Here is a 115,343-nt window from a genome sequence, read left to right as displayed (position 1 = left end):
GACTTCATCACGGCCCTGCAGCTGGACACCAAGCTCGACGGCATCGACTCCCAGGTGCTGCGCGGCGCGCTGGCCCAGGCCCGCGACGCCCGCCTGGCGATCCTCGACCTCATCAACCAGGCGATTGACGGCCCCGATGAGATGAGCCCCAACGCTCCTCGTATCATCACCGTCAAGGTCCCCGTCGATAAGATCGGCGAGGTCATTGGCCCCAAGGGCAAGATGATCAACCAGATCCAGGACGAGACCGGCGCCGATGTCACCATCGAGGACGACGGCACCGTCTACATCGCCTCCTCCGATGGCGCCTCCGCCGAGGCTGCCCGCACGATGGTCAACCAGATTGCGAACCCGCAGATGCCCGAGGTCGGCGAGCGTTTCGTCGGCACGGTCGTCAAGACCACGTCGTTCGGCGCCTTCGTGTCGCTGACCCCCGGCAAGGACGGCCTCCTGCACATCTCGCAGGTGCGTCGCCTCGTGGGCGGCAAGCGCATCGACTCGGTGGACGACGTCCTGCAGGTCGGCCAGCAGGTCGAGGTTGAGATCGCTGAGATCGGCGACCGCGGCAAGCTGAGCCTGCACGCCGTCATCGACGGCGAGGCCGGTGAGCTTGAGGCCCCCGAGGGCGAGCAGGCCGAGCAGCGTCGTGAGCGTCGTGAGCGTCGTGATCGCTCCGAGCGTCGCGAGCGTCGCCCCCGCACCCGCACCCGTCGTCGCCGTGATGACGAGCGTGAAGAGGGCGCTTCCGAGGAGTGAGTAGCTCCCGCTAGCTGAATCGGACCGGTGGTCGGGATGGGGCGTGTGCTCCGCCCGGCCACCGGCCTTTTTGCGGCTACACTGTGAACGTTTCGTGCCTAGTCCCGATCAAGGGATGCAAGAGGAGAAGTATGACCCCCAAGCCACTGCCGCTCGACGAGGCGCACCTGTCCATCGAGGACGGCGACACCCGCATTGAACGCACGATCCTGGGAGCTGGGACGCGCGTTCTGACCCAGATGATCCCGGCGACGAAGAGCGCGGGAGTCTCTCTGTGGGTGCCCGTGGGCTCGCGCGATGAGGGGCCTCGTACGGCCGGGTCGACGCACTTCCTGGAGCATCTTCTGTTCAAGGGCACGAACAAGCGTTCTGCGCTCGATATCGCTGTCGCTTTCGATAGCGTGGGCGGCGAGTCGAACGCAGAAACTGCGCGCGAGCATACGGCATACTGGGCGCGCGTGCGTGACGCGGACCTCGACATGGCGATCGAGATGCTGGCCGACATGGTCACTGACTCCCGCCTGGATGAGGATGACTTTTCGATGGAACGCGGCGTCATCCTGGACGAACTGGCGATGGGGGAAGATTCGCCGACCGATACGGTTCACGATGCCTTCCAGCTGGCCGTCCATGGCGACCGTCCGATCGGGCGCCCTGTGGGTGGTACGGCTCAGGCGATCCGCGAGGTCGAGCGCGCCGACGTGTGGGAGCACTACCAGGCTCACTACGGCCCCTCGTCTCTCATTGTTGCCGCCGCCGGTAACGTCGACCACGAATCAGTGTGCGAGCGCGTGCAGGCCGCCCTGGATGGATCTCCTTGGGATGGGCGCAGTGCGGCCTCGCCCCGGCCTCGTCGATCGACTGCCCCGAGCCCGATTGCCGAACACGACAAGGACATTACCCGCCGACGCGACGTCACCCAGGCGCACGTCATCATCGGGTGCGAGGGCCTGTCGGCGACGGACCCGGCGGGCCCGACCATGAGTGTCCTGCTGTCGGTCCTGGGTGGATCCATGTCGTCGCGCCTCTTCCAGGAGGTGCGCGAAAAGCGCGGCTTGGCCTACACAACCTACGCTTTCGATGTTGCCTACTCGGACACGGGTACCTTCGGCATGTATGCGGGCTGCAGCCCCGACAAGGTCGACGAGGTCGAGGCCATCATGCGCGCACAGCTGGAGGAGTTGGCAGCAGAGGGCCCGACCGAGGAGGAGATGACACGCGTGCGCGGACAGGTACGTGGCGGTGTCGTCCTGGGGTTGGAAGACAACTGGTCGCGCATGATGCGCCTGGGCCGCTCGGAGATCATCGGACGCTACCGTCCTATCGACGAGTCCCTCGCAGAGTTCGACGCGGTCGAAGCCCGCGACGTGCGTGCACTGGCTGCGTCCCTTGTGACCAAGCTGGATTGCCGGGCCCTCGTCCTGCCTGCCAAGTAAGAAACGGGGGAGTGAGAAACCCCCTGTCCATCCGCGTGAGCCCTCGCTGGCGCGGGAATACTCTGAAGACAACACATAACCCATGAAGGAGAGCGCAATGATTCGCGTGGCAGTGACCGGAGCCAAGGGCCGTATGGGCTCGACTGTTGTCCAGGCGGTGACGGGCGCCCCGGATATGGAGGTTGTTGCGCTTTTCGACGCGGGAGATAAGATCACGGCCGAGAGTGTGAACGGCGCGCAGGTGGCCGTTGACTTCTCGATCCCCAGCGTCACCGAGTCCAACGTGCACGCGCTCCTCGACGCGGGCGTGGATGTCGTCGTGGGCACGACCGGCTGGACGGATGAGTCCTACGCGCGCGTGCGCGAGCATGCCGAGGCCGCGGGGCGCGCCGTCCTGATCGCCCCGAACTTTGCGATGGGTGCGGTCCTGGCCATGAAGTTCGCAGCCATGGCTGCCCCATACTTCGAGTCCGCTGAAGTCATCGAGATGCATCACCCCGCCAAGGTGGATGCCCCCTCGGGCACCGCCGTGGCGACCGCACGCGGCATCGCGAAGGCCCGCGCCGAGGCCGGACTGGGGGAGATGCCCGACGCGACGCAGACCGATGAGCTGGGCAGCCGCGGCGGCCGCGTCGACGGGGTTCCGGTCCACGCCGTGCGCCTGCGTGGCCTGACCGCCTCGGAGGAGATCCTGCTGGGCAACGCGGGCGAACAGCTGGTGATTCGCACGGATTCCTTTGATCGCGTGTCCTTTATGCCCGGCGTCCTCCTGGGCGTGCGCCGCGTGAGTGGCCGCACGGGCCTGACGATCGGGCTCGATCAGGTGATGGGCCTGTGAGCTCGCCCGTCGGCCCCGACCGCTCCGTGCGCCCCGCTCAGGGCGGCGACGCGCGCGCGATTGCTCGCCTGCAGGCCGAGGCTTGGCGCTCCCTCATGGGGCAGGCCGCCCTTGACGCCCAGGGCATTACGGAAGAGGCCCTCGCCGCCCAATGGGAGGCGACGCTGGCCTCTCCGCGGCCCGCGGGTACTGCCCTCCTCGTCGCCCTCCACGGCAATACCGTTGTCGGTTTCGCACTCGCGGGCCCCGACGAGGCCGGGGCCACCTCGGCTGACTGCGCTGAGCCGGGCGACGGTGCGGTGGCCGCCACGCAGGTGTACGAGCTGACGGTGGAGAAGAACTTCCGCCGCTCGGGACACGCGTCGCGCCTGCTGGCGGCTGTTGCTGACTTGACGAGTGGCCAGTTGCGCGTGTGGGTTGGCGTGGATGATGAGGAGCGTCAGCGTTTTTACACGTCGGCTGGTTTTGAGCCTTCCGGCGCGGTGCGCGTGCTGGGCGATGGGCCTACGCAGCACATGTGGTGGGCCGAGCGCGACTAAGGGCCCACGGCGCGAGCGATCCCACGCGGGCGGGCGGCGGTGCTGTCTGTCCACGTTCGAGCCGGTCGTGCCCGGAGTACAGGGGCGTGCGTATCATGGAGCGCATGAGTAACATTCCTCCCCGCCGCTTCGGTTCCCTCGCAGCCGCCATGGTCACGCCGATGACCGCCACCGGTGAGATTGATCTGCCATCCGCGCAGCGCCTGGCGATCAAGCTGGTCGACGAGGGATGCGACACGATCCTGCTGTCCGGCACGACGGGTGAGTCGCCGACGACTCATCAGCCGGAGAAGAATGACTTGACGGACGCCGTCCGTGAGGCGGTAGGAGATCGCGCGTTCATCCTGTGTGGCGCGTGTTCGAACGATACTGCGCACGCGGTGCGTATCGGCGAGGGCGCCCAGGAGCACGGAGCGGACGGTCTGCTCATCGTGTCCCCGTACTACAATCGTCCGTCCCAGGAGGGCCTGCGTGCGCACGTGCGCGCCGTGACGGATGCGACCGATCTGCCCGTCATGCTCTATGACATTCCGGGTCGTACGGGCATCGCGTTTTCTGATTCGACACTGGATATCCTCGCCCAGCATCCGCGCATCCTGGGCGTCAAGGACGCCACGGGTGACGTGGAGACCGGTGTGGAGCGTATGCACCGCACGGGCCTGGAGTACTACTCGGGTGATGACGGCCTGAACTTCGCGTGGATGACGGGTGGCGCCTCGGGCTTCATTTCGGTGGTGACGCACGTGGCCTCGGCCCACTACCGCCGCATGATCGAGCTGCTCGACTCCGATCAGGTGTGGGAGGCCCGTGAGCTGTCGTATTCGCTGCGTCCCCTTGTGCACGCCATTATGGGCGGTGGCCAGGGGGCGGTCATGGCGAAGTACGCGCTGTGGCTCCAGGGCGTTATCGATAGCCCGGCCGTGCGCCTGCCGATGGTTGGAATCAGCGATGATGAGGTGTCGGCGTTGCGCCGCGCCCTGTGCGCCGCTGGCCTGCTCTGATACGTATCGCCCCCGTCGATTATTCGGCGGGGGCGACGTGTCTCTTCTTGGCATATTAAGGAAGAGATAGCGATCGTTGACGATGCCTGAAATAAAGGTTTAATATACCTAAGTAAAGTTCACCAACACTGACTGTGTCTGCAAGGAATGGATACCGTGGCAAAGAAGGACGTTATCATCCCCCTGGTTCCTGCCGCCCTCAGTGCGCTGCTGCTCGCCGGAGGGGTGACCGTCTTTTCGGCGTGCGAGCAACGGGCCGACGGTACGTGGATGCACTGCCATCAGTGCCAGAACATGGTGGCCGGCAGCGCAGTTGGACTCATCGCGCTCTACGGCGCTTCCGCCCTTGTGAAGAACAAGCCCGTACGCCTGGCCCTGCTCGCGCTCGCGGTGATCGCCAGCGTCGTCGTTTTCTTTATTCCCGGCGGCATCTGCCCGCTGTGCATGATGAAGACGATGCGCTGCCACACGGTTTTCCAGCCTTTTGTGCGCATCATGAGCGTCCTGGTCGCCGGTAGTGGCATTGGGGCGCTGGTCGCGTCCTTCAAGAAGGACCAGAAGACCTCCGCCTGACGGATACGCCCAGATGGGAGACAATGACGGCGTGAGGGCCCTACTTCGACGGAAAACCGTGCGCATTGGCGCGGTCCTCCTTGTGCTCTCGCTCGCTATCGCTCTGACGGTCGTCGCGCGCAATGCGATGCGCTACCGTCAGGCCGTCGCCCTTGACGAGGCCGGGGATGCCCAGGGCGCCTACGAGATCTTCCATTCGTTGGGACGCTACAGCGATGCTGCGCAGCGCGCGCAGGCCCTCGTTGATGTCGATCCGGCGCTGCCGTACCGCCGCGCGTCCAAAGGTGACACGATCGAGTTTGGATCCTACGAGCAAGATGGCGACACGTCCAATGGGGCCGAGCCGATTCGGTGGATCGTTCTCGATGAGATCGATGGCCAGCTGCTGCTGCTGAGCGCGGATGTCCTCGAGGCCCGCCAGTATCACCACGTGCCCTTCGAGGACATCACATGGGAACATTCCGATCTGCGCGCGTGGATGAACGGGGAGTTTTACGAGGCAGCGTTTACCCCCGTTCAGCGTGGCCTCATCGAGACGGTGCATAACGAGAACGCGGACCAATCCATCACCGGTGCCAGCGGCGGTGCGCCGACCGATGATCGGGTCTTCGCGCTGAGCGAGACCGAGAGCGTCATTTACTTCAACACCCCGGCCGCGCGTAGCGACATCGGTGCTGCCCCCGTCACCGAGCACGCCGCGGAAAGCCCTTTGAGCGTGTCCGAGGACGGGACCGCCGACTGGTGGCTGCGCTCTCCCGGAACCTACGGGTTCGCCACGCAATTCGTCGATGCCTCGGGCACGCCGTCGCTCAGCGGGGCAAACGTCGATCTGCAGTACGGGGTTCGCCCCGCCCTCTGGATCGATGTTGTGGGGACCGGCGAGGGGACCCGATGAAGGGTGCCCTGTCCCTGCGCCGCGTTCCTCTCGCGAACGCTCAGGCGCATCCGCTCCGGTCCGTCGTCATCATCTTCCTCGCGCTCGCGCAGGCGGCGTGTGTTTTCGGAGGGTTCATTCTTGTCGCTGCCGCGAGGAACGAACTGTCCCTTGCCGAGCGGCGGCTCGGTGCCGACCTCGTCGTCTACCCGACGAGCTGCCTGAATCAGGTGGATAAGAAGCGCCTCCTCATGCTCGGTACTCCCGTGGGCTGCCACCAGCCGCGCTCGGCTCTGGCGCGCATGTCCTCGAACGAGGACATCGCCTCGGTGTCTCACCAGTTGTACGTCTCAGAGACGCTCTCCGATGGCTCCACTCGGTGGATTGTCGGATTCGAACCGGAGACGGATTTCGTGCTGGGTCCCTGGATGCGCGAGGGGGAGCGGGCGTCCCTGCCCCGCGGGAGCGTCGCGGTGGGTAGTGCTGTCCCCGGGGCGGAGGGGCAGACCCTCTCCGTCTTTGGCGAGGAGCGCCCGATCAACGCGCATCTGCTCGCCACTGGCTCGGAGCTGGATAACGCTGTCTTCGTCAGTATGGATACTCTCTCCGACATTGTCGCGGGTGCCCGCGCGGCGGGCAAAGACATCGACGCCACCGTTGACCCGAGCTCCGATTACTCGGCGGCGCTTGTGCGCACGTCGGGCAGTGACACTATCGAGAGCGTCACGAACTGGATCAACCTCTACGTGCGTAAGGTGAGGGCCGTGCGTAGCAGCGAAGCCCTCGTCGACACTGCCTCGGGCATTCGATCCCACCGCGGGCTCGCGATCGGGGTCCTCGGCGCCATCTGGGTGGTGCTGCTCGGCGCTCTCGTCGTCGTACAGGTGAGTCTCATGAACGAACGCCGTGCCGAACTCACCGTCTGGCGTTCGATCGGGGCATCGCATGGCATCATCAGTCGCGTCATGCTGGGTGAATCCGCGTTACTCCACGCGGTGGGTGCACTCGCGGGCGTGGCGCTGATAGCCCTTGCCCTGCCTGTTGTGGGTGATGGAAGCCTCCTCGAGGTCCTCACCGCCCCCGGGACGTCACTGCCCCTCGCCGGTGTATCGATAGCCGCAGTCACCTGTGTGGGGATCGTGGGAACGCGCCTCGCCCTCGTTCGGGTAAGCCGCGTGGTGCGCGGACAGAAAACGGTCCTGATCTAGGGACGATGGTCAAGGAGGAATGACGCAATGCTGTCGCGCTCGCGACTTCCGTGGATGAACCTGCGCGGGTACCCCGTGCGAACGGGGACCCTCGTCCTCTTTTCCATGCTCATGACGATGACGATTTTCGGAGGGACCCTTATCGTCCAGGGGATCGAACACGGCCTGCGCACGGTCCAGTCGCGCCTGGGAGCCGACATCATGGTCACCCCCGCCGAGGCCGATACCGATTTTGACGCACAGACGTTCCTGGTGAGCGCCGAGCCGTCATACTTCTACATGGATGCGGCGACTCGTGATGAGGTGGCCGCCGTCGACGGGGTCGAAGCTGCGTCCTCCCAGCTCTTCCTGGCCTCGGCGAGGGCGAGCTGTTGCTCGGGCCGCTACCAGGTGATCGCCTACGATCCCGCCACCGACTTCACGATCCAGCCGTGGATGAGGGACGCGGTGGGGCGAACACAACTGGGAGACGATGAGGTGATCGTCGGAGCCAACGTGCTGGCCAACGACCCCAACAACTTCCAGCTCTTCGACAACACGCTGCGGGTCGTCGGCCAGTTCGACGCGACCGGGTCGACCCTCGACAACGCGGTCTACATGAACTTCGAGACTGCGAAGAAGGTCATCGACTCCTCGCTGCGCAAGGGCCTCAACAAGTATTCGATGCTTGAGACCGACCGGATTATCTCCTCGGTGATGGTCAAGGTGGCGCCCGGATACGACGCCGAGGCCGTGGCCGCCCAGATCCACCAGCAGGTGCCCGGCGTTGCGGTCGCCACCTCAACGAGGATGGTCAGCGGCATCGCGCAATCGCTGGACTCGACGTCGCGCACGGTGGCCGTCCTCATCGGCGTCGCGTGGGGCGTCGGCCTGCTCATGATCACCCTGTTGTTCGTCCTGATGGTCGCCGAACGCAAGCGTGAATTTGCCACTCTCGTCGCCATGGGCGCGCACCGGCGCATGATCTCCGGCATCATCATCCGCGAGGCGCTCGGCGTCAACATCCTCGGAGGCGTCGGCGGCATCATCATCTCGGGTGTCCTCCTCGTGTCCTTCTCCGGCCTCGTCGACCAGAGCCTGGGGGGCGGATTCCTCGTGCCATCCGCGCTGACGCTGGCGCTGTTGGCTCTGGGGGCGCTCGCGTCGGTGGGCATTGTCGCCCTCGTCTCCTCGTGGATAGCGCTGCGGTACGTGACAACAATGGATGCCAGCCTGGCCCTGAAGGAAGGGGAGTGACATGATCATCGAGGCAACGAGTGTGTCGAAAGAGTTCGCCAGGGCACGCGGAGGAAAGCGGGTCTTCACCGCGGTCCACCCGCTGGATTTTGGCCTGGACGAGAGGCAACTGACCGTCATCTCTGGCCACTCGGGCAGCGGTAAGAGCACCCTGCTGACCATGCTCGCCGGGATCCTCACGCCCACGGCTGGACACGTGCGTGTCGAGGGAACGGATCTGTACTCGCTGCGCGACGAGGAGCGCTCCCGGCTGCGCAACGCGCGCATCGGCCTCGTCCCCCAAGGCAATACGGCCCTGCGGGCCCTGAGTGTCCTCGACAACGTGCTGCTGCCCTCGATCCTCTACAGCGCAGACGAGGCGTCGGCAGGCCGTGCGCGCGAGCTGCTGGACGCCGTGGGACTGACCGACCTTGCCGATGCCAAGCCCACCGAGCTGTCGGGCGGAGAACTACGACGCATGGCGATTGCGCGCGCCCTCCTCATGGAACCCTCGATCGTGTTGGCGGACGAGCCTACAGCAGGCCTCGATAACGCGAACGCGACCGCCGTCCTGACCCTCCTGCGTGACGCCGCCGATCGTGGAACGGCCGTCCTTGTCGTTTCCCACGAGTCCGAGGCGCAGCGTTTCGCCGACCGTTGCTACGCCATGGAAGGCGGACGCCTGCACGACCAGTGACCCGCGATCGCGCCCGATGACGCCAAATGTGAGGGGACCGACCTGTCCAACGTGGCTCCCGATGCGGGTAAAAGGGCGCCAACGTGGCAGACTGGCATCATGAAGTCTTTGTACGAGAACCTCAGCGAACCCGCGCCCCTGGAAGAGGGCGCACTGCGAGTGATCCCGCTGGGAGGTCTCGGCGAGGTCGGCCGCAACATGAACGTCCTCGAGTACCGGGGCAAACTCCTGGTCGTGGACTGTGGTGTTCTCTTCCCCGAAGAGACACAGCCCGGCGTCGACCTGATCCTGCCGGATTTCTCGTGGATTGAGGACCGCATGGACGACGTCGTCGGCCTCGTCCTCACCCACGGTCACGAGGACCACATCGGTGCCGTGCCCTACCTGCTCAAGCTGCGAGGCGACATCCCGATCTACGGATCCGATCTGACCCTGGCTTTCGTCGCCCCCAAGCTGCGTGAACACCGCCTGTCCGACCCGGGTCTCAATGTCGTCGCCGAGGGCGATCGCCTCACCGTCGGCCCCTTCGACCTCGAATTCGTGTCTGTCACCCACTCGATCCCCGATGCGCTCGCGGTCTTCGTGCGCACGGATGCAGGCAACGTCCTCATCACGGGTGACTTTAAGATGGATCAGCTGCCGCTGGACCGTCGCCTCACCGACCTGCGTGCGTTCGCCCGCATGGGCGAGGAGGGTGTCGACCTGTTCATGGTGGACTCCACGAACGCGCTGGTGCCCGGATTCATTACGCCCGAGCGCGAGATTGGCCCGGTGCTCGATCAGGTCTTCGGCGAGGCGAGTGGCCAGATCATCGTCGCGTCCTTCGCTTCGCACGTGCATCGCGTCCAGCAGGTCATCAACGCGGCCGCCCATCACGGGCGTCGTGTGGCCTTCGTGGGCCGCTCCATGGAGCGCAACATGCGCATCGCGGAGGAGAAGGGCTACCTGTCGATCCCCGAGGGCCTCATCGTGGACCTCAAGGGAATTAGCGAGCTGCCGCCCTCCGAGCGTGTCTACATGGCGACCGGTTCTCAGGGCGAGCCGATGGCGGCCCTGTCGCGCATGTCGGTGGGGTCGCACCGCACCGTGACGATCGAGCCCGGCGACATGGTTGTGCTGGCCTCCTCGCTGATTCCCGGTAACGAGAACTCCGTGTACCGCGTCATCAACGACCTGACCCGCCTGGGTGCGCGCGTCGTGTCGAAGGAGAACGCGAAGGTACACGTGTCCGGCCACGCGAGCGCCGGCGAGCTCATCTACTGCTACAACATCGTTCAGCCCAAGAACGTGATGCCCATTCACGGCGAGGTTCGCCACCTGGTCGGTAACGGCCAGCTGGCCGTCAAGACCGGCATGGATCCGCAGAATGTGGTCCTGGCGGAGGACGGGGTGACGGTCGACCTGAAGGATGGCGTCGCGCGCGTGTCGGGCGTCGTGCCGTGTGAGTACGTGTACGTGGACGGCCGTTCGATCGGAGAGATCTCCGAAGATGAACTGGAGACCCGCCGCACCCTGGGCTCGGAGGGCTTCATCTCGATTTTTGCGGTCGTCGAGCACGACTCGGGCATGGTGCTGGCCGGCCCGGAGATCCGCGCGATCGGCATGGCCGAGGACGACTCGGTCTTCGAGGAGATTCTCCCCGACGTCACCCAGGCGCTCAAGGATGCTGCGGCACCCGGCGGTCAGGACCCCTACATCCTGCAGCAGGCGATGCGTCGCGTGATCGGTCGCTGGGTTGCGCGGCGCCTGCATCGTCGTCCTATGATCGTTCCGGTCGTGACCGAGCAGTAGGCTGACTGTCTTCATCGACGAGGCCGTGGCGTGCTGGGCGGTAGCGCGCGCTTGAAGGAAGGAAAATTCGTGTCGGGTCGTTTCATTTCGACGCATTCTGTCGCTCTTGTATTGCCGATGCACATCGCATACATGCCGGAGCGAGGGGGGTCCGTCCACGCGGATGCAGCCAGCTCGCGTCCGGGCGGCGGGTTTACGACCCTGTGCGCTGCTGCGGCAATGGGAGTGCCGACGGCCGCTGCCTCGCCTCTGGGGACGGGACCGAATTCCTTTGCGGTGCGTCAGCAGCTCGTCGAAGCCGGTGTCGAGGTTCTGACCCCCGAGCTCGTGGGTGACATTGGCGTTGTCATCCAGCTGATTGTCGAAGACGGGTCGATGCGTTCCGTCGTGACGGCGGGCGTCGAGTCAGAACCGTCGCGCGCAGCTTTGACGAGCATCGAATTGCGCGAAGGGGACGTGGTCCACGTGGCCGCCTCCGATATGACGAGCGCGCATGCAGCCTCCGAGCTGAGTGAATGGGCTGCGGGTCTTCCGCCCTTCGTGACTCTCGTCGTGTCCGTCTCGCCCGCAGTTGCGCAGGTTCCGCTCGAGGCATGGGAGACGATTTTCGCGCGCGCGGACGTGGTGACGATGAGCAGCTGGGAGGCTGCGACACTGGCAGAAATCCTGGAGGCGAACCGCCGCGGCTCGACGATTCGTTCCTACATGCGCGCCGACGCGGCGACCGTTCGTCGCGTGGGGGAGCGGGGCTGCGAGCTGCAAAAATTCGCTGATGCGCCCGTTATTTCCATCCCCGCCTTCCAGACGCCCATCGCGGACACCGCGGGCGTGGGGGACACGCACATCGCCGAGATGTGTGCGGGCCTGGTGATGGGCTACGACTTGGAGACCGCATGCCTGATGGCGAACGCGGGCGCAGCGCTGGCAATTTCCCACGAGTCTGCGCTGCCCGTTCCCACGCGCGATCAGGTTGAGAACGTCCTCGAAACCGGGGTCGTGACGAACATCCTGCGCTGATCTTACGCGGCGCGCCTGGCGGAGTCGGGCCGCGGCGGGCGATATGGTGGAATGATCATGGCACAATCGTCTCCACGCTCTTCGTCCGGTAAGGCTCCCGCGCGCCCGCGCGCGAAGGGAGGCTCCTCTCGGTCTGCCCAGACGCCCCAGCCCGAACCAACGCAGCCGGGTTTCCTGGCACGCTTCTTTTCTGCGGTTGGCCGCGCGGGCGTCGGTGCCCTGCGCGCGTGGAAGGCTACCGACGCGCAGGTGAAGCGCGACGCCGCTGCCTTCGTCGTGGTCGCGGCAGCGATTGTGATCGCGCTGCGTGAGTGGTTCCAGATTTCCGGCGAGGCCGGGGATGCGATCCACCACGCCTCCGCGGGCCTGTTCGGCATCTTCTCGGTCGTGCTTCCTCTGGTTCTCATCGCACTGGCCGTTGAGTTGGTGACCGCCCGATCCGGACGCTCGGCTCTGCCACACCACGTGGCTGGAGGTATCGGCATCACCGCAGCGCTGACGGGCCTCGTGCATATTTCACGCGGAAACCCCGGTATGGCTGACGACCCGGGCATCGAGGCCGCTGGTGGCCTCATCGGCTGGTTCGTCGCACGTCCCCTCGCTCTACTCCTGTCCGGCTGGGGTGCTGGCGCCCTCCTGCTCCTGCTCCTCGCGTACTCGATCCTGCTGGCCACCCGCACGGCTGTCGCGGATGTGCCGGCGCGCCTACACGACCTCGCTGCACATCTCAGTGGCCAGCGCGCCGAGGGAGAGGCTGAGTCCGTAGAAAAGGACGCGGAGGACCCTGCCAAGAAAGCTCGCCGCAAGTCCCGCAAGGACCTCGCCGCAGGAGACGACGCCTTCCTCGACGAATACGACGGCGACGAGTCCTTCCGCAAGGCCACCGATTCCGACTCCGCCGAAGAAACGCGTCTTCTCGAGTCGGGAGCGATCGCTGCGCAGGCACCCACGCCCACGCCCCGGCCTCGTTCCTCGGCGCCCGACGCGCCCACCGAGATGCTCACGCAGATGCGTCCTGCCGTGGCTCCCGCACCCGTACAGGTTCCCGCCCACGTGCCCGAACCCGAGGACGAGCCGGCACCCCCTCCGATTACCGACGAGCCCGAGGGGGCCTTCCAGCCCAATCTGGATGACTCCATCACCTACACCCTGCCGTCGGAAGACCTCCTCGTCTCCGGCCCGCCCCACATGACGCGTTCGGCCGTCAACGATCAGGTCGTCGCGGCACTGGGCCAGGTCTTCGCCGACTTCAACGTCGACGCGCGAGTCACGGGATTCTCGCGCGGCCCGACAGTCACCCGCTACGAGGTCGTCCTCGGCGCCGGCGTCAAGGTCGACAAACTCACGAACCTGTCGAAAAACATCGCCTACGCCGTGGCCTCTGCCGACGTGCGTATCCTCGCGCCGATTCCCGGCAAGAGTGCCATCGGTATCGAGATCCCCAATGCCGACCGCGAAAACGTGGCCCTCGGCGACGTCCTGCGCTCCGCAGCCGCCCGCCGTAACCAGCACCCGCTCGTCGTCGGCGTCGGCAAGGACGTGGAGGGCGGCTACGTCGTCACCAACCTGGCGAAGACCCCGCACATGCTCGTGGCAGGCCAGACCGGCTCCGGTAAGTCCTCCTTCGTCAACTCCATGATCACCTCGATCATGATGCGTGCGACGCCCCAGCAGGTGCGCATGATCCTCGTCGACCCCAAGCGCGTGGAACTCACGATCTACGAGGGCATCCCGCACCTCATCTCGCCCATCATCACCGACGCCAAGAAGGCCGCCGAGGCGCTCGAATGGGTCGTCAAGGAGATGGATGCGCGCTACGACGATCTGTCGGACTACGGCTTCAAGCACATCGACGACTTCAACAAGGCTGTGGCCGCCGGACAGGTACAGGCCAAGCCCGGCCTCAACCGGACCCTGCACCCCTACCCGTACCTGCTCGTGGTCGTCGACGAGCTCGCCGACCTCATGATGGTCGCGCCGCGCGACGTGGAAGCCTCCATCCAGCGCATCACGCAGCTCGCCCGCGCCGCCGGTATCCACCTGGTCCTGGCCACACAGCGTCCCTCGGTCGACGTCGTCACGGGCCTCATCAAGGCCAACATCCCCTCGCGCCTCGCGTTCGCGACATCCTCGCTGACCGACTCGCGCACGATCCTCGACCAGCCCGGCGCCGAAAAGCTCATCGGCCAGGGCGACGCCCTCTACCTGCCCGCTGGCGCCTCCAAGCCCATGCGCGTCCAGGGCGCGTGGGTCTCCGAATCCGAGATCCACCAGGTTGTCGCGCACGTCAAGAGCCAGATGGAGACGCACTACCGCGACGACGTCGTGCCGGATAAGAAGGAAACCAAGGTCGCCGAAGACATCGGAGACGATCTCGAAGACCTGCTGCAGGCCGCCGAGCTCGTCGTCTCCACGCAGCTCGGTTCCACCTCGATGCTCCAGCGCAAGCTGCGCGTCGGTTTCGCCCGAGCCGGGCGCCTCATGGACCTGCTCGAATCGCGCGAGATCGTTGGCCCCTCCGAAGGATCCAAGGCCCGCCAGGTGCTCGTTACTCCCGAGCAGCTTCCCGAGGTCCTCGCCATGCTTCGCGGAGAGTCCGCCGGCCTCGCCGAGCCCGAACCCGAGCCCGCCCCCGCGCCCGCTCCGGCCGCTCCCGAGGCGGCACCCAACCCGGCCGTTGGCTCTGCCGCGGGGGGCGCGGCGGGTGCCCCGGCCTCGTCCGCTCCCACGCAATCGCCCGCATCCGGTTACGAAATGGGCACGGCTGACGCCAGCGATTCGCGCGGCAGCGGGGTAGACCCGTACTCTGGTCATAACTTTGGTGGTTCATCGCCCGACTGGGTCGACGAGGAGCCCGAGGACAACGAGGATGCTTGGCAGCTCACGGGCCGCTGAGAGGAAAGGAAACGGTCATGAGCGATAACGTGTCGCGCGTGCAGCGAGACAGCAAGGTTCCCGTCGTGAACCTGCCCAACGCGCTGACCGTTTTGCGCCTGATTCTCGTCCCCGTGTTCGTGGTTCTAGGCCTGCAAAGCAAGTCATGGACCGCGCTGTGGGCGGCCTTCGTCGTCTTCGCCGTCGCGGCCATCACGGACCGCTTTGACGGCGAGCTTGCGCGCTCGTGGGGTCAGATCACCGACTTCGGTCGAATCGCGGACCCCATTGCTGACAAGGCCTTGACCCTGTGCGGCTTCGGCCTGCTGTCCTACCAGGGATTCCTGCCCTGGTGGGTGACGATCCTCATCGCCGTGCGCGAGCTGGGCATTACCGCAATGCGTGCCTTCTTCCTGCGCCGTGGCGTCGTCGTCTCTGCGAATCAGGCGGGCAAGCTCAAGACCTTCATGCAGATCGTGGCCCTCGGTGTGCTACTGATCCCGTGGGCGCACTTCACCGCGCTGAGTGAGACGAACGAGGGATGGGTCGTCGTGGTCATTCACCTCGGCCAGGCCCTCGCAGGCGTCGCTCTCGCGCTCACGCTCTACTCGGGCTTCATGTACGTCCTCGAGGGGGTGCGCCTCATGCGTGGACCCGGCGGGAGCGAGGATGAAAGCTCGACCCCGGACGCACCCGTGAACGAGGAAGCGTCGAAGGAACCGTTAAAGCGGGGTCTCGCGGGACAGCACGTCCAGAGTTGAGCCTGGGTGACGCAACCCATAGGCTCATCGACTCGTCGGTGGAATAAGCCTGAAACCTCCCGCGTTGCGTAGATATGAATGCAAGCCAAGGAGCAAACATGCGGCGTCACAGCGTTTCGATGCGCGAACTGACAATGCGCTCCTCAAAACAGAACGGCTACAGTAACACTATGGAAAAGACACTGAGCGAAACCCCGCTGCTGCGCAGCGAACTGGGCGATGTCCTGCGCGGCATCCGCCAGCGCCAGGGTCGTACCCTGCGCGAAGTCTCCTCGGAGGCGCAGGTCTCCCTCGGGTACCTGTCCGAGGTTGAGCGCGGCCAGAAGGAAGCGTCCTCCGAACTGCTTGAAGCCATCACGTCGGCCCTGCGCGTCCCGCTGTGGTTTGTCCTGCGCGAGGTCTCCGAGCGCATGGCGATCATCGATGGCGCGGTTGTTCCGGACGCAGTGCCCGATGAGATCGTGCCCGTCACGCTGATTTCCTGACGCGTGAAGCACTCTGAGTTTTACGAGGCGGTCGAGGCGACCTTCGGGTCGGCCCTCGGCCGCTCGTACGTTTCCGACCTGTATCTCGCCTCGCTGGGAGCGACCGCGCATGACGCGCTGGCCGCGGGAGTAAACCCTGACGAGGTCTGGTCGACGCTGTGTGAGGAAACCGGGCGCGAGGATGCGCGCTGGATTCATCGCGTCGATCCGCGCGAGCGAGGACGCTGAACGGGCGACGATGCTCCTGTGAGTGACGCCCGTCTGGCTCGTCTGCGGCGTGTCGATCAACAATCGAACATGTGTTCCATTTAAGCTTGTGGGCGACGACGTTCCGACGCGTGTCATCCACAGGGTGCATGCGCGCGGGACGCAGATGACGATGGCCGGTCGCATACTCGTCATGTCGCCTCGGAGAGGGGTGGCATTCCAGGCCAGGACACCCGCAGGCCGGAGAGGCCGCAGACGAAAGGATCACCATGGCTGCCCGTAAAGCACCCGCCGCAAAGCCCGCGACCAATGATCGCAATAAGGCACTCGAAGTCGCCCTGTCGCAGATCGATAAGCAGTTCGGTAAGGGCTCCGTTATGCGCCTCGGCGACGATAATCGTCCGCCAGTCCAGGTGATCCCCACGGGTTCCCTCGCCCTCGATGTTGCCCTGGGTATCGGCGGCCTGCCGCGCGGTCGTGTCATCGAGGTGTACGGCCCCGAGTCCTCCGGTAAGACCACGGTCGCCCTCCATGCCGTCGCTAACGCCCAGAAGGCTGGCGGTAACGCTGCCTTTATCGACGCGGAGCACGCCCTTGACCCTGTTTATGCGCGTGCCCTGGGTGTCGACACCGACTCCCTCCTGGTCTCCCAGCCTGACACGGGCGAGCAGGCCCTCGAAATCGCGGACATGCTGATCCGTTCGGGCGGCATCGACATCATCGTCATCGACTCCGTCGCGGCGCTCGTGCCCAAGGCTGAAATTGAAGGCGAGATGGGTGACTCCCACGTCGGTTTGCAGGCTCGACTCATGAGCCAGGCCCTGCGTAAGATCACGGGTGCCCTGTCCGCGACCGGCACCACCGCGATCTTCATCAACCAGCTGCGTGAAAAGATCGGCGTCTTCTTTGGTTCCCCGGAGACCACGACGGGCGGTAAGGCGCTGAAGTTCTATGCGTCGGTGCGCATCGACGTGCGCCGCATTGAGACCCTCAAGGAAGCCGGTGCGCCCGTCGGTAACCGCACGCGCGCCAAGGTCGTGAAGAACAAGATGGCTCCGCCCTTCAAGCAGGCCGAGTTCGACATCGTCTACGGCAAGGGCATCTCGCGCGAGGGCTCGATCATCGACATGGGAGTCGAGGCCGGCATCGTGCGTAAGTCCGGCTCCTGGTTCACCTACGGGGATGACCAGCTCGGTCAGGGTAAAGAGAACGTGCGTCAATTCCTCGTGGATAACCCCGAGCTGGCCAACGAGATTGAACAGAAGATCCTCGTCTCGCTGGGTATCGGCGAGGCTCCGGACCCGGATCAGGCCTCCCAGGACGTGCCCGACATCGATCCGGATGAGGACGCGGGCTTCTGAGTCGTGGTCCGCTACCTGGATCCGGAGGATAATCCCGAGCTGGGGGAGGAGCGTCGTCGACGCTCCTCCCCGGGCGAGAGGCTTGCGCGCGCCCGCGAACGCAATGCGGCCCTGACGGGCACGGCGGCGGTGGAAGCCGCACGCGAAGTTGCGCTGCGCAAGCTCGATGCGCGCGCGTGCTCGCGCATCGAGCTGACCAGCGCGATCGAAGGACGCGGTTTTAGCGCCGAGCTCGCCGCCGAGGTCGTTGACCGCCTTGAGGCTGTCGGTCTCGTCGACGACCAGGCCTACGCCGATGCGCTCGTCCGATCTCGTTTTTCGGGCACGGGTGCCTCCGGCCGCGCGCTACGCGAGATCCTCGTGCGCAAAGGGCTGGACTCGGCGACCATCGAGCGCGCCCTGTCCCAGATTGACCGCGTGAACGAGGCGGAGCGCGCGGCCCAGCTGGTGGCCCGCAAAAGGCGCTCGCTCGCGGGCGTCCCACGTCAGACGGCCTACCGTAGACTGAGTTCGATGCTCGCGCGCAAAGGCTATTCGCCGTCCGTGGCATCCGCAGCCGTGCGCGAGGCGCTCGACGCGTGGGGTGACGACGACGATAACGCAGAGGAGAGCTGGCAATGGGGACTGTGAGCATCATGGGCGACGAGCAGGTTGCGCAGCTGATCGCTGATCTCACAGGGCGCGGGTTGACGATTGCGACGGCGGAGTCACTGACAGGTGGTGGCCTCGTCGCGCGTCTCGTTGACGTGCCCGGCGCATCCCGTGTCGTTCGTGGGGGAGCCTGCACGTACGCGGTGGATACGAAGGCTTCAGTGCTGGGGGTCTCGGAAAGCCGGCTGGCGCTGACGGGCCCTGTCGACGAGGAGGTTGCGCGCCAGATGGCTCGGGGCGCACGTTCCCTGTTCGGCGCGGACATCGGCGTCTCGACGACCGGAGTCGCCGGTCCCGGCCCGGCCGACGGCTGTGAAGCGGGAACCGTGCATATCGCGTGCACGTACCCGACAGGGGAGGAGCACCTGCTCCTGCACCTTCAGGGTGATCGCGCGGCTGTGCGTGCGGGTGCCATTGACGCCGCGCTCCTGCTCGTGCGTGACGTGCTCGACTTCGCCGGCGCGCAGGTCGGCGACTAGACTTCACTGCGATGAATACGATGATGCAGGATGGTGCCGCGACGCCCCGCACCTATGCGGTGCGCACGCTCGGGTGCCAAATGAACGAACACGACTCCGAACGCATGGCGGGTCTGCTGGAGCAGGCCGGCCTCGTCCCCGTTGAGCAGGTCCCTGAGGCTGCCGCCCGCGCGACCGATGCGGGCGACATGGGCGCCGATGTCATTGTGATCAACACCTGCTCCGTCCGCGAAAACGCTGCGACCCGTCTCTTCGGTAACCTCGGGCAGCTCGCGGCCGTCAAGCGCAAGCGTCCCGGTATGCAGATCGCGGTCGGTGGATGCCTCGCCCAGCAGATGCGAGACGGCATCGTTGAGAAGGCCCCGTGGGTGGACGCCGTCTTTGGGACGCACAACATCGACGTGTTGCCTGCTCTGCTGCGTCGCGCCGAGCACAACCGTGAGGCGGCCGTTGAGATCGAGGAATCCCTGAAGGTCTTTCCCTCGACGCTGCCCACGCACCGTGAGAGTGCCTACGCCGCCTGGGTGTCGATTTCGGTGGGTTGCAACAATACCTGCACGTTCTGTATCGTCCCGCATCTGCGGGGTAAGGAACGAGACCGCCGTCCCGGCGATATCCTCGCCGAGGTTGAGGCCGTCGCCTCGCAGGGAGCCATTGAGGTGACCCTGCTCGGTCAGAACGTGAACTCCTACGGCGTGGGCTTCGGTGAGCGTGGCGCTTTCGCCGACCTGCTGCGCGCCGTTGGCCGCGTGGAGGGGATCGAGCGCGTGCGCTTCACCTCGCCGCATCCGGCTGCTTTCACCGATGACGTGATCGCTGCGATGGCGGAGACGCCCACGGTCATGCCGAGCCTGCACATGCCCCTGCAGTCCGGGTCCGATGCGGTCCTGCGTCAGATGCGCCGCTCCTACCGCCGTGATCGTTTCATGGGCATTCTGGAGCGTGTGCGTGCCGCTATCCCGCACGCGGCGATCACGACGGACATCATCGTTGGCTTCCCGGGGGAGACCGAAGAGGACTTCCAGGCAACCCTTGATGTCGTCGAGCAGGCTCGCTTCTCCTCGGCTTTCACGTTCCTGTACTCCCCGCGGCCGGGCACGCCCGCTGCGGATCGCGAGGATCAGGTTCCCGACGACGTGGCGCTCGAGCGCTACCAGCGCCTCATTAAGCTTCAGGAGCGTATCTGCGCGGAGGACAACGCCGCGTTGGCCGGGACGGAGGTTGAGGTTCTCGTTTCCGAGGGTGATGGCCGTAAGGATGGAGCCACGCACCGTATCTCGGGCCGCGCGCGCGATAATCGCCTCGTGCACGTCGCTCTGCCGCAGGGACTGTCCGAGGCCGATCGCCCGCGCCCGGGTGACATGATCCGCGCGACCGTCACATACGGGGCGCCTCACCACCTGATCGCCGACTCGGGCACGCAGGGTGGTCTGTTCGAGGTGCGTCGTACGCGCGCTGGGGACGCGTGGGAGGCTCGTCAGGCTAAGGATGAGCCGGACACCACGGTGTCCCTGGGCATTCCCACGCTGCGCGTGGGTGCCCCGCGCTGACGCTGAGCTGTATTGACGTGGGCCTCCGCAGACAACGTGTCTGCGGAGGCCCACGTGTCATGGGGGACCGTGTACGGACCGCACTGCACATTTGATCGGTCGTACAAGTGAAAAATGGGAAAATGTCGCCGCCAAACGAGCGTGTGACGCGCTACTCCTGAGTTACTTTTGTTTCGTGGCGATCGTCACGATGGTGAGGCGATCGGCATGCGGGAGCACTCTCGGTAGTGCGGGTCGATTCGAGCCCCCCTATGCGACCCGTGGCTTGTCCCGCGCACGCGGTACGTGCCGCGCCTTCGCATGTAGTCGGCGCACACTCCACCGAGAGTGCCCCGCTCCTCCAGCTGGAGGAGCGGGGCACCATGTATGTGGCCAGATCGAGGGGTTTACTCGTCGGAGCCGTGCGCGAAGAGCGCGGGGATTTCCTGAGCAGCCGACAGTCCGATAATCAGGCCGCGGCGCAGCATCGCGTGGATCTGGCGGTCCGATAGGCCCTCGCCGACGAAGAAACGCGACGCAGCCATGAGGACCCAGCCGTCACCGTCTTCGATGGGGAAGACCGTCGGCTGCAGGTGGGCGTTGTTCCATTCGTTCGCCTTCTCCTGCAGCGAGACCTCAGTATGGCCCTCGCCGGGCACCGCGATGCGTGTCTCGATTTGCGCCCAGGGGGCGTCGACGGGTTCGCGATGAATCTGGAACTGCACGTCCTCCAGCTGGGTGACGGCGATGAATTCGTTCGAGCCGTGCGGAAGACCGTCGCCCTCAAGCACCTTCTCGATGCGTTCGATCGTCAGCTCGGACACCTCGGTGCCCCACTTGGCGGCGTATTCGTCGGCTTCCATCGCGGGGGAGGGGGTGGCGGGGGCGGGCATAGCCTCGGGCTTGGCCTCGCCGTCATCACCAAAGGTGAAGCTCTTCCATTCAGGCATTGGCGCCCTCCTTCGTCCACTGGTCGGGGAACATGATGTCGAGCTGGTTCATCATGGCGACAGCGGCCATGATGAACTGGGAGACCTCAGCGTGCACCTGTGCGTCGGTGGCGCCCACGACCCAGTTGAAGGTGTGCTGCAGGTGCAGGGCGATGGCGCCGGTATCGGTCGTGCCGGAGGTGATCTTCGGCAGGTATGTGGACGCGTTGAGGCGGCGCACTGCGGAAGCAATGGCGTCGGCGTGCGAGGGGTCGAAGAAGCGCGGGTAGTCCGCGACTCCCTGGACCGGGTGGCCCTCGGGCACCGCGATGCGGACGGTGCGGTTCGGCAGGATCGCGGCGACCTGCCCGGTGAAGGAGACGAACGGGATGAGTCCGACGGCCTCGACCGCTTCGATGACCCGGTCGAGGGTGACCGGAGGAGTGTCAGTTGTGCTCATGGTGTTAAGCCTAGCCGGTGTTGGTTGGTATCTGTGGGAGGCACCCGTACACTGGTGGCCATGGAGACATCGGTGAGACGCGCGTCGGACGTCGTGTGCGCGGTTGTGGGGCCCACGGCCTCGGGAAAGTCGGACCTGGCCCTGGCGCTGGCCGGCGTGCTCCCGGAGGCGCTCGGTGCGAGTGGCGCGGGTGAGATTGTGTCTGCGGATGCTCTGCAGCTTTACCGCGGCATGGATGTGGGGACGGCGAAGACGCCGGTGGAGGAACGCCGCGGGATCGCCCACCACCAGATCGATGTGCTTGACGTGCGCGACGAGGCCTCGGTTGCCGCCTATCAGAGGTATGCGCGCGCCGACGTGGCGAGTATCCATGAGCGTGGGGGTGTCGCCGTGGTTGCGGGAGGGTCGGGTCTCTACCAGCGTGCCCTCCTGGACGTCATCGAGTTTCCGGGCACGGACCCCTCTGTGCGCGCTCGCCTGGAGGAGGAGGCCGAGGGGCCGTTGGGTTCGCGAGGCCTGCATGATCGACTGAGTCAGCTGGATCCCGTGTCGGCGCAGCGCATCGATCCCCACAATGCCCGTCGGATCATTCGGGCGCTCGAGGTGATCGAGCTGACCGGGCGCCCCTATTCGGCGTCCATGCCCCGCCACGAGTTCGTGGCACCGGCGCTCATGGTGGCGCTGCGTCGCCCGATGGAGGAACTCGACGAGCGCATCGCGCTGCGCACGCGCGCCATGATGGACGGCGGCCTCATCGAGGAGGTGCGCGGACTTATCGATGTTGGCCTACGCGAGGCGAAGACCGCATCCCGAGCGACGGGCTACTCCCAGGCGCTCGCTGTCATCGATGGGCAGATGAGCGAGGACGAGGCCGTGGAATCTATCGCGCTGGCCACCCGCCAGCTGGCGCGCCGCCAGGTCAAGTGGCTGCGTCCAGACCCGCGCGTGCACTGGCTGGACGTGGAGGATTTTGCTTCGGACGAGGCCGTGGTGCGCCGCGTCGTCGAGCTGACCGAGCGCGAGGCCGAGGCCGCCCTGGGATGCTCCTAACATGATCGGGGGCTGCGCGCCCGGGAGCCGGGGGCTACGGTGGATCCATGACACACACGCAGCTGCCCGCTCACGCCCGTCTCGTCAAGGCGCACGGTGCCGGTAATTCCTTCGTCGTCGCCACGGATCGCTTCGACGATTACGATCCCAGCGAGGTCGAGGTCGCGACGCTGTGCTCCCCGGCCTTCGGGATTGGAGCCGACGGCTTCATTCGGGCCGTCGAGCGCGACGGAATGTGGTTCATGGACTACCGCAACGCGGATGGGTCGAAGGCTGAGATGTGCGGCAACGGCGTGCGCGTCTTCGTCGATCACCTGCGCCGCGAGGGCCTCGTCGATCTGCCGGTGGGCCAGACCCTGGACGTGGCTACGCGCGGCGGCATCAAGCGCGTCACCCCGGAGTCCGAGGATGAGGGGCGCGGCGCGAGTTACCGCGTCGACATGGGGCCCGCTGCCTCTCCTGCACGTGAAACAATCGAGGTGGCAGTCCCCGGGATCGACGCCGTCCTGGGCGGCATCTGGGTGGACATGCCCAACCCGCACACGGTTGTCGAGCTTACCGACGAGGAGACCCTGCGCGGCGTGTTCCTGCCCACCGTGGACGTCTCGCAGATTCCGCAGGCCCAGCGCCCCTCCTACGATCCGGCACCCCAGGCGGGGACCAACCTCGAGCTGGTCGTCGATCTGACGGAGCCAGGCGCGACACGCGGACACATCGCGATGCGTGTGCTCGAGCGCGGCGTGGGGGAGACCCAGGCGTGCGGCACCGGATGCTGCGCGGCGGCCCTTGCCACCGCCCTGCGTCGTGGACCTGAAGCGCCCACCCAGTGGGTCGTCGACATTCCGGGTGGAACGGTCATCGTCGGTCTTGACGGTGTCATCGACTGGTCAGGGGAGAGCCCCCGCATCACGGATGCGTCGGTGTTCCTCACGGGACCCGCGACGCGAGTCGCCGAGATCCGCCTGCCCTGAGCCTGGTTCCGACACAGCGGCGCCGAGGAGCGCGAGGCGGCCCCGGCCTCGTCGATGGAGAAGAGCCCGTCAGGCGGGACGGACCTCGATGATGCGGAAGCCCTTCTTCGACGCGTACTTCGAGGCCTGATACCCCTGGCCGTTCAGCCATGCGATGAGCGAATCCGCGCCCAGGTTGCGCTGGACGACCAGGTAGGCGACGCCGCTTGGCGCGAGGCGATCCAGCCACGCCAGGAGCATCTCGTGCATCGCCTCCTTGCCGATGCGCACGGGCGGGTTCGACCAGATGACGTCGAATCGGGTATCCGACTCCTGCGAGACGGCGAGCGCCTCCTCGGCCTTGCGCGCGCGCACTGCGGACGCACCGTTAGCCTGCGCGTTGCGCTGCGTCAGATCCACCGCACGAGAGTTCACGTCCACCGCCCATACGGTGGCATTCGGGGACTCCAGCGACATGATCGTCGCGATCGGACCCCACCCGCACCCCAGGTCCAGGAAGGTTCCGCCTGCGGGCAGGTCCGGGGCGATCTCCAGGAGCTGACGCGTCCCGAGATCGAGCTTGGAACCTGAAAACACGCGCGACGACACGCGCATCGACAGGTCGAAGCCGCGGGCGCTCACCTTGATCGTGCGGACCTCGTCCGCGGTCGCTGGGGAAGAGTCGGTGAAATACTGTTCGTCCACGGAAGAAAGCCTATCGCGCCCGCGCGCGGCGGCGCAGATGAGGACGGGGCGTGCGACACTAGAAGTCCCCACAAAAAGGATGGTTATGGACACGACCCACACCGGTGCGGACTCTTCGACCAAAGAGCGCGATCAGCGCGTCAACGACGTTGTCGCGCGCATCCTCGCGCGCTCGGGAACGGCGCTCGCATCGACGACGGGTCAGGACACGTCCCAGGATGCGGGTGCCCTTGAGCGCGAGGCCCGCGCGGGCACGCGCCGCGTCGACACGGGCGCCTCCGACCGCGAGGACATCTCCGAGGTCGAATACCGCCAGGTGCGACTCGAAAAAGTCGTGCTCGTGGGCCTACGCACCACGCAGAGCGAAGAAGAAGCCGAGAACTCGCTGCGCGAGCTCGCCGCGCTCGCGGAGACCGCCGGTTCGCGCGTGCTCGACGGCATCATCCAGCGCCGCATGAAGCCCGATCCGGCCACCTACCTGGGGTCCGGCAAGGCTCGCGAGCTGGCTGAGATCGTGCGTAGCGTTGAGGCCGACACCGTCATCGTTGACGAGGAACTGGCTCCCTCGCAGCGCCGCGGGCTGGAGGACGTTGTTGACGCCAAGGTCGTCGACCGGACGGCCCTCATCCTCGATATTTTCGCCCAGCACGCCAAGTCCCGTGAGGGTAAGGCGCAGGTGGAACTCGCTCAGCTCGAGTACCTGCTACCGCGTCTGCGTGGCTGGGGCGAGTCGATGTCGCGCCAGGCTGGCGGCCGTGTCGCTGGTGGCGCGGGTATCGGTTCCAGGGGTCCCGGCGAGACCAAGATCGAGCTGGATCGTCGCCGCATCCGTACGCGCATGGCGAAGCTGCGCGCGGACATCGCGCGCATGGAACCCGCCCGCCGTACGCAGCGTAACTCCCGCCGTCGTGGGGGTGTGCCGTCGGTGGCGATCGCCGGGTATACGAACGCAGGAAAGTCGACGCTGCTTAACCGACTCACGGACGCGGGCGTCCTCGTCCAGGACGCGCTGTTCGCCACGCTGGACCCGACGGTGCGCCGTGCGCGCGCTGCGGACGGCCGCGAGTACACGCTCACCGACACGGTCGGTTTCGTGCGCAACCTGCCCACACAGCTGGTCGAGGCCTTCCGTTCGACCCTGGAGGAAGTCGGGCAGGCCGATGTCATCTTGCACGTCGTCGATGCGGCGCACCCGGACCCGGTCTCCCAGGTGCAGGCCGTGCGCTCGGTCATCGACACGATTGAGGGCGCCTCGGATATTCCTGAGCTCATCGCCCTGAATAAGGCCGACCTGGCGTCGCCCGAGCAGATTGCGCTGCTGCGTACCGTCTTCCCGAACGCTGTTCCTCTCAGTGCCCACACGGGCTGGGGCGTGGAGGCGCTGCGCGCTGCCCTCGAGGACATGCTGCCTCGGCCTCGCGTGGCCGTCGACGCGATCCTGCCGTATTCGGCCGGCTCCCTCGTGCACCGCATCCACGAGGAGGGTGACGTCGAGCGCGAGGAGTACGCGGAGGCGGGCACGCGCATCGTCGCGCGCGTCGATGAGGCCCTGGCCGCCGTCATCGCCCGCGAGGCGGTGAGCGGTACCGTGGGCGACGCGGCGGTGAACGCTTCGTGAGCGAGGACCTGGTCGAGGTCTCGGGCCGCGTCCTCGATGCGGTCGTCTCCCAGATGGGCGGGTCCGCGCGCGAGGGACAGGCCTCGATGGTCGCCGAAGGAGCCGCTGCGCTTGAGGATCGCCACCACCTCCTCGTGCAGGCAGGCACGGGCACAGGCAAGTCTCTCGGCTACCTGGTTCCCCTGCTGACGCACTGCGCAACGAATGGGGTTCGAGGGGTGGTTTCGACGGCGACGCTCGCGCTGCAGCGTCAGATTCTTGTCAAGGACGCGCCGGTTGCTCTTGACGCGGTCGCCTCGGTGACAGGTACGCGCCTGAAGGTCGCGGTGCTCAAAGGCTGGTCGAACTACGCGTGCCTGCACAAGCTGGACGGCGGGTACCCCACCGAGGGCACCCTGTTTGAGGATCAGGACGTGAGCGTTGGCCCGACGGGCGAGCTCGGTAAGGAGATCCTGCGCATCCGTGAGTGGATCAGCGAAACCACGACGGGAGACCGCGACGATCTGGTGCCCGGCGTGTCGGATCGGGCCTGGCACCACGCCTCGGTCGCCAAACCCGAGTGCCTGGGCAAGCATTGCCCGCTCGTCGACGAATGCTTCGCGCAGGCCGCCCGCCTGGAGGCTGCCGAGGCGGACGTCGTTGTCACGAATCATTCGCTGTTCGGCATCAATGCGTGCGGCGAGGGTGAGCTCTTCGGCGAGTACGACGCCGTCGTCATCGACGAGGCCCACGAGCTAGCCGACCGTGTGCGCTCCCAGGCGGCCGCCGACCTGACGGTGGCCCGCGTGAGCCGCGTGGCGCGCTCCCTGCGCTCGAATCTGTCCATCGATTCCACGGACCTTGACGAGGCCGGGGCTGGGCTCGGTGCAGCGATGGCCCCGCTGGAGGCGGGCCTCCTCGAGTACCGGCCGAGCGCCCTCGTCGACGCGATGATCGTGCTGGACGGCGCTGCCCGGCGCGCCAGCCACGAGGTGTCGGACGCACAGGGGGAGCCCGCTGCGAAGCTTCTGGCCCGTGCCGCCATCGACGAACTGATCGGTGCGCTCGACGCGTGGGGGAGGGACCCCGACCAGTCGATCGCCTACATCACGAAGGACGAGTCCGACAACGCGCGCCTCACTGTGGGGCCTTTGGATGTGTCGGCGGCGATCGGTGGGAACGGCATCGGCGAGCGGCCCGCGATCCTCACGTCGGCAACGCTCGCGCTCGGCGGGAATTTCGACTTCATGGCCGCACAGTCCGGCATGGCCGTCTCCGGCGTGCCCTGGCACGGCATCGACGTGGGATCCCCCTTCGACCACGCACGCCAGGGCATCCGCTACGTGGCGACCCACTTGCCGCTGCCCGGGCGCGACGGGCCCTCCGACGCACTGCTCGACGAGCTCGTCGAACTTGCGCAGGCCTCGGGTGGTGGGATGCTCGCCCTCTTCGCGTCGCGCCGCGGGGCGATGGCTGGAGCACAAGCCCTTCGTGAACAAACGGACTTAACCGTCTACCTGCAGGGCGAGGAAACCCTGGCGCAGCTGATCCAGCGTTTCCGCGAGGAACGCGACTCCTGCCTCGTGGGCACGATGTCCCTGTGGCAGGGGGTCGACGTCGCAGGGGAAGCCTGCCGTCTCGTCGTCATCGACAAGATTCCGTTTCCGCGCCCTGACGATCCGGTGTCGCGCGCCCGATCCATGGACGTCGAACGCCGGGGCGGCAACGGCTTCGTCTCCGTCTCTCTCACGCATGCGGCGCTCATGATGGCCCAAGGCGTGGGGCGCCTCCTGCGTTCAACCGATGACCGAGGCGTCGTTGCAATCCTCGATCCGCGCGTGGTGACCAAGCGCTACGGCAGTTTCATCATGCGGTCCCTGCCCGCCATGTGGCCGACGACGGATCCGCAGGTCGTACGCGGAGCGTTGCAACGCCTCGCCAAGGTGAGTGACCAGTAGGAGCGAGTGGCCTCTGAGCGTGTAAAACGTCGCACAGTTAACGGGCGCGGTGAGGCTCTCATCTGAGAGAATGGACATGCCCGCAGACTCTAGGAGACACTCGTGGAAAATAAAGCCCAGACCCTGTACCCGTCAAAGTCCTCCGGACGTCCCTCTAAGATCGCCATTATCGGCGCCGGCGCGGTTGGTACCGCTGTCGCGTACGCCTGCGCGATGCGCGGCGACGCCCGCTCGATCGTCCTTCAGGACATCAACAAGGCAAAGGTGGAGGCCGAGGCCCTTGACATGGCCCACGGCATTCAGTTCACCCCCGCCGGTTCGATCGAGGGCTCCGACGACGTTGAGATCGTTCGTGGTTCCGACCTGATTATCGTGACGGCTGGTGCCAAGCAGCAGCCCGGCCAGTCGCGCTTGGAGCTCGCCGGTTCGACCGTCAACCTCATGAAGAAGATCGTTCCGAACCTGCAGAACGTGGCCCCTGATGCCCGCTTCATGTTCGTGACGAACCCCGTTGACGTCGTCACCTACGTGGCACTCAAGCTCACGGGTCTTCCCCGCAATCAGGTCTTCGGCTCGGGCACGGTGCTCGACACGTCTCGTCTGCGCTACCTCGTGTCGCGTGAGACGGGTGTGGCCACCCAGAACATCCACGCGTACGTGGCGGGTGAGCACGGTGACTCTGAGGTCGCCCTGTGGTCTAGCGCTGAGATCGGCAACGTCCCGCTGTCGCAGTGGGGCCCGACCCTGTCCGGCGGTGTCTTCGACTCGGCTCTGCGCAATTCCATTGCGCAGGAGGTCGTCCAGAGCGCCTACAAGATCATCGAAGGCAAGGGCGCGACGAACTACGCGATTGGCCTGTCCGCCGCGAATATCGCGGGTGCTGTCCTGCGTGACGAGCAGCGAGTCCTGACCATCTCGACCCTGCTTGAGGACTGGGAGGGTATCTCGGACGTCGTCATGGCTGCCCCGACCATCGTGGGTCGCGACGGCGCCGGACGAGTCCTCAACCCGCCGCTCACGCTGAACGAGCGTGACGGTCTGACCGCCTCGGCCCAGCGTCTGCGTCAGGTCGCCCGCGACCTCGGCTTCTGATCCGCATCGACAGATAAAGAGTGGCGCCACCCAAGAGGGTGGCGCCACTCTTTATTGCAGTGCGTCAGAGCGAACGAATGACGGTCACGACCTTGCCGAGGATGGTGGCCTCGTCGCCGGGGATGGGGGAGTAGTCCTGGTTGTGTGGGAGCAGCCAGACGTGGCCGCCCGTGATGGACAGTTCCTTGACCGTGGCCTCGCCGTCGATCATGGCAGCGACAAATTCACCGTTGCGAGCGTCGTTCTGAGAGCGGATGACAACGTAGTCACCGTCGAAGATGCCAGCGTCGACCATTGACTCGCCGCTGACCTCGAGCATGAAGAGGTCACCGTGCCCGGTCATGGACGTTGGCAGGTGGAACACGTCCTCTACGTGCTGCTCAGCCGTGATGGGCGCACCAGCGGCGATGCGTCCGACCAATGGAATAGCCGTTCCCTCTTCCTCCACGTGGGAGACGGGGACTTCGATGCGAACGACCTTCTCCGAGGGTTGCGATGAGGGGGCGATTCCCAGCTCGGTGCGCGCGCGATCGGTGAGATCGAGCGCGCGAGGCAGCCCTGGCTCGCGAACAAGGAATCCGTCGGCCTCAAGCGCGTCGAGATGATGCTTCACCGTCGAAGGCGACGCCAATCCAACTGCGGATGCGATCTCGCGCACAGACGGGGGGAAGCCGCTCGATGCCAACTTTTCGTTGATAACACGCAGGATTGCGCGGTGGCGATCGCTGATCGGTCGCTCGGTCATGGCCTCTCCCTCTCCTGTGGGTGGACGCAAATGTGCACGGGTGGTCGTCCACTGGATGTGTCAAGGATAGGACGATCGCAGACAAAATGAAACATATGTTCGAGCGGGTCTCGACATTGTGTGGATTGCATGCTATCGTACAGGTGTTCGACGAACAGATGTTCGATTAAGGTTTCTGGAGGTTCTCATGAGTGTTCCCGTTGTGAGGAAGGGTGCCGTCTCGTTCCCTGCGCGCCGCTCCCCGCTTCGTGTCGTGGAGGAAGCGCCGCTCGCGACTGTTCGTGACATCTCTACGGCCCCCTCTGCGCGTCGTCGTGTTGAGGCTCAGCGCATTGATGATCCCTCGTATCTGCGTGCGCCTGCTGCTCCTCGTCGTCGGACTGGGTCCTCGCGTCGCGGTCTGTTCGCCGGCGTGCTCGCCACGCTTGTCCTTTCGGTTGGTGCCGGTGCCCTTGGTCTAGCGATTCAGCCGGACGCGTACGACGGTCCGACCGTCACAAAGGCGGTCGTCAGTGGTGACTCTGTCTGGTCCCTCGCTCAGAGTGTGAAGACGGATCGCCCGCTCGAGCAGGTCGTCGCCGACATTGAGCGTATGAATGATGTGCGCGGCGCCTTGCAGCCCGGCCAGAGGGTTGTTGTCCCCGTCCGCTGACGGTGGCACGTGGGACTCCTGTGACAGATGGGGGTCCGAGCGTGTACCGTTGAAGGGTGCACTGCCCTTTCTGTCATAACCCGGATTCGCGCGTCGTCGATACGCGCATCGCGGACGACGGCGCCTCGATTCGGCGTCGTCGCGAGTGCACCCACTGTAAGAAGCGTTTCACGACGCTTGAAACCTCGTCATTCCAGGTCGTCAAGCGCTCCGGGGTGGTCGAGTCCTTCTCCCGTAACAAGGTTGTATCGGGTGTGAAGAAGGCCTGCCAGGGTCGGCCTGTGTCGGATGACCAGCTCGCGATTCTTGCCCAGCAGGTGGAGGAGCAGCTGCGCTCGACGGGTGTCTCCAACGTGTCCACAGACGAGGTCGGAAAGGCGATCCTTCCGTTCCTACGCGATCTGGATGTCGTCGCATACCTGCGCTTCGCATCCGTCTATCGCCAGTTCGATAACCTCGACGATTTCGAACAGGCCATTCACGCGCTGCGGGAGCGCTCGCGCAGCACCGCTTCCGGTGCCGACGCTCCAGAGACAGCGGACGATGCCGCCCAGAGCGCGCCGACCCCTGCGAAGAAGCCTCGTAAGGCACGTTCTGCCCGCAAACGCTCCGTCGCGGCGGCGCCCACGCTGCTCGGAGATGACTGATTCTGATGTGCGAGTAGTGCCCGGCCCTCAACGAGGACCGGGCACTACTCGTCAGCATGGCGATGCCTGGTGATTAGCTCTCGTTTGTCTCCTGGTGGTCAGCTGTCGGTGCATCGTCTCCGGTAGTGGGGGTAGATCCCTGAGTACCCGCGGACAATCCACGGACCCCAGCCACGGCCTCGGACACTGACTCGCGCGCACCTGCCACCGCCTCGGCGACGGAATCGCGCGCCCCGGCCATGGCCTCGGAGGCGGTTTCACGCGCCTCTGCGACCCTTTCGGACATGGTTTCACGTGCCTCAGCCATGGCCTCGGACATTGCGCCGCGCGCTCCGGCGACGGCCACGCGAGCCTCGGAGACGGCCTCGGAAGCAGCGCCGCGTGCCTCTGCGACCTTTTCGCTCATCGCTTCGCGTGCGCCTGCGACGGCGTCGCGCGCGCCCGCAACAGCATCCGTGGCAGCCGCCTGAGCGCCCAGGATTTGCTCGCGCACCTTCTTGCGCATGACCTTGCCCAGCTGCGAGCGAGGAAGCTCGGTCATGACGACAATCTGACGAGGGAGCGCGTAGTGGGCGAGTGATTTTTCCGCCCACTTGCGCAGGTCACCCAGCGTCACGGAGGCGCCGGCTTCGAGCACGACCGCTGCGACGACGTCCTCGCCGGACTCTCCGGCAGGTACGCCAATGGCTGCGACGTCGAGGATGCCAGGCATTGATCGCACGGCTTCTTCGACCTGGGAGGGATAGACGTTAAAGCCGGAGGAGTTGATCATCTCCTTGCGTCGGTCGGCCATGTAGATAAAGCCGTCGCGCACCTGCACGAGGTCGCCCGTGCGTAGCCAGCCATCCTCGGTGAAGACTTCCCCGGTTTCCTCGTCCTGGTTCCAGTAGCCGGAAAAGACCTGTGGGCCGCGCGCGATGAGTTCTCCGACCTCGCCATCGGCTACCTCGCGGGAGGGGTTTTCCGGATCGACGATGCGGACCTGGGTGGAAGGGTAGGGGATACCAAGGGCTCCGCGTGCGCGCGAGGAAGCGAGAGGAGAACCAAGGATGATCGGGGAAGCCTCGGTCATGCCGTAGCCTTCGATCATGAGGCCGCCGGTGGCTTGTTCCCACTGATCGGCAAGTGCAGCCGAGAGAGGCATGGCGCCGGACAGTGAGAAGCGGATCGACGAGAGGTCGGCATTCGTCCCCTCGGCTGCCTTGAGGAGGCGCTCGTACATGGGTGGAACGCCGAGGAAGAACGTGCACGGCAGGCGGCGTTGGGCCGCCAGGACCAGGGCCGTGTCGAACTTGGGGAACATCGCGATTGTCGCGCCCAAACGCAGGCCCGCCAGGAAGCCAATGGTGAAGCCGAAGGCATGGAAGAGGGGAAGGATGCAGTAGAAGACTTCGGCCCCTTCGTGAAGGACTGGCACCCACGCGATCGATTCCTCGACGTTGGCCATGAGGTTGGCGTGCGTGAGTGCGGCGGCCTTCGGGACGCCCGTTGTTCCGCCCGTGTGGATCAGGAGAGCCACGTCATCCATGGCGGATGGGCAGCTGCCCTGCCAGGGGGTGGCCGAGCGCATCGCGCGCGTCCAGGAGCGGGCCCAGTTTGGGCGCGGGCTCGCGAGCTGATCGCGCTTCTCGCGCGCTGCCTTCACAGGCAGCTTGAGCGCTAGGCGCGAGGCCGTGGGCAGGGCCGTCGTCAGGTCCATCGAGAAGGTGGTGTGGCCGCGTCCGAGGAAGGTAAGCTTCTCGAGGGTCTTGGACCATGCGATCGTCACGCGTGCGCCGTGTCGCGCGTACTCGCCTTCCAACTCGCCTGCGGGTGCCAGGGGGTTGTGCTCAACGACGACCGCGCCGAGCAGCATCGTGCCGAGAACGGCAACGGCGTGCTGCGGGCAATTCGGCATGACGAGAGCGACCCGGTCGCCAGGGCGCACACCCGCCTGGTGGAGGGCACCGGCGCATCGGCGCATCTCATGGGCAAGCTCTGCATACGTGAGCTGGCGCGCGAAAAAGTCGATGGCTGTGCGCTTCGGGTAGCGCGAGGCAACCTCCAGGACCATCTCAGGGATGGGCTGCGCGGGGGCCGCGATCTCGTAGGCAACGCCGGGCGCGTACAGAGCGCGCAGCTGCGACGTGAGGTCCATCTGTCCTCCTTTGGGAACGGTATACCTACGATACCGTAACCACGCTGCCCATTAACCAGGTGGAAACGCGATGAACGCGACAGTTTTAGAGCGGCGTCGCGATCAAGCGGATGGTCTCGGGTAGGTGGCTCAGCTCCTCAAGTGCCTCCCGTCCCAGGCCTGCCGAGATGTCGGTGAGCACGTAGCCGACCTCGTCGAGGGTGGCCAGGATCTGTGCGTCGACGTTAGCCTCGGAGGACGCGAAAATCTGGTTCACGCGCGCCATGACGCCGGGAACGTTGCGGTGGATGAGGCGCACGCGGTAGCGCGAGCGCTTGCCGACATTCATCGTCAGGTTCGGCAGGTTCACGCTCATGTCGGTGGATCCACTGACCTGGTATTCGCCGATCTTGGCGGCCACGAAACGGCCGATGTCGTACTGGGCTTCCTCCGTCGAGCCGCCGATGTGGGGCGTGAGGATGACGTTGTCGAGCGTCGCCAGGGGAGAGGTGAACGGATCGCCGTTGGCGCGCGGCTCCTCGGGGAACACGTCGATAGCGGCGCCACCCAGGTGACCTGAGACGAGCGCGGCATGCAGTGCGTCGACGTCGACGACGTGCCCGCGCGACAGGTTGATGAACAGGGCGCCGGGCTTCATGAGTTCGAACTCGACGCGACCGATGAGGTTCGTGTTGGACTCCTGGCCATCCACGTGCACCGAAATAATGTCGGCTTCGCGTAGGACGGCTTCCATGGTGGGCATCTGCGTCGCGTTGCCCAGGGCGAGGCGCTCGGCGGCGTCGTAGAAGATGACGTTGAGGCCCATGGCCTCAGCGAGAACGGAGAGCTGGGTGCCGATGTTCCCGTAGCCGATGATGCCGAGCGTGTGGCCGCGCACCTCGTGGGCCCCGTCCGCGCTCTTGTCCCACACGCCGCGGTGCAGACGCGAGTTTTTCACGGTCACGCGGCGCGACAGGTCAATGATCTCGCCGATGGCGAGTTCGACGACGGAGCGGGTGTTGGAATAGGGGGCGTTGAAGACGGCGATGCCCATCTCGGTCGCCGTGGCCAGATCGATTTGGTTCGTGCCGATGCAAAAGGCGCCGATGGCCTTGAGCTCGGGGCGTGCACGCAGCACACGCTCGGTGACCTCGGTCTTGGAACGCAAACCCAGGTAGTCCATGCCCTCGAGAGCCTCGATCAGGTCATCTTCGGACAGGGCGCCCTTGACGCGGGTGACCTCGATGCCGAACTTGGCGAAAATATCGTCGGCGACGTCGTGCGGGTTTTCCAGGAGCAGTGCGCGTGTCATGCCCCCATCATGGCAGACGGGGACGCGAAACGGTACGCGGTGTCAGGGTGTGGTTGCTCCTACCATTCCTCCATGCCGACGGGCAGAGCTGCGCTGTGGACGACGTGGACGTCGTGGGTGGCGCGCGTGAGCGCCACGAAGAGGTCTCCGACGCCGTCGCTGATGATCTCGGCGGGTTCGACGAGGACGACAGAATCGAATTCGAGGCCCTTGGAGGCAACGGCAGACAGGAGGGAGACTCGCTCGGAGAGCGCAGTCTCGCCGGCCATGTCGGCTCCCCACGCTCGGGCGCGCTCGTTGCCGACAATGATGGCGATGCGGCCACGGGAGGTACCCGCCTCGCGGTCGAGGCGTTCCTCGGCCTCGCGCTGGGCCCGGGCGACGGCCTGCCACAGGGAGCTGTCTTCCTTCGGCGAGGCCGGGGCGTCCTCGGGCGCGTCCACGTGGGTGACGCGGTAGCAGCCCTCGATGTCGCGTACGGCGGTCATCGGGTACAGGACGGGAACGCCGGCGCGGGCGACGACACCTTCAGCGAGCGTCGTCAGGGTCGCGGGCGTGCGGTACGAGACCGTGAGGGCATACTCGGCCGTGAAGGCGCGGGCTGCTGGGCCGAGAGCTTTCTCCCACGTGGGCGGACGCTTGTTGCCACGGCGCTGGTCGAGGTCTCCGACGACCGTGAACGAACGGGAGGGACAGCGGCGCAGCAAGGCACGCCATGCCATCGGAGAGAGTTCCTGGGCTTCGTCGACCACGATATGGCCGTATGCCCACGTGCGGTCTTTCGCGGCACGCTCGGACAGGGGCGTCCACGAATCCTGTCCGGTGACCTGGTCCGCGAGCATTTGAGCTGTCACGATGCCGCCACCCAGGTTTTGGGCTTCGATCGCTTCGCGGGCGCGCTCAACCGCACCCTCATCCGTCTCCCGCGATGACGCGGAGGAGGTGGGCATGGGACCCAGAAGTTCTTCGCACTCATCCAAGATCGGCACGTCTGACACCGTCCACGGCGCCGAGCGCGGCCGCACGAGAGCGGCGAGCTCATCGGGACGCAGGGGAGAACCAGCTTTGCGGTTCGCCGCCGCCAATACCTCGGGGCGCGCGTAGAGCCGACGCAGCAGCGTTCCCGCGCTCGTCGGCATCCACGCCGTGTTGATTGCGCGCCTGCAATCCACCGAATCGCGGATTTCGATGAGCCACGAGCGTTTCACCTCCGGATCGACGCCGCCCTCGGAATCGGCATCCCCGGCCTCGCGCGCAAGACGCAGGGCGAGGACGTCCATGAGCTCGCGTGCGAACGACTCGCGCGCCACGTTGTGCGCACGACCAGAGCGCTTCGCTCGGCGCCTGGCCGTCTCCACGTCGGAGCGTGAGAGCGTCACCTCGCGGTTCCAGACGCGTAGCACCTGGTCGCCCTCGGGCAGCTTCGCGAGCGAGCGCACCGCCTCCTTGACGACTTTCGCCCACGCGGGCAGCCCCTTGATCCGAGCCACGGCCTCGTCGTCTTCGACGCGAGCATGCACGCCCGGCACCAGGTCGCCGACAGTCACAGACACGACGCCCGTCTCACCCAGGGAGGGGAGCACCTGCTCGATATAACGCAGGAACAGCCTCGACGGGCCCACGAGGAGGACCCCCGAGCGCTCGAGGCGCTCGCGGTGGGCATACAGAAGGTAGGCAATACGGTGCAGCGCGACCGCTGTCTTGCCTGTACCCGGGCCACCCTGGACGACCATGAGGCCCTTGTCGGATGCGCGGATGATGCGGTCCTGCTCGGACTGAATGGTGGCGACGATGTCGCCCATACGACCGTCGCGAGCTTCGCTCAGCGCGTGCATGAGCGCGCCCTCGCCCTGGAGCTCCAGCCCCGACGCGTGGGACGCGTCCAACAGTTCATCCTCCAGGCCGGTCACTCGACGATCACGCGTCGAAATATGACGGCGCCGAACGACGCCGTCCGGCTCAGCCGACGTGGCCTGATAGAAGGGGCGCGCAGCGGGAGCACGCCAGTCCACGAGGAGGGGAGTGCCGTCCTCGTGAGACAGAGACAGACGACCCACGTGGCGCACAGAACGATCCACCATGTCGAGGCGACCAAAGACGAGGCGCTCTTCCACGCCTTCGAGGCGGGCGGCCATCTCTCCCAGGTGCGCGGACAGGGCCTCGCGCTCGGTCCATCCCTGTGCGTTACCGACGCCGTGCGTGGAGTGGACGCGCCCCTGGCGCTCGCGGTAGGAGGCCCGCAGTGCATCCAGGCGCTCGTAGGCGCGGTCGACGAAATCCTGTTCGGGCAACGGAAGGTCGGTCGACGACTCATCATGAGTGTTCGTGGCCATGGCTCCTCCTCGATTCTGTGGCCCTCTATTGTCCCCTACTTTTGCTTTCGGCGCTTCCAGTGCGTCGGGCGTGTGCGGACTTCGCCCCAAGCTCAAAAATGGTTCCCGCGTGACGAGGCGGGGGCGACGCGGGTACGTTAGACACGAGGCAGAAGCATGAGCATGAGGAGGAGACGTGAGTATGAAGGCCACCGACCTGTATGCCGACGGTCCCGCCGCGGGTGCGAAGGCGAAGATTCTCCTCATCCACTTCGATGGGGCGATTGACGCCGGTGCGGCTGGACGCATGGCGATTGGCCAGCTGCTGCGTTCCTTGCACAACGAGCGGGTCGCCACGTTCGATGCCGATACCCTCATGGACTATCGCTCCCACCGGCCCATCGTGACCGTCGACAACTGGGTGTCCTCCCCGGACATGGTGATGCCCGAAACCGTCCTCGACCTCGTCGAAGACGACATGGGGAATCCGATTCTGGTCCTGCACGGGGCTGAGCCCGACGCCCACTGGGAGTCGTTTACTGCTGCGATCCGCGAGATCTGCGAACGCGCAGGCGTGGAAATTACCTTTTCATTGCACGGCGTCCCCTCGGGGGTTCCGCACACGCGTCCCACGCCCGTCCACGTGCAGGCGACCGACGAGTCGCTGCTGCCCCCGGGGTCCGGCGCGATCTCGAATCACATGCAGTTCCCCTCGCCGCTGTCCACGTTCATGCAGATTCGCATGGGACAGCAGGGGATTGGTGGGCTCGCGCTGCTCGGAGCTGTTCCGTACTACATGGCGGACACCGGCTACCCAGCCGCGTCCTCTGCCCTGTTGACCTCATTCGCTAAGTTCGCGGACCTCTCGTTGCCGGTCGGTGACCTCGAACAGGGAGCTGCGCAGGATCAGGAGAGCATCGAGAAGCTCGTCGAAGGCAATCCGGAGATCTCGCACACTGTGTCCGCTCTTGAGGAGCACTTTGATGCGTGGACCGGTGGAACGGGCGCGATTCCGCTGCCTGGCATGGGACAGCCTCCGATGACCAGCGGCGACGAGAAAGCACCGAAGGACATTGGCGACGTGATCGAGGCCTACCTCGCGCAGGTCTCCCGTGCCCAGGACGAGGAAATCGAATCCGTTCAGAGGGCTCCGCGTACTGAAGAAGCCGACGAAGTAGCCAAGCCCGACACCGTTGAGGATGTCCTCGCCCGCGTTGAGGCACGCCGCAAGGGGCAGGGACCCGGCCCCTCGTCGCCGCGCCACCGCGCCTGACGGATCCGTGCGTGAGGCAGCGCCGAGCCCAACTCCTGGGCGCGGTGCTCCTGCCCGCGCGCCACGGCCTCGTTAACGCGCCACGGCCTCGTTAATCGGTCTGAGGATAACCGACCTGCGCATCCCTGAGAGCGGGCGTTCCCGCCACCCATCGCTCCAGGTCCCGCGGCCGCGTAATGCGAGCGGGCAGTGCCAGCGTGCGCAGGGCGCGATCGATCTCATCGACGTCAACGACGCCATCCGCGCAGGCCAGGGCGACGACGTTACCGCGCCTCCCGCCTCGTCCCACCTTCGGATCCTGAATAGAGGCCACGAAAGGGAAAACTTCGCGCAGGGCCGCCACGTCCTGACGAGCGTTTGCTGCCCCGCCATGGGCGCAGTTCACGAGGTAGACGCCTCGGGCCGTCAGCGTCGCGCGTGCCCGTTGCGCGCACTCCACCGTACGCAGGTGATCCGGAGTGACCCCGGAGGCGAAGGCGTCGCGCACGATCACATCGAAACTCCCCTCGCGCGTCCCCTCGAGGACCGCACGTCCATCGCCCACACGTATCTTGACCTGCGGGGCCTTCGGGATCGGGAAGTGCTCACGCACCTGCTCGGCCAACAGACGGTCAACCTCAACGGCGACGTGGCGGGACTGTGGGTGCGACGCCGACCAGGCGCACGCGAGCGCGCACGCCGCACCGCCCACATGAAGCGCGCGAAAACGATCCTGAGCGCCCCACAGCGAGGACACGACAGCGTCCATGTGCTGCATGTACTCGAACTCCAAGTAGGTGGGGTCCGACGTGTCAACTGCGGACGATTCGACCTCACCGAGGAAGAGCGTCGCACGCGGCCCATCCCACCGGATATGCGCTGGGCCGAAATCCGTGTCGAAAGAGATGTCGCGTGACGAAGATGAGCGTGCCATGGTGGACACTGTAACCACGAAGACCGTCGATGGGTGCAGGAGGTGACATGTCAAACGCTCCCAGGGACGCGCGAGCGAAACGCGACTGGGGATCGGACGACTCGGCTACCCCGATCCTCCACGTCGACATGGACTCCTTCTTCGCCCAGGTCGAAATGCGCGAGGACCCGAGCCTCGTTGGGCGTCCCATCATCGTTGGGGGGACCTCGGGGCGTGGCGTCGTCACGTCCGCCACCTACGAAGCTCGAGCCCTTGGCGTGCGCGCCGGCATGCCGACATCGCGTGCCCGAGCCCTGTGTCCGCACGCGGCCTTCGTTCCTGGCAGTCACGGCCTGTATCGCCGCTACTCTCAGGAGGTCATGAGGATCCTCGCGACGATCACGCCCGCGCTCGAACAGGTCTCCATCGATGAAGCGTTCCTGGACGTGTCCGGGGCTCGCCGCCGCCTCGGATCACCCCTGACGATTGCGACTCTCATCCGCTCGAGAATCCGCGAGAGCGTCGGCCTGCCCGCATCTGTTGGCATCGCATCCACGAAATCGGTCGCGAAAATCGCTTCCTCGCACGCCAAACCCGATGGGCTTCTCCTCATCCCTCACCAGGCCACGGTCGACTTCCTCCACGGGCTGCCGGTGGGGGCCCTGTGGGGTGTGGGCGGTCGAACCGCAGCGGTCCTCGATCGCGAAGGCATCGACACAATCGGCGACCTCGCCCACGCGCCCATCGCCCGCCTGACGAAACTCCTCGGAGTCGCCGCGGCCCATCACCTGCACGACCTTGCGTGGGGCATCGATCCGCGGACCGTGAGCCCGGCGCGCGCCGAAAAATCGGTCGGCATGGAACGCACCTTCGAGGAGGATGTGCGCTCGCGGGTCCAGATTGAGGAATTCATCCTGGCGGCCTCTCACGATTGCGCGCGTCGACTGCGGGCGGGCGGGGTTGTCGGGTGGACTGTCGGGATTAAGATGCGCGGCGCCGATTTTCATACGATCACGCGCAGCGTGAGCCTCGTGGCGCCCACGGACACGGGGCGAGACATTGCCAGGGCCGCGCGTGAGCTTTTTTCGCGCGAGGACATGCCGATCGGCGGGGTGCGTCTCTTCGGCGTGCGCGTGGAGGGCCTGCAGTCGCGTTCCGGTGGAGTCGCCGTGACGTTGGATCGGGACGAGCGACCGGCCGCCTCGGAGCGCGCGATGGATCAGATCCGCACGAAGTTTGGTGCCGGTGCGCTCGCTCCGGCCACGCTGCTCGGTAAGAAGACGCCCGACCGGCGTTCCTTCGGGGCGGATACGGGTGAGGCTGCTCCCGCTCAGGCTCCGTCCGATCAACGAGGCCGGGGTGAGCAAGGGCTGGATGGTGGCGGCAGCGAGGCGCGCCAGGGGACCCTCCTGTAAGGCCAGTTCGTCTCTGACATACCGGACGCGCTAAGCTGTTCGTACTACCCATGTGAAAGGGGCACCCAATGGCTCTCACCGAGTATGAGAAGAAGATCCTCGAGCAGATGGAAGCATCTTTGCGCGAGGAAGACCCGGCGTTGGCCTCACAGATGTCCGCTCCCGTCTCCGAAGAGCCTGAGTCGAAGGCGGCGGAAGGTCCTCGCGCTCCTCGCCGTATTGCCCTTGGCCTGACGGGTGCTGTCCTGGGCATGATTGTGCTGGTTGCTGCTGTGTCTCTGGGGTACTCCGTCGTGTCGATCCTCCTGGGGGTCGTCGGTTTCGCCGTGACGGTCGCCGGAGTGCTCTACGCACTTTCGCGGCCCGGGGGCAAGGGGCGCAGTGCGGATGAGCCCCGCTCGGAGAAGAAGAGCAAGGGTGGCGGCTGGGATTCCTTCATTCAGGATCAGGAGCGACGCTGGGATAACCGCAAGGATGACGACTGACGTCGTCGATCCAAGACTGTTGGGAGCGGGGCGCACCGGGAAACCGGAGCGCCCCGCTTTGCTGTCCATCATGTATCGCATGCTTGGCGTGCCGTGAACACGCGGGAGGGTGAGGCCTTCGCCCCTCGGTGGTTTAGTGGCCTTGTTTTTCTTCCCAGGTGTCGGTGTTTGAGACGATGAGGTGGGAGAGTCGGAATGGGCCTGTTGTTTCCGTGGTGGTGACCAGGCCGTTGATGGTTTGGGTTTCTCCGGTGAATGGGTTGGTGGCGGTGCCGCTCCACGTGGTGGTCAGGGTGATGGTGCGTGTGGCGTCGGGGTATGGGCCGTCGAAGCGTGAGCGCCAGCCGTTGGGTGGGGTGTAGTAGTGGCGGATCAGCCGGGGGTCCTTGTTGGGGTCCATGCCCTTCTCGAAGACCGTCCCTTGGTAGGCGGTGATGGTGTGTGGGGTGCCGTCGCCCCAGTCCCATTCGTAATTGGTGGCCGTCAAGGTGATGGTGATGTCGTGTCCCAGCAGGTTAATCGTGTGGGTTTGGGTCGGATGGGTGGCCGCCACGAGTGTGGGGACGTACTTGTTCGTGTACGACGTCCTGGCGGGGCGCTTATGAAGGCCCGCGCCGTCGGCGTGGATTGTTGTGGCTGCATAGTACAGAATCTCGCGCGTGGTTGGTGTCCATCCTGAATCGCCAGTTTTAGGGAACATAGAGCGACATGCATATAGTGCGGTACTTCCGTCTGACTGAATGCCCTCGTGTCCTTTTCCGTCACAATTTCTATCTGCCATGGCGGTCACTGCATCAGGACTCGCAATGGCAGAATTTGATTGCCGAATTGTGTCATCAGTTGGTGACTCGTTACTAGGCTGAGTACTTCCGCTATATTGTTTGATGCCTTGCTTCAGGAGAAAATCAATGGCGTCATCGTGCGCATCTGTGTCATAGAAGGGAGGGGGAGTAACTTCCTCCGCGTATGCTGTGTGCGCAACGGCCACAGACAATAGCAGTGCGATAGTTGTCGATATGACAAATCGAAGGAATTTCTCACTCATTTGTCTTTTCCATTCCCGCTTGGGTTACAACCCATTGGTCATTATTCCATGTCATTACTAGCGCAAATATGGATTGGTATTGCTGATCGTGAACATAAATATTCTTGTTCTGGCAAATCGTTCCATCTGACGAGTTGATAGCTAGTACTACTGTCACGGCGTCAGATGTATTCTCCGCACCCGCTAATTCCGCAGGTTCAAGCTTGAGAACGTGCTCCACGGCGGAACTATTGTTAAATACCCATCCATTACCGTAGAGATCGCTGATCCTCTGCGTCACCTCATGCGCGAACTTTGAGTCACTATCGGACATATCTGCTAGTGGTTGGGTGTCTCCGGTGTTCCAGGCGTAGACGAGTAGTGCGAGGTAGTGTTCTGCGGCTGCTTCTGCTCCTCGTTCGGTGTTTTCCTTGGCTTCTTCGGGGAGTTCAGGTTTGGTGTAGGTGTCTGCGGCGTATTGGGCGGGGCGCACGAGGACGCCGTCGGGGCCGATCTGATAGCCGCCCGACACCGCGGCCTCGCTCGACACTGATGGTGCGGGCGTGGGCTGGGTGGCGGGGGCCGTGGCTGCGACGCTGGGTTTTTCGCCCCAGGCGTGCCACCAGCCTTCAGCGACCCCGTTGATGTAGACGGCGAAGACGGCTCCTGCGGCGAGGCACACGTAGACCACGCGCATCGTCCAATAGAACGGCTCGACGTGCAGCCACGCCTGGGCGTGGGCCCGCATACCCGAGGGACGCGAGCGGGTGTCCCAGTGCTCAGCATCGGCCTCGCGCCCTGCCTCCCGTGACGTGGTGTCGCGCCGCAGCTGATCCTCATCCTCGGTATCGAGGGGGTCGAACAATGGTGGAACCGTCATGGCGTCGTACTCCTCCACGGTGAGGTGCCCTGCGGCGTGCCCCCGTCGTTGGAGGCGCGCCCTACTGTTTCAGCGTACGCGCAGAACCAGCACGAAATACTAAGAATGCTGCGCAACCATCATGCACATCCTCCCACCCGTACCCCGGTAGCCGCACAAATGTGCGCGCGATGTTGGGCGTGTGTGTCCCTGTGCGTGGTTGATCTGTGTGAGGAGAGCGCTGCGGTGCGATCTGCGCTGAACTGGGTGGCGCTTGGGCAGAGCATTCTCCGGGATCCTTGGACAGCTCCCCACTGTCCTCCCCGGTGTCCTCCACGCTCCTCCCCACTGTCCTCCCCGGTGTCCTCCACGCTCCTCCCCACTGTCCTCCCCGGCGTCCTCCACGCTCCTCCCCACTGTCCTCCCCGGCGTCCTCCACCCTCCTCCCCACCGTGCTCCCCGGCATTCCCCACTGTCCTCCCCACGCTGCTCCACCGGGCTCGGATTGCTGACTGTTTCCCGGTCTTTGGCGTTCGGTTAGCGTTGGTATTTCAATGATTGCTGACGAGGAGGAAGGGGTGAGTGCGTGGCGTGGGCGGTGAGTGGGAGGTGTGTTTCCTCGAATGTGTGCAAGATTTCCCCCACTTTTCTCCACTCGATTTTTTCATTGAAACGAAGCCGTTTGACACCTCTGTTTTTTACGCCACGCCGGAAGTTCCTCTGTAAATATGGGGTGTGGTGGGTTAAAGTGGGGGAAAGTTTCGAACAGGGGAGGGCGGTGACATGTTCCTCGGTACGTATGAGCCCAAGCTCGACGACAAGGGCCGCATGTTTCTGCCTGCGCGCTTTCGCGAGGACATGGAGGGCGGGATCGTCCTCACTCGCGGCCAAGAGCACTGCATCTATGCATTCCCTGCCGCGGAATTCGAGAACATGACCGCGGAACTGCGTCGCGCGCCCCTGTCGTCCAAGCAGGCGCGTGACTGGATCCGCGTGATGCTCTCGGGAGCCTACAAGGAGATCCCGGATAAGCAGGGTCGCATTAGCGTTCCTGCGGACCTGCGTGCGTACGCAGGTCTGGGTCGCGAACTCGCCGTCATTGGCGCGGGGTCGCGAGCCGAGATCTGGGATGCCTCGGCTTGGCGCGAGTACCTCGCCGTCCAGGAAGAGGTCTTCTCGAATACTGCAGAAGAGATCATCCCGGGGATGTTCTGACCCGTGCTCTCAGGTCTCCGCCCGCTGTTCCGACATCACTTCCCCGGTGGCGGAGCACGGTGGGGGACCTGGAAGCACGGATCGGACACCCAGTACACGACAGTCGGCACACGAAAGGAGGCGCGACATGGTGGAAACATCGCAGGCGGTGCACGATTCGTCGCGCCCCGCGAGCGAGCGGCACGTGCCTGTGCTCCTCGCCGAGTGCCTCGACATGCTTGCCCCCGCGATTCAGCGCCCCGGCGCGGTTCTCGTGGACGGCACGCTGGGCATGGGTGGTCACACGGAGGGGGCGCTCGAGCGCTTCGAGGACCTGACGGTTATTGGTATTGACCGCGACCCTCAGGCGATCGCTCTCGCCTCCGAGCGTCTTGAGCGTTTCGGGACACGCTTCCGAGCTGTTCACACCACCTACGACCACATCGATGAGGCGGTCGCAGACCAACTTGGACAGGGGGCGCGCGTGGATGGCGTCCTCATGGACCTGGGCGTGTCCTCCCTGCAGCTGGACGAGGCTGAACGCGGATTCGCGTACTCCAAAGATGCGCCCCTCGACATGAGGATGGATTCGACCACCGGGCAGAGCGCGGCTGATTTGCTTGCCACTGCCTCGGAAGGTGAACTGATCCGAATCCTGCGCACGTACGGCGAAGAGAAATTCGCACCGCGTATCGCCAGGCTCATCATCCGACGTCGCGACACTGCGCCGATCACGCGCACCGGGGAACTCGTCGACATCATTCGCGAGGCCATCCCGGCCCCCGCGAGACGCACCGGCGGTAACCCGGCAAAGCGGACGTTCCAGGCGTTGCGCGTGGCTGTCAATGACGAGCTCACCATCTTGGAACGCGCTCTGCCGAGGGCCCTCGCAAGTCTGAGGGTAGGCGGGCGCCTGGTCGTGGAGTCCTACCAGAGTCTCGAGGATCGGATAGTCAAAGACGTGCTGCGTCGCGGCTCGACCAGCAGCGCTCCTCCCGGACTGCCGATCATCCCTGAGGAGATGGCTCCCAGCCTGCGCCTGCTGACAAAGGGCGCGAACAGGGCCGATCAGGCCGAACAAGACCACAACCCCCGATCTGCTTCCGTGCGACTGCGCGGAGCGGAGCTCATCCGCGAATGGAAGGACCTCTCATGAGTGCAGCAACCGCGAAGGCACGTCCCGCAGCGCGCCCCGAGCTGCGCCGCGAGGAGGCCCATGAGCTGCGTATCGTTGAGGGCACTCGTCCTCGGCGCTCGGTCGCGGCGATCCTTATGCTTTTCGTCGCCGTCGCTCTGGCCTCCGTCGTCACATCGATGGTTCTCAATACGCGCATGGCTCAGACGTCGTTCGAGATCCGTGAGCAGCAGCTGGTTCTTAATGAGCTGGAGGCGCAGTCGTGGACGATGCGTGCGGAGCTGGATCGGAAGGCCTCGCCGACGGAGCTTGAGAAGGCTGCGAAGGCGAACGGCATGGTGCCCGCCGGAAAGTCGGGCTTCATCACCCTTGAAACCGGCAGCGTCGAGGCTGGGACTCCCGCGAAGTAACTCGGAAGGCGAGTACCGATGGATACCGTCATCACGCGTTCGCGATGGATCGTGGGCATCCTTGTTGGTGCCCTGTGTATCTGTGGTGTGCGTCTGGTTCAGCTGCAGATCATCGAAGGGCCGTCGCTGGCGGCGCAGGGGCAGCGTGTGCGTACCTCCTCGACGGAGGTTGCCGCTGCGCGTGGCACGATCACCGATGCCACGGGTGTCGTTCTGGCGAACTCGATCCAGACGTACGACATTGCGGTGAACCAGGTGAATATCCGATCCTTCGTGCACCTTGACGATGACGGGAACGAGGTCGGCCGTGGCCCTGCGGAGGCCGCGCGCCTCCTGGCCCCCATCCTCGGCATGAATGAGGCGGAGCTCGGCGGCATGATGCTGGGCGACTCGACCTACGTGTACATCAAGCGCAACGTGGATGCCGTGTCATACCGTGAGATCCGTAAGCTCGACATCTACGGGATCGAGTGGGAGTCCGTCTTTGAGCGTGAGTACCCCAATGGCAATGTTGCTGCGCCCGTCATCGGGACGGTCAACGCCGAAGGGCAGGGGTCTTCGGGCATGGAGGCGCAGTTCGACACGCTGCTGACGGGTACGCCCGGCGCACAGGCCTTCGAGATCGCGCCCAATGGTGCGGTGATGCCGGGCGGTAAGAAGACCACTGTTGAGCCGAAGAACGGCGGCAATGTGGAGCTGACGCTGCATGCCGACCTGCAACACCAGGTTCAGGAACTGCTCGACGCGCGAGTGACGAAACACCAGGCCGACTGGGGGGCGGTCGTCATTGAGGACGTGGCAACAGGTCATGTGCTGGTGATGGCGGACTCGAACTCCAAGGAGCCCGACAATGCGAGCCCTCAGAAGGTACATGCGGTTCAGGACGCATTCGAGCCCGGCTCCGTGGGCAAGCTCGTGACCGTGGGGGCGGCTCTCAATCAGGGGACGATCACGCCGACGAGTGTCTTCCAGGTGCCTTACGCGCTGGATCTTCCCGACGCGGGTGGTCCTATCACCGACTTCCACGAGCATGGCGGCGAAACCCTGACGGCGACAGGCATTCTGGCGGAGTCGTCGAACACTGGTACTGTCCTGATCGGCCAGACGATGAGCGACGACCAGCGATACGCGATGATGCGCGCTCTCGGGTTTGGCGAGGAGACGGGCGTCGAGCTGCCCGGCGAGTCCGCCGGTCTGCTGCGCAGTGCGGATCAGTGGCAGGGCCGTGACCGCTACGTGACGATGTTCGGTCAGGCCTACGCGATTACCGCGATGCAGGAGGCCTCAGCGCTCGCCACGATCGCGAACGGGGGAGTGCGCATCGCGCCTCACATTGTGAAGTCGTGGACGAACGCGGATGGAACAGTTGAGGTGCCACAGGGTAGTCAGCCTGTCCAGGCCATGGATGCGACGGCTGCCTCGCAGCTGGTCACGATGATGGAATCCGTCGTCGAGGACGATCTGGGTACCGCTGGTGCCGCGAAGGTGCCCGGCTACCGCGTGGGTGTGAAGACCGGTACCGCTGAGACGATCATCGATGGCGCGTCCGGCCTCGTCTCCACGACTGCCGGCATTATTCCCGCGGATGCGCCGCGCCTCGCGATCGCCGTCGTGCTGTACAACCCGAGGGTGGCGTCGGTCTCATCTGATTCCTCGGCTCCGCTGTTTGGCGACATTGCGCGTACCGCTGTCGGCAACCTGGGTATCCCCGCCTCCACGTCGTCCGCTAACCTGTATCCGACGACGCCGTGAGTCTGAAGGAGTAGAACATGCAGACGTCAGCACAATGGATTGCTGAGGCAGTGTCGGGTCGCCTGGTTGGCCCCGATGTGCTCGTGACAGGCCCGGTGGTCACCGACTCGCGCGAAGCAGCCGAGGGATCGCTCTACATTGCGCGCCGTGGCGAGGCCGCCGACGGGCATACGTTCGTTGCAGGGGCGGTGGCGCGCGGTGCCGTCGCTGTGATCGTCGAACACGAGGTCGACGAGGCCGTGGCTCAGATTGTCGTCAAGGATTCGACCGAGGCGCTCGGTGCCCTGGCTCACGCGCACGTCGAGAAGCTTCGCAGCGGGGGAGACCTCGATGTCATCGCGATGACGGGATCTGTGGGTAAGACGACGACGAAGGATCTGCTGCTGCAGATCATGAGCGAGGACGGGCCGACGGTGGCCCCCAAGCTCTCGTTCAACAATGAGGTCGGCCTGCCGTTGACGGTGCTCCTGGCAGATGAGTCGACGCGCCACCTCGTCCTCGAGATGGGTGCATCGGGTCCCGGCCACATCACCTACCTGACGAATATCGTGTCCCCGGACGTTGCCATCGAGCTGTGCGTGGGGCACGCCCACGTGGGTGGCTTCGGTGGTTTCGAAGGCGTTGCCGCCGCGAAGGCTGAACTTATCAAGGGGATGCGTCCGGGTGGCCCCGTCATTCTCAACACTGATGACCCGAATGTTGAGGCGATGGCGCCTCTGGCGACGGGGCAGATTATCCGCTTCTCCGCCTCGGGTAATCCCCGCGCCGATGTACGGGCAATCGACGTGCGCCTTGACCGCGCCGACCGCGCTTCCTTCACGCTCGTGGCGCCTCAGGGCGAGGCACGCATTGACCTGAAGATTGTGGGTCGCCACCACGTGGCGAACGCCTTGGCTGCCGCAGCCGGTGCCCTGACACTCGGGGTTAACCTGGAAACAGTGGCTAGTGTCTTGTCGAATGCGCGTGCATTGAGCCCTCATCGCATGGACGTTCATGAGCTCACGGTTCAGGGCTGTGCACTCACCCTCATCGACGATTCGTACAACGCCAACCTGGATTCGATGCGTGCCGGAATCGCAGCCCTGGCCTCGATCGGCTCGGACGCGCATACCATTGCGGTGCTCGGCGAAATGCTGGAGCTGGGCGATGACTCGCAGTCGTTGCACGAGCAGGTGGGAGCCATGATCGAGGATGCGGGCGTGGACACGCTCATTGGCCTGGGGACGGATGCCCACTACTATTTAGAGGGGGCCCCGGGTGTGGCCCATCGTGAGGTCGCGTCGGATCCCGAGCAGGCCGCGCGCCTGGCGATCGAACACGCCGAGGATGGCGCCGTCATCCTGGTCAAAGGCTCCTACGGGTCACATTCGTGGCAGGTCGCAGACATCCTGCGAGAGAAGGGAACGAACCGGTGATTGGACTTATCGCGGCGTTCATTATCGCCATGGCGCTGTCAGTGACGTGCACGCCGCTGCTCATCCGCTTCCTGGTGTTGCACCAGTACGGTCAGTTCATCCGCCAGGATGGGCCCACCCAGCACTTGACCAAGCGTGGCACGCCGACAATGGGCGGCGTTGTCATCATTCTGGCGACCGTGGTTGCCTGGCTGATTGGTTCGCTGGTCGCCGGTGCCGGACCGTCGTGGTCCGGCCTGCTCCTCGTGTTCCTGTTTGTGGGCTTGGGCGTCATCGGACTGCTTGATGACGGCATCAAGATTATGCGCCAGCGTTCTCTCGGTTTGCACCCGTCGGGCAAAATTATCGGCCAGGTTGCCGTCGCATCACTCTTTGCGCTGGGAACCCTCATCATGCCGAACGAGTTCGGCGAATATGCCGGAACACTCGAGATTTCCTTCGCGCGGCCCACGGCCTTGACGTTGGGCTTTGCGGGGCTCGGTGTGGGTGTCGTCCTGTATCTGATCTGGACGAATCTCATTGTGACGGCGTGGTCGAATGCGACGAACCTGACCGATGGCCTGGACGGTCTGGCGGCGGGTGTCTCCATCTTCGTGTTCGGCGCGTATACCTTCATCACGTACTTCCAGCGCATTCAGGCGTGCACGCAGCTCGGGGCGAATCAATCGAACTGCTACTCGACGCGTGACCCCCTTGACCTTGCGATTTTCTGTGCCGCTCTCATTGGCGCGCTGGCGGGCTTCCTGTGGTGGAACGCGTCGCCCGCTCAGATCTTCATGGGCGACACGGGTGCTCTCGCGCTTGGTGGCGCTGTCGCCGGCCTGTCGATGCTCACGCAGACCGAGCTGCTCGCCGTCATCGTGGGAGGCCTGTTCGTCGCGGTTGTTCTCTCGGATGTCATCCAGATCGGCGTCTTTAAAGCCACCGGTAAACGTGTCTTCCGGATGGCACCGCTCCACCATCACTTCGAGCTACTCGGCTGGAAGGAAGTCACGATCGTGATCCGTTTCTGGCTGATTGCCGCGATTGTTGCGGTTGCCGGTGCGGGTATCTTCTATGCGGAGTGGGTGTCGCGTCGATGAGTCGTCTCGCTGCTGTCGTCGGCTGGGGTAAGTCCGGTCAGGGTGCGGCGGGCGCGCTGCTCGCCCGCGACTGGCAGGTGCGCGCGTTTGACGCGCGCGGCGGACAGTCGCTGTTCTTCGATGATGTCGCTGACGTTGAGGTCTGTGTTCAGGAGGATCCGAACGCCCTCGTCGACGCGATCGTCGAGGCGGGCCCCGACCTCGTCGTCGTGTCTCCGGGCGTGCCCGCGCACCACCCGGTGTTCCGCGCCTGTGAGGATGCCGGTATCGACCTGTGGGGAGAGGTGGAACTCGCCTGGCGTCTCCAGGAGGAGGGGCCGCACGCGGGTCGCCCGTGGTTGACGGTGACCGGCACGAACGGCAAGACCACCACCGTGGGGATGCTCGGAGAGATTCTGCGCTGTGCGGGTGTGAAGGTGGAAGAGGTCGGTAATATCGGTACTCCGATCACGCGCGCGATCGACTCCGATGCCGAGGTGTTTGCTGTCGAGCTGTCCAGCTTCCAGCTGCACACGGCGCGGACAGTCTCGCCTCTGGCGTCGATGTGTCTGAATGTGGACGCGGATCACCTGGACTGGCATGGCAGCGTTGAGGCCTACGCGGCGGATAAGGCTCGCGTGTACGAGAACACGGTGAAGGCGTGCGTGTACCCGGCATCCGATCGTACCGTCGAGGCCATGGTGGAGAACGCCGACGTCGTCGAGGGTGCGCGTGCCATCGGCGTGACGCTCGGTGCCCCGTCGGTGTCGCAGTTCGGCATTGTTGAGGGACTCCTCGTCGACCGCGCTTTCGTCGAGAACCGCGCTCGGCAGGCGGTCGCCCTCGCACACGTGTCGGATCTGTCGGGCGCCTACGGGCCTCACCCGTCGGCTGCTGCTTTGAGTGATGCGCTTGCCGCTGCCGCTCTCGCACGTGCGTACGGCGTCGAGCCCGAGGCCGTGGAAGCGGGGCTTCGCTCTTTCCGTCCCGCCGGGCATCGCCGAGCGGTCATCGCCCATGTGGCGGATCTGACCTGGGTGGACGACTCGAAGGCGACGAACGCGCATGCGGCGCGGGCCTCGCTCGCCGGACTACCTCCGCGCAGCGCGATCTGGATCGTCGGTGGCGACGCAAAGGGGCAGGATTTCACGGAGCTCATCAAGCAGGTCGAGCCGACCCTGCGGGGCGTCGTTGTGATCGGCGAGGACCGTCATGCCCTGGTCGCCGCGCTGTCGGACGGGGCTCCGAAGGTGCCTTTCGTCGAGGTCGATGGACACGAGGATTGGATGTTTTCGGTCGTGAATGAGGCCGTGGCGCTCTCCATGCCGGGCGACACTGTTGTGCTCGCACCCGCGTGTGCGTCCTGGGATCAGTTCGACAATTACGGTCAGCGTGGCGACGCGTTCGCGGACGCAGTCTCGCGTCTGGCCGCCCAGTGGGGGAGCGCCGGTGGCGACGAATAAGCGCGGGTGGCATATCCCGACGGTGACGCTGCCTCGGATCCGTTTCGGGTCTGGCCAGGAGCGTCACGAGGACCCGGTGATGACGTACTATCTCGTCGTCCTTCCGGCCATCGTGCTGTCGGTTTTCGGCCTCGTCATGGGCTTTTCCGCGCAGACGGTCACGTCGATCGCGCAGGGGGAGAACCCGTACACGGCGTATGCCCGTCCACTTCTCATTATCGTTGTCTCGCTGCTGATCGCGATGGTCGTTCAGCTGGTGCCGCAGCGCTGGTTCGTCTTCATTGCGCCGGTGATGTTCGTGGGCGCCCTCGGCTTCCAGACACTGGTGCTCAGCCCGCTCGGCCGGTCCGAGGGCGGCAACGCGAACTGGGTGAAGCTCGGGCCGATCATGGCCCAGCCGTCGGAGTTTCTGAAACTCGCGCTTATTGTGTTCCTGGCGCTGATGGTCTCGAAGTCAGCGTCGAAGCGCTCTGACCTGCGCACGATGGCAGTTGCCGTTGGCCTGCCGATTCTTATTGCGCTGGGTGCGGTGATGCTCGGTCGAGACATGGGTACTGCGATGGTCGTCGCGGTGGGTGCTCTGGGAGCCATGTGGGTCGCGGGCTTGCCCAAGCGCTGGTTCGGTGGTCTCGTCATGGTCGCGGTCCCCACGTTGGTGCTCTTGGTTCTGTCGAACCCGACCCGTATTCGTCGTATTCTTGCGATCCTGCCGGGCACGTCGAAGGGCCCGGACGAGTCTGCTCCCGAGCAGATTGACCATTCGCTGTGGGCACTGGGGTCGGGAGGCCTGACTGGCCTCGGCCCCGGGGCGTCGCGTGAGAAGTGGAATTACCTGCAGGCGGCGCACACGGACTTTATTTTCGCGATCGTCGGTGAGGAATTCGGCCTGTTCGGTACACTCGCCGTCCTCGTGTGCCTGGGTCTGCTGGTGTGGGGCATGATCCGAGTGGCGCGGGGGACCTCGGACCTGTTCGTCGTCGCCGTGTCCTCGGGCGTTGCCTCCTGGATTGGGGTGCAGACGATCATTAACGTTCTATCGGTGACGGGCCTTGGCCCGGTCATTGGTGTTCCACTGCCGCTCGTGTCCTACGGCGGATCGTCCTTCCTGTTTACTATCACCGCGGTTGCGGTCGTGGCGTCGTTCGCGCGCGCCCGCGCCGGTATGCGGATGATCGGTCGACCGGACGAGGCATCGGCGGGGCGCGACCCCCGCGTGGCGCCCCGCAGGCGCGCGGCTCGCTAAACTGGGGCTACGCACGCGTAAAGGAGACGCTTATGGTCAAGGTTGTGATGGCTGGCGGCGGGACCGCCGGTCACGTGAATCCTCTGCTGGCGACGGCGGCACAGCTGCGTGAGAGCGGCGCCGAGGTCGTGGTTCTGGGGACAGCGGCTGGTTTGGAATCGGATTTGGTTCCGGCTGCCGGTTTCCCGCTGGTGGAGATTCCCCGCGTGCCGTTGCCGCGTCGTCCTTCTCTCGCGTTCTTCACGCTGCCGTCGCGCTTTGTCGATGCAGTGAAGCGGTGTGCGCAGGCCTTGGAGGGCGCTGATGTCCTCGTGGGCTTTGGTGGCTACGTGTCGACGCCCGCGTACATTGCGGCTCAGCGCGCGGGTGTTCCGATCGTTATTCACGAGCAGAATGCGCGCCCTGGCCTCGCGAATAAGGTGGGTGCTCGCAATGCTGCAGTTGTGGCCCTGACGTTCCCGTCGACGCCTCTGAGCGCGCGGCGCGGCAGCACTGTCGTGACGGGTCTTCCCCTGCGTGCGGCGATCGCGTCGTTGGCGAGCAGTCGAAAGGATGCGGCTGGTGCCGCGCAGGCACGCCGTGAGGCCGCTGGGCGCCTGGGCGTGAACCCCGAAGCTCCGACGCTCCTCGTCACGGGTGGCTCGCTGGGTGCGCTGCACGTGAACGAGTCGATGACCGGTGCCGCGGATGCTCTGCCCGAGGGGGCGCAGGTCGTGCACCTGACGGGCCGTGGGAAGGATGAGCCTGTACGCGCCGCTGTTGAGGCTGCCGGGTGCTCCGATCGCTGGCATGTGATCGATTACCTGACGACGATGGAGGACGCGCTGGCCGTCGCGGACCTCGTCGTGTGTCGGTCGGGTGCGGGAACCGTGGCTGAGATGGAGGCCCTGGGCCTTCCCTGCATCTACGTGCCGCTGCCGATCGGAAATGGTGAGCAGCGCCTCAATGCCGCAGACCACGTCGCTGCGGGTGGCGCGCAGCTGATCGACGATAAGGACTTCACGGCTGACTTCGTGCGTTCCAACGTGTTCCCCCTGCTGGGTTCGGCCCGCTTGGCGGACATGGTGGCTGCTTCGCAGTCTCTGGGGCGTGCGGGTGCTGCTCGTGCACTGGCCGATCTGGCCCTGGAACAGGTGAAGGAGAGCGGCCATGAGTGAGCCGACGCTGCAGGATCGTTTTCATCTGATTGGCATCGGAGGCGCCGGCATGAGCGTCGTCGCCGAGCTGCTCGCGTCGCGTGGTGCGACCGTGGTGGGCTCGGACCGCGAGGAGTCGGCGGTTCTTGATCACCTGCGCTCGGTGGGCGTGCGTGTCTTCGTCGGGCATGATGCCTCGCACGTGGACCCGAATGCGGTGGTCGTCGTGTCGACTGCGATCCGGGAGGAGAACCCGGAGCTTGCGGTTGCTCGTGAGCGCGGTCAGCTGGTGATTCACCGGTCGCAGGCTCTCGCCCTGGCGGCTTCGGGTATGCGTTTCATCGGCGTCGCCGGTGCGCACGGAAAGACGACGACGTCCGGCATGCTGGCGATCGGGCTGTCGGCGTGCGGGCTGGATCCGTCGGTGGCCGTGGGTGGCGTTTTGCCCCAGCTGGGTACCGGCGCGCACCTGGGTGGTGGCGATGTTTTCGTCGCCGAGGCCGACGAGTCTGATGGTTCGTTCCTGAACTATTCTCCGGCGATCGAGATCGTGACGAACGTCGAACCCGATCATCTGGATCGCTACCATTCGCGTGAGGAGTTCGAGGAGATTTTCGTTGAGTTTGCGCGGCGACTGGTCCCCGGCGGCCTGCTGGTGACCTGCGCGGAGGACGAGGGGGCGGTTCGTCTCGCGGATGCCGCCCGCGCCGAGGGGCTGCGCGTCGTGACGTACGGGCGTGCGGATCGGTCGCTGCGTGATCCCGATGTCGTAATCTCCGACGTGCACGTGGAAGCTCACGGGGCTGGCGCGACGCTGACGTGGGGAGAGCGTCGCGCATCGCTGGCGCTGAGTGTACCTGGCGAGCATAACGTCCTGAATGCGGCCGCTGCCTGGGTAGCCGGCATCGAGTGTGGGCTGGAGCCTCAGGCAATCGCTGACGGCCTGGGTGAGTTTACGGGCGCGGCCCGTCGCTTTGAGGCCCGCGGTCAGGTCGGCACGCGCCGTCTTTTCGACGACTACGCTCATCACCCGACCGAGGTGGAGGCCGCGATTCGTGAGGCGCACGTCGTCGCCGGAGACGGGGACGTGACCGTCGTCTTCCAGCCGCATCTGTATTCGCGTACGCGTATCTTCGCGGAGCGTTTCGCGCAGGCCCTGTCGGGGGCGGATCATGTCGTTCTGGCGGGCATCTATGGGGCCCGTGAGGATCCCGAGCCCGGTGTTGACTCCTCGTTGATCTCCTCGCGCATTGAGGGCGCGTCCTACGTTGAAGATATGCACGAGGCTGCCCGCCTGGCTGCCTCACTGACCCCCGAGGGTGGCGTCTGCGTCACGATGGGCGCCGGTTCGATCACTCGCTGCGCGTCCGACGTGCTGGATGAGTGGAAGCGAATGGAGGCATGAGGCCGCCTTCGCCGAGACGTCCGGGAGGGCATCGACCTCGCGAGGAGCGCTCGCCGCGCGCGGAGGGGGCTGCCTCGTCGACCGCCCGCTCTTTCGATGAGATTATCGCGGCGGCACCCGAGGACGAGGTGACAGGCGACACCGAGGAATCGAAGCGACGTCCCGTGTCGCTGGTGGAGCGCCGTCGCGCTCGCTCGGCGGTTGATCGGCCACAGCCCGTCGCCGATGCCGCGTCCCTGCTCGGAGGCGAGGAAACCACGGATCTGGGAGACCGGCTCCGCGAGCGTCACCGCGCGCGTCGCATGCTCCTCGTGCGTCGTATTGCGCTGGTGGTTGTGACGCTTGCCGTGGCTGGCGGTGCCGCCTGGGTAGCGTTCTTCTCCCCGGTGTTTGCGTTCTCTTCGTCCTCGGTCGTGGTCTCGGGTGAAGACGGAACACTCGTGACGGCTGACTCTGTGCGCTCATCGATTGCGTCTTTTGAAGGAGTGCCACTGACGCGCCTGAGCACGTCCGCGGTCGCACGGGCCGTCGAATCAAACGTGGCAGTACGTTCGGCGACCGTCTCGAGGCGTTGGCCGACGAGCCTGCGCATCTCGGTGACCATGCGTACCCCGATGGCCGCGGAGGCTGTTCCCGGCGGCTACCAGCTGGTGGATGACCAGGGCGTGGCGTTCCAACAGGTCGCGAGCGCGGGGTCCTACCCGTTGGTGACTTTGCCGGAAGACCGCAGCGTGGGAGCGGCCGACGTCGCGTCGGCGCTTGGTGCTTTGGACGACGAGACACGCTCTCAGGTAGCCACTGTCACGTCGACGGGTGCACAGGTGAGTTTCACGCTGAGCGGCGGGCAGAGTGTCAAGTGGGGAACGAATGCTGATGCCCCTCAGAAGGCGCGTGTGCTCGCGACATTACTGGCGAATGTCAAGGCGACGACCTACGACGTGTCATCGCCGAATCACCCTGTGACCAGTTAAGCCTTCTTTGTTGTCCGCGTGTTGGCTTGAAGGATTGCTCGCGGACCCCTAATTTCTTTCCGACACGAAGCACGTTAAACATCAACCTTCAACTAAAGGTTGAGGGTCTGATGCAAGGGAGACATCCATGGCGACACCGCAAAACCACCTGGCAGTGATCAAGGTCGTCGGCGTCGGCGGCGGCGGAGTCAACGCCGTGAACCGAATGATCGAGGTCGGCCTCAAGGGCGTTGAGTTCATCGCGGTCAACACTGACGCGCAGGCTCTGCTCATGTCTGACGCTGAGACGAAGCTCGACATTGGCCGTGAACTGACGCACGGCCTCGGCGCCGGAGCGGACCCCGCGGTCGGCCGTAAGGCTGCCGAGGATCATATCGAGGAGATCACTGCTGCGCTCGAGGGTGCGGACATGGTCTTCGTGACCGCAGGTGAGGGCGGTGGCACCGGTACGGGTGCGGCCCCTGTTGTCGCCAAGATCGCTCGCGATGCGGGTGCGCTCACCGTCGGCGTTGTGACTCGCCCCTTCTCCTTCGAGGGTAACCGCCGTGCGGCTCAGGCTGAGGGTGGCGTGACGACCCTGCGCGAAGAGGTCGACACTCTGATCGTCATCCCGAACGACCGTCTTCTGGAAATCTCCGACGCGAACATCTCCGTGCTCGACGCCTTCCGCGCGGCCGACCAGGTCCTCCTGTCGGGCGTTCAGGGCATCACTGAGCTGATCACGACCCCGGGTCTGATCAACGTGGACTTCAACGACGTCAAGTCGGTCATGAAGGATGCGGGCTCGGCGCTCATGGGTATCGGCGCTGCGACCGGCGAAGATCGTGCCCTGCGCGCTGTTGAGAGCGCGATTTCCTCGCCGCTGCTCGAGGCTTCGATCGACGGTGCGCACGGCGTCCTTATGTTCTTCCAGGGTGGCTCGGACCTCAGCCTGCAGGAGGTCTTCGCCTCCTCGCAGCTTGTGCGTGAAGCCGCCCACCCCGAGGCGAACATCATCTTCGGTAACGTCATCGATGATGCTCTCGGTGATGAGATTCGTGTCACGGTTATCGCCGCTGGCTTCGACGATGTGGCCGACACCCAGATGTCGCGTCCTTCTGCCGCGCGCGTTGCAGCTCCCGTCGCTCAGCAGCGTCCCGCTGCCCCCGAGGCAAAGGCTCCCGCCGCTGAGACGACCCGCATTAGCCAGGTGTCGACCCGTCGCCCTCAGCATCGTGCGGACGTCGCTGCTCCGGTGCGCGAGGTGGCCCCGGCTCCCGTCGAGGCGCCCGCCGCAGTGGAGTACGAGGAGTCTGAGTCCGAGCACTCCTTCGAGGTGCCTCGCGTCTACCCTGAGGCCCCCGAGAAGGAAGAGCTGGACATTCCGCCCTTCCTGCGCTGATGACTGACAAAATCTGGGCCGGTGCCCGGGTCCACCTCACCGAGGTGGACCCGGGCACCGGTGCGCTATGTGGCAATGTTGGATTGCATGTGGGTGATGATCCCTCCCTCGTGCACGAACGTCGGCGCGCGCTTGCGGCCGCGTTGGGGCGTGATGTTGTCTGGATGGATCAAACTCACTCGACTCGTGTCGAGCTCCTGCGGGTACGCGGCGGCGTGCCCTGGAGCGTGGATAGCGAGCATGCGCTTGATCGGCCAGCTGCGGGGGAGTGGGGTCCCGTCGATGCGGACGGCATTGTCATCGATGCCCGCGGCTGCTCGGATGCGCCTGCTCTCGCCGTGCAGACCGCTGACTGTCTGCCCGTTGTCTTCTCTGCCGCGTCCGGGCAGGTCGTCGCCGCTGTTCACGCGGGCAGGCGCGGGCTCCTCGGAGGGATACTCGCGCGCGCCGCTCAGCGCATACGTGCCCTCGTTGATGGTCCTCTTGACGCGCTCATTGGTCCGGCTATCTGTGGACGCTGCTACGAGGTCCCCGCAGACATGGCCGCGGCGAGTGAGGGGCTGATGCCTGGGATTCGTGGGCGCACGTCGTGGGGAACCCCGGCCCTCGATCTTCCGCACGCTGCCGCCGCATCTCTGACGGACCTGGGTGTTCGGGTCGACATCGATGAACGGTGCACGCTCGAAGACTCTGGTCTGTTCTCCTATCGCGCCGACCCCTCATGCGGTCGTCAGGCGCTCATTATCATTCCCGCGTGACGTTCACGCATGCCTCGTCGGTGTGTCATCGCCGTGCCGTGGCGAGCTCCGGCCTCGTCGGTAGATGGCTCGTGATGAGTCTCGCCGGCTGCCTCCTCGCGACGCGCCGAGCTGGGTGCGGGTTGATGCCCTCGGGGAACTGTAGCTTGTGGCTATGCATCGGCTGAAGGAGGAACAATGAGCGAGTCGTTCGGTGCACGCGCACGTAAGTTCATGGGCTGGTACTCACCCGAGGAGCCCATCGATGAATTCGAAGAATTCGATGAGGTGGAAGAGGTGGCACCCGTGGCCGACATTACTCCTGTGTCCCGTCCGACCCTGACGAGCATTCGTCGCGAAGAGCCCGTCGAGGATCTCACGCGTATCGTGACGATCCACCCGACTGCTTACTCTGATGCCGTCACGATCGGCGAGGCGTTTCGCGATGGCACGCCCGTCATCATCAACCTCACCGACATGGGTGAGGAAGAGGCCCGTCGTCTCGTCGACTTTGCTGCCGGTCTGACCTTCGGCCTGCACGGTGTGATCGAGCGCGTGACGAACCGTGTCTTCCTCCTGTCCCCGGCCTCGGTCGAGGTGCAGGGTGATAACACGTCGGGACGCCGCGGTTCCCTCTACAACCAGGGCTGAGAATCTTCGTGATCGTCCTCGGCTGGTTCGGGTGGGGACTGAGTGTCCTCATCAACCTGTACATGATGGTGCTGTTTGCGCGCGTCATTCTGGACTGGGTTCAGTTTTTCGCGCGCGGATGGCGTCCCAGCGGAATTTTGCTTGTCGCTGCGAATGCGCTGTACGCGTTGACCGACCCTCCGATCCGTTGGATTGGCCGCTTTATTCCGCCCCTGCGCATCGGCGGCGGGATGGCGATTGATGTCGGTTTCATGGTGTTATTCCTGGTCCTTATCGTTGCGCAGCGCTTGGCGAATGTTCTCTACTTCATGAGCCTGTAGCCATCAAATCTCGAGATGAGAGGCCCCACAAAATTGGACCTCTTCTCGTGATGGATGTTGCTAGTGTGACAATTTCAGTTATTATTTTCGTGACGTGATAGCGGGCGGCCTTCCCGGTCGTCCAGGCGTGCGGGTTCCGCGCGTCCAATCGAAACGACCGAGAGGCGAAGAAATGGCCCTGCTCACTACCGAGGATGTCCTCAACAAGAAGTTCCAGTACGTCAAGTTCCGCGAGGGTTACGACCAGGACGAGGTTGATGAGTTCCTCGATGAGGTTGTCTCCACCATCTACTCCCTGCAGATGGAGAACCAGGATCTGAAGGAGAAGCTCGAGGCTGCGGAGCGTCGCGTTGCCGAGCTGTCCAACTCCGACTTCACCCCCGCCGAGACCCCCGCCCCCGTTGCGGCTCCGGCCGTCGAGACCCCGGCTCCCGCCGCTGCCCTCACCGGCCCGCAGGATGCGGAGTCTGCCACCTCGATGCTGGCTCTCGCTCAGCGCGTCCACGACGAGTACGTGCGCGACGGCGAAGAGCAGAGCGCGAAGATCATCGCCGAGGCCAACGCCGAGCGCGAGAAGATCATCGCCGACGCTCAGAAGCAGAAGGACTCGCTGCTCTCCCAGCTCGATCAGGAGCGCGAGCTGCTCGAGAACAAGATCAACGGTCTGCGTACCTTCGAGGCCGAGTACCGCACGAACCTGCGCAGCCACCTCGAGACCCTCCTCAACGAGGTCGGCAACGGCGAGAACTGATCGCAATCGCTTTTCGGCGGCGGTGCACTTCGTGGTGCGCCGCCGCCGCTCGTTTAAGATAGGGAACCATGGCTGACTCCTCCCACCCGATCCGCACTCGTTCGACGTGGATCTACGCGGGCCTCGTGTTCGCGGCCGCGATTATCACTGACCAGGCGTCGAAGCTGTGGGCGCGCACCGCCCTTGACGGCTCGGATACGATTCCCGTGATCGGGCAGTGGCTTTCGCTCAGGCTCGTTCATAACTCGGGTGCCGCGTTCTCGTTCGCGGCTGGGAAGACCTGGATTCTCACGATTTTCACCGTCGTCGTCATCGGTGTGCTTGCGGTGCTCGCTCGCCGTGTGCACCGCGCTTCGACGCTGCTGGCGATCGCGCTGCTGGCGGGTGGAGCCGTCGGAAACCTCATTGACAGGCTGACGGCTGAGCCCGGCTTCGGCATCGGCCACGTCACCGACTTCATCGCCTACGGCACCTGGTTCGTCGGCAACGTCGCCGATATCTGGATCGTCCTGGGAGCGCCGCTGCTCGCGCTCGCGCTCTCGCGAGAACCCTCGAAGGAGGAGTCGCAGTGAGCTCACGCATGCTGCCCGTGCCCGATGCGCTGGTGGGTGAGCGGGTCGACGCCGCGCTGGCCCGCATGCTCGGGCTGTCGCGCTCGCGCTGCGCGGAGTTGGCGGGGGAGGGGCACGTTCTCATTAATGGCGTTGCTGCGGGGAAATCGGATCGCCTCGGAGCCCTCGACATCATCGAGGTGACGATCCCGGAACCCGAGAATAAGCCGACCCCGGTCACCGACATGACGATTCTGTACGACGACGAGGACATCGTCGTCGTCGATAAGCCGGTCGGTGTCGCCGCGCATACCGGACCGGGGTGGGAAGGCCCCACGGTCCTGGGCAACCTGGAGGCCGCGGGATACCGCATCACGAGCTATGGCCCTCCCGAGCGCCAGGGGATCGTTCACCGCCTCGACGTGGGCACGTCGGGTGCGATGATGGTCGCCAAGTCCGAGCTCGCTTACACGGTCATGAAGCGGGCCTTCAAGGAACGCACGATCGAGAAGGTGTACCACGCGGTTGTGGCCGGGCACCTGGACCCGGCCTCGGGCACGATCGATGCCCCGATTGGGCGTCATCCGTCGCGCGAGTGGCGCATGGCTGTGATCGACGGCGGTAAGCGCGCGGTCACTCACTACGACACGCTTGAGCTCATGGCGGGCGCGCAGCTCACCGAGGTGCACCTCGAGACGGGACGTACCCACCAGATCCGTGTGCACATGGCGGCTGTTGGGCATCCGTGCGTGGGTGATACCTTCTACGGCGCCGACCCCACGCAGGCGGAGCGCCTGGGACTCACGCGTCAGTGGCTGCACGCCGTGCGCCTCGGGTTCGCGCACCCGCGTACGGGGATGCCGATGAGCGTGTCCAGCCCGTACCCGGCCGATCTCGAGGCCGCGCTTGAGGAACTGCGGCACCCCCACGACTGACCCGTCGGGGCTGGGGGAGTGCTCGGCAGCCCGGCCCCGTCGCGGCCGGGTGACGCCGTGAGATGAACGACCGCGTGACGCGGGGCGTCCGTCGGCCTCGCGCGCGCCTCGGACAGTAGAATCGACGCATGGCTGATTCCTTCGTGCACCTTCACAATCACTCCGAGTACTCGATGCTCGATGGAGCGGCGAAGACGAAAGCGATGGCGGAGGAGGCTGCGCGCCTCGGGCAGCCTGCGATTGGCCTGACGGATCACGGTTACCTGTTCGGTGCCTTCGATTTCTACACGAACTGCAAGAACGCTGGCGTGAAGCCGATCATCGGTCTCGAGGCCTACGTGACGCCGGGAACCTCGCGTTTCGATCGTCAGAAGGTTTTGTGGGGCGAGCCGTGGCAGCGCGCCGACGACGTGAGCGCGGGCGGCTCGTACAACCACCTGACCCTCGTCGCCTATAACACGACGGGCATGCATAACCTGTTCCGCCTGGGGTCCTACGCCTCGACGGACGGTCAGTTCGGTAAGTGGCCGCGCGCGGATAAGGAGCTGCTCAATCAGTTCCACGAGGGCCTCATTGTGTTCACGGGCTGTCCCTCGGGTGCCGTGCAGACGCGCCTGCGCCTGGGGCAGTGGGACGAGGCCGTGGCTGAGGCGGCGGAGCTGCGCGATATTTTCGGGGCGGAGAACTTCTATGTCGAGGTCATGGACCACGGTATCGACATCGAGCGGCGCACTCACCAGCAGGTCCTCGAGATCGCCAAGCTTATGAACGCGCCCCTGGTGGCCACGAACGACGCGCACTACGTCAAGCGCGATGATCGCAAGATCCAGGACGCGCTCCTGTGCATCAACTCCGGTTCGCGCATCAACGATCCTGATCGCTTCAAGTTCGACGGCGACGGCTACTACATCCGTTCCTCGGACGAGATGCGTTCGCTGTGGAGTGAGCTGCCCGGTGCCTGCGACTCGACCCTCGAGATCGCCGAGCGCTGCGACGTGCATTTCACGACCACGAAGGAGGGTGCGAACTACATGCCCGACTTCCCGGTCCCAGAGGGGGAGGATAAGACCTCGTGGTTCATCAAGGAGGTCGAACGAGGCCTGCGTGACCGCTTCCCGAACGGCATTCCTGACGCCGTGCGCAAGCAAGCCCAGTACGAGGAAGACGTCATTATTTCGATGGGCTTCCCCGGATACTTCCTGACCGTCGCCGACTACATCAACTGGGCGAAGTCGCAGGGTATCCGCGTGGGCCCGGGGCGTGGTTCGGGTGCTGGATCGATGGTCGCCTACGCCATGAAGATCACCGAGCTGAACCCCCTCGATCACGGCCTGATTTTCGAGCGATTCCTCAACCCTGAGCGAATCTCGATGCCTGACTTCGACGTCGACTTCGACGAACGTAGGCGCGACGAGGTCATCGCCTACGTGAAGCGCAAGTACGGCGAGGACCGCATCAGCCAGGTCGTCACCTACGGCACGATTAAGACCAAGCAGGCCCTGAAGGACTCCGCGCGCATTCTGGGCAAGGACTTCAAGGTCGGCGAGCAGCTCACCAAGGCTCTGCCCCCGGCGATCATGGGCAAGGACATCACGGTCCACGGCATCTTCGATGAGAAGGACAAGCGCTACGCCGAGGCCTCGGAGTTCCGTAAGTTCTACGAGGAGAACCCCGACACGCACGAGGTCGTCCAGTACGCGCTCGGCCTGGAGGGGCTGACGCGACAGTGGGGCGTGCACGCGTGTGCGGTCATCATGAGCTCCCACACGCTCACCGACATCATCCCGATCATGAAGCGCCCGCAGGACGGTGCGATCATCACGCAGTTCGACTACCCGACGTGCGAGACGCTGGGCCTGCTCAAGATGGACTTCCTGGGCCTGCGTAACCTCACGGTTGTGTCGGATGCGCTGGAGAACATCGCGCTCAACGGCAAGCCGGACCCGGACCTCGATCACCTGGCCTTCGACGACAAGAAGACGTATGAGCTTCTGGGACGAGGCGAGACCCTCGGCGTCTTCCAGCTTGATGGTGGTGGCATGCGCGACCTCCTCAAGCTCATGAAGCCCGACAACTTCGAAGACATCTCCGCCGTCGGCGCCCTGTATCGCCCCGGCCCGATGGGCGCGAACTCGCACACGAACTACGCGCTGCGTAAGAACGGGCGTCAGGAGATTACTCCTATCCACCCGGAGCTGGAAGAACCGCTCAAGGACATCCTGGGTACGACCTTCGGTCTGATCGTGTACCAGGAGCAGGTCATGCAGATCGCCCAGAAGCTGGCGGGGTACTCGCTGGGCCAGGCAGACATTCTGCGTAAGGCGATGGGTAAGAAGAAGAAGGAGGTCCTGGACCAGCAGTTCAAGGGCTTCCGCCAGGGCATGATCGATAACGGCTACTCCGAGGAGTCGATTAAGGCCCTGTGGGACGTCGTCGTTCCCTTCTCCGCGTACGCCTTCAACAAGGCGCACTCGGCGGCCTATGGCCTCGTGTCCTACTGGACGGCGTTCCTGAAGGCGAACTACCCGACGGAGTACATGGCGGCCCTGTTGACCTCAACGAAGGACAACAAGGATCGTCGTGCGCTCTACCTGGCGGAGTGCCGCCACATGGACATCACGGTGCTGCCTCCCGACGTGAATGCGTCGATGGGTAACTTCGCGCCTGACGGTGAGGCGATCCGCTTCGGTCTGAATGCGATCCAGAATGTTGGTGGCCCGGTCGTCGATGCGATCGTGGAGACTCGTGCCGAGAAGGGACGTTTCTCCTCGTTCCAGGATTTCCTGGACAAGGTGCCCCAGGTGGTGTGCAACAAGCGCACGATCCAGTCCCTCATCCGCGCGGGCGCGTTCGACTCGATGGGTCACACGCGTCGCGCCCTCCTCGCGCGCTGCGACGAGGCCGTGGACGCGATCATCGACGTCAAGCGAAACGAGGCGATCGGGCAGTTCGACCTCTTTGGTGCGCTCGGGGAGGACGAAGACTCAGGCTCGGGCCTGACGATCGACATCCCGGACCTGCCCGAGTTCGACCGAAAGACGAAGCTGGCGGCCGAGCGCGAGATGCTGGGCCTGTACGTCTCGGACCACCCGCTGCGCGGCGTGGAGGCAGCGCTGGCTCGTCACCAGGACTACGAGATCGCCCAAGTCGTCGGCTCCGATGGGGCGATGGCGGATCGCATCGTGAAGATCGCGGGCCTCGTGTCGGGTGTGACGACGAAGGTGACGAAGCAGGGCAACGCGTGGGCGATTGCGACGATCGAGGACCTGTCAGGTTCGGTGGACGTGCTCTTCTTCCCGCGTTCCTACGAGTCGATCCAGACCTACCTCGCGCAGGACATCATCGTCCAAATCGAGGGCAAGGTGAACGTGCGTGAGGAGGGCATGACCATCTATGGCCAGTCGATGACCCTCCTGGATCTGTCGGGTGGGGCTGACCTGCCGCTCGATCTGCGTCTGCCGGCCGCGCGGTGTACGCCCGAGCTCCTCACCGACCTGCGTGGCGTCCTCGAGTCCTACCCGGGTGGATCCCCGGTGCGCCTGCACCTGACGGAACCGGGACGCACGACGATTGTCGAGCTGGATCCGAAGCTGCGCGTCGAGCAGACGAGCGCCTTCTTCAGCCATATCAAGGCTGTCGTCGGCGCGGGTGGGGTCGTGACCTCGTCCTGAAACGATACGAGCCGGGCCCCGATGGGACTCGGCTCGCGTCGAAAGCTGCGGCGGTTAGGAGGCGGAACCGACGATCGCGGCGGCCCGGCCCCAGGGGGCATCAACCTCGACGAGGTCACCGACGCTGAGGTGGTGGCCGCGGCGAGTCTCCACCTCGCCGTTGACGGTCACGTCGCCGGCCTGGATGAGCTCGCGGGCCTGGGCGCCGTCCTCGGCGAGGGAAGCGAGCTTGACGAATTGGCCGAGTTTGATCTCCCCGCGAACGGGGATCGTCGGGGTACTCATGGCGGGGTCCTTTCGCTGAGGGGAGAGCGCATCACGCGCGCGCTCGTGGATCAACAGTATCCTTGGAGAGAGACACACAGTATAAGGAGGAGCGGTGAGCGCTCACAACGACGATATCGATGCGGAGTTCCAGTCGCTGGTTGCATCGCTGGGTGCATCGCCCACCGCTGGCGATTCCCTGCCGCCCCTCGACCCGGACGATACGCCCGTCGACGAGTCCTTGCACTTGGATGGCGGCCGCCTGTCGGTTGCCCTCGTGCTCGCCCCGATTTCCTATCCGGAGGCGCTGCATTCGCTGCTCGCGTTGTCGGGTGTGCGCGAGCCGATCGTCCGTCTCAAGCCCTGGACTGCCGTCTGGCTGCGTGTTGAGACGACTCCGACCGACGAGGAAGAACTCGATGCCCTGCTCACCGGCCAGCGCCCGATGCCCGACGCCGTGGACCGAGTCGCCCGCGCGGTGTCGAACCTGTCGAAGTACGGGGCCGTGGCCCTCATGAGTTGGCTCGTGGAGGGTGACGGCGTGGAACCGGGCGTCTCGGGTCGCATTTCCGCTCAGCGATATGTGGGTGGCGAGCCTGAGGAAACGATTCCCGCAGGTCTTCTGCTCGGTGCGATGCCCGCGGCGACGGAGGACCTGCTGCTCGGTCGTACGACGCCGGCTGACTACAAGGATTCCGTGGCCGCCGACGGCAGCTGTCAGGGTGGCGGCCCCTTCGGCTGGTTCCGACGCAAGCAATCATGACGGTTCTTCAGCTGCTGCCCGCGATCGACGTGACGGGCGGGCAGGCCGTGCGTCTGTCCTCGGGGTCAGTCGATGCAGGGTCCTGGGGGAGTCCGCTCGATGTTGCCCGCTCGTTTCACGAGGCCGGGGCCCGTTGGGTGCATCTCGTGGACCTCGATCTGGCGTTTGGTCGCGGTGAGAACTCTGAGCTCCTCGCGCGAGTCATCCATGAGGTTCCTGTGCGCGTCGAACTGTCGGGAGGCATCACGAACCGCGGTGCCATCGAGGCTGGATTAGCGATGGGACCCGAGCGCGTCAATATCGCGACGCAGGCTCTTGGCGACATCGATACCGTGTGCGAAGCAATTGATACCTACGGCGAGCGCGTCGCTGTCTGCCTGGACGTGCGCGGCGATCGCCTGGCCGCGCGCGGAGGTAGCGGCGAGGGCGGAAACGTCTGGGAGGCACTGCACACCTTGAACGAGGCGGGGGTAGCCCGACTGGTCGTCACCGACGTGACGCGAGATGGCCAGATGAATGGCTCGAACAGGGACCTGCTGGCCCGGGTCGCGGACCGCACTCCCGCCCGCATCATCGCCTCCGGTGGCGTGAACTCCCTGGACGATATCGAGGCGCTGCGCGTTCTTGGCATCGAGGGTGCGATTGTCGGAAAGGCCCTGTACCAGGGCGCATTTACTCTGGCCGACGCGTTGGATGTTGCCGGATACGAGGAGCAGTCATGACCCCCACGCAGCCTTCCCTCACGGAGGAACAGAAGAATCGACTGGCGCAGCGCCTGTCGATGATGAGCCACGACCGCGCGGACGTCGGTCAGGGGCTTCCTCGTACCACCCGCGCGCTCGCGCTGGGGCTGGGGAGCGACGTGGGGGCGGCGAGGCTTGAGGAGCTCGTTGACGCGCTCGTTTTCGAACGCGTCATCGTTCCTATCGATGTCGAACCCGACCCGCGCGTGACGGGTGTTCACGCCGGAGAAAACGGGCACAACCCGATCGACTTCGTGCGCGCGCAAACCCCCGCGGGGGAGGCGCTCGCCATCTATTCGTCGGCCGAGGCCCTGTCTGCCCACCGCCCCGGTGACCGCCCGATGGCCCTGGACTTCCGCACGATCGGGCTCACGGCCCTCGTTGAGACGGGTGGGCGCATTGTCGTCAACCCGGGCACTGATGCCGTGCTGCTGCCGCGCCCCGCCGTCGCCGCCCTCGCGCAGGGGGATGAGTGGCTACCGGCCTGGCGTGATGAGGCCCTGCGTGAGCTTCTGCTTGCCGAGGCCAGCGCTGCGTGCCCCGCCATCGTCGATGTTGAGATCGCCTACGCGGGCGACGGACTCACGCGCGTGCTCGTGTCCGTGGACCGCGCGTCTTACGCCCAGGGGGCCGATGCCTCGGCAATGAAAGAAAGCCTGTCGGCCGCCCTGAACGCCCTGGGATCGAACCCTCGCCTCATCGCCTCGGCGGACCGAGTCGAGATCACGCCCGTCCTGCGCTGAGACTGCTCAGCGAGCGCCCACCGGAGCGTGAGGCGCGCAATGATCGCTGATCTGGCGTTCTCGCGCTATTTCTGGTAGAGTAACTACGATCGTCTGGGCGAGAGCCCGGAACGCAAGCGGAGAAATCCCACCTGGATACCCGCCTCTCGCACGAGAGGATGCCGCCCGCAGGGGCGATGCGCAGGGGATCGGGTTCGGCGGTCGACACCCGTGCGTGTTGACCCTATGGAAGCCTCCGTGCGCGTCGCGTAACGGAGGCTTTTCGTTTCGCGCATAAGGATTCTGTGGAAGGAGCCGCTCATCAGCGAGACTCGCATCAATGAGCGTATTCGAGTCCCCGAGGTTCGCCTTGTGGGACCCGGAGGTGAACAGGTCGGCGTTGTCCGAGTTGAGGACGCGCTGCGTCTGGCCGAGGAGGCCGGACTTGACCTGGTTGAGGTTGCGCCGAACGCTAAGCCGCCCGTCGCAAAGCTCATGGATTACGGCAAGTACAAGTACGAAGCCGCCCAGAAGGCCCGCGATGCTCGCCGCAACCAGGCGAACACGCAGCTGAAGGAAATCCGCTTTCGACTGAAGATCGACGATCATGACTTCGGCGTCAAGAAGGGCCACGTGGAGCGCTTCCTGTCCGCTGGCGACAAGGTCAAGGTCATGATCATGTTCCGCGGTCGAGAGCAGTCTCGCCCCGAGGCTGGCGTTCGCCTCCTGCAGCGCCTCGCCGAGGAGATTGGTGACCTTGCCACCGTCGAGTCGATGCCCCGTCAGGACGGGCGCAACATGACGATGGTGCTGGCCCCCACCAAGCGCAAGGCTGACGCCCTGACCGAACAGCGCAAGCGCCGCGAGGCCGAGCGCGCTGAGCGCCGGGGCAAGCGCGCGGAGCGCGCCAGCAAGGACCAGGCCCGAGTGGCAGCCGACAAGGCTGACGAACAGGACTGACGGCGATACCCATCGCCTCACAACGAAGGAATAGAAATGCCGAAGAACAAGACTCATTCCGGTGCTAAGAAGCGCTTCCGCACGACCGGCTCGGGCAAGATCATGCGCGAGCAGGCCGGCGCCCGCCACCTGCTGGAGCACAAGTCCAGCCGCAAGACCCGTCGTCTGGCGACCGACCAGGTCCTGGAGACCGCTGACGTCAAGCGCGTCAAGCGTCTGCTGGGCAAGTGAGCTCGAGTTAGAGGAGAACAGTAGAAAATGGCACGTGTTAAGCGTTCTGTCAACGCCAAGAAGAAGCGTCGTACCGTACTCGAGCAGGCCTCCGGTTACCGCGGCCAGCGCTCGCGCATGTACCGCAAGGCCAAGGAGCAGGTCACTCACTCCTTCGTCTACTCCTACCGCGACCGCAAGGCCAAGAAGGGCGACTTCCGTCGTCTGTGGATCCAGCGCATCAACGCTGCGTCCCGCGCCCAGGGCCTGACCTACAACCGCCTGATCCAGGGCCTGAACCTGGCCGGCGTCGAGGTCGACCGTCGCATGCTGGCCGAGCTGGCCGTCAACGACATCAATGCGTTCAACGCCCTCGTGAAGGTCGCCAAGGACGCGCTGCCCGCCGACATCAACGCCCCCAAGGCCTGATAGGTGAGCTCTTCCGCCGAGCGCCTGACCGTTCTCGATAATCCCCGCGCCGATCGCGTGCGCAGGGTGTCGGGTCTGGTCGGGCGCTCGGCGCGTTCGCGTTCGGGTCTGATGCTCGTCGAGGGCCCACAGGCTGTTCGCGAACTTGTTACGCACCGCGGTGAGTGCGTGCGTGACGTGTATGTGCGGCAGGACGCGTGGGAGAACCACGCGGATGTCGTGGACGCCGCGCGGCGCGTGACGCGCTGGGTGCATCCCGTGACCGCCGAGGTCTCAGCGGCTCTGTCGGGTGACTCCCAGGGAATCTGCGCGGTTGCTTCGATGGATGCGCTCTCTCGCGAGCTGCCCGAGCCGAGCGTGGGTGAGACGATCGTCGTGCTCGCCCAGGGGCGCGATCCCGGCAACGTCGGCACGATCATCCGCACAGCCGATGCGTTTGGCGCGGTTGGCGTCGTCGCCGTTGCGGGCACGGTGGATGCCGCGAGTCCGAAGGTCGTCCGGTCGAGCGCCGGCTCCGTTTTCCACATTCCGGTGTGCCAGGTCGCGTCCTTCGCGGATGCTCGCGCGCTCATTCACGGTCGCAGTGCGGCCCTCTTAGGCACCAGTGGCGGCGCGGGTTCGCTGAGTCTGTCCGACCTCCTCGTGCAGGGGGTCTCGGCTCGTTCTCGCCTGTCGCAGTCCCACGCATGGGCGTTCGGCAACGAGGCGCGAGGCCTGTCGGGGGACGAGATGCGCCTGTGCGACGCGCTCGTGTCGATACCGATGAGCGGCGACGCGGAGTCCCTGAACGTGGCCAGCGCGGCCGCGACCTGCCTGTTCGCCTCCCAGACGGTGCGAGGCCGCCAGAGCTGACCGGCCCTTGCAGCGCAGTGACGCGCACGCGACTAGGCTGGGTCTCATGAAGTTAGGTGACCTGTCCGAGGCCCAGTTGGTGTCTCATTTCCGCGAGTCTTTTCCGCGCGGCGATCGCACGATCATTGGTATCGGCGACGATTGTGCCCAGGTGGCAGCTCCCGAAGGATCCTTCATTGTGACGACGGACGTCATGGTGGAGGACCAGCATTTCCACCTTTCGTGGTCGACCGGGTACGAGGTTGGTGCGCGCGTCGCCGCCCAGAATCTCGCGGATATTGACGCAATGGGTGGACGTCCCTCGGCGCTCGTCGCATCGGTGGTCGCGCCTCGTGACATGGACGCCGACGTGTTCCTTGACGTTGTCCGAGGCCTGGGGGACCGCGCACGGGAGGCTGGAGCGGGCGTCGTCGGCGGGGACCTGAGCGCGGGGGAGAAGCTCGTCATTTCGATCACGGCCTTCGGCTATTGCCCGGGGCCGGTGGTACGACGTGACGGCGCGCGCCCCGGTGACGTCATCGCGGTGAGTGGTACTCTCGGCTACTCCTACGCCGGGCTCGATCTGCTCGAAGGGGGACACGTTGATCCGTCCGCCCGAGGCGTCGAGCAGCTGGGTGAGCTCGCTCCCTTCGTCGACACGTACCGCGCACCGTCGCCCCCTCTTGGGTCGGGCGTCGCGGCCGCGGCTGTGGGTGCGCAGGCCATGATGGACCTGTCGGATGGGCCCGCCACGGACGCCGCGCGCATCGCCAAGGCCTCGGGAGTCGTTATTGAGTTCGATCGGCCAGCGATCGAGCAAGAGGCCTGGCGTCTGCAAACTCCGGCTCGCATCTGCCAAGCAGATCCCGTGTGGTGGGTGCTCCAGGGGGGAGAGGAACACGGCATGATCGCTGCGTTCCCGCCAGACGTCGCGCTGCCGGAAGGATTCCGAGCGATCGGTCGAGCTCGCTCATGCGAGTCGGGCGAGGATCCCTGCGCGATGTTCGATGGCGAGGTCCTGCGCGGGGCGTGGGACCATTTCCAGGCTGATTCCGTAGACTAGTGTGATGTGGACCGCTGAGTAACTGGGGCGCGGAATGCTTGCATGCTCAGCACAGGAAAGCAAGAGGAAGAGCGTGAGGATGAACCGAACGACCGAAGGCTACGAGGCCTCGTCTCAACCGATGTCGCGCGTGGCGCGCAAGCTCGCGGAGTCGTCGGAGGAGATACCGGCGACCGCCGGCCTATCCCTCCCAGCGCTGGCGGGCGACGCATGCGTGCCGCCGACGAAGGCACTGCCCGTCGTCGAGGCTGACGCCGACGCCTGACAGCCTGCTTGATGTGCCGTGTCCGTCCGCTGTGGGTGGGCACGGCGCATCCGTCATGTGATCGCTCTTTGACTATGGGCATTTGTGGCGTGATACTGAGCACGCCTGAATGGCCGATTGTCCGGGCATACGAGGTGTGCTGCTGGCTCGGTCATGGATTGTCAATGGGTGTGAGGAGCACATGATGGGCACTGAGAATAATGAACCGATGGATGCGCCGATTCCGGTTCCACAGGCGGGGCATGCGGGAGTGAATCCTTCGGTCTCTGGCGGCGGTGGCGTTGCTTTCACGCCGATGTCTCCGGCGAGTAAGAAACGCATCAAACTGATCGGGATCCTCGTCGGTGTTCTCGCTGTGCTGGTGATCGCTGGCGTGATTGGGGTCAAGGTGGCCAATAGTTCGCGCACCCCCGAGGCGCAGGTGCGTCAGTATCTGGATCTGCTGGCGGCAGGCAATGCCAGCGCCGCAACTGCGATGGTCGACCCGGGCATAGCCAATGACGAGCGCGTGTTTTTGACGGACTCGGTGATGTCGTCAGCTCAGTCGCTACTGGTTGTTGAGGACATCAGCGCTGGCGTTGACGAGAACGACGGAAAGAGGGGCGAGTCTGATACGCGTACGGTGACCGCGACCATGCAGGTCAACGGTGAGCGTTTCGTTCACGAGTTCACGGTGACGAAAGCGAAGCCCACGATGGGCGTTCTGGACAACTGGCAGGTCAAGGATGCTCTGGTATCCAAGGTGAGCGTCGACGCCCGCGGGTACAACCAATTCACCGTCGGCGACGTGAGTGCCGACGCCCATCGGACGGGCCAGGACGGCGACGATGCGACCTTCCTCTTCTACCCGGGCGTCTACACGTTCACACCGGTTGCACCGAGCGAGTATGCCGAATCCAACCCGGAAACCGTGTCGATCCTCGGTGATACGTGGAGCGGAGACGGTACCTCTGTCTCTCTGACAGCCACCTACAACACTAAGCTCACGGCGGCAGCGCTCGATGCTGGCAAGGAGGTCGTCGACTCGTGCGCGTCCATCCCGGGCAACCAGAACTCGGTGTGTCCCTTCGCAATTCAGAGCGATGCGGTCACCGCGGTCTCCGGTGCCATGCCGAAGGCCCTCGGGCCGGTATCTCCGGATCAGCCGACATTCTTCCGGGCTGCTGTCACCTTCACGGCAACGTACTCGAACAAGTACTACATGGAGGGTACTCGCGACGTTGAAGCCAAGATAGAGATCGTCGCGCAGCTGGATGACAACGATGTGCTCATTCTGGATAAGGATGGGAAGCCCGACTTCTCGGTAGGTTTTACGCGCTAACGCGCACACCTCGTGAGCTTCCTGCGCCGTGTCCGTCCGCTGTGGGTGGGCACGGCGCATCCGTCATGTGATCGCTCTTTGACTATGGGCATTTGTGGCGTGATACTGAGCACGCCTGAATGGCCGATTGTCCGGGCATACGAGGTGTGCTGCTGGCTCGGTCATGGATTGTCAATGGGTGTGAGGAGCACATGATGGGCACTGAGAAAAATGAACCGATGGACGCGCCGATTCCGGCTCCCCCAGCAACCCCAGCGGGGCGTGACCAGTCGACGCGCAATGAGGCGGCCGTTGCTTCAGCTCCCACGCCTGGCCGGGGCAAGAAGCGCGCGATGGCGATGGGGATTGTGATCGGTGTCCTCCTCGTCCTGGTGGTCGCTGGCGTGGTCGCGATCAAGGTGGCCAATAGTTCGCGCACCCCCGAGGCGCAGGTGCGTGCGTATTTGGACTTGTTGGCGGCGGGCAATGCCAGCGCCGCAACTGCGATGGTCGACCCGGGCGTTGCGAACGATCAGCGAACCTTCCTCACTGACGGTGTCATGGCCTCGGCTCAGTCTCGCTTGGTCATCGAAGATGTCGTTGCCGATAGGAATGATGAGTCGAGTACGCGTTCGGTGACCGCGACCATGCAGGTCAACGGTGAGCGTTTCACGCACCAGTTCACCGTGACGAAAGCGAAGCCCACGATGGGTGTTCTGGACAACTGGCAGGTCAAGGATGCTCTGGTCACCCAGGTGAGCGTCGATGCTCAGGGATACGCCCAATTCACCGTCGGTGACGAAAGTGCCGATGCTCCGAAGAAGCAGGTTACCGGGGAGGGCGCGACCTTTTTCTTCTACCCGGGCGTGTACACGTTCACGCCGGTCGCGCCGAGTGAGTACGTCGATTCAACTCCTGTGACCGTTGCCGTGCTCGATGTCGTCCATCGTACGAATACCGACGGCGATGCGAGCGATGTGTCCCTGCTGGCCACCTACAACAATAATCTGAAGGACGCGGCGCTCGAGGCCGGCACGAAGATCGTTGACTCGTGCGCATCTATCCCGGGCAATCAGAACTCCGTGTGTCCCTTTGCGATTCAGAGCGATGCGCTCACCGCGATCTCGGTGAAAACGATGCCCACATCCATGGAGCCGCTGAAGACAGACCCGGGAGCTTTCCAAGGGCACGTCACCTTCACAGCGACGTACTCGAATAAGTACTACATGGAGGGGACTCGCGACGTGGATACCGTGCTGATTCTCGATGTGCAGTTCGACAGTGACGGGCTCCTGAAGCTCGATCAGGACGGCAAGCCTGACTTTAGGGTGTCCTTCGCCCGCTAGTGAGAGGCCTTGAGGTGCCGCGACGCTCATGGGACAATTGCAGAGTTTGCAACCGTTGAGTCTTGCGCTCTCTGAGAGGCGCAAATCGGCGACAATGGCACAGTGAGGAGAACCGATGGAATCGTACGGCGCCAACGTCGGCCACAGGATGAGTGCCCCGCCTCCCGCCATGTCGGAGGCGCAACGGAGGCGCGATAACAAGGTGTGGGTGATCGCTATGGTTGTGGTCGGCCTGCTCGTCCTCGGCGTTGTTCACCTGATGGATATGCCTCGCACAAACCCCGAGGACACCGTGCGGCAGTACTTGACCTACCTCGCCGATGGGGACGCAGAATCAGCGCTTGGGATGCTCACGAGGCCGATGACAGATCGCGAGAAGCGTTTCCTGACGAATGATGTCTTGTCGGCCTCGGACTCTCGTATCGCCATTGAATCGGTCGAAAGCCTGACCAGTAAATGGAGCGTGGTCTCCCGCGCGACGGTACGGGCGACGATGAGCGTGAACGGCGAGCGTATCACCCATGATTTCACCGTCTATCACCATAAGCCGACGAAGGACCGTCCGGAGGAGTGGTACTTGTTCGACGATCTGTTGGTGCACGTGGCCGTGACGGGTGATGGAGTCCCCGGATTTAGCGTGACCGGTGATTCCGCGGGCGTCGAGCCGCTGTCGACAGGTTGGCAGGAATACTACTTCTTCCCCGGTGTCTACACCCTGACGCCCGAAGGTCGACGTGATGGAGGCACTGTCGACCCCCAGACGGTCGTCGCCATTGATGGGACAGGCACCTCCGCCACCGAAAACACGACGGTGCGCTTCAACTAACTGACTGTCGGAGGCCATCGAGGTCGTCTCCGCTTTGGAAGGACACACAGCCCGCAGCGTTTCTTTGTGCGAGAGACAGTGATGACGTACGCTAACCCTACGAAGTAGTTACCGAGCATGTAGGGGCGTTCTCAATGCAGAGAAAGAAGGCCGTGCCGCAGTTTGGCGTGCCGGGTGCCGTATCCGGTGGTGGACCCAACCGCGGGACCGCCGGAGAGTTGTTTGCTGCATACCGGGCGATGGAACCCAAACGACGCAAGAAGGTGAAGATATTTCTCGGAATTGTTGCGCTCTTCGCCCTCAGTTTCGCTCTCACTCCCTTCGTATGGGTGATCGAGCGCGTCGAAGGGACCCCCGATGGTGAGGTGCGTCGATATCTCAGCTACCTAGCCGAGGGGGATGCAGCGGGCGCGCTCGCGATGGTCGACCCTGGCATTCCGAACGAACAACGTCTCTTTCTCACGAATGAGGTGTTGACGGCAGCCTCATCTCGGATTGTCGTTGAATCGGTCAGCAAACCGACCTATTCCACTGGTGGTATCAACACGAAGGAAGTAACGGCAACGCTACGCCTGAACGGTGATCGTTTTACCCATACCTTTTCGGTGGAGCGACGGAATAAGGAGGAGGGAGACTCGTCCGTGTGGAAGATACGCGATGGCCTCTTCGTCAAGGTTCCCGTCTCAGGAGTGCGCGTGCCGTCCTTTAGCGTCGGGGGTGTTTCAGCGAGAGTCGGATCGCCTGACGCTGCCCCAGTCGAATATCTATTTTTTCCGGGTGTCTACACCTTTCAGCCGGAAGGTCTTGGGCCGTACGTGAATGCCCAGGCTACGCAGGTAGTTGTGGAGAACGGGGCGTATGCCTCGACCTATGAAACGACATCGGTGTCCCTGGATGGCCAGCTGACGAGCGCGCTCAGGAAGGATGTCTTGAGTGCTGTGCAGAAAGAGGTCGAGGATTGTGCGACGTTGGGCAAGAACATGCACCCCTCGTGCCCATCAGAGTTGCGTACGTCGGCGGTGACCGCCATTGAGCTACTGAATGTACCGCAGGTGCTGACCAGTGCTACCGAGGACGGGAAATATGAGGCCGAAGATGCTGTCTTCCGTTACCAGGATGGCTCCTCCCACGACCTGACGGTCCGAGTGGAGGCAGCGGTTGTCATGGGCGCAGATGGTGTTCCCGAGGTTGACATCGATGGGAAGCCGAACGTCACAGTGACCATGCGAAAGCGGTGAATCGGCCGCCGAGGTTGCGATGATTCGAAGAGTCCCATGCCCGAGCTTGCGGGCGTGAATGGGACGTCTCTGTCTCGCACATCGCCCCTCCGCGGAGGGGGAATGATGCGTGTCCACCACGTGCCCGCACGCTGATTATTCGGTTGATGAAATAAATACCGTGTGAGAAAATTTAGCGCCTTTGATGTGGTTTCCGGCGTGAGCATGACCGTCTCAGGGGTATTCCATCAGTGCGGACAAGAGCGAGGAGCGAGCAGTGGCTCAGGAGCAGTACGACGCGAATCAGGGAGCGGTGCCCCCAATCCCGGACCCCTCGGACAACCTGACTCCTCCTCCTGCCCCTGCCAACCCCCAGGATGCCACCGCGCAGGCGCCCGTCGTGCCCCAGACGGGCGAGACGTTCACCCCGATGTCGGAGAAAAGCGGCGGTCGCATCAAGCGCATCGTCGTGGGCGTTGTGGCCCTCATCGTCCTCGTGGTTGTCGGAACCGTCGCCCTGACGATCGCGAACTGGACAAGCACACCCGAGGCGCAAGTGCGCAAGTACCTTGATTTGCTCGCGGACGGTAAGGCAAGCGCTGCGACGGCGATGGTCGATCACGGTCTGCCCAATGACCAGCGCGTATTCCTCTCTGACCGGGTCATGGCCTCGGCGAGCGCCCGTATCGAGGTCGAGGACGTGACTGTCGATGATGCTGAATGTGCGGAGGAGTGTGTCGTGACGGCGACGATGCGCCTTGATGGCGAACGCTTCACCCGTTCCTTCCGTGTGAGCCAGGCGAAGAAGATGTTTGGCCTGCTGACGAACTGGAAGATCGAGAACGCGATGGTTGATCGGGTCACGGTGGAGCCAAGAAAGATCACGCATTTCTCGATCGGTGGTGAAAAGATGTCGGTCGCGACGCTGACGGAATCCTCCAGTGGCTCCATCGTGCTGTACCCGGGCGTCTACACAATCACCCCGGAGGAGACGGGCGAGTATATTGACGCTGAGCCCCAGACGGTGTTGGTTAGAGCTATCGAGGACTTTGACAGCACGCGCACCGGCACAAGGGTGTACCTGGAGGGTGTCTACAACGACAAGGTGGCTACCGCCGCGCTCGAGGCTGCGGTTGCTCTGGCGAACTCATGCGCGACCGACTCTGGCCGTACTGACACCGCCTGCCCGGGTGCGATTAGTTCTCGGCCACTGTCCTTCCTGGAGCTCAAGACGATACCCACGACCGTGAAGCTCGGGGATGACGGTGTGTACGTCGCCGAGCCGACGTACACGATCCAGGGCACCTTGAGCGGGTCGAAGCGGTATGACATGACGTTTCGCGTGACCGCGAAGCTGAAGACCGATAAGGACGGAATCCCCGAGTTGGACGCGTTGGGCAAGCCCCAGTTCGATGTTCGATTCGGATAGTAAGGCCTCGAATGAGGCTATCGACGCGCCGGGTATGCGGACTCGGCGAAAGAAGTTCGCATACCCGGTGTCGTAGCGGCGGTTGCGCGCTATGATGGGTTTTTGGTAACCCTGTCACACCGAATCTGGAGCAGCCGCATGAGCAATGAGGCCCAGGCAATGAAGACGCGCAAGCCCGGTCGACCGAAGGCCGGCAGTGAGGATAAAAAGGCGCGTATCCTCGCGGAGGCGTTGATCCTTTTCTCCACGCGTGGTTTTGTTGCGACGTCGCTGGCGGATATTGCGCGCGCAGCCGATATTTCCAAGGCTGGCCTGTTGCATCACTACGCGTCGAAGGATCAGCTCCTCGCGGCTGTCCTTGATGAGCGTGATCGTCGGATTGTTAGTCGTCTTCCGCGCGCTGAGGAGGGTGCGGAGGCCGCGCTTGATGCGTGGGTGGATATGGTTGCGCATAACCAACGTCATCCCGATGGTGTCGCCCTGTACACGGCGATGTCGGCTGCTGTGATCGATGCGCAGCATCAGGCTCATCCGTGGTTCCGTCATCATCTGCTCGATGCTATTCGCTACCTGATTGATGCGATTGAGCACGGCAAGGTGCGTGGTGAGGTTCGCGCCGATGCACCCAGTGAGCAGATCGCACGGAAACTTGTTGCGCTCTCCGATGGTCTTCAGGTGCAGTGGTTGTGTTCGCGCGCGGATGGTGGGCGCGAATTCAATATGCACGAGGTGATGGCTGGTGTGGTTGACGACGTGAAGGTACGCTGGCTCATTCGTTCGTGAACGAGGCCAGGGAGCCTCCGCACAGGAGGCGCCGTGTTGTGAAAAGCAGCACAGATGATGAGGGTTTGCGGCTGTTTTTTGCGAGTTGGGGCTTAGGTCCCTTGTTGCGCGTATTATGGTCATGCGCTGGTGACACGGAGAACCCTGAGAAGGGTTAGCATGGACAAACCAGCATACTTCACGATGTCGGGAGTTTTGCCGAACGTGTCCAGCGAAGCCGCTGCACGTGACGCGGAGAATCCGTCGCTCATCCACGCCTGGAGGTCTACGCATGACGAACACCGCCGTTCCCACCCCGCCCCACCCCGATTCCAACGCTCGACGCTGCCCCGATGATCTGTGGGCGCTGGGGGAGAGAGCGATCGTTCGAGCCCGCCGCTGGGCTGATGAGTCGGCCCACGAGCCGACGCCGCAATCGGCCAAGCTCCTGTCCCGAATCCTGTCCGACCCGGACGGTCTGACGTTCACCACTCGATTCGTTGACGACGTCGTGCGTCCCGTGGATCTGGACGTGGCCAGCGCGGCGTTGAAGCGTCTGTCGGCGGGGCGCAAGGACTTTCTTCCGCCCGCATTGGCCGCGGCGATGGGCCTCGGGTCAACCGCCTCGCGCCTCGCGCCCCGCACTGTCACGACGGTGGCGCGACGTGTCTTCCGCGAGATCGTTGGTGATCTCGTCGTCGATGCGACCGACAAGGGCCTCGGCCCTGCGCTCGCGCGCCTGCGCGCAGGCGGTCATCGTCTGAACGTGAACCTCCTCGGCGAGGCGGTTCTTGGTGAGAAGGAAGCGGCCCATCGCCTGGCCGAGGTCTCACGCCTCGTGACCCGCGAGGACGTCGATTACGTCTCCATCAAGGTATCTGCCGTGACAGGACCCCACAACCCCTGGGGCTTCGAGGAAGTCGTCGACCACGGCGTGAGTGCTCTCCTGCCCCTCTACCGCCTTGCCCGCGACAACGGGACCTTCCTCAACCTCGACATGGAGGACTACAAGGATCTCGACCTGACGATTGCTGTCTTCACCGCGATTCTCGACCAGCCGGATATGCGCGGTTACGAGGCGGGCATTGTCCTCCAGGCATACCTGCCCGATTCTCTCGGTGCCCTCCAACGCCTCCAGGAGTGGGCGCGTGCGCGCGTGGACGCGGGCGGCTCGCGCATCAAGGTCCGTATCGTCAAGGGCGCGAACCTGTCCATGGAGAAGGTGGACGCGGAAATTCACGGCTGGGAGCTGACAACCTGGCCCTCCAAGCAGGCCACAGATACGAATTACAAGCGCATGCTCAGCTGGGCGATGACTCCGGAACGGACGCGAGCGATCCGACTGGGAGTGGCCGGACAAAACATCTTCGACATTGCTTTCGCCTACGAGCTGCGCGCTGCGCGCGGCGTCGAGGACAGCGTCGAGTTTGAGATGCTCTCGGGCATGGCAACCGGCATCCAGGAGGTCGTGCGCCGCGACGTCGGTTCTCTCCTCCTGTACGTCCCGGTCGTCAACCCCCGTGAGTTCGACGTCGCCATCTCCTACCTGGTGCGCCGCCTTGAGGAAAACGCGGCGCCCGAGAACTTTATGTCAGGGGTCTTCGATATTGCCGCAAACGAGGATATCTTCGCCCGCGAACGCGACCGCTTCCTCGCCGCACTGTCCAACGTCGATCCGGATGCGCCCGTTCCCGCTGCGAACCGCCGCCAGAACCGTCTGTCTGAGCGCGAGGCCGGGGTGGCGCCAGAGCAGGGGAGCCTGGCTGAGCGCGCGCATCGCCCGTTCGTATCCGAGGCAGATTCTGATCCCGCTCTGGCAGCAAACCGCCAGTGGGCGCGCGACATCGCCGCGGCGATTCCGGCCTCGACGCGGGGTGTGGAGGCTGTGCGTGCCGGAGTGCAGTCGCTGGCCACGAACGAGGCCATCGATGCGCTTGTCGAGTCCGCCAGCCGCGCTGCTCACTCCTGGCAGTCGCGCACCCCTGAGGAGAGGGCTGCCACGCTGCATCGCGTCGGCGACGTCCTCGCAGCGCGCAGGGGCGAGCTGATCGAGGTCGCTGGATCCGAGGCAGGAAAAACCATCGATCAGGCCGACCCCGAGGTGAGCGAAGCGGTCGACTTCTGTCACCACTATGCGAATGCTTCGTTGCAGCTCACCGATGAGGCCTACATGGCGGGGGCGCGATTCGTGCCCGTCGATGTCACTGTCGTTGCCTCCCCGTGGAATTTCCCCGTGGCCATTCCCGTTGGTGGTGTCGCCGCGGCGCTCGCGGCTGGTAGCGCGGTCATTCTGAAGCCCGCCCCGCCAGCTAAGCGTTGCGCGGCTGAGCTCGTCGCGGCCTTTCACGAGGCCGGGGTCCCTCGAGACCTGGTGGTACTCGCCCCGCTCGACGATGGGGACGTGTCGCGCTATCTCGTGACCCACGAGGGTGTCGACCGCGTCGTGCTGACCGGATCGTACGACACGGCTCGTCTTTTCCGTTCTTGGAAGCCCGACATGCACCTGCTGGGGGAGACGAGTGGCAAGAATGCCATTATCGTGACCCCGTCGGCGGATCCCGATCTGGCGGTGCGCGACATCGTGCACTCGGCTTTCGCGCACGCGGGGCAAAAGTGCTCTGCTTCGTCTCTGCTGATCCTCGTGGGTTCGGCGGGACGCTCCTCACGTATCGCGCGTCAGCTCGTCGATGCGGCCGCGTCGCTGCGTGTGGGACTGCCGGCGTCCCTCGATTCGCAGGTCGGTCCCGTCGTCGTTCCTGACGATGAGAAGGCCGTGCGAGGCCTGACCACCCTGGGAGAGGGAGAACACTGGGTGCTCAAGCCGCGCTACCTGGGTGATGGGCTCTGGACCCCGGGTATCCGTGCGGGTGTGGTCCCCGGCAGCGAATTCCATCTGACGGAATACTTCGCGCCCGTCCTCGGCGTCATGCGCGTCGATACACTCGAGGAAGCCATCGCGGCCGTCAACGACGTCGACTACGGCCTGACCTCCGGCCTGCATACCCTCGACACCGAGGAACTAGCGATGTGGTTGGAAGGCATTGAGGCCGGAAACCTCTACGTCAACCGTGGCATCACCGGCGCGATCGTTCGCCGTCAGCCTTTTGGTGGATGGAAACGCTCGGCCATCGGATCGACCACGAAAGCCGGCGGTCCTTCGTACCTGCTGGGCCTCGGGGAGGTTGAAGCAGCCCGCGAGGCGGCCGTGGGGGAGAGTGCCACGGACACCGCACAGCTTGCCCCGAGCGTTCGTGCGCTGTGCCATGCGGTGAGTTCGCACTTGAGCGCCGATGAGGTGGCAGAGCTCAGGAGCGCCGTCGCACACGACGCAGCTGCGTGGGCATGCGCTTACGGAGTTGGCCGTGACGTCACGTCCCTGGCGTGCGAGCGCAATATCCTGCGTTATCGCCCCACTCCGGTCCTCGTGCGAGCGGGCAGTGGAGCCACCCTCGTAGACACGGTCCGTGTGTTGGCGGCGGGTGTTCTGGCGGGCGGGCCGATCGGCCTGTCCGTTGCCGACGCGCTTCCTCCCTCCGTGGCGGACCTTCTCGAGTCCCTGGATATTGAGGTGACGGTTGAGGATGAGGCCTCGTGGGATTCTCGCCTGACACTCGTGGCTAACTCGGGTGGTTTGGGGATGCGCGTACGTGTTCTCGGCCCGCGCGAGGAGTCCTCGCAGGATCGTTGGGAACGCGCAAGTCGCGTGAGCATGGGAAGCCCCGACGTCGCGCTGTACACGGGAGCGGTGACGCCGTGCCCGCATACGGAACTGCTGCCCTTCCTGCGAGAACAGGCCGTGTCGATCACGAATCATCGTTTCGGGACGCCACTGGACTTGGCTGCGGGACTCCTGTAGCGGCCGCGCTGGGTATTCGGTAGAGCTTCTGTGCTCGATGGAGGACAATGAACGCCCGCGACTAAGCGTCGCGGGCGTTCATCCGCGTTCATTCAGGGGGATGCGCGCAGCTGAGGCAGCAAGCGAATAGACGCTGGAGGGGCGAGCCAAGCGGCTCGCCCCTCCAGCGTTACGTCAGCGTCGTCGACTCAGATCGCGCGGGCGACCTTGTCGGACTTCAGGCACTTGGTGCAGACGTTCAGGCGCTTGGGCGTCCCATTGACCAGGGCGCGAACGCGCTGAATGTTCGGATTCCACCGGCGGTTGGTGCGAACGTGCGAGTGCGACACGCTCTTGCCGAAGCCGGGTCCCTTACCGCACACGTCACAAACGGCAGCCACGATGTTCTCCTCGGTATGTCTTCCAGTTCAGTCTTTGGCTCCCCACGGTCGCGGGGAACGCATCCTCCGGTGCTTGAACCGAAGGCAACCATGACAGAATAGCGGATGATGCGCGCTTTCAACAAGTCGCACGCGTGATCGGTCGTGTCAGGTCGCACACAGCAACCCTCGCGGGGAGAATAGGACGGGGAGGAAAGGGGAGTCATGGAGCTCAATGCAGCGGTCATCATCGAGGCCTGTCGTGCCGGTGCCGAGGAGGCAGCGAGACTCGCGCCTTTCCTCGATGACCTGGATGGATGGGACGGGGCGGACTGCGATACGGGGACGAACGCGGCGGCGACGATGGCTGCGCTCGCTGCAGCGATGGACTCCCTGGAGCCGCGCGCCCACCTGCGTGTGGCTCTCGAAGCTGGCGTGGAGACGATTATCCGCCGGGGTATTGGGCACAGTGGTCTCGCACTGGGCGCTTTGTTTGAGGCGTGGGCCGGTGCCCTGGCGGATGAGCACCAGGTGACGTCGCTCGCGGCCCGCCGCATGCTGGCGGCCTCCTTGACACCTGTGGCCTCGTCGATCGATTGGTCCGATGCGCTCGTTGAGATGCTCAGTGGTGCCGTTCGCGAGCTCGTGGACATGGGCGATACGCTTCCTGAGGTCGAAGACGTCTTCTCCCGCTTTTCGAGCCAGGCTCAGATTGGCTTGATCGAAGCGACGAATGAATCGACGGGTCGTATCGATCCGGGTGGTGCGTTCATTGCTCTGGTGCTCGCGTGCATCGATGCCGCCATGCGTGACGACGCCGGCATCTTGCAGTCCTTCACCGCGATGCTCGCTGACCTCGCGGAGCGCCACTCGCGCGCGCCGGAGGCTGCCTCGCCCCCGCCCGGCCGTGATTTCACGGTCGACATCATCCTGGAGGGTACCGAAGACGACCTGCGTGGGCTGCTCGTGCGCCTGGGGGGACTCGGTGCGCGCCTCTCCTACGTGGGCCGTGTGGATCTGTTTGGAATGGGGGAGTGGCGTCTCCACGTGGATACTTCCGCACCGCTGGCTGCGCACCCCACGTCCGGGCAGGTCATTCGCTTTCAGGTGTCTGATGCTCGCCCCGATGCCCAGATCGGCATCGACGAGCTGGCGGACGAGGGGCTGAGCCACCGCGGCGTGCGTCTCCTCCAGCGTCGCCCGATGCGCCGAGTCGAGCGCGCACGAGTCATCGCATGCACCCGTGCCCCCGGCCTCGTCGAAGAACTCGCACGCGCAGGAGCCGTCGTTTTCCTCAACCTGAACTCGAGTGATGCTGCCGGTATCGTCTCGGCGGCCAGTTCGCGTACCGGCGTGACGCTCGTTGCGCCCTGCGACGAGGCCAGCGCCGCACTAGTCGGTACCGTTGCCTCTGTCCTTCCCGCTCCGGCGCCCGGAGTGCCCGCGATCCTGCGGGCAGCCAGCAGCGATGATCTCGGAGTCCTCGCGGTCGCCCGCGCGTGTGCCCCGCTTTTTGTCCCGCAGCCAGGGGGCCTCGCGGCGGCTCCGACGCTCGCGCGGATGCTGCGCGACGGTGCCCACGACGCGCTGTCGACGTGGACGACCGCCCAGCTACCGCTGGACGGGGATCCCGAAGGAATCGCCGAGGCCCTGGCTGAGGCCGCGCGTGGGGGAGGGCAGTCGTGGCGACTGCTCGTCTCTCGCGATGATGACGGCCCCTACACGGTCGCGACGGTGCGCCAGCTGCTCTCCACGCGTGACGCCTCCTCATCGATCGACCTGGAGACCTGGGATGGTGGACAGAGCGGACCGAGCCTCGTCGCCGGGTGTCCGCTGTGAGTGCACTCGATATCCCTCTGTCCCTGCGCCTGCCGAAGAAGACGGCGAAGGCACTCGCAGGTGCCGGTGTTGCCACGGTGGGCGACCTGCTCATGGTGGCGCCTCGCAGGTACTACCACTGGGGCCGCCTCACCCCGCTGTCTTCCCTGCGAGAGGGGGAGGACGCCACGATCCTCGCAGAGGTCGCGTCGGCGCATCTGATCGCTAACCGCTCCGGATCGGGCGTCCGCCTGGAGGTCACCCTCACGGACGGCATTCAGTTCCTGTCCGCCACCTTTTTCGCGAAAAACCAGTACAAGCTCGCACCGATCGAGCGGATTCTCACCCCCGGACAATCCTTCCTGTTTGCCGGGAAAGTGGGAGCATACCGCGGCAAACTTCAACTCACGCACCCATCCTTCGAAGGCGTCGACGGGGAAGATATCGAGCGAATCGCCTCCCGGCCCATCCCGATCTATCCGGCAACGGGATCACTCGCCTCGTGGGCGATTGCCCGTGCCGTCGGCATGGTCCTGGATCACCTCGACGATGCGGACGTGCCCGACGTGGTTCCCGCCGCGGTGCGCGATCGCGTCGACATTCCCGCCTATGCGCGCAGCCTTCGTCGCCTGCATCAGCCGCAGACGGACGAGGACTACCAGCAGGCTCGCCGCGCACTAGCCTTCACGGAGGCGTTTGTCCTGCAGGTGGGGCTCGCGATGCGTCGGCGTGGCGCACGCGCGACACCGGCGGTTGCCTCCCCCCAGGGTGCCAGGCTCGTCGAGCGATTCCGCGACTGTCTGCCCTTCCAGCTCACCGATTCTCAGGAGGACGCTGTCGCGCAGATCAGCGCCGACCTCGAGCGCGAGACCCCGATGCAGCGCCTCCTCCAGGGGGATGTCGGTTCGGGTAAAACAGTCGTCGCGCTCATGTCCTTCCTGCAGGTCGTCGCGGCGGGCCACCAGGGCGCCCTCGTCGCCCCGACGGAGGTCCTGGCCGAGCAGCACACGGCGTCCCTGCGGGCGCTCCTCGCACCCCTGGGAGAAGAAGCCCCTGATGTGCGTCTCCTGACCGGCTCAACGACGCCGGCTGCCCGCCGAGAGATCCAAGCGGCCATGAATTCTGCGCAGCCGCTCATCGTCGTCGGCACGCACGCTCTCTTCCAGGAATCTGTGCGTTTTTCCGACCTCGCTCTCGTCGTCGTCGACGAGCAGCACCGCTTCGGTGTCGAGCAGCGTGCCGCGCTCCGTCGAACCCGCGAGGATGGGCACAGCGTCCATGAACTGGTGATGACTGCGACGCCGATCCCACGCACAATCGCCATGACCGTGTTCGGGGACCTGGACGAAACCCGCATGAGCGGCATGCCCCGCGGCCGTACGCCCGTGGCCACCTACCTCGCGGACGCAGCAAACGCCGCGTGGGTGGAGCGCACATGGGCGAGAGCCGCCGAGGAGATCGCGCAGGGGCGGCGCGTCTACGTCGTCTGCCCGCGTATCGACGCCACCGATGAGGTGAGCGATGTCGACGAGGAGCACGCGCGTCCACTGGCATCCGTCAGCGAGGTTGCCGCCTACCTCCGATCCCACCCGGCGCTCGCGGGAGTGGCCATCCATGAGCTCACGGGGCGCACACCCGCGCCCATGAAAGCCCAGATCATGGAGGACTTTTCCGCCGGACGCGCCCCGCTCCTCGTCGCAACGACCGTCATCGAGGTCGGCGTCGACGTCTCGGAGGCGACCCTCATGGTGATCCTCGACTCCCAGCAGTTCGGGCTCGCTCAGCTCCACCAGCTGCGTGGGCGCGTCGGACGTTCCTCCCTGCCCTCCCTGTGTATCGCGATGCATCGGCATGAACTCACCGATGCGGGGCTCGCGAGGCTGCAGGCATTCGCGCAGACGTCGGATGGTTTCGAGCTGGCCGAGGCCGATCTGCGCTTGCGTAAGGAGGGGGATGTCCTGGGTGCAGGGCAGTCGGGCAAAGCAACGCACCTGCGGTTCCTCTCCGTTCGTCGCGACGAATCCCTCATTCGCGTGGCCAAAGAAGCAGCCGATGCGCTCCTCGAGACTGACGCGACGCTGGACAATCATCCGGACCTCGTGCGCGCCCTTCGCGGCGCCTCCGAAGGGCAGGTCGAGTGGATGCAACGCTCCTGAGGTGCGCCCGGTAGGGTAGGAGCATGACCAGAATCGTCGCAGGTAGCGCCAAGGGACGAACCCTCGCCGTGCCCAAGTCCGGGACACGCCCCACGTCGGAGCGCGTGCGCGAGGCGCTTTTCTCCCGTCTCGACCACATGAACGTCCTGAACGGGACCGTCGTGCTGGATCTGTACGCCGGGACGGGCGCGCTCGGCCTCGAGGCGCTCTCGCGCGGTAGCGCTCACGCAACGCTCGTCGAGAAAGCGTCTGCGGCGGCGCGCGTCGCCTCCGCCAACGTCCGCTCGACCGGTCTGCCTGCGCGTGTCGTCACAGCTGATGCTCGTGCGTATCTTGCTGCGCGCACCGGCGAGGATCTGTGCGGAGACGTTGACCTTGTTTTCATCGACCCTCCCTACGACATTCCCGAGGCAGACATGACCGCCGTCCTGTCGCTCCTTGGCCCCTGGATCGGCCCCGATGCTCTCGTCGTCGTTGAGCGCTCGACTCGTGCACCCGCGCCCACGTGGCCGTCCTTCCTCGTCCTGGAAGACCAGCGCACGTGGGGGGAAACCGTCGCCTATTTCGCGGGTCCGCCTCTGCCCGAGGAAGATCCTCAGGATGACACGAATGCTCCCCGAGAGGCCGAGGCCTCGTCGCCACAAGCGGAGGATGCGCAATGATCGCACTGTTCCCAGGCTCTTTTGACCCCTTTACGAATGGGCACCTCGACGTCGCCGAGCGCGCCTCCGCGATCGCTGCGCGGCTCATTATCGGCGTCGGCATCAACCCCGCCAAACGCGGGCTCATTCCAACCGACCACAGGGCCGCTCTCATCGAGGAAGCCACCGCCCACCTGCGAAACGTCGACGTGGTGCTCTTGGAAGGTGCGACGATGGACGAGGCCTCACGCTTGGGCGCCACCCTCATTGTCAAGGGGGTGCGCTCGGCAATAGATCTTGATCATGAGGCTCCTCAGGCCGCCTTCAACGACGAGGTCGGCGGTATCGATACGTGGTGGATTCCAACCCGCCCCGCACTCGCGCATGTCTCATCGAGCGCTGTCCGTGAGCTAGTCGGACTCAAAAAGGATATTTCTCGGTATGTCCCGCCAGCGGTTGAGCGATTTCTGACCGACAATAGACACTGAATCATGCCCGGTGGAACGCAGGAGGCAGCCATGGCTGACACGCCCGACAACAAGACGCAGGACGAGTGGAACGAGGAAACCGTCTACGGTCCTTCCACCGTGATCGCCGCCCTCGATCAGATCGAAGACCTCGTTGAGTCCTCGCGCACGGTCCCGCTGTCCGCATCCATCATGATCAATAAGGCCGAGTTGCTTGACCTCCTCGATCAGGCCCGCGAGGCTCTGCCAGAAGACCTCGTCGCTGCCGATGCCGTCGTCGCCGATGCCGACGCCGTCCTGGGACGCGCGGACTCGGCAGCCGAAACCCGCATCGCCGAGGCGAATTCGCGGGCATCCTCCACCCTCGACCAGGCCAACGAGCGTGCCGCACAGATCATCGCCGACGCCGAGGAAGAGGCCGAGCGTACGCGTTCGCGGGCGGACGACGAGGCGACTGCTCTCGTCTCGCAGGCACGTTCGGATGCCGAGGCGACGATCGCTGACGCGAACGCCCAGGCTGCACGCATTGTCTCCACTGAGAACATCGTGCGCATGGCCGAGGACCGCGCGCGCGAGATCGTGTCCGAGGCGAAGCGCTCGGCGGCATCGCTGCGCGAGGGAGCCGACGACTATGTGGCGAACTCCCTCGACGAGCTCGCGCAGCTCATCTCCGATCTGGGGCGCCGCACGGATGCCGGCCGCCGGACGATCGCCGAGCGCCGCGGCGTTGGCGTGACAGATGTGGACCTGGCCAATGAGTGACAAGACCCTGGTTCTCTCCCTGGCGCGTCTGCCTCGCGCCCTCGGATCCACCTTGCATGAGGACCTTGTGTGGGTGACCCCCGATGACCTCGGGACCCCCTCGATGTCGGCTGTGCCCGGCGCGCCTCTGGACATCTCCGTGGACATGACCAGCGTCGAGGACGGCGTGCTCGTCTCGCTGGCAACATCGGTGGACCTCGTTGGCGAATGCGTGCGTTGCCTCGATGAGGTGCGCGAACACCACGATGTCGTCAGTCAAGAGGTCTACTTCGAACCAGGCGCCCCCGCCCTGGCGCCTGCGGACGATGATGACGAAGAGGCAGAGGATCTCTTCGTTATCGGTGAGCGCGACACGATCGATATCGAGACCCAGCTGCGTGACGCTATCGTCCCTCTCGTCGACCCGCGCCCGCTGTGCAGCGATGACTGCGCGGGCCTCTGCGATGTGTGCGGCGAGAAGTGGGTCGACCTGCCAGAGGATCACGAGCACTTCGTTGTTGATCCCCGTCTGGCTTCCCTGGCGTCCCTGCTGGGGGAGGACAGTGAGTCGGAGCGTTCGTGATGGCCCGTTCGAAGCACCTACCGGTACCCCCTCGCACGGACACAGACGCCCTCGTTGACGCCTGGGGAACGCGCATTGACCCCCCGCTGTTGCAGCTCGCTCTCGTGCATCGTTCCTACGCGAACGAGGCCGGAGGCATCGCCAATAATGAGCGGCTCGAGTTTCTGGGCGATTCGGTGCTGTCGATTGTGATTGCGCAGAAGCTCTACGAGCAGTACCCCGACGTCGCAGAGTCCGACCTGTCGCGCATGCGTGCGGCAACCGTCTCGCAGCAGCCGCTGGCCGCAGCGGCTCGGCGCATTGACCTGGGCGACTTCGTCTTCCTCGGCAAGGGAGAATCCACGCACGGAGGACGCGACAAGGATTCCATCCTGTCCGACACGTTCGAGGCTCTCATCGGCGCGACCTACCTGACGAGCGGCCTCGAGGAGGCCCGTCGCGTGATCTTGGAGCGTCTGAGCTTCCTGCTCGTGGATGCCCCCTCTCGTGGGCAGCACCAGGACTGGAAGACGATCCTCATCGAGTACGCGCAGGCGCAGGGCCTGGGCGAGGTGTCCTACGAGGTGGAGGGCGAGGGGCCGGATCACCAGCGCGTGTTTACGGCACATGCCTTCGTCTCCGGGCGTTCGGACGCACTCGGGACGGGGCAGGCCTCGTCGAAGAAGCATGCGGAGAACGCGGCCGCGCAGGATGCGATGAGCCGACTGTCTCCGGAGCAGTAATAAGTAGTAGTCACCGAGGGCGTGTGCCCTCCCGACCGTTAGAATCAGACACGTGAGTGAAAATACCGTTGCGCGTACGCGCGTCATGATCGTCGACGATCACGAGATCGTTCGCCGTGGCATCGCTGAGATCGTCGACCGAGACGAAGCCCTTGAGGTGGTCGCTGAAGCCGGGTCGGTCGCTGACGCCGTGCGTCGCGCTGATCTGGTGCGTCCCGACGTCATCCTTGTCGACCTGCAGCTGCCCGACGGAACAGGCATCGACATTATGAATCGCCTGCGCGCCTCCCATCCGCAGATCCTTCCGGTGGTCTTGACGTCCTTCGACGACGACGAGGCCCTGGCTGAATCCCTGGAAGCCGGAGCGCGCGCGTACATTCTGAAGACTGTGCGCGGAGCGGAGATTACGGATGTCATCAAGGCGGTCGCGGATGGCCGTGTGCTGCTAGATGAGCGTACGCTCACGCGTCGGCGCGTCGATCACGAGGACCCGACCGCTGACCTGACGCCGTCGGAGCGTAAGGTCCTGGACCTGATCGGTGATGGTCTGTCGAACCGTGAGATCGGTGAAAAGCTCGGTGTCGCCGAGAAGACCGTCAAGAACCACATCACGTCGCTGCTGTCCAAAATGGGACTGCAGCGTCGTACGCAGGTTGCCGCTTGGGTCGCCGGGCAGAGGGCTGCTGCGTGGCGTAACTGAGCCAATGCCTCGTCCCTGAGGGCAGTGAGGTCGACAAGCGGGTCGGGGTAACCGGCCCGCTTGTCGTATCTGTCAGCGGAAAAGCATGAATTGTATGACCGTTTTAGTTTCCGCCTAAACAGGGAAGTCCCTGATTTGTGAGAAAGCTACTATCAAACTGATTCATGGGAAAGCCCTGTGGGGTAACGTTCGCCTCATCCTCACCGTTGAGGACGGACACTGTTGTCCACCATTACCCCTCGAAAGGACACCCCGTGAACCTCAAGCGAATGCTTGCCGGGTGTGCGGTCGCTACGGCACTGGTGCTCGCACCCATGAGCGCCCCCACTTTTGCCGACGCGCCGCCAGCGCCTACCGGCGTCCCCGCAGCGGTCCCACTGAGCTCCACCCCCAAGATCGCCAAGTGGCAAGAACTCCAGTACGGCATGTTCATGCACTTCGGCGTTTACTCCGTCTACGGCGGCTACTACAACGGACACCGCCAGGGAATGGGCTACCCCGAGCAGATCAAGGCCTGGGAGAACATTCCCACCGACGACTACCTGCTGAAGGCCAAGGACCTGGCCGCCAACTTCGATGCTGCGGCGATCTGTCAGACGGTCCACGACTCGGGCATGAAGTACCTGATGATCACGTCCAAGCACCATGATGGCTTCGCCATGTGGGACACGAAGACGACCGACTACAACATCGTCAAACAGTCCAACTACGGCAAAGACCCGATGAAGGAGCTGTCTACTGAGTGCAACAAGCGCGACGTGAAGCTCGCCTTCTACTTCTCGATCATCGACTGGACGAAGCAGACCCCCGAGCCCTACGGCAATGTCAACCCCATCGATGAAGAGCTGATGACGACCGTCATCAAGCCCCAGCTCACCGAGCTCCTCACCAACTACGGGCCGATCGCCGAACTGTGGTTTGATATGGGTGGACCCACCGCCGAGCAGTCTCAGCGCATGGCCCAGTGGGTCCACGAACTCCAGCCTGAGACGATGGTTAACTCTCGCGTGTGGAACAAGGCCGGTGACTTCGAGGTCGGTGGCGACAACTCCGTGACCACGGACTTCCACATGGGCCCGTGGGAGTCGATTCGCTCGATCTACCCGGCCTGCTGGGGCTACTGCTCGTGGGCGAACCGCGACGAGAGCGCGAAGAGCTACAAGGAACGCGAGCTGGTCAACAACCTCATCGGTACGGTCGCCTCGGGTGGCCAGTTTGCCTACAACGTCGGTCCGAAGGGCGACGGCACGATCGATGCCTTCGATTCCGGCGTCGTCACCGAGGTCGGCCAGTGGATGGCGCGTCATCCCGACGCCATCACGGGAGCGCGCCCGACGTGGTTCCCCGCCCCCAACTGGGGCAAGGTGATGACCAAGGGCAACGACCTCTACTTCTTCCCCGAGCTGTGGAGCCCCGGCAAGACGCTGACGCTTCCCAGCGTCGGCGGCCACGTGAGCGCCGTGACCGTGGACGGCACCGACCGCGCCCTCGACTTCTCCCAGGACGGCACCACCCTCACGGTGACCATGTCGGGCGAGAATCCAGAGCCGAACCTGCGTCCCGTCATCAAGGTGACCTTCGACGGCGCTCCCACGTACATTCCCACGCAGACGGTGACCGCCGTCGATGGGGCGACGATCTCCTCGAAGCAGTTCTTCGGACGCGCCTCAGCGATGCGCTACTCCGGTCCGCAGGCCTACGATGCCTACCTCGTGAACAAGGGGGATAAGGCCATCACCGACCTGACCCTGAAGTTTTCGGGCAACTTCGACGCTTCCACGACCTACAAGATCACCCTCGGGACTACGTCCATTGAGGTGACCGGTGCACAGATCGAGGCCGGAGAAGTCGGCGATGGGCTCACCCTTGAGCCCGGGCAGGTCACGCCGCTGCGCCTCGAGCTGGCGCACCCCGCCTACTACGCCGATCCGATTCGCCTGGGCTCCGTGAGTGCGACCGTGCACGTCTACGGAGAGAACGCGGCCACCCAGCCGCCCGTGATCGCCACGGATCCCTCCTCGGTGTCTGTGAAGGCGGGGGAGAGCGCTACCTTCTCGGTCGTCGCTTCCGGCCGCCCGGCCGCCACCATCCAGTGGTACCGCGTCCCCAAGGGTGCGACCGAGGGAACGGCAATCCCGGACGCCACGAGCTCCATGTACACCCTGACGACGACACTCGAGGATGACGGAGCACAGTTCTACGCGGTCGCCACGAACGCGAACGGCTCCACGACCTCGGCGCGTGCGACCCTCACCGTCACCAAGGGCAGTGACAACCTCGCCCTCAACAAGACGGCCACCATGTCCTCGACTGGGTGGGGAGGCACCGCTTCGCGCGCCGTTGACGGCAACACGGACGGTGTGTGGGACAACGGTTCGGTTGCCCACACCGGCAAGCAGGCCAACCCCTGGTGGGAGGTCGACCTCGGCGAGGACCACCCCCTCGGCGTCGTGAACGTCTGGAACCGCTCGTCTTCCGACAACTGCCAGGGAATCTCGTGCGACCAGCGTCTGCACGACTTCTGGGTGGTCGCCTCCACGACGCGCCTTGACGCCTCCTTCAACCCGGCCACCGCTGGTGCGGTTGACGGCGTCCACGCGATCAAGGTCGAGGGAGTCGGAGGCCGCCCGAGCGCAGTTGACTTCGAGGGCTTCGACGCACGCTTCATTCGCGTTATCCAGCCCACCGAGTTCGGCGAGTTTGCGCTCGCGGAGGTCGAAGCCTTCGCAGCCGCCACCCCGACGCCGGATCCCGATGATCAGGAGCCTCCGGTCATCAAGCCGCTGACCGTCACCGCCAACCCGGCGGAGGATGCGCAGATCTCCGGAGACGGCGCATTCCGTACCGTGACGGCTAAGGAAGGCACGCAGGTCACGATCAAGGCCGAGGCCACTGGAACGCCGACTCCGACCCTTATCTGGCAGATCAAGCGTGAAGGTTCCGACTCGTGGTCCATCGTCGAAGATGAGAATGGTCCTGAGCTGACTCTCACGATCGACGGCGAGAGCAATGGTTCTGTCGTCCGTGTCATGGCTATGAACGAGGCTGGGGTCACCGAATCGGGGCTTGTCACCCTGGCTCTCGCGGAGGAGCCGACACCGGCCCCTGATCCGACCCCGGATCCGGCACCTACGCCTGATCCGACCCCGGATCCGGCACCCGCACCCGATCCGACCCCCGATCCGGCACCCACACCCGACCCAACCCCCGATCCGGCACCCACACCCGATCACACGGTGGGTACCTGGATGAACGACGGCATCGGCTGGTGGTGGAAGATCACCGGTGGAGACTACGCCAAGAACGAGACCCTCACCCTTGACGGACGCGTGTACCGCTTCGACCAGAACGGCTACATGCTGACGGGTTGGGTGTACTGGGACGGTGCGTGGCGCTACCACAACGGTGCAGGCGCTCAGGTAACCGGTTGGGTGAACCTGTCGGGTTCCTGGTTCTACCTGGCACCCGAGACCGGCGCGATGGCCACAGGCTGGCAGATGGTGGCAGACAAGTGGTTCTTCTTCGCAGCCAACGGCGCGATGAAGACCGGCTGGCTCTACACGAGCGGCGCGTGGTACTACCTGGATCCCTCCGGCTCAATGCACACCGGATGGCTCCAGATGGGCTCGCACTGGTACCTCATGGGTGACAGTGGTGCCATGACGATCGGATGGAAGCCGATGGGAGGTACCTGGTACTACTTTGATGCCTCGGGCCGGATGGTCACAGGATGGCAGCAGATCGGCGGGGTCTGGTACTACTTCGGGACCGGTGGCGACATGTACACGGGTGGCCACTGGATCGGCTGGCGCTGGTACACATTCTCCAGCGGTGGTCAGTGGCTGGGGTGACGCTCAGCTGACGGCCGAGAGATAGCGTTTCTCGTCCGCATGCGGTGGGGGTGGAGTTCCAATCGGAACATCCACCCCCACCGTTATCGTCGCCGTCGCGTGAGCTTAGCCCTCGAGCGGGGCGATCCAACGGATCTGCGTGCCGACACCGCCGTCGCCGCTGTCCGCGTCGAAGCTGCCGTGGTGGCGTCGGGCGCGCTCGGCCATGTTGGCCAGCCCCGAATTGCGCGTCCGATCTGGGTCGATGCCGCGTCCGTCGTCGTTGATCGTGATGCGCACGCGTCCGGTCTTTCCCTGTCCGGAGACGTCGACGCACACGGTTGCTGCTGTCGCATGGGCGTGACGGGCGATGTTGGACAGGCCTTCACGCACGATTGCCACGACGTCGTCGGAGAGGTCGGGGTCGACGCGACCGTCGAACTCATCGATAACAATAAGCTCGTTATCCAGGTCGGAGTTGATGGCGCGTCCGTCGAGTGTGATCACGAGCGAGGGGGCAAAACCCAGCGCGGAACGGGTGAGCGAGGACTCGCGGCGAATACGCTCAACCAGACCGACCGCTTTGTCACGCTCGCGCAAGTTGTGCACGATGGTGCGTATCTGGCGGACGGCCTCGTCGATAGATGCGAGGGATGAATCGATGAGCGCCTCGATGGATGAGGGATCGGCCTGCCCGGCCGCGACTTTCTGCTTTGCTGCGTCCAGTGCCATGCCGGTGGCGAAGAGCTGCTGGATGGCGAAATCATGCAGGTCACGCCCAATGCGGTCACGCTCGTCGAGCAGCGCGGCTACGTCCTGGGCGTGGCGCGCGGACGCGAGCTCCAGCGCAAGGGTGGCTTGAGACGCCAAGGATTCAGCGAGGGATAGCTCTGAGGCGTCGAACTCAGGCGCACCGATTTGTCGCAGCAGAATGAGAACGCCGGAGGAGACACCACGGGAGCGCAGGGGAGCATAGAGCGCGGACCCGAAGGCGGCGAGTTCGGGCAGGCGCATCGTCTGTGCGCGTGACATTGAGTCGACGATCATGCCGGTACCCTCGTGCAACACGCTCATGGCGCGGCCTTCGGGCGGGAAAACGAGACCCAGCAGGTTGGAGGCGTTCTTGCCGTCGACGATTTCAGCGGCCCACGTGTCACCGACGGACTGCAGGACGATGATCGCGGTGTCTGCGTGGGAAACTTCGCGCACGGTCTTGGCGATAAGTTCGAGGGCTTCCTCCTCATCGGCGCCCTCCAGCATCGTCGTTGTCAGGGATTGGGAGGCGCTAATCCATCGGGCGGTGCGCTTGGAGTCCGCATAGAGGTTCGCGTTTTCGACGGCGATGCCGGCGGCGGGGGCCAGGGCCGCGACCACGGCCGCGTCCTCGTCCGTGTAGCCGCCGGGCTTTCCCATCAGGTAGAGGCGTCCGTAGACCTGTTCATGCACGAGGACGGAGACCCCGAGGAAGGGCGGGGTGGAGGCGGGCAGATCAATGTCGGGCGCGTCCTGCGGGGAGTTGACGAGGAGCGGTGTGTTGACGGGGATGACAGTTGGCAGTGACTCGGGCACGGGCGGGGCAGGGTAGGAGTCGTGGTGCTCCAGGCGCAGGGTGGTGGCGCCCCAGGTGTCGAGCACGCACATCGTGGCGTGCGGCGACGAGGTCAGCGCGCAGGCCTGATCAACGAAGTTCTGCAGTCCCGACTTCAGGTCGAGTGAACTCGTCAGGTCGAGCGCCGCCTGGAGAAGCGTGAATTCTGTGCGTTCGTGGCTCATTGTTCCTCCTGCTCGAGAGCCCACTGGTAGGCGGGGAGAGTGCGTGTGACGTCCTCATGTGTGCCCTGTGCTGCGACGTGAGCACACCCGCCCGGTTCGTCGGCAGCCAAGACGAGGACATGGTCGGCCTGGTCGAGAGCGCTGAGTCGGTGCGTGACGACCAGGGTAGCGCGGTCGGCAGACGGCGTGAGGAGTGTTTCCATGAGACGGTCCGCGGTGGCCGCATCGAGGTGCTCGGAGGCCTCATCGATTGCCAGAACGGGAGCCGGGGCAGCCAGTGCGCGCGCCATGAGGAGTCGACGTCGCTCGCCACCCGATACGGTCGTTCCCCCGGAACCGATGACCGTGTCGATCCCCTCGGGGAGGGACTCGATCCACTCGTCCAGGCCTGCCTGCGTGAGCAGGTCCGAGGCCTCGTCTCGGGTCAGCGAGGCGCGCGCCACGCGGAGGTTCTCGTAGATGGTGGTTGCGAAGACGTGGGCATCCTCGGCCGTCATCGTGATGTGTGCGGTGAGCTGGTCACGGTCCGCTCCGCAGGCGGGTACGCCGTTGATGAGAGCTGCGCCCGACTTGGGTGGGATGACGCCCGTGAGGGTTGCGAGCAGCGTCGTCTTTCCGATGCCGGAGGCACCCACGACGGCGAGCGAGGAACCGGGGCGCAGCGTCAGAGAGATGCCGGTCGCCAGGGTCGGCCCGCCCGGCCAACCGATCGCCAGGTCGCGTGCCTCGATCACGGTCGGGCCTTCCGGAATTGTGTGGGGCTTGGTGGGCACCTCGTCGTCCAGCAGAGCGCAAATTCGCTGTGCTGCCTGGGCGCTGCGCACCAGCTGGGAAGCCGCGGGAGCAAGCTCGGCGACCCCCTCGAAAGACGAGAGCGGAATGAGGACGATGACCGCGAGGAGTACCTGAGCGAGCGTGCCCGACGTGGTCTGCGGGATACCGATGAGGAGGGCGCCGATGACGGCTGTGCCCATTGCACACACGTCGAGGCCTCGGGCCAGCGCGGAGAGCCTGGCGGAGTGGGCGAGGGCGGTGGACAGGCGCGTTTCGGAGCGCGCGAGTGAACTCTTGGCGTGGTTGAGTGTGCCCGCGACAGACAGTTCCGTGGCGCCTTCCAACACGGCGAGTGTCGTTGCCGCGATATCGGTGCGGGCCTGCGACCCCTGTGTTTCGGCGAGCCGAACCGAGCGCGCGATAAGCGCGGGTGCCACGATGCCAGAGACGATGAGTGCGCAGGCTAGGATCGCTCCCGCGGCCGGAGAGATAACCGTGACGACGCCGACCGTACCAACTCCGACGATGAGGGCGACGAGTGACGGTAGGAGGGTTTTAACGACGACATTTCCGACTTCGTCAACGTCTGCTCCGGCGCGCGTCATGAGGTCTCCTCGACGCAGCGAGGTGAGCGTCGCGGTTGGCGCTTCGGAGAGCCGGTCGTAGAGGTTGCCACGCAACGAGTCCATGCCCGTCAATGCGACACGATGCGAGGCGAGGCGCGACAGGTAGCGGGCAAGGGCACGCGAGATGCCAAACAGGCGGACAGCTGTCGCCGCGACGGTCAAATACATGACGGGTGGCTGCTGGGAGGCGCGCGCGATCAACCACGCAGCGGTTCCACCGAGTGCGATGGCCGAACCTAGCGCGCCCACACCGAGGAGGAGTGAGAGCGCGAAACCGGAGCACGACACCTGGAGCATGGAGATGCAGCGACGCAGAGCGGTTGACTCAGAGCGGGTCAGGAAGAGTTTCATGCGCGGGCCTCCTCGTCAGCGGCAGATCGGACGTCGATGACGACATCGGCGGCTTCCATCATCGCCGCTCGGTGAGCAATGACGATGACGGTACGTCCTTCCTCGCGCATGGCGTCAATGGCACGTACGACTGTTTCTTCGCTGAGGGCATCGAGATGTGCGGTCGGCTCATCGAGGATGACGACCTGAGAGTGGGCAGCCAGAGCGCGCGTGAGAGCCAGGCGCTGGCGCTGACCGACGGACAGTCCGACACCGCCCGATCCGATCGCGGTGTTCCATCCGTTGGGCGTGGCAGCAAGGACAGCATCAAAGCCTGTCGCAGCAGCTGCCGTATTGAGCTCCTGAAGGGGCAGGCCGCCCATATTGTCCAGGATCGTTCCAGGCACGAGGGTGGGGGATTGGGGTACCCAGGAGATCTGCTCACGCCACGCGGACGGGGAGAAGTCCGCCAGGGCGGCCTCATCGTGTGTGAGTGACGAGCCTGACGGACGCAGGAGAATACGGCCCGCATCCGGCGTCATATCAGCGAGGAGACAGGCAACAATCGTCGATTTGCCGGCGCCCGAGGGGCCCGACAGGGCCGTCACTGCCCCGGGGCGAATGACCCCGTTCGTCGGGCTTGGTGCCCACGCTCCGCGGGCTCGAACACCGACGCCATCAAGGACGATCTCCGTGCGTGACATATCGGGGCACGCAGCGCTACCAGGCGAATTGACCGATGCGGCCTCCTCGATGATGTCGAATGCGGCGCGGGAGGCCGTGACACCGTTCGCGGACGCGTGGAACTGCGCGCCCACCTGGCGCAGCGGCTCAAAGACCTCGGGCGCGAGCATAATGACAGCGAGGCCGTGGAACAGTGAGATATTGCCGAACACGAGGCGCATACCGACCTCGACGGCCACGAGAGCCACCGAGAGGGTCGTGAGAAACTCCAGGACGCCGCCGGAGAGGAAAGCGACGCGCAGCGTGGCCATCGTGGCCTTCGTGTTTGCATCTCCAAGTGCACGCAGGTGGGTGCGTGGTGCCTTTTCTCGGCCGAGTGCGCGCAGCGTTGGCAGGCCGGACATGAGGTCAAGGAGTTGGGCGGTCAAACGTTTCATGGAAGCGAGCTTGTCCTCGGAAGCCGCCTGCGTGAAACGCCCGATCAGAATCATGAAGATGGGAATCAGGGGGATGACGACGAGTGCGATCAGCGCTGACCAGAAGTCGAGGAAGAGAATCACGCCCAGAGCTGCCGGTGTTACGGTGCAGACGAGGACCAGCTGAGGCAGGAAGGAGACGAAATAGGGACGCAGGTCTTCGAGTCCAGTCGACAGGAGAGTCGTCGTCTCCGCACCGTTCGTTGCCCTCCAGCGCGGGCCCAGCGTGATGCTGGCATCGACAACGCGACCGCGCAGTTCACAGACAGCCGCAGCCGCCGCGCGCGTGCTGACCGCCTCACGGGCAGCAACGACAAGAGCGCGACAGGCGAAAACGCCCGCGATACCGCCGATGGCAGGCAGAGCATCGCGCAGGGTCGCCCTTCCTGAGACGACAGGGGAGAGGGCCGCAGAAATAAGCAGCGCTTGGGCGAGCACCAACAACGCGGTGATCGTTCCGAGCAATGCTGTGACGGCGATAGGACCGCGGGCTGAGCGGGCATAACGCAACAAACGAGGATCAAAGGGACGCACGTATCTATTGTGCCCGAAAAAGCCGTGTCATGGGCCAAAGGTCCCCGGCCTCGCCCGTCTTACGCACACGAATGCGCCCGGCCCCTGAGTGAGGGACCGGGCGCATCAGTCGAGGAGGTCAGCCAGCGAGGAAGTTCTCGCCGACGCGCACCTTCTTCAGGAGCAGACCCGTCTGGGTCTCAACATCCTCGGCGCTCACGCGAGCGCGGAACATCCAGTAGGACCAGAAGACGTAGACCAGAACGATCGGCAGCAGGCAGACAGTGACGATCGTCATCACGGTCAGCGTCGCGGTCGTCGATGAGGCCTGATCAATCGTCAGCGAGTACGCCGGGTTGATCGACGACTTCTGAACCGCGGGAGCCATCGACGAGAAGACCCACGCAACCGTGCCAGCAATCGCAACGGCGGACGCCGCGAAGGACCAGCCCTCATGACGCAGCGAGGCCTGCGACAGGGCAGCCGAGGCAATAATCGCCAGCGCCGCAACCACGAGCGGGATCCACGCCAGGACATTCGTCGTGTAGGCGAACTGGCCCCAGATCAGCCATGCGGCCGCAAGGACGGTCGCGCCGATCGTGGCGGGAGCCGCGATCGCGTTGGCGCGCTCGCGGACCTCGCCCGTCGTCTTCAGGGCCAGGAACTGGGCGCCGTGAGCCAGGCAGACGGCCAGGACAGCCAGGCCGCCCAGGATCGTGTACGGGGTCAGCAGCGAGAAGAAGCCACCCGTGAGCTGGTGGGTCGCGCTCGCAAGGGACTGATCCACCAGGGTCGGATCGATGACGGTGCCGGTGGCAACGTCAACGACCTCGATGCGCATGCCCTGGACGAAGTTAGCGAAGGCAACACCGAGCAGAATCGGGACGAGCCACGCGCTGATCGTGTGCGCCCAGTCCCAGGCGTGACGCCACTTGTCGGTGGCGACCTTCGAGCGCCACTCGAGCGCCATGACGCGGATGATCAGGCAGACGAGGATCAGGAACAGGGCGAGGTACATGCCCGAGAACATGGTCGCGTACCACTCGGGGAACGCGGCGAAGGTGGCGCCACCAGCGGTGAGCAGCCAGACCTCGTTACCGTCCCAGTGGGGGCCGATCGTGCGCACGGTCTGGGTGCGCTCGGGGTCGCCCTTGGCGACGAAGGGAAGGAGCATACCGACGCCGAAGTCGAAGCCTTCAAGGATGAGGTAGACCGTCCACAGAACGGCGATGAGAACGAACCACAGGATAGACAGAGTCATGATCGGTGTTCCTCTCAGTAGCCGAAGGACAGGTCGGTGGGAGCTTCGTCCTCAGCCTTGTCGGCCTTGGGCGAGTGAATGCCCTCGACGGCGTAGCGCTTCATGAGGATGTACCACATGACGCCGAGGACGCCGTACAGGAGCGTGAACAGGATGACAGTGGCGAGCATCTGGCCAGCCGGAACGTTGGGGGAAATACCCGTCTCGGTCATCATGTTGACGGAGCCCAGGTCAGAAGCCATTGCCAGTGCCTGCTGGTTCGGGACAACAACCCACGGCTGACGACCCATCTCGGTGAAGATCCAGCCGAAAGAGGCAGCCGCGAACGGCAGAGGCAGGTTGACCAGGGCGAGGGTGCTCAGCCACTTGTTGGACGAAGTGCGCCCGCCGCGCGTGGCCCACAGGCCCCACGCTGCCAGCAGGAAGGCCACCATGCCCAGGCCGATCATGAAGCGGAAGGACCAGAAGGTCACCATCTGCGGCGGACGGAAGTCGTACTGCGAGGCATCGCCGTACTTGGCGGTGAAGTTCGGGTCGGAGTTGAGCAGCTCCACCATGCGAGCCTGGACGTCTGCGACGCCCTCAGACGTGGCGGTGAAGGAGTTGTGTGACATGAAGGAGGCGACGCCAGGAACCTTGATGAACTGGGTCGGCTGCGTGCCATCCTCCCCGAGGGGGCAGGAGCCGAACTGGGCGACAGTGAATGCTGCGCCGTCGGTGTCGACGCAGATGCCCTCGGCAGCTGCCATCTTCATCGGCTGGACCTCCACCATCTCCTGGCCCTGGATGTGGCCGGAGGCAGCGGTGCCAAGGCCGCCGACGAGGACTGCGGTCAGACCGAAGCGGGCGATCGGACGCCAGATGTTGCGCGACTGAGCCATGGCCTCGTCAGAACCTTCGCGCGCGGTGCGCACCATCCACCAGATGGAGATGCCAGCGACGAAGGAGCCGGCGACCAGCCATGCGGAGGTAATGACGTGGGCGTACTCGCTCAGGTACACACCCGAGGTGATCAGCTCCAGGAAGCCGCTCACACCATCGAGTTCGGCGCGGCCGGTCTCGGGGTTGAAGCGGGCGCCGACGGGGTGCTGCATCCAGGCGTTGGCTGCGAGGATCCAGGCCGCGGAGAACATGGTGCCCAGGGCGACGCACCAGATTGTCAGCAGGTGCATGCGCTTGGAGAGGCGGCCCCAGCCGAAGATCCACAGGCCCAGGAAGGTGGACTCGAGGAAGAAGGCGAGGAGTGCCTCAACGGCCAGGGGAGCGCCGAAGATGTCGCCAACGAAGCGGGAGTATTCGGACCAGTTCATACCGAACTGGAACTCCTGCACGATGCCGGTGGCGACGCCGAGGGCGAAGTTGATGAGGAGGAGCTTGCCAAAGAAACGGGTTGCTTGCAGCCAGTATTCCTTGCCGGTGCGGTGCCACGCGGTCTGCATGATGGCAACCAGCAGGGACAGGCCGATCGTCAGCGGCACGAGGACGAAGTGGTAGACGGTCGTAATACCGAACTGCCATCGTCCGACGGTGACCGCGTCGAGCGCTGTTTGCGCGAGGGTCATGATGGGACCTTCTCGTGTTGGGATCAGGGTCGAATGTCCCGTGGCGGCGGATCCTAGGACCTATGTCACGGGTTGATTTAAATGTAGCCTAAAAGTGTCTCGAAGCTCGGTTGAAATGCTGGTTCCGAGGCGGTTTTGTGACATATGTGTCCGATTATTTTTTATGGGTTTATCCGTGAGATTGTCAGGATGCTCGCGTTGTTCTGGTCACCCTGCCATTAATAGGGCGTCGTATTGTGCGACAATAGGGGTGAATGGATGTCGCGGGAGTGCCCTCGCGACGAGAGCCGAGCGATGACGTATTTATTGCCGCCGGCCGCTGCGCAACTGCGCTCCACTAGGTTTCCGCCCCGTGAGGGCGATGAAAAAGGGTGCGTCCAGGCACGGGGCGCGCGCCCACCATTGGAGAATCGTGACAACCGAATCGACCCCCGTGGCGCCCGCCGCCTCGCTGCTGTTCCAGGCCCCCGTTTTCCAGGCAGCCCCCGAGGTTGCCCCTCCCGCAATTGTCGACGAGCCCGAACCCAAGCGTCGCCGCAAGTCCGCGGCATCAGACGAAGAGTCAGCTCCTCGCGAAGAGGCAACCCCCAAGCGTCGTCGTCGTTCCAAGAAAGTCGCGGAAGGGGCTGAGGCAGACGCGTCCGAGGCTCCTACCGCTGAGACGCAGCCTGAGGATACGCAGGCTGAGCCCAAGACCCGTCGCCGCCGTCGCTCGAAGAAGGCGGACGAGGCCTCGGCCCCTGCGCCAGAAGATACTGAGGGGGCCGCCGTCCCCGCTCAGGACGCGGAGTCGACGGATGAGGAAGATTCCTCCACTCGCCGTCGCCGTCGTCGCCGCGCCCGTTCGTCCTCATCGGCCTCCGAGGAAGGCGGCGATCCCGCGGACCAGGTCCAGGCTCTGAAGGGATCCACGCGCCTGGAGGCGAAGAAGATGCGTCGTCGCGAAGGTCGCCGCGAAGGCCGCCGTCGCCACTCCATCTCCGAATCGGAGTTCCTCGCGCGCCGCGAGTCGGTCGAACGCACGATGGTTATCCGTGACCAGGATGGCCTCGACCAGATCGCCATCCTCGAAGACGGGCTGCTCGTCGAGCACTACGTCGCGCGTCGTACGCAGTCTTCGATGGTCGGCAATATCTACCTGGGTCGGGTGCAGAATGTCCTCCCCTCGATGGAGGCCGCGTTCGTGGATGTGGGCCGCGGGCGCAACGCAGTCCTCTACGCGGGCGAGGTGAACTGGGATGCCGTCGGTATGGAAGGCAAGCCTCGTCGTATCGAGGCGGCTCTGAAGTCGGGCGACCCCGTCCTCGTTCAGGTGACGAAGGATCCGATCGGACACAAGGGTGCGCGTCTGACCTCCCAGATCACGCTGGCTGGCCGCTACCTGGTACTCATTCCCGGCGGTTCCATGATGGGCATCTCCCGCAAGCTCCCGGATAAGGAGCGTGCTCGCCTGAAGAAGATCCTCAAGTCTGTCGTTCCCTCGGGATCGGGCGTCATCGTGCGCACCGCTGCGGAAGGTGCGACGGAGGAGCAGATTCGCGACGATGTTGCGCGCCTGACCCGTCAGTGGGAGGACATTGAGAAGAAGCGCACCAACACGAAGAGTGCCCCGACGCTGCTGCGCGGCGAGCCCGAGCTGGCCGTGCGCGTCGTGCGCGACATCTTCAATGAGGACTTCTCGAAGCTCGTCATCGAGGGCCGCGACACCTACGCGACCGTCAAGGAATACGTCGACGAGCTCAGCCCTGAGTTGTCCGACCGCGTTGAGCAGTGGGTGGGTACGGAGGATGTCTTCCATGCGCACCGCATCGACGAGCAGCTCGCCAAGGGCATGGATCGCAAGGTGTGGCTGCCCTCGGGCGGCACCCTCATCATCGACCGCACCGAGGCGATGACCGTCATCGATGTCAACACCGGCAAGTTCATCGGTGCCGGTGGCACGCTTGAGGAAACGGTGACCCGTAACAACCTCGAGGCGGCTGAAGAGATAGTGCGCCAGCTGCGTCTGCGCGACATTGGTGGCATCGTCATCATCGACTTCGTTGATATGGTCCTCGAATCCAACCGTGACCTCGTGCTCCGCCGCCTGGTGGAGTGCCTGGGACGCGATCGTACGCGCCACCAGGTCACGGAGATTACGTCGCTGGGTCTCGTGCAGATGACCCGTAAGCGTGTGGGTGAGGGCCTTGTCGAGGCCTTCTCCTCCCCGTGTGAGGCCTGCGAAGGCCGCGGCTTCATCGTTCATCATCACCCGGTGGAGACCTCCGGGGTTGAGCAGTCCTCGAAGGGTTCGAAGGGGTCGAAGAAGCAGCAGAAGAAGGCTGAGCCGCGCCGTATTGAGGACAATGCCGATCATGAGCGCGCCAAGGAAGCGCTGAGTGCAATCGCCGCAGCGTCCACGCGCAAGGAAGAGGAGAGCTCGACCGAGGAAAGCACTCCTGCGAAGAAGCGTCGTTCGCGTACCGCTACCGCTGAGGTTCACGAGCCCGAGGCATCGACGGCCGGGCAGGAGGCGTCGACCGAAGCGGACGTCGAGGCTGCGGCTGAGTCCATCGTGCCCAAGCCGCTCGTTGCACAAGCCGAGGAGGCAGGCATCAAGCGTCCTCGTCGTCGCCGCCGCGTCGCCGAATCTGCTCCGCTGCCCGACCTGCCTGTGCATATCGAGCTGCCTGAGCCGGTCGAGCGTTCCAGCGAACCGGCAGCGCCCGTGAAGGACGCGTCGGAGATCCAAATGCCTGAGCATCGAGAGAAGGCTCCGGCTACCCGACGCCGTACGTCCCGCAAGGCGGTGACGGCAACGTCAAGCGAGCCGACCGAGGCCCCCGCGCCGGCGAAGACGCGTCGCCGCGCGACGGCGCAGACGGCGGTTCCCGAGGAACATGCGGTGGTTTCCGAGCCGCAGGCAGACAACACGCCGGCCAACGCGTCGGCGGCTGCGACGGTCGTTGAGGAGACTCGCGCGCAGGAGCCCGCAGCACCGCGTAAGACGCGCAGGCGTCGAGCTGCTGTCTCGACCGGTGTCGTCGAGCCCGATGCGGCCCCAGCACCTATCGTCGTCGACCTGCCTGCGCGTGCCGAGGCCAGCGCCCCGGCCACCCCGGTTCGTTCGACCGATGACATCGCGCTTCCGGAGGCGAGCGATCAGCCCCGCGTCAAGCGTCGTCGTCGCGCTGCCTCGACGGGTATCGTCGACGCCGGATAACACATATGCGCCGGGGGAGGGGGCCGATCATCCCTCCCCCGAGCGCAGGGTGTGGAATCGCACAGCACTTCACACCCGCCCGTGACCGTGCCGGCTTGCAATCCGGCGTGTGAATCGGCTAAATTTGATCGTCGGCGCAACAAGTGCCAACGGAATCATGACAATGAGACAAGTCCTCGGCAGTTTCGAGGCGCGATTCCGGTTACGAATACGAGAAGAGATGAGCTCCAACGTGGTCTACGCGATCGTCAAGGCTGGCGGCCGGCAGGAAAAGGTGTCCGTCGGTGACGTCGTCGTCGTCGACAAGCTGGCAGAAGAAATCGGTTCGAGCATCGAGCTCCAGCCGCTGATGCTGGTGGATGGCGACGCCATCACCGTTGACGCAGCCAAGCTGGGCAAGGTTTCCGTCAAGGCTGAGGTTGTTGACTCGGCCAAGGGCCCCAAGATTTCCATCATTAAGTACAAGAACAAGTCGGGCTACCGCAAGCGCCAGGGACACCGTCAGAAGATGTCGGTCGTCAAGATCACCGAGATCGCCTGAACCCGACGTTCCCACGAGCAGAAAGTAGCAACTGATGGCACATAAGAAGGGCCTTGGTTCCTCCCGTAACGGTCGCGACTCGAACGCGCAGCGCCTCGGCGTGAAGCGCTACGGCGGCCAGCTGGTCAACGCTGGTGAGATCATCGTCCGTCAGCGCGGCACCCACTTCCACCCTGGCGACGGCGTTGGCCGTGGCAAGGATGACACCCTGTTCGCCCTGCGCGCCGGTGCGGTTGAGTTCGGCCGCAAGCGCGATCGCAAGGTCGTCAGCGTTTCGCCGGTCTCTGCCTGAGACCGCGCGCATAAAGGGCGTCCGGCGTTGCCGGGCGCCCTTTTCAACATTTATTTCAGTCGTCAGGAGCAACAGTGGCAGACTTCGTGGATCGCGTGACTCTGCACGCGATGGGTGGTAACGGTGGTAACGGCGTTGCCTCGATTAAGCGTGAAAAGTTCAAGCCGCTGGCTGGCCCCGACGGCGGAGATGGTGGAAATGGCGGCTCGGTCATCCTGGAGGTGAGCGAGCAGGAGACCACGCTGCTGAACTACCACCGAAGCCCGCATCGCCGCGCGGATAACGGTACGCCCGGAATGGGTGATTTCCGTCAGGGCAAGACCGGAGCGGACATTATCCTTCCGGTCCCCGAGGGCACGGTCGTGAAGTCGATGTCGGGTGAGTTGCTCGCCGACCTGACGGGTGCGGGCGCCCGCTTTGTGGTGGCCGAGGGAGGGCGCGGTGGTCTCGGAAACGCTGCGCTAGCGTCGAAGGCACGTAAGGCCCCCGGCTTCGCGCTGCTCGGCGAGCCCGGCGAGGAACGGGACGTGATTCTCGAGCTGAAGTCTGTCGCGGACGTGGCTCTCGTGGGCTTCCCGTCGGCGGGTAAGTCCTCACTGATCGCTGCGATGAGTTCGGCGCGTCCGAAGATCGCGGATTATCCGTTCACGACGCTGGTCCCGAACCTGGGCGTCGTGTCGGCTGGCGACACGCGTTACACGGTCGCTGACGTTCCCGGCCTGATTCCCGGTGCATCGCAGGGACGAGGCCTTGGCCTGGACTTTCTGCGCCACATTGAGCGCTGCGCGGTCATCGTGCATGTCCTGGACACCGCTGCTTTTGAGACTGATCGCGAGCCCGTCGAGGATCTGCGCATTATCGAGGCCGAGCTGGAGGCGTACGAGGGTGACCTGACGCAGGTGGAGGGCTACGTGCCGATCATGCAGCGTCCGCGCGTCATCGTTCTCAACAAGATCGACATTCCGGATGGTCGCGATCTCGCTGAGATTACGCGTCCGGATCTGGAGTCTTTCGGCTGGCCCGTCTTCGAGGTGTCTGCCGTGTCCCACGAGGGACTCAAGGCGCTGTCTTTTGCTCTGGCCGGCATCGTTGAGGAGGAGCGCGCGAAGCGTCCCGCTCTTGAGGCTGCCCGTCCCGTCATCCGGCCGAAGGCCGTCGGGCGCAGCGTGGAGATCACGGTGCGCAAGACCCGCAAGGATGGCGAGGACGTCTTCCAGGTGCGTGGCGATAAGCCGGAGCGTTGGGTGCGCCAGACCGACTTTGCCAACGACGAGGCCGTGGGCTACCTGGCGGATCGCCTGAACGCCGCGGGCGTCGAGGACGAGCTGATGAAGGCCGGCGCGGTCGCCGGCGACACCGTCGTGATCGGCGACCTGGACGGAGGCGTCGTCTTCGACTGGGAGCCGACCCTCACAACCGGACCGGAGCTGCTGGGTTCGCGCGGCACCGACCTACGTCTGGATCAGAACGCGCGTCCGAGCCGCAAGGAACGTCGCGAGGTGTACCACCAGGTCATGGATGCGAAGAGCGCAGCCCGTGACGAGCTGTGGACGGAGCGTCAGGCCGGCCACTGGACCGACGCCTCGGATCAGTCATGAGCGGAGTGTCTGCGGCTTCTCGCATCGTCGTCAAGATCGGCTCGTCGTCACTGACGCGAGAAGATGGCGGTCTGGATCTCAATCGGATCGACTCTGTCGCGCGCCTTGTTGCGCGCTGGCGCGGGGCAGACCGGGAGGTCGTCATCGTGTCGTCGGGTGCGGTCGCTGCCGGGCTTGATCCGCTCGGCTTCACCTCCAAGCCGAAGGACCTGCCGAGCGTGCAGGCCGCGGCGGCGATGGGGCAGGGGCTCCTGATGGCACGGTGGACAGCCGCTTTCCAGGCACATCACCTCGATGCCGCCCAGGTGCTGCTGACCACGGACGACGTCATGCGCCGTGACCACTACACGAACGTGCGTGCCTCGCTGACGCGCCTCCTCGGCCTCGGTGTCGTTCCGATTCTGAATGAGAATGATGCGGTGACCACCCGAGAGCTGCGCTTCGGCGACAATGATCGCCTCGCTGCCCTCATTGCGCAGATGATTAAGGCTGATGCTCTCGTTCTGCTCACGGATGTCGACGGTCTTTATACGGCTCCGCCAGATCACCCGGGGTCGGAGCTGATCACGCGTGTGGCCAGCGCCGATGACCTGATGAGCGTGCTCGTGACCGGTGCAGGATCGCGCGTGGGTACAGGAGGCATGGCCACAAAGGTGCAGGCTGCGATGCTCGCAACGACGAGTGGTATCGGTGTCCAGCTTGCCAGCGCTGATGCCCTCGAGGCGGTGCTGGCAGGCCAGCGCGTGGGAACGTGGTTTGAACCGTCCCAGGAGCGTCCGGCCTCGCGCCGCCTCTGGATCGCCCACGTGGCACCGTCGCGCGGCGAAGTCATCGTTGATGAGGGTGCCGCGCAGGCGATTACGGTTGGCAAGAAGTCTCTGTTGGTTGCGGGTGTGTGTTCCGTGCTCGGCCACTTTGACGCCGGCGATGTCGTGGACGTGGCATCTCCGACGGGGCTTGTTGCTCGCGGCGTGTCAGGATACGACTCCGATACCTTGGCGCAGATAGCCGGCTCGGGGACGGCAGAGCTGGAGGCTGCGGGGCACGAGCATCCGAGACCTGCGATTCACCGCGATGATTTGGCGGTGTTGGGTGACGCATTTTCTGCCCTCAGTGCTGACTGACGCGGCCCCACGGGCTGACGTGTGTCATCATGGCCGAGTGAATACTGCTGCAGATATTTCCCAGGTGACGGATGCCGCCCGCGCGGCTGCTCGCGTTCTCGCGAATGTGACCACACAGGCGAAGAACCGCGCTCTCGAGGCGATTGCTGCTGCGCTCATCGAACGCAGCGACCAGATCCTGGCTGCTAATGCCGAGGATGTAGCCCGCGGTCGCGCGGAGCAGATGAGCGAGGGCCTGCTGGATCGCCTCGCTTTGACACCCGAGCGCATCCGGGGCATCGCCGATGCTGTCCGGGAGATTGCGGGTCTTCCTGACCCGGTCGGTCAAGTCGTTCGCGGTATGCGCACGGATATCGGTCTGCGCGTCACGCAGGAGCGTGTGCCTCTGGGCGTCGTTGGCATCATCTACGAGGCCCGTCCCAACGTCACCATTGACGCTGCAACCCTGGCGCTCAAGGCCGGTAACGCGGTGATCCTGCGTGGCGGCAGTGCCGCCCAGTCCTCCAACCGTGTCCTCATCGAGGTATGCCGTGACGCGTTGGCTTCCGTGGGGCTTCCTGCTGACGCGATTACGACCGTGGACCCGTGGGGACGCGAGGGTGCTCGCGCGATGATGCGTGCGCGCGGCGCGATCGATGCTTTGATTCCGCGCGGCGGATCTGGGCTCATCAATGCTGTCGTCGAGGAGTCGCGCGTTCCGGTGATCGAGACCGGCACCGGCAACTGCCATATCTACGTTGATGCTTCTGCCGACCTGGAGGCCGCCGAGGCCATCATCATGAACGCGAAGACGCAGCGCGTGGGCGTGTGCAACGCGGCAGAGACACTCCTGGTCCATGCCGATGTCGCCCAGCGCTTCCTGGTCGCGGCGATCACGCGTCTGACGACTGCGGGCGTCACGATTCACGCCGACGAGGCCACGCGGGCTATCGTCGACGGCCAGCCTTCCATCGACGCGCACATGATCGTCGATGCGACGCAGGCCGACTGGGAGACGGAATACCTGTCGATGGACCTCGCGGTGCGCGTCGTCGATGACATCGATGAGGCGATTGAGCACATTCGTCGGTACTCCACCGGTCATACGGAAGGTATTGTGGCCTCGGATGTTGCCGCTGTACGGGCGTTCCGTTCGGGTGTTGATGCCGCCGCTATCGCGGTGAACGCCTCGACGCGCTTTACGGACGGTGGGCAGCTGGGCCTGGGGGCCGAGGTTGGTATCTCGACGCAGAAGCTGCATGCGCGCGGTCCGATGGGGCTCACCGAGCTGACAACCACCACGTGGATTTACGAGGGAGAGGGAACGATCCGCCCGTGAGCGAGCAGGACAAGCAGACCGCGCCAGCCTCGGAGGAGGTCGGAATCGAGAAGACGACCGAGGCCACAGCGGGGGCGACCGCGGCACCGGCCCTGCCTCCGCACCCGCCGCGTGCGCTGCGCAGACGCCGTGCTATCGGCATTATGGGCGGTACCTTCGATCCGATCCACCACGGCCACCTCGTGGCCGCGTCTGAGGTGATGGACGTGTTCGGCCTCGACCAGGTCGTGTTTGTACCGGCCGCCATGCAGCCCTTTAAAGCGGGGCGTCGGGTGACCTCGGCCGAGCATCGCTACCTGATGACGGTGATCGCAACCGCTTCGAATCCGCGTTTCGCCGTGTCTCGTGTTGATATTGACCGTGGGGGTACGACCTACACGATCGATACCCTGGCGGATCTGTCTCGTGAGTACCCTGACTCTGACTTCTACTTCATTACGGGAGCTGACGCGCTGGCGCAGATCGCGCAGTGGAAGGATGCCGATAAGCTCTTCGAGCAGGCGCACTTTATCGGTGTGACCCGCCCCGGGCACAACCTGTCCGATCCCGGCCTGCCGCACGAGTCCGTGTCGCTGCTCGAGGTGCCCGCCATGGCGATCTCGTCGACCGACTGCCGCACGCGTGTCGCGCAGGGCAAGCCGGTGTGGTACCTGGTGCCTGACGGTGTCGTCCAATACATCAACAAGTACGGCCTGTACCGGTCCTGACCCAAGGAGAAACGTGAGCCTTCCTGACGCTACAGCTACACTGGCGAGCCTTGTTGCTCGTGCCGCGCACGACCGAGGTGGTATCAACCCGGTCCTCGTTGACGTGACCAGCAAGCTCGCCCTGGCGGACGCTTTCGTGGTCGTCTCGGCTCCGACGGACCGCCAGGTGCGCGCCATCGCCGAGGACATCATGGACCGCATCTGGGTTGAGCACCACCGCCGTCCGGCACATATCGAGGGTCGTGCAGAGGGCACCTGGGTGCTCCTGGACTATTCGGAGCTGCTCGTGCACGTGCTGTCGGAGGAGGAACGCGAGTACTACGCGCTTGAGCGGCTATGGGGTGACTGCCCGGCCACACCGATCGATGTCGATACCGATGAGGCTCGCGCTGCCGCTGCGGAGCGTGCGGCAACGCACGGGGCGGGGTCTGCCCAGTGAGTGCATCGCGGATTGTCCTGCTGCGTCATGGACAGACGGATTTCAACCTGGCGCGGCGATTTCAGGGACGCATCGATAAGCCGCTGAACGAGGCCGGGCGATCCCAAGCGGCGGGCGCGGCCGGCGTACTCGTCAGTCGCCTGTGCGAACCGAGTGCCGAGGTGGGCATGTTTGCCGCCGAGGACGGGCGCAGCTACGACGATGGGGGAGTGCGCATTGTGAGCTCACCCCTGGGGCGCGCGGTCGATACCGCGCGGATCGTCGCGCGCGTTTTCGATATCGCTGGGTACCCGTGCGAGGGGCCGGAACTCGATGATCGGCTCACGGAACGTTCCTACGGGAGCTTCGAGGGAAAAACCTACGAGGAGATTGCCCGAGAGCAGCCCGAGGCCTTTGCGCAGTATCGGGCAGACGGGGAGTGTGACCTCGCTGAGATAGAACGCTCCGAAGTCGTGGGCGCGCGCGTGCGTGACGCTGTCCTGGAGGCTGCTCGCGCATGTCGGGACGACCAGTCGTTGATCGTGGTCTCGCACGGTTCTGCGATCGCGCGTGGCATCGTGTCCCTCCTGGGATTGGATCCCGCCGTCTTCAACGGACTGCGCGGCGTGGACAACTGCCACTGGTCGGAGCTCGTGCCCGTGGGAATGTCGACGTCCAAGAGTGCGGCGGTCAGCGGGTGGCGACTCGCCTCCCATAACATCGGCTCACGCGAGGACATTCTGGGAGCATAACGGTGCTCGGGCCCCTCGTTGCCGCAGAGAATCAACGATTTCTCTACATTGTGACGAGGGGCATTGAATTGGATTTGCGTAAACGTTTGAGGGTCCGCTATTATTTATCAGGTCGCCAGGGCGACGAACTAAATAACGGGGCTATGGCGCAGTTGGTAGCGCGCTTCCATGGCATGGAAGAGGTCGGGGGTTCGAATCCCCCTAGCTCCACAAAAAATTCCGACACTCAGCTTGTGAGTGTCGGTTTTTTGTTGTCTCTGGACGGGTCGTTTGTTTGTTGTGCCGGCACTCGGTGGCCGTTCATGGCGCGCGTCGTCCATCCGTTAGTTGGGCATCCGTTACTCATTGGTCAGGGACTGGCGCATAAAAATAACGTTTTGGTATCGACATATGGGATGTTCAAAATCTGTCAAACCTATAAAACGTTGCAAATCGGTGCATTTGCCTGTAATGAATTACTGAAAAAACCTTGAAATACTGCGTACCGCGTGGAAAGATTTACCCGTCTTTGTCTCATAGTGTTAGGCCGGTAGCCAATGTCGTTCCAGCTCACTCGCACCCATACCTCGGTGGTCCTCGCCGCCACGACAATCGCAGCATCCCTCGTCGTCATCCCCACACTGGCTGAGGGTGCGAACACTTCAGAGGATGCGTTCTGCAACTCCCTGTCCGGGGCTCAGGGGCGCATCACCGCTGAATACAATCCCTTGCTCGCCAGCTACGCCGCTGCGGCCGCTGGAAATTCCTCCACTCCCACCGCCGATCCTGCGCGTGAAGCTGAGCTCCGCGCGGCTCTGGCAGACGCTCAGGCAGCCCTCGATGCTGCTCAGCAGGCAGCGGCTCAGTCCGGTGCCTCGGCTGGTAATGCTGCGGTCTCTGCGCCCGCAACGACTGATCGTGGCCTCGACTGGGTGGACTGGTCGCAGGTTGATGACGCTACGCAGGCGCGTATCATCGAAGCCCTCATCGTTCAGAAGATGAATGCCTACCGTGCGAACGCGGGACTGCCCGAACTGGTCGTCTCCGATACCGTGACCGCGGATGCGCGCTCGTGGAGCCAGCACATGTCCGACACGGACGACTTCAATCATGACCCCGATTACAAGTACTTCGGTGCGGGCAAGCTCGATGGCGGCGACACGACCTACGCCGGTGAGAATATTGCCTACAACCACCGCGAGAACTTCGGAGACAAGTGGGGAGCCTACGGTACCACCAAGAACCCGATGCAGGCTGCTGACGCCCTGTTCGACCAGTGGAAGAACTCCTCCGGCCACGATAAGAACATGCTCGCTCAGAACAACGTCGTGGGTGTTGGTGTTCATATCGCCAAGCACGGTCAGTTCACCCGCATTTACGGCACCCAGAAGTTCTACGCAATCACCGGTGGGTCTCCGGATGTCTCCCGCTTCCACACGACGGGTGACACTGCCTCGGCCTACGGTTTCGATGGCGGTGCCTTCAACTCCGACAACACGAACTATGTCTCCGGTCTGGCCGGTGGCGGCGATGCGCAGCGTGCTAACTCCTGGCAGAACAAGGTTGGTGCCCTGCCCGGTGTCGCTCTGCCGGTCGATGTGTCGACGCTGCCCGCCAAGTCCGGATCTGCGGCGCCCTCAACGCCCGCTCCGTCCGCAACTGGCTCGACGACTGACAATCAGCAGGCCGTCATTGATGCGCAGGCATCTGTGAATGCTGCTCAGAGTGCACTCGATGAGTACCTCGCGTCCGTGGCCGACGAGAAGCCCGCTGCCAGCCTTGCTGAGATTGACGTAGAGCTTGACCGTGTTGCCGACTCCATCGCTGCGCAGACGTCCGTGCACCCGGAGAAGGACGGCGGTGTCACCGTGAAGTCCGGGGATCAGGCTGGCCGCTACCTGACTGCTGCCGAGTATCGTGACGCTCTCACGCGCTGCACGACGCTCTCTGTGAGCCCCTCGGACCCTGCCCCCTCGCAGAGCGTTGACCAGGGAAGTGCGAATCCGCGTATTGATACCGGCGAGCAGACTCCGGCTCCGCAGAACCCTTCCGTTGGTGACGGTCAGACCCCTGCCCCCGGCACTCAGGCCCCTGCTCCGCAGAACCCCTCGGTTGATGGCGGTCAGACCCCTGCCCCGCAGAACCCCTCGGTTGGTGACGGTCAGACCCCTGCCCCGCAGAACCCCACGACCCAGGCGCCTGCCCCGCAGAACCCCTTGGTTGATGGCGGTCAGACCCCTGCCCCGCAGAACCCCACGACCCAGGCGCCTGCTCCGCAGAACCCTTCGGTTTATGCGACCCAGGCGCCTGCCCCGCAGAACCCCTTGGTTGATGGCGGTCAGACCCCTGCCCCGCAGAACCCCACGACCCAGGCGCCTGCTCCGCAGAACCCCTCGGTTGATGGCGGTCAGACTCCTGCACCCGGCGCCCAGACTCCGGAACAGACGCGTCGCAACACGCTGGCTGCCACCGGTGCATCGGGCGTGTGGGTTGGCGTTGGAGCGGTCGCTGTCCTGGTCGCCGGTATCGGCGCCGTCGTCGCGTCGCGCCGCGCCAAGCGCTGACACCTTGATCTGAGGCCCCGCCGGTGAGTTCGCTCATCGGCGGGGCTTTTGCATGCTCATTTGTGTCGGTTCGGTGCAGCTGTAGGCGAGGGTGGAGTCTTATTTTGTGAGTCGTCTTTTCCTGTGTATAGTCAGTAAAGGAATGCTGAGAAACTAATATGCATTCGTCGGCCGAGTGAGACCGTTCCACCGACGGAACCTCATCGCCCGTTACCTTTTATTCAGAGAGGAATAAGAATTGCGACCCATCAATATGCGCAGGAATGCGATGGTTGCCCTGGGTGCTGCCGCGCTCGTTGTCGGCCCCTTGGCTCCTGCTTACGCCGTCCCCGTTGCGTCGAGCCACGATGGTGAACCCGTCGGTGTTAGTACCGAGGCCCCGGTGGCAGAGCCCACGGCAGAGCCCGCGCCAACGCCCGAACCCACGGCTGAGCCGACGGCGGAGCCCACACCGAACCCCGAACCCGCGCCCACACCTACGCCCGCTCCCGCGCCGAAGCCGTCGTGGAAGATGGATTCCGTTGGCTGGTGGTACGACCTGGACAACGGATCCTACGCCCGTGATGAGAAGCGTGACATCGATGGCGCAACATATCGCTTTAACGGCAGTGGATACATGGTCACCGGATGGTTTGATCGTGGGGGAGCGTGGGAGTACTTCGCGCCCTCGGGTGCCCAGGTGCGCGGATGGGCAAACGTCTCGGGTACCTGGTACTTCCTGGATCCGCAGAGCGGTGTGATGCGTACGGGCTGGACCGCGGTCGATGGCCGGTGGTACTACCTGGATGCCTCCGGTGCTATGATGACTGGCTGGCTCAACCAGGGTGGCACGTGGTACTACCTCAGTGGTTCGGGTGCGATGGTGAGCGGTTGGAACGCGATTGGCGGCACCTGGTACT

At 64.7% G+C, this 115,343-nt stretch carries 101 protein-coding genes, 1 tRNA gene and 1 pseudogene (1 of these 103 only partly in view); 86 read left to right on the top strand and 17 right to left on the bottom strand.

Annotated features, from left to right (window positions below; translation table 11 throughout):
• From HMPREF1478_RS09945 to miaB, 20 genes are all read left to right on the top strand, one after another.
• Positions 1–756 carry the end of a polyribonucleotide nucleotidyltransferase gene (locus tag HMPREF1478_RS09945; RefSeq protein ID WP_016461940.1) on the top strand. It extends 1,599 nt beyond the left edge of the window, so the window shows 756 of its 2,355 coding nt (coding positions 1,600–2,355); its start codon lies beyond the left edge, outside the window; it ends in the stop codon at positions 754–756.
• A gap of 131 nt (positions 757–887) precedes the next feature.
• Positions 888–2,192: a M16 family metallopeptidase gene (locus tag HMPREF1478_RS09940; RefSeq protein WP_016461939.1), complete on the top strand. Its 1,305-nt coding sequence runs from the start codon at positions 888–890 to the stop codon at positions 2,190–2,192.
• Positions 2,193–2,289: 97 nt separating this feature from the next.
• Complete coding sequence (gene dapB, locus HMPREF1478_RS09935) at positions 2,290–3,030, top strand: 4-hydroxy-tetrahydrodipicolinate reductase (protein WP_016461938.1); 741 nt, start codon at positions 2,290–2,292, stop codon at positions 3,028–3,030.
• Positions 3,027–3,569, top strand: coding sequence for a GNAT family N-acetyltransferase (locus HMPREF1478_RS09930; protein WP_016461937.1), 543 nt, complete (start codon positions 3,027–3,029; stop codon positions 3,567–3,569). The genes dapB and HMPREF1478_RS09930 overlap by 4 nt, the downstream gene beginning before the upstream one ends.
• 104 nt (positions 3,570–3,673) lie before the next feature.
• Positions 3,674–4,570, top strand: coding sequence for a 4-hydroxy-tetrahydrodipicolinate synthase (gene dapA / locus HMPREF1478_RS09925; protein ID WP_034464064.1), 897 nt, complete (start codon positions 3,674–3,676; stop codon positions 4,568–4,570).
• Positions 4,571–4,717: 147 nt separating this feature from the next.
• Entirely contained in the window at positions 4,718–5,143 is a 426-nt protein-coding gene (locus tag HMPREF1478_RS09920) for a DUF4418 family protein (protein WP_034475640.1), read from the top strand.
• A gap of 13 nt (positions 5,144–5,156) precedes the next feature.
• Entirely contained in the window at positions 5,157–6,038 is an 882-nt protein-coding gene (locus HMPREF1478_RS09915; RefSeq protein ID WP_016461934.1) for a DUF6273 domain-containing protein, read from the top strand.
• Positions 6,035–7,225, top strand: coding sequence for an FtsX-like permease family protein (locus tag HMPREF1478_RS09910; protein WP_016461933.1), 1,191 nt, complete (start codon positions 6,035–6,037; stop codon positions 7,223–7,225). The genes HMPREF1478_RS09915 and HMPREF1478_RS09910 overlap by 4 nt, the downstream gene beginning before the upstream one ends.
• A gap of 27 nt (positions 7,226–7,252) precedes the next feature.
• Positions 7,253–8,461, top strand: a complete 1,209-nt coding sequence (locus HMPREF1478_RS09905) for an ABC transporter permease (protein ID WP_016461932.1) — start codon at positions 7,253–7,255, stop codon at positions 8,459–8,461.
• 1 nt (position 8,462) lies between these two features.
• On the top strand, positions 8,463–9,137 hold the full coding sequence (locus HMPREF1478_RS09900) for an ABC transporter ATP-binding protein (RefSeq protein ID WP_016461931.1): 675 nt from the start codon (positions 8,463–8,465) through the stop codon (positions 9,135–9,137).
• A 99-nt stretch (positions 9,138–9,236) separates the two neighbouring features.
• Positions 9,237–10,928 carry a ribonuclease J gene (locus tag HMPREF1478_RS09895; protein ID WP_016461930.1) on the top strand — a complete coding sequence of 564 codons (1,692 nt, stop codon included), beginning with the start codon at positions 9,237–9,239 and terminating at the stop codon, positions 10,926–10,928.
• Between the two features lie 117 nt (positions 10,929–11,045).
• Positions 11,046–11,945 carry a PfkB family carbohydrate kinase gene (locus HMPREF1478_RS09890; RefSeq protein ID WP_034475700.1) on the top strand — a complete coding sequence of 300 codons (900 nt, stop codon included), beginning with the start codon at positions 11,046–11,048 and terminating at the stop codon, positions 11,943–11,945.
• A 57-nt stretch (positions 11,946–12,002) separates the two neighbouring features.
• Positions 12,003–14,840: a DNA translocase FtsK gene (locus HMPREF1478_RS09885; RefSeq protein WP_016461928.1), complete on the top strand. Its 2,838-nt coding sequence runs from the start codon at positions 12,003–12,005 to the stop codon at positions 14,838–14,840.
• A gap of 17 nt (positions 14,841–14,857) precedes the next feature.
• Positions 14,858–15,580, top strand: a complete 723-nt coding sequence (gene pgsA, locus HMPREF1478_RS09880; RefSeq protein WP_016461927.1) for a CDP-diacylglycerol--glycerol-3-phosphate 3-phosphatidyltransferase — start codon at positions 14,858–14,860, stop codon at positions 15,578–15,580.
• A 170-nt stretch (positions 15,581–15,750) separates the two neighbouring features.
• Positions 15,751–16,065 carry a helix-turn-helix domain-containing protein gene (locus HMPREF1478_RS09875; protein ID WP_034475698.1) on the top strand — a complete coding sequence of 105 codons (315 nt, stop codon included), beginning with the start codon at positions 15,751–15,753 and terminating at the stop codon, positions 16,063–16,065.
• Between the two features lie 3 nt (positions 16,066–16,068).
• A complete protein-coding gene (locus HMPREF1478_RS09870) occupies positions 16,069–16,293 on the top strand; it encodes a DUF3046 domain-containing protein (RefSeq protein WP_016461925.1) in 225 nt (74 codons plus the stop codon).
• 248 nt (positions 16,294–16,541) lie between these two features.
• Positions 16,542–17,633, top strand: a complete 1,092-nt coding sequence (recA, locus tag HMPREF1478_RS09865) for a recombinase RecA (RefSeq protein ID WP_003796169.1) — start codon at positions 16,542–16,544, stop codon at positions 17,631–17,633.
• A gap of 3 nt (positions 17,634–17,636) precedes the next feature.
• The gene (locus HMPREF1478_RS09860) at positions 17,637–18,263 is read left to right on the top strand and encodes a regulatory protein RecX (RefSeq protein ID WP_016461924.1); all 627 of its coding nucleotides are present in this window, start codon (positions 17,637–17,639) and stop codon (positions 18,261–18,263) included.
• Positions 18,251–18,763 (top strand): CinA family protein, encoded by a 513-nt coding sequence (locus tag HMPREF1478_RS09855; RefSeq protein WP_016461923.1) that lies wholly within the window; start codon positions 18,251–18,253, stop codon positions 18,761–18,763. The genes HMPREF1478_RS09860 and HMPREF1478_RS09855 overlap by 13 nt, the downstream gene beginning before the upstream one ends.
• 11 nt (positions 18,764–18,774) lie before the next feature.
• On the top strand, positions 18,775–20,313 hold the full coding sequence (miaB, locus tag HMPREF1478_RS09850; RefSeq protein ID WP_016461922.1) for a tRNA (N6-isopentenyl adenosine(37)-C2)-methylthiotransferase MiaB: 1,539 nt from the start codon (positions 18,775–18,777) through the stop codon (positions 20,311–20,313).
• 386 nt (positions 20,314–20,699) lie between these two features.
• Here the strand turns inward: miaB and HMPREF1478_RS09845 are convergent, their stop codons facing one another.
• Together HMPREF1478_RS09845 and HMPREF1478_RS09840 are read right to left on the bottom strand one after the other, a co-directional pair.
• Positions 20,700–21,242, bottom strand: a complete 543-nt coding sequence (locus HMPREF1478_RS09845) for a YbjN domain-containing protein (protein WP_016461921.1) — start codon at positions 21,240–21,242, stop codon at positions 20,700–20,702.
• Positions 21,235–21,681 (bottom strand): hypothetical protein, encoded by a 447-nt coding sequence (locus tag HMPREF1478_RS09840; protein WP_016461920.1) that lies wholly within the window; start codon positions 21,679–21,681, stop codon positions 21,235–21,237. Before HMPREF1478_RS09840 ends, HMPREF1478_RS09845 begins: the two co-directional genes overlap by 8 nt.
• 60 nt (positions 21,682–21,741) lie before the next feature.
• Between HMPREF1478_RS09840 and miaA the strand changes: the two genes are divergently transcribed.
• Together miaA and dapF are read left to right on the top strand one after the other, a co-directional pair.
• Entirely contained in the window at positions 21,742–22,731 is a 990-nt protein-coding gene (gene miaA / locus HMPREF1478_RS09835) for a tRNA (adenosine(37)-N6)-dimethylallyltransferase MiaA (RefSeq protein WP_034475637.1), read from the top strand.
• Between the two features lie 47 nt (positions 22,732–22,778).
• Entirely contained in the window at positions 22,779–23,702 is a 924-nt protein-coding gene (dapF, locus tag HMPREF1478_RS09830; protein WP_016461918.1) for a diaminopimelate epimerase, read from the top strand.
• Positions 23,703–23,771: 69 nt separating this feature from the next.
• Here the strand turns inward: dapF and HMPREF1478_RS09825 are convergent, their stop codons facing one another.
• The gene (locus tag HMPREF1478_RS09825) at positions 23,772–24,386 is read right to left on the bottom strand and encodes a class I SAM-dependent methyltransferase (protein WP_016461917.1); all 615 of its coding nucleotides are present in this window, start codon (positions 24,384–24,386) and stop codon (positions 23,772–23,774) included.
• A gap of 85 nt (positions 24,387–24,471) precedes the next feature.
• Here HMPREF1478_RS09825 and hflX point away from each other — a divergent pair, with 85 nt between their 5' ends.
• The 3 genes from hflX to HMPREF1478_RS09810 all read left to right on the top strand — a co-directional run bounded on the left by hflX (position 24,472) and on the right by HMPREF1478_RS09810 (position 29,033).
• Entirely contained in the window at positions 24,472–26,004 is a 1,533-nt protein-coding gene (hflX, locus tag HMPREF1478_RS09820) for a GTPase HflX (RefSeq protein ID WP_016461916.1), read from the top strand.
• On the top strand, positions 26,001–27,941 hold the full coding sequence (locus HMPREF1478_RS09815; protein ID WP_016461915.1) for an ATP-dependent DNA helicase: 1,941 nt from the start codon (positions 26,001–26,003) through the stop codon (positions 27,939–27,941). The genes hflX and HMPREF1478_RS09815 overlap by 4 nt, the downstream gene beginning before the upstream one ends.
• 102 nt (positions 27,942–28,043) lie before the next feature.
• Positions 28,044–29,033, top strand: a complete 990-nt coding sequence (locus HMPREF1478_RS09810; protein WP_016461914.1) for an L-lactate dehydrogenase — start codon at positions 28,044–28,046, stop codon at positions 29,031–29,033.
• Between the two features lie 64 nt (positions 29,034–29,097).
• On the opposite strand, the gene lexA is transcribed toward HMPREF1478_RS09810, so the two are convergent.
• Positions 29,098–29,778 carry a transcriptional repressor LexA gene (gene lexA / locus HMPREF1478_RS09805; RefSeq protein WP_016461913.1) on the bottom strand — a complete coding sequence of 227 codons (681 nt, stop codon included), beginning with the start codon at positions 29,776–29,778 and terminating at the stop codon, positions 29,098–29,100.
• Between the two features lie 187 nt (positions 29,779–29,965).
• Between lexA and HMPREF1478_RS09795 the strand changes: the two genes are divergently transcribed.
• Both HMPREF1478_RS09795 and nrdR read left to right on the top strand, forming a co-directional pair.
• Positions 29,966–30,430, top strand: a complete 465-nt coding sequence (locus HMPREF1478_RS09795) for a LysM peptidoglycan-binding domain-containing protein (RefSeq protein WP_016461912.1) — start codon at positions 29,966–29,968, stop codon at positions 30,428–30,430.
• Positions 30,431–30,486: 56 nt separating this feature from the next.
• The gene (gene nrdR, locus HMPREF1478_RS09790) at positions 30,487–31,077 is read left to right on the top strand and encodes a transcriptional regulator NrdR (RefSeq protein WP_016461911.1); all 591 of its coding nucleotides are present in this window, start codon (positions 30,487–30,489) and stop codon (positions 31,075–31,077) included.
• A 73-nt stretch (positions 31,078–31,150) separates the two neighbouring features.
• Here nrdR and HMPREF1478_RS09785 read toward each other — a convergent pair whose 3' ends face one another.
• From HMPREF1478_RS09785 to HMPREF1478_RS09775, 3 genes are all read right to left on the bottom strand, one after another.
• On the bottom strand, positions 31,151–33,214 hold the full coding sequence (locus tag HMPREF1478_RS09785) for an AMP-binding protein (protein WP_016461910.1): 2,064 nt from the start codon (positions 33,212–33,214) through the stop codon (positions 31,151–31,153).
• An 85-nt stretch (positions 33,215–33,299) separates the two neighbouring features.
• Positions 33,300–34,505, bottom strand: a complete 1,206-nt coding sequence (gene serA, locus HMPREF1478_RS09780; RefSeq protein ID WP_016461909.1) for a phosphoglycerate dehydrogenase — start codon at positions 34,503–34,505, stop codon at positions 33,300–33,302.
• Positions 34,506–34,564: 59 nt separating this feature from the next.
• Positions 34,565–36,838, bottom strand: coding sequence for a HelD family protein (locus tag HMPREF1478_RS09775; protein WP_016461908.1), 2,274 nt, complete (start codon positions 36,836–36,838; stop codon positions 34,565–34,567).
• Positions 36,839–37,013: 175 nt separating this feature from the next.
• On the opposite strand from HMPREF1478_RS09775, the gene HMPREF1478_RS09770 reads away from it, so the two are divergent.
• On the top strand, positions 37,014–38,090 hold the full coding sequence (locus HMPREF1478_RS09770) for a PAC2 family protein (protein WP_051113434.1): 1,077 nt from the start codon (positions 37,014–37,016) through the stop codon (positions 38,088–38,090).
• Positions 38,091–38,181: 91 nt separating this feature from the next.
• Here the strand turns inward: HMPREF1478_RS09770 and HMPREF1478_RS09765 are convergent, their stop codons facing one another.
• Positions 38,182–39,003: a spermidine synthase gene (locus HMPREF1478_RS09765; protein WP_016461906.1), complete on the bottom strand. Its 822-nt coding sequence runs from the start codon at positions 39,001–39,003 to the stop codon at positions 38,182–38,184.
• A gap of 47 nt (positions 39,004–39,050) precedes the next feature.
• On the opposite strand from HMPREF1478_RS09765, the gene dinB reads away from it, so the two are divergent.
• Both dinB and HMPREF1478_RS09755 read left to right on the top strand, forming a co-directional pair.
• Entirely contained in the window at positions 39,051–40,397 is a 1,347-nt protein-coding gene (dinB, locus tag HMPREF1478_RS09760; RefSeq protein WP_016461905.1) for a DNA polymerase IV, read from the top strand.
• Between the two features lie 68 nt (positions 40,398–40,465).
• Positions 40,466–40,882, top strand: a complete 417-nt coding sequence (locus tag HMPREF1478_RS09755) for a DUF3040 domain-containing protein (protein WP_016461904.1) — start codon at positions 40,466–40,468, stop codon at positions 40,880–40,882.
• A 133-nt stretch (positions 40,883–41,015) separates the two neighbouring features.
• Here the strand turns inward: HMPREF1478_RS09755 and HMPREF1478_RS09750 are convergent, their stop codons facing one another.
• Together HMPREF1478_RS09750 and HMPREF1478_RS09745 are read right to left on the bottom strand one after the other, a co-directional pair.
• Complete coding sequence (locus HMPREF1478_RS09750) at positions 41,016–41,927, bottom strand: hypothetical protein (RefSeq protein ID WP_353579752.1); 912 nt, start codon at positions 41,925–41,927, stop codon at positions 41,016–41,018.
• Positions 41,920–42,786, bottom strand: a complete 867-nt coding sequence (locus tag HMPREF1478_RS09745; RefSeq protein ID WP_016461902.1) for a DUF6318 family protein — start codon at positions 42,784–42,786, stop codon at positions 41,920–41,922. The genes HMPREF1478_RS09750 and HMPREF1478_RS09745 overlap by 8 nt, the downstream gene beginning before the upstream one ends.
• A gap of 762 nt (positions 42,787–43,548) precedes the next feature.
• On the opposite strand from HMPREF1478_RS09745, the gene mraZ reads away from it, so the two are divergent.
• The 19 genes from mraZ (at position 43,549) to dnaE (ending at position 64,947) form a co-directional block, all read left to right on the top strand.
• A complete protein-coding gene (gene mraZ / locus HMPREF1478_RS09740; protein ID WP_016461900.1) occupies positions 43,549–43,980 on the top strand; it encodes a division/cell wall cluster transcriptional repressor MraZ in 432 nt (143 codons plus the stop codon).
• Between the two features lie 127 nt (positions 43,981–44,107).
• Positions 44,108–45,115, top strand: a complete 1,008-nt coding sequence (gene rsmH, locus HMPREF1478_RS09735) for a 16S rRNA (cytosine(1402)-N(4))-methyltransferase RsmH (protein WP_016461899.1) — start codon at positions 44,108–44,110, stop codon at positions 45,113–45,115.
• Positions 45,112–45,504: a cell division protein FtsL gene (ftsL, locus tag HMPREF1478_RS09730; protein ID WP_016461898.1), complete on the top strand. Its 393-nt coding sequence runs from the start codon at positions 45,112–45,114 to the stop codon at positions 45,502–45,504. Before rsmH ends, ftsL begins: the two co-directional genes overlap by 4 nt.
• 18 nt (positions 45,505–45,522) lie before the next feature.
• Complete coding sequence (locus HMPREF1478_RS09725; RefSeq protein WP_016461897.1) at positions 45,523–47,256, top strand: peptidoglycan D,D-transpeptidase FtsI family protein; 1,734 nt, start codon at positions 45,523–45,525, stop codon at positions 47,254–47,256.
• Positions 47,257–47,273: 17 nt separating this feature from the next.
• The gene (locus tag HMPREF1478_RS09720) at positions 47,274–48,671 is read left to right on the top strand and encodes a UDP-N-acetylmuramoyl-tripeptide--D-alanyl-D-alanine ligase (protein WP_016461896.1); all 1,398 of its coding nucleotides are present in this window, start codon (positions 47,274–47,276) and stop codon (positions 48,669–48,671) included.
• Positions 48,668–49,753, top strand: a complete 1,086-nt coding sequence (gene mraY / locus HMPREF1478_RS09715) for a phospho-N-acetylmuramoyl-pentapeptide-transferase (protein WP_016461895.1) — start codon at positions 48,668–48,670, stop codon at positions 49,751–49,753. Before HMPREF1478_RS09720 ends, mraY begins: the two co-directional genes overlap by 4 nt.
• Complete coding sequence (murD, locus tag HMPREF1478_RS09710) at positions 49,750–51,195, top strand: UDP-N-acetylmuramoyl-L-alanine--D-glutamate ligase (RefSeq protein WP_016461894.1); 1,446 nt, start codon at positions 49,750–49,752, stop codon at positions 51,193–51,195. Before mraY ends, murD begins: the two co-directional genes overlap by 4 nt.
• Positions 51,182–52,438: an FtsW/RodA/SpoVE family cell cycle protein gene (locus HMPREF1478_RS09705; RefSeq protein WP_016461893.1), complete on the top strand. Its 1,257-nt coding sequence runs from the start codon at positions 51,182–51,184 to the stop codon at positions 52,436–52,438. Before murD ends, HMPREF1478_RS09705 begins: the two co-directional genes overlap by 14 nt.
• 32 nt (positions 52,439–52,470) lie before the next feature.
• Complete coding sequence (gene murG / locus HMPREF1478_RS09700) at positions 52,471–53,595, top strand: undecaprenyldiphospho-muramoylpentapeptide beta-N-acetylglucosaminyltransferase (protein WP_016461892.1); 1,125 nt, start codon at positions 52,471–52,473, stop codon at positions 53,593–53,595.
• A complete protein-coding gene (gene murC / locus HMPREF1478_RS09695) occupies positions 53,588–54,979 on the top strand; it encodes a UDP-N-acetylmuramate--L-alanine ligase (RefSeq protein WP_016461891.1) in 1,392 nt (463 codons plus the stop codon). The genes murG and murC overlap by 8 nt, the downstream gene beginning before the upstream one ends.
• Positions 54,976–55,950 carry a cell division protein FtsQ/DivIB gene (locus tag HMPREF1478_RS09690; RefSeq protein ID WP_083940094.1) on the top strand — a complete coding sequence of 325 codons (975 nt, stop codon included), beginning with the start codon at positions 54,976–54,978 and terminating at the stop codon, positions 55,948–55,950. The genes murC and HMPREF1478_RS09690 overlap by 4 nt, the downstream gene beginning before the upstream one ends.
• Before the next feature lie 127 nt (positions 55,951–56,077).
• Positions 56,078–57,331, top strand: a complete 1,254-nt coding sequence (ftsZ, locus tag HMPREF1478_RS09685; RefSeq protein WP_016461889.1) for a cell division protein FtsZ — start codon at positions 56,078–56,080, stop codon at positions 57,329–57,331.
• A complete protein-coding gene (locus tag HMPREF1478_RS09680; protein ID WP_016461888.1) occupies positions 57,331–58,089 on the top strand; it encodes a purine nucleoside phosphorylase YfiH/LACC1 family protein in 759 nt (252 codons plus the stop codon). The genes ftsZ and HMPREF1478_RS09680 overlap by 1 nt, the downstream gene beginning before the upstream one ends.
• A gap of 177 nt (positions 58,090–58,266) precedes the next feature.
• A complete protein-coding gene (locus HMPREF1478_RS09675) occupies positions 58,267–58,719 on the top strand; it encodes a cell division protein SepF (protein ID WP_016461887.1) in 453 nt (150 codons plus the stop codon).
• 8 nt (positions 58,720–58,727) lie between these two features.
• Positions 58,728–59,039 carry a YggT family protein gene (locus tag HMPREF1478_RS09670; RefSeq protein ID WP_016461886.1) on the top strand — a complete coding sequence of 104 codons (312 nt, stop codon included), beginning with the start codon at positions 58,728–58,730 and terminating at the stop codon, positions 59,037–59,039.
• A 172-nt stretch (positions 59,040–59,211) separates the two neighbouring features.
• Positions 59,212–59,790, top strand: a complete 579-nt coding sequence (locus HMPREF1478_RS09665) for a DivIVA domain-containing protein (protein ID WP_016461885.1) — start codon at positions 59,212–59,214, stop codon at positions 59,788–59,790.
• A 68-nt stretch (positions 59,791–59,858) separates the two neighbouring features.
• The gene (gene lspA / locus HMPREF1478_RS09660; RefSeq protein WP_016461884.1) at positions 59,859–60,362 is read left to right on the top strand and encodes a signal peptidase II; all 504 of its coding nucleotides are present in this window, start codon (positions 59,859–59,861) and stop codon (positions 60,360–60,362) included.
• Between the two features lie 8 nt (positions 60,363–60,370).
• The gene (locus HMPREF1478_RS09655) at positions 60,371–61,276 is read left to right on the top strand and encodes an RluA family pseudouridine synthase (protein ID WP_034475686.1); all 906 of its coding nucleotides are present in this window, start codon (positions 60,371–60,373) and stop codon (positions 61,274–61,276) included.
• Between the two features lie 128 nt (positions 61,277–61,404).
• The gene (gene dnaE, locus HMPREF1478_RS09650; protein WP_016461882.1) at positions 61,405–64,947 is read left to right on the top strand and encodes a DNA polymerase III subunit alpha; all 3,543 of its coding nucleotides are present in this window, start codon (positions 61,405–61,407) and stop codon (positions 64,945–64,947) included.
• A 54-nt stretch (positions 64,948–65,001) separates the two neighbouring features.
• Here the strand turns inward: dnaE and HMPREF1478_RS09645 are convergent, their stop codons facing one another.
• Positions 65,002–65,232 carry an RNA-binding S4 domain-containing protein gene (locus HMPREF1478_RS09645; RefSeq protein ID WP_016461881.1) on the bottom strand — a complete coding sequence of 77 codons (231 nt, stop codon included), beginning with the start codon at positions 65,230–65,232 and terminating at the stop codon, positions 65,002–65,004.
• 94 nt (positions 65,233–65,326) lie between these two features.
• On the opposite strand from HMPREF1478_RS09645, the gene HMPREF1478_RS09640 reads away from it, so the two are divergent.
• The 16 genes from HMPREF1478_RS09640 (at position 65,327) to HMPREF1478_RS09565 (ending at position 81,933) form a co-directional block, all read left to right on the top strand.
• On the top strand, positions 65,327–65,974 hold the full coding sequence (locus tag HMPREF1478_RS09640; protein ID WP_016461880.1) for a hypothetical protein: 648 nt from the start codon (positions 65,327–65,329) through the stop codon (positions 65,972–65,974).
• Positions 65,971–66,696, top strand: a complete 726-nt coding sequence (locus tag HMPREF1478_RS09635; RefSeq protein WP_016461879.1) for a HisA/HisF-related TIM barrel protein — start codon at positions 65,971–65,973, stop codon at positions 66,694–66,696. Before HMPREF1478_RS09640 ends, HMPREF1478_RS09635 begins: the two co-directional genes overlap by 4 nt.
• Positions 66,693–67,460: an SseB family protein gene (locus tag HMPREF1478_RS09630; protein ID WP_016461878.1), complete on the top strand. Its 768-nt coding sequence runs from the start codon at positions 66,693–66,695 to the stop codon at positions 67,458–67,460. Before HMPREF1478_RS09635 ends, HMPREF1478_RS09630 begins: the two co-directional genes overlap by 4 nt.
• Before the next feature lie 273 nt (positions 67,461–67,733).
• Positions 67,734–68,399 carry a translation initiation factor IF-3 gene (infC, locus tag HMPREF1478_RS09625; RefSeq protein WP_081445781.1) on the top strand — a complete coding sequence of 222 codons (666 nt, stop codon included), beginning with the start codon at positions 67,734–67,736 and terminating at the stop codon, positions 68,397–68,399.
• Positions 68,400–68,435: 36 nt separating this feature from the next.
• Positions 68,436–68,630, top strand: a complete 195-nt coding sequence (gene rpmI, locus HMPREF1478_RS09620) for a 50S ribosomal protein L35 (RefSeq protein ID WP_005871559.1) — start codon at positions 68,436–68,438, stop codon at positions 68,628–68,630.
• 27 nt (positions 68,631–68,657) lie between these two features.
• The gene (rplT, locus tag HMPREF1478_RS09615) at positions 68,658–69,038 is read left to right on the top strand and encodes a 50S ribosomal protein L20 (RefSeq protein WP_007587751.1); all 381 of its coding nucleotides are present in this window, start codon (positions 68,658–68,660) and stop codon (positions 69,036–69,038) included.
• Between the two features lie 3 nt (positions 69,039–69,041).
• Positions 69,042–69,890, top strand: coding sequence for a TrmH family RNA methyltransferase (locus HMPREF1478_RS09610; protein ID WP_016461877.1), 849 nt, complete (start codon positions 69,042–69,044; stop codon positions 69,888–69,890).
• 46 nt (positions 69,891–69,936) lie between these two features.
• A complete protein-coding gene (gene thiL, locus HMPREF1478_RS09605; RefSeq protein ID WP_016461876.1) occupies positions 69,937–70,932 on the top strand; it encodes a thiamine-phosphate kinase in 996 nt (331 codons plus the stop codon).
• A 79-nt stretch (positions 70,933–71,011) separates the two neighbouring features.
• Positions 71,012–71,197 carry a hypothetical protein gene (locus HMPREF1478_RS09600; protein ID WP_016461875.1) on the top strand — a complete coding sequence of 62 codons (186 nt, stop codon included), beginning with the start codon at positions 71,012–71,014 and terminating at the stop codon, positions 71,195–71,197.
• A 184-nt stretch (positions 71,198–71,381) separates the two neighbouring features.
• Positions 71,382–72,518, top strand: coding sequence for a zinc ribbon domain-containing protein (locus HMPREF1478_RS09595; protein ID WP_016461874.1), 1,137 nt, complete (start codon positions 71,382–71,384; stop codon positions 72,516–72,518).
• A 194-nt stretch (positions 72,519–72,712) separates the two neighbouring features.
• On the top strand, positions 72,713–73,843 hold the full coding sequence (locus HMPREF1478_RS09590; RefSeq protein ID WP_016461873.1) for a hypothetical protein: 1,131 nt from the start codon (positions 72,713–72,715) through the stop codon (positions 73,841–73,843).
• 115 nt (positions 73,844–73,958) lie between these two features.
• Positions 73,959–74,669, top strand: a complete 711-nt coding sequence (locus HMPREF1478_RS09585) for a hypothetical protein (protein WP_016461872.1) — start codon at positions 73,959–73,961, stop codon at positions 74,667–74,669.
• A 134-nt stretch (positions 74,670–74,803) separates the two neighbouring features.
• Positions 74,804–75,907, top strand: coding sequence for a hypothetical protein (locus tag HMPREF1478_RS09580; protein WP_016461871.1), 1,104 nt, complete (start codon positions 74,804–74,806; stop codon positions 75,905–75,907).
• A 256-nt stretch (positions 75,908–76,163) separates the two neighbouring features.
• On the top strand, positions 76,164–77,315 hold the full coding sequence (locus HMPREF1478_RS09575; protein WP_016461870.1) for a hypothetical protein: 1,152 nt from the start codon (positions 76,164–76,166) through the stop codon (positions 77,313–77,315).
• 138 nt (positions 77,316–77,453) lie between these two features.
• Positions 77,454–78,098: a TetR/AcrR family transcriptional regulator gene (locus HMPREF1478_RS09570; protein WP_016461869.1), complete on the top strand. Its 645-nt coding sequence runs from the start codon at positions 77,454–77,456 to the stop codon at positions 78,096–78,098.
• 271 nt (positions 78,099–78,369) lie between these two features.
• Positions 78,370–81,933: a bifunctional proline dehydrogenase/L-glutamate gamma-semialdehyde dehydrogenase gene (locus HMPREF1478_RS09565; protein ID WP_016461868.1), complete on the top strand. Its 3,564-nt coding sequence runs from the start codon at positions 78,370–78,372 to the stop codon at positions 81,931–81,933.
• Between the two features lie 188 nt (positions 81,934–82,121).
• Here the strand turns inward: HMPREF1478_RS09565 and rpmB are convergent, their stop codons facing one another.
• The gene (gene rpmB / locus HMPREF1478_RS09560) at positions 82,122–82,313 is read right to left on the bottom strand and encodes a 50S ribosomal protein L28 (RefSeq protein WP_003792657.1); all 192 of its coding nucleotides are present in this window, start codon (positions 82,311–82,313) and stop codon (positions 82,122–82,124) included.
• Positions 82,314–82,517: 204 nt separating this feature from the next.
• On the opposite strand from rpmB, the gene HMPREF1478_RS09555 reads away from it, so the two are divergent.
• The 9 genes from HMPREF1478_RS09555 to HMPREF1478_RS09515 all read left to right on the top strand — a co-directional run bounded on the left by HMPREF1478_RS09555 (position 82,518) and on the right by HMPREF1478_RS09515 (position 93,971).
• Positions 82,518–84,131, top strand: coding sequence for a DAK2 domain-containing protein (locus HMPREF1478_RS09555; protein WP_016461867.1), 1,614 nt, complete (start codon positions 82,518–82,520; stop codon positions 84,129–84,131).
• Positions 84,119–86,266, top strand: a complete 2,148-nt coding sequence (locus HMPREF1478_RS09550; protein ID WP_148332997.1) for an ATP-dependent DNA helicase RecG — start codon at positions 84,119–84,121, stop codon at positions 86,264–86,266. The genes HMPREF1478_RS09555 and HMPREF1478_RS09550 overlap by 13 nt, the downstream gene beginning before the upstream one ends.
• A gap of 23 nt (positions 86,267–86,289) precedes the next feature.
• Positions 86,290–86,928, top strand: a complete 639-nt coding sequence (gene rsmD, locus HMPREF1478_RS09545) for a 16S rRNA (guanine(966)-N(2))-methyltransferase RsmD (protein ID WP_016461865.1) — start codon at positions 86,290–86,292, stop codon at positions 86,926–86,928.
• The gene (gene coaD / locus HMPREF1478_RS09540) at positions 86,925–87,395 is read left to right on the top strand and encodes a pantetheine-phosphate adenylyltransferase (protein ID WP_016461864.1); all 471 of its coding nucleotides are present in this window, start codon (positions 86,925–86,927) and stop codon (positions 87,393–87,395) included. Before rsmD ends, coaD begins: the two co-directional genes overlap by 4 nt.
• Positions 87,396–87,425: 30 nt before the next feature.
• Positions 87,426–88,136: a hypothetical protein gene (locus HMPREF1478_RS09535; RefSeq protein ID WP_016461863.1), complete on the top strand. Its 711-nt coding sequence runs from the start codon at positions 87,426–87,428 to the stop codon at positions 88,134–88,136.
• Positions 88,129–88,698 (top strand): YceD family protein, encoded by a 570-nt coding sequence (locus HMPREF1478_RS09530; RefSeq protein ID WP_016461862.1) that lies wholly within the window; start codon positions 88,129–88,131, stop codon positions 88,696–88,698. Before HMPREF1478_RS09535 ends, HMPREF1478_RS09530 begins: the two co-directional genes overlap by 8 nt.
• The gene (rnc, locus tag HMPREF1478_RS09525; protein WP_016461861.1) at positions 88,698–89,420 is read left to right on the top strand and encodes a ribonuclease III; all 723 of its coding nucleotides are present in this window, start codon (positions 88,698–88,700) and stop codon (positions 89,418–89,420) included. Before HMPREF1478_RS09530 ends, rnc begins: the two co-directional genes overlap by 1 nt.
• An 85-nt stretch (positions 89,421–89,505) precedes the next feature.
• Positions 89,506–90,120, top strand: coding sequence for a response regulator (locus HMPREF1478_RS09520; RefSeq protein ID WP_016461860.1), 615 nt, complete (start codon positions 89,506–89,508; stop codon positions 90,118–90,120).
• Between the two features lie 254 nt (positions 90,121–90,374).
• Entirely contained in the window at positions 90,375–93,971 is a 3,597-nt protein-coding gene (locus HMPREF1478_RS09515) for an alpha-L-fucosidase (RefSeq protein WP_016461859.1), read from the top strand.
• Between the two features lie 105 nt (positions 93,972–94,076).
• Here the strand turns inward: HMPREF1478_RS09515 and HMPREF1478_RS09510 are convergent, their stop codons facing one another.
• The 5 genes from HMPREF1478_RS09510 to HMPREF1478_RS09490 all read right to left on the bottom strand — a co-directional run bounded on the left by HMPREF1478_RS09510 (position 94,077) and on the right by HMPREF1478_RS09490 (position 101,949).
• Positions 94,077–95,723, bottom strand: coding sequence for a GAF domain-containing sensor histidine kinase (locus HMPREF1478_RS09510; protein ID WP_016461858.1), 1,647 nt, complete (start codon positions 95,721–95,723; stop codon positions 94,077–94,079).
• Positions 95,720–97,474, bottom strand: coding sequence for a thiol reductant ABC exporter subunit CydC (gene cydC, locus HMPREF1478_RS09505; protein WP_016461857.1), 1,755 nt, complete (start codon positions 97,472–97,474; stop codon positions 95,720–95,722). Before cydC ends, HMPREF1478_RS09510 begins: the two co-directional genes overlap by 4 nt.
• A complete protein-coding gene (cydD, locus tag HMPREF1478_RS09500; protein WP_016461856.1) occupies positions 97,471–99,147 on the bottom strand; it encodes a thiol reductant ABC exporter subunit CydD in 1,677 nt (558 codons plus the stop codon). The genes cydC and cydD overlap by 4 nt, the downstream gene beginning before the upstream one ends.
• Positions 99,148–99,265: 118 nt before the next feature.
• The gene (gene cydB / locus HMPREF1478_RS09495; protein ID WP_016461855.1) at positions 99,266–100,387 is read right to left on the bottom strand and encodes a cytochrome d ubiquinol oxidase subunit II; all 1,122 of its coding nucleotides are present in this window, start codon (positions 100,385–100,387) and stop codon (positions 99,266–99,268) included.
• Positions 100,388–100,401: 14 nt separating this feature from the next.
• Entirely contained in the window at positions 100,402–101,949 is a 1,548-nt protein-coding gene (locus tag HMPREF1478_RS09490; RefSeq protein ID WP_016461854.1) for a cytochrome ubiquinol oxidase subunit I, read from the bottom strand.
• A 361-nt stretch (positions 101,950–102,310) separates the two neighbouring features.
• On the opposite strand from HMPREF1478_RS09490, the gene HMPREF1478_RS09485 reads away from it, so the two are divergent.
• The 12 genes and pseudogenes from HMPREF1478_RS09485 to HMPREF1478_RS10740 all read left to right on the top strand — a co-directional run.
• On the top strand, positions 102,311–105,151 hold the full coding sequence (locus HMPREF1478_RS09485) for an Rne/Rng family ribonuclease (protein WP_034475630.1): 2,841 nt from the start codon (positions 102,311–102,313) through the stop codon (positions 105,149–105,151).
• Positions 105,152–105,371: 220 nt separating this feature from the next.
• Entirely contained in the window at positions 105,372–105,692 is a 321-nt protein-coding gene (rplU, locus tag HMPREF1478_RS09480; protein ID WP_003796298.1) for a 50S ribosomal protein L21, read from the top strand.
• Between the two features lie 34 nt (positions 105,693–105,726).
• Positions 105,727–105,984, top strand: coding sequence for a 50S ribosomal protein L27 (rpmA, locus tag HMPREF1478_RS09475; RefSeq protein WP_016461852.1), 258 nt, complete (start codon positions 105,727–105,729; stop codon positions 105,982–105,984).
• Between the two features lie 74 nt (positions 105,985–106,058).
• On the top strand, positions 106,059–107,582 hold the full coding sequence (gene obgE, locus HMPREF1478_RS09470) for a GTPase ObgE (protein ID WP_016461851.1): 1,524 nt from the start codon (positions 106,059–106,061) through the stop codon (positions 107,580–107,582).
• Positions 107,579–108,706, top strand: a complete 1,128-nt coding sequence (proB, locus tag HMPREF1478_RS09465) for a glutamate 5-kinase (RefSeq protein WP_016461850.1) — start codon at positions 107,579–107,581, stop codon at positions 108,704–108,706. The genes obgE and proB overlap by 4 nt, the downstream gene beginning before the upstream one ends.
• Positions 108,707–108,743: 37 nt before the next feature.
• Positions 108,744–110,024: a glutamate-5-semialdehyde dehydrogenase gene (locus HMPREF1478_RS09460; RefSeq protein WP_016461849.1), complete on the top strand. Its 1,281-nt coding sequence runs from the start codon at positions 108,744–108,746 to the stop codon at positions 110,022–110,024.
• Complete coding sequence (gene nadD / locus HMPREF1478_RS09455) at positions 110,021–110,731, top strand: nicotinate-nucleotide adenylyltransferase (RefSeq protein ID WP_016461848.1); 711 nt, start codon at positions 110,021–110,023, stop codon at positions 110,729–110,731. The genes HMPREF1478_RS09460 and nadD overlap by 4 nt, the downstream gene beginning before the upstream one ends.
• Positions 110,732–110,744: 13 nt before the next feature.
• On the top strand, positions 110,745–111,170 hold the full coding sequence (rsfS, locus tag HMPREF1478_RS09450; protein ID WP_016461847.1) for a ribosome silencing factor: 426 nt from the start codon (positions 110,745–110,747) through the stop codon (positions 111,168–111,170).
• On the top strand, positions 111,167–111,901 hold the full coding sequence (locus HMPREF1478_RS09445) for a histidine phosphatase family protein (protein ID WP_016461846.1): 735 nt from the start codon (positions 111,167–111,169) through the stop codon (positions 111,899–111,901). The genes rsfS and HMPREF1478_RS09445 overlap by 4 nt, the downstream gene beginning before the upstream one ends.
• Positions 111,902–112,038: 137 nt before the next feature.
• Positions 112,039–112,111, top strand: a tRNA-Ala gene (locus HMPREF1478_RS09440).
• Positions 112,112–112,437: 326 nt separating this feature from the next.
• On the top strand, positions 112,438–114,444 hold the full coding sequence (locus HMPREF1478_RS09435) for a CAP domain-containing protein (RefSeq protein ID WP_016461845.1): 2,007 nt from the start codon (positions 112,438–112,440) through the stop codon (positions 114,442–114,444).
• 238 nt (positions 114,445–114,682) lie between these two features.
• A pseudogene (locus HMPREF1478_RS10740) lies at positions 114,683–115,343 on the top strand (N-acetylmuramoyl-L-alanine amidase family protein); the annotation flags it as partial.

Origin of the sequence: Actinomyces sp. HPA0247, from assembly GCA_000411415.1 — a bacterium.
In the GTDB taxonomy this organism is placed as follows: domain Bacteria; phylum Actinomycetota; class Actinomycetes; order Actinomycetales; family Actinomycetaceae; genus Pauljensenia.
The sequence above is the reverse complement of the archived record's forward strand: the minus strand, read 5'-3'. Positions and strand labels throughout refer to the sequence as shown.

What these genes read in the sequence shown, in the direction of transcription:
- HMPREF1478_RS09940 (WP_016461939.1), top strand. Translation starts at nt 888, where the DNA reads ATGACCCCCAAGCCACTGCCGCTCGACGAGGCGCACCTGTCCATCGAG.
- dapB (WP_016461938.1), top strand. Translation starts at nt 2,290, where the DNA reads ATGATTCGCGTGGCAGTGACCGGAGCCAAGGGCCGTATGGGCTCGACT.
- dapA (WP_034464064.1), top strand. Translation starts at nt 3,674, where the DNA reads ATGAGTAACATTCCTCCCCGCCGCTTCGGTTCCCTCGCAGCCGCCATG.
- HMPREF1478_RS09920 (WP_034475640.1), top strand. Translation starts at nt 4,718, where the DNA reads ATGGATACCGTGGCAAAGAAGGACGTTATCATCCCCCTGGTTCCTGCC.
- HMPREF1478_RS09915 (WP_016461934.1), top strand. Translation starts at nt 5,157, where the DNA reads ATGGGAGACAATGACGGCGTGAGGGCCCTACTTCGACGGAAAACCGTG.
- HMPREF1478_RS09910 (WP_016461933.1), top strand. Translation starts at nt 6,035, where the DNA reads ATGAAGGGTGCCCTGTCCCTGCGCCGCGTTCCTCTCGCGAACGCTCAG.
- HMPREF1478_RS09905 (WP_016461932.1), top strand. Translation starts at nt 7,253, where the DNA reads ATGCTGTCGCGCTCGCGACTTCCGTGGATGAACCTGCGCGGGTACCCC.
- HMPREF1478_RS09900 (WP_016461931.1), top strand. Translation starts at nt 8,463, where the DNA reads ATGATCATCGAGGCAACGAGTGTGTCGAAAGAGTTCGCCAGGGCACGC.
- HMPREF1478_RS09895 (WP_016461930.1), top strand. Translation starts at nt 9,237, where the DNA reads ATGAAGTCTTTGTACGAGAACCTCAGCGAACCCGCGCCCCTGGAAGAG.
- HMPREF1478_RS09890 (WP_034475700.1), top strand. Translation starts at nt 11,046, where the DNA reads ATGCACATCGCATACATGCCGGAGCGAGGGGGGTCCGTCCACGCGGAT.
- HMPREF1478_RS09885 (WP_016461928.1), top strand. Translation starts at nt 12,003, where the DNA reads ATGGCACAATCGTCTCCACGCTCTTCGTCCGGTAAGGCTCCCGCGCGC.
- pgsA (WP_016461927.1), top strand. Translation starts at nt 14,858, where the DNA reads ATGAGCGATAACGTGTCGCGCGTGCAGCGAGACAGCAAGGTTCCCGTC.
- HMPREF1478_RS09875 (WP_034475698.1), top strand. Translation starts at nt 15,751, where the DNA reads ATGGAAAAGACACTGAGCGAAACCCCGCTGCTGCGCAGCGAACTGGGC.
- recA (WP_003796169.1), top strand. Translation starts at nt 16,542, where the DNA reads ATGGCTGCCCGTAAAGCACCCGCCGCAAAGCCCGCGACCAATGATCGC.
- HMPREF1478_RS09855 (WP_016461923.1), top strand. Translation starts at nt 18,251, where the DNA reads ATGGGGACTGTGAGCATCATGGGCGACGAGCAGGTTGCGCAGCTGATC.
- miaB (WP_016461922.1), top strand. Translation starts at nt 18,775, where the DNA reads ATGAATACGATGATGCAGGATGGTGCCGCGACGCCCCGCACCTATGCG.
- HMPREF1478_RS09845 (WP_016461921.1), bottom strand. Translation starts at nt 21,242, where the DNA reads ATGCCTGAATGGAAGAGCTTCACCTTTGGTGATGACGGCGAGGCCAAG.
- HMPREF1478_RS09840 (WP_016461920.1), bottom strand. Translation starts at nt 21,681, where the DNA reads ATGAGCACAACTGACACTCCTCCGGTCACCCTCGACCGGGTCATCGAA.
- miaA (WP_034475637.1), top strand. Translation starts at nt 21,742, where the DNA reads ATGGAGACATCGGTGAGACGCGCGTCGGACGTCGTGTGCGCGGTTGTG.
- dapF (WP_016461918.1), top strand. Translation starts at nt 22,779, where the DNA reads ATGACACACACGCAGCTGCCCGCTCACGCCCGTCTCGTCAAGGCGCAC.
- hflX (WP_016461916.1), top strand. Translation starts at nt 24,472, where the DNA reads ATGGACACGACCCACACCGGTGCGGACTCTTCGACCAAAGAGCGCGAT.
- lexA (WP_016461913.1), bottom strand. Translation starts at nt 29,778, where the DNA reads ATGACCGAGCGACCGATCAGCGATCGCCACCGCGCAATCCTGCGTGTT.
- HMPREF1478_RS09795 (WP_016461912.1), top strand. Translation starts at nt 29,966, where the DNA reads ATGAGTGTTCCCGTTGTGAGGAAGGGTGCCGTCTCGTTCCCTGCGCGC.
- HMPREF1478_RS09785 (WP_016461910.1), bottom strand. Translation starts at nt 33,214, where the DNA reads ATGGACCTCACGTCGCAGCTGCGCGCTCTGTACGCGCCCGGCGTTGCC.
- serA (WP_016461909.1), bottom strand. Translation starts at nt 34,505, where the DNA reads ATGACACGCGCACTGCTCCTGGAAAACCCGCACGACGTCGCCGACGAT.
- HMPREF1478_RS09775 (WP_016461908.1), bottom strand. Translation starts at nt 36,838, where the DNA reads ATGGCCACGAACACTCATGATGAGTCGTCGACCGACCTTCCGTTGCCC.
- HMPREF1478_RS09765 (WP_016461906.1), bottom strand. Translation starts at nt 39,003, where the DNA reads ATGGCACGCTCATCTTCGTCACGCGACATCTCTTTCGACACGGATTTC.
- dinB (WP_016461905.1), top strand. Translation starts at nt 39,051, where the DNA reads ATGTCAAACGCTCCCAGGGACGCGCGAGCGAAACGCGACTGGGGATCG.
- HMPREF1478_RS09755 (WP_016461904.1), top strand. Translation starts at nt 40,466, where the DNA reads ATGGCTCTCACCGAGTATGAGAAGAAGATCCTCGAGCAGATGGAAGCA.
- HMPREF1478_RS09750 (WP_353579752.1), bottom strand. Translation starts at nt 41,927, where the DNA reads ATGAGTGAGAAATTCCTTCGATTTGTCATATCGACAACTATCGCACTG.
- HMPREF1478_RS09745 (WP_016461902.1), bottom strand. Translation starts at nt 42,786, where the DNA reads ATGACGGTTCCACCATTGTTCGACCCCCTCGATACCGAGGATGAGGAT.
- mraZ (WP_016461900.1), top strand. Translation starts at nt 43,549, where the DNA reads ATGTTCCTCGGTACGTATGAGCCCAAGCTCGACGACAAGGGCCGCATG.
- rsmH (WP_016461899.1), top strand. Translation starts at nt 44,108, where the DNA reads ATGGTGGAAACATCGCAGGCGGTGCACGATTCGTCGCGCCCCGCGAGC.
- ftsL (WP_016461898.1), top strand. Translation starts at nt 45,112, where the DNA reads ATGAGTGCAGCAACCGCGAAGGCACGTCCCGCAGCGCGCCCCGAGCTG.
- HMPREF1478_RS09725 (WP_016461897.1), top strand. Translation starts at nt 45,523, where the DNA reads ATGGATACCGTCATCACGCGTTCGCGATGGATCGTGGGCATCCTTGTT.
- HMPREF1478_RS09720 (WP_016461896.1), top strand. Translation starts at nt 47,274, where the DNA reads ATGCAGACGTCAGCACAATGGATTGCTGAGGCAGTGTCGGGTCGCCTG.
- murD (WP_016461894.1), top strand. Translation starts at nt 49,750, where the DNA reads ATGAGTCGTCTCGCTGCTGTCGTCGGCTGGGGTAAGTCCGGTCAGGGT.
- murG (WP_016461892.1), top strand. Translation starts at nt 52,471, where the DNA reads ATGGTCAAGGTTGTGATGGCTGGCGGCGGGACCGCCGGTCACGTGAAT.
- murC (WP_016461891.1), top strand. Translation starts at nt 53,588, where the DNA reads ATGAGTGAGCCGACGCTGCAGGATCGTTTTCATCTGATTGGCATCGGA.
- HMPREF1478_RS09690 (WP_083940094.1), top strand. Translation starts at nt 54,976, where the DNA reads ATGAGGCCGCCTTCGCCGAGACGTCCGGGAGGGCATCGACCTCGCGAG.
- ftsZ (WP_016461889.1), top strand. Translation starts at nt 56,078, where the DNA reads ATGGCGACACCGCAAAACCACCTGGCAGTGATCAAGGTCGTCGGCGTC.
- HMPREF1478_RS09680 (WP_016461888.1), top strand. Translation starts at nt 57,331, where the DNA reads ATGACTGACAAAATCTGGGCCGGTGCCCGGGTCCACCTCACCGAGGTG.
- HMPREF1478_RS09675 (WP_016461887.1), top strand. Translation starts at nt 58,267, where the DNA reads ATGAGCGAGTCGTTCGGTGCACGCGCACGTAAGTTCATGGGCTGGTAC.
- HMPREF1478_RS09665 (WP_016461885.1), top strand. Translation starts at nt 59,212, where the DNA reads ATGGCCCTGCTCACTACCGAGGATGTCCTCAACAAGAAGTTCCAGTAC.
- lspA (WP_016461884.1), top strand. Translation starts at nt 59,859, where the DNA reads ATGGCTGACTCCTCCCACCCGATCCGCACTCGTTCGACGTGGATCTAC.
- HMPREF1478_RS09655 (WP_034475686.1), top strand. Translation starts at nt 60,371, where the DNA reads ATGCTGCCCGTGCCCGATGCGCTGGTGGGTGAGCGGGTCGACGCCGCG.
- dnaE (WP_016461882.1), top strand. Translation starts at nt 61,405, where the DNA reads ATGGCTGATTCCTTCGTGCACCTTCACAATCACTCCGAGTACTCGATG.
- HMPREF1478_RS09645 (WP_016461881.1), bottom strand. Translation starts at nt 65,232, where the DNA reads ATGAGTACCCCGACGATCCCCGTTCGCGGGGAGATCAAACTCGGCCAA.
- HMPREF1478_RS09635 (WP_016461879.1), top strand. Translation starts at nt 65,971, where the DNA reads ATGACGGTTCTTCAGCTGCTGCCCGCGATCGACGTGACGGGCGGGCAG.
- HMPREF1478_RS09630 (WP_016461878.1), top strand. Translation starts at nt 66,693, where the DNA reads ATGACCCCCACGCAGCCTTCCCTCACGGAGGAACAGAAGAATCGACTG.
- rpmI (WP_005871559.1), top strand. Translation starts at nt 68,436, where the DNA reads ATGCCGAAGAACAAGACTCATTCCGGTGCTAAGAAGCGCTTCCGCACG.
- rplT (WP_007587751.1), top strand. Translation starts at nt 68,658, where the DNA reads ATGGCACGTGTTAAGCGTTCTGTCAACGCCAAGAAGAAGCGTCGTACC.
- thiL (WP_016461876.1), top strand. Translation starts at nt 69,937, where the DNA reads ATGAAGTTAGGTGACCTGTCCGAGGCCCAGTTGGTGTCTCATTTCCGC.
- HMPREF1478_RS09600 (WP_016461875.1), top strand. Translation starts at nt 71,012, where the DNA reads ATGAACCGAACGACCGAAGGCTACGAGGCCTCGTCTCAACCGATGTCG.
- HMPREF1478_RS09595 (WP_016461874.1), top strand. Translation starts at nt 71,382, where the DNA reads ATGGGCACTGAGAATAATGAACCGATGGATGCGCCGATTCCGGTTCCA.
- HMPREF1478_RS09590 (WP_016461873.1), top strand. Translation starts at nt 72,713, where the DNA reads ATGGGCACTGAGAAAAATGAACCGATGGACGCGCCGATTCCGGCTCCC.
- HMPREF1478_RS09585 (WP_016461872.1), top strand. Translation starts at nt 73,959, where the DNA reads ATGGAATCGTACGGCGCCAACGTCGGCCACAGGATGAGTGCCCCGCCT.
- HMPREF1478_RS09580 (WP_016461871.1), top strand. Translation starts at nt 74,804, where the DNA reads ATGCAGAGAAAGAAGGCCGTGCCGCAGTTTGGCGTGCCGGGTGCCGTA.
- HMPREF1478_RS09570 (WP_016461869.1), top strand. Translation starts at nt 77,454, where the DNA reads ATGAGCAATGAGGCCCAGGCAATGAAGACGCGCAAGCCCGGTCGACCG.
- HMPREF1478_RS09565 (WP_016461868.1), top strand. Translation starts at nt 78,370, where the DNA reads ATGACGAACACCGCCGTTCCCACCCCGCCCCACCCCGATTCCAACGCT.
- HMPREF1478_RS09555 (WP_016461867.1), top strand. Translation starts at nt 82,518, where the DNA reads ATGGAGCTCAATGCAGCGGTCATCATCGAGGCCTGTCGTGCCGGTGCC.
- rsmD (WP_016461865.1), top strand. Translation starts at nt 86,290, where the DNA reads ATGACCAGAATCGTCGCAGGTAGCGCCAAGGGACGAACCCTCGCCGTG.
- coaD (WP_016461864.1), top strand. Translation starts at nt 86,925, where the DNA reads ATGATCGCACTGTTCCCAGGCTCTTTTGACCCCTTTACGAATGGGCAC.
- HMPREF1478_RS09535 (WP_016461863.1), top strand. Translation starts at nt 87,426, where the DNA reads ATGGCTGACACGCCCGACAACAAGACGCAGGACGAGTGGAACGAGGAA.
- HMPREF1478_RS09530 (WP_016461862.1), top strand. Translation starts at nt 88,129, where the DNA reads ATGAGTGACAAGACCCTGGTTCTCTCCCTGGCGCGTCTGCCTCGCGCC.
- rnc (WP_016461861.1), top strand. Translation starts at nt 88,698, where the DNA reads ATGGCCCGTTCGAAGCACCTACCGGTACCCCCTCGCACGGACACAGAC.
- HMPREF1478_RS09520 (WP_016461860.1), top strand. Translation starts at nt 89,506, where the DNA reads ATGATCGTCGACGATCACGAGATCGTTCGCCGTGGCATCGCTGAGATC.
- HMPREF1478_RS09510 (WP_016461858.1), bottom strand. Translation starts at nt 95,723, where the DNA reads ATGAGCCACGAACGCACAGAATTCACGCTTCTCCAGGCGGCGCTCGAC.
- cydC (WP_016461857.1), bottom strand. Translation starts at nt 97,474, where the DNA reads ATGAAACTCTTCCTGACCCGCTCTGAGTCAACCGCTCTGCGTCGCTGC.
- cydB (WP_016461855.1), bottom strand. Translation starts at nt 100,387, where the DNA reads ATGACTCTGTCTATCCTGTGGTTCGTTCTCATCGCCGTTCTGTGGACG.
- HMPREF1478_RS09490 (WP_016461854.1), bottom strand. Translation starts at nt 101,949, where the DNA reads ATGACCCTCGCGCAAACAGCGCTCGACGCGGTCACCGTCGGACGATGG.
- HMPREF1478_RS09485 (WP_034475630.1), top strand. Translation starts at nt 102,311, where the DNA reads ATGAAAAAGGGTGCGTCCAGGCACGGGGCGCGCGCCCACCATTGGAGA.
- rplU (WP_003796298.1), top strand. Translation starts at nt 105,372, where the DNA reads ATGAGCTCCAACGTGGTCTACGCGATCGTCAAGGCTGGCGGCCGGCAG.
- rpmA (WP_016461852.1), top strand. Translation starts at nt 105,727, where the DNA reads ATGGCACATAAGAAGGGCCTTGGTTCCTCCCGTAACGGTCGCGACTCG.
- proB (WP_016461850.1), top strand. Translation starts at nt 107,579, where the DNA reads ATGAGCGGAGTGTCTGCGGCTTCTCGCATCGTCGTCAAGATCGGCTCG.
- HMPREF1478_RS09435 (WP_016461845.1), top strand. Translation starts at nt 112,438, where the DNA reads ATGTCGTTCCAGCTCACTCGCACCCATACCTCGGTGGTCCTCGCCGCC.